Genomic DNA, 92,275 nt, shown 5'->3' with positions numbered 1-92,275 from the left:
TTTGTAGATTAAAGCAATTTAGAGGAATAGCTACTCGATATGACAAGCTCAAAAGAAATTATCAAAGTTCTGTTGCTTTAGCCTGTATATTTTTATGGCTACCTTTATAGGGTTAATTATGAACAGTAAATGTCAACAGACCCTAATTAATAAAAATTTAGCTAAAGCATAATTAATCATTTAACTTAACAATTAGATTATTTTCTAATATTTAAGCTTAGAAGTATATTAAAATCATATATAAAACCACCCCAATAACAACTGCTTAATCAAGCCAAACAGTACTTTATCAAAAAGCTTTGTACAATATTTTGGATTTTAGCACTTTCAATTTTATATAAAATTGAAAGTACTTTGATTTAAAATCAATCTTCAAGTTTTTCTAAAATATAATATTTAATTTAAAACTTAATAGAAGCTTAAAAATAAATAAAGCATTCAAGTCAAATCAATCAAACATTAAAGTATTAAAGAAAAAGATCTTGATTTTTTATGACTTTATTTGGATATAGAATAATAACAATGCCCTGATCGATATCCCAATTACAATCACAAATCAATCCAATACTTCCATCTCTTTTAAACAATAAACTAGTTGGAGTAAACTCTGGATTTTGAATACTCTCATTTAATACATATTCAGACATTAAATCTAGAATGTTTTGTTCATATCTAGACTGTTCATGCATAAATAACTTATAGCTTTTCAGTTGTGCTTCAGAAATATTTTCTCCTTCAAAAGCCTCAAAAACTAAGGGAATTTCATAAGTAATTTCATTGATATTTAAGTTAATTAGCTTAACCCAACCATAATTAAACTCAAAAACTCCTACTTCTGTTTCTAAAGTTTTCATTACATCTCCCTTATTTATTTAATTCACGTTTTTTCGCAGCAATACCCCCTTCATGAGGAATATTATGATGGACCTCACCTGGAACTAATTGCATTGTTTTACAATCCTTACACTCATGCCAAGTATAATTGTTTTCTCTGCGCCAATCTGCTACTTCCCTTGGTGAAACATCCCATTTCTCAGCTAAAGCAGTATCGGCTTTGTTAAAATTCACACGTCGATCTATTGTAAAATCATCAATTTTAACTTCATCTTTCATTACGTTACTAAAGTCAGGTTCTCCATCTTTAAATGTAACCCCTTCTATTTCATATTTATCTAAAATCTCCCCCCAAGTTAATCCATCGGGATTACCACTTTTTTTATTCATAGGGTCAGGGATTTTTTCGCGATTAGGCTCCCACGTCGAATTACCAGGTTCGCCTGCCCATGAACCATTTAAATTACCATTTTCATCTTTTTCTCTAGGTAAAAAACCTTTTTCAACAATTTGACTATTATTTTCAATTGTACCAGAGTGATACGAATCACCAGTTTTATAAATTGGTTGATCTAATTTAACTAAGTCATATTCTTTTGATGTAGAGGAAGAATCTTTGTACCAAACGTCCTTAAATCCTTCCACGTCATTTGTTCTTTCAAAAGTATTAGCTAATACTGAAATTAATCCCAAAACTCTCTCCTATTTCTGCCTTACAGCATCAACTGATTTTGCGTATGATCTGTCCACATTTGATATGCTTTTAAATATCCACTGTCTACATTCGTTAAATACTTTAAACAGGCATGTTTTAATTCAGTTTTTAAGATAATATCTTGACTAAAAATATATTTATTTAACTCTTGATCAAAATCATTAATATCAAATGATTTTTTAAGTAAAGGCTCTAACACAGTTTCCAAATTTAAAATTTTAACAATATATTGACTAATCCTTCCAAAATCTTTAATAGCATCAAATTGAAGTTTGCCAAGCTGATATATTTTCACCAAATGCTCAATTTCCATACGTAGGGCGGTATCTGGGATAAAACATAAAGTTTTTTTCAGAAACTCAATATCAGGTTGAATATAGTCTTCAGGTAAACGTTTACCTACATACAGCAAGAAATAAACGACTGCTTTTTGTATTTCCTTTATTTTTGGAATATTTTCAATATTTTTTTCAAAATTATACTTATAGTGATCTTGAGAAAAATAATTAATTTTACATAATATTGGCTCTAACCAGTTACTTTGATGCACAATCGCCACGCCTTGTGGTAGCTTTGAAATTTCTTCTAATTGCTCTTCTTTCAAAGCAACTGAACGACCAACAACTTGACGATCTTGTTCCTCTGGTAATCTTAAAATAATTTTCGTATTTGTATTCCTAACTGCAGAAATATCCAATGCATTTGGTGATTGATCAACGATAATAAAACCTTGCCCATATGTACGCATTTCAGCAATAGATTCACTTAACATTTCAACCGATTTACCAACCACATTACTCGATTCCATGGATTGGCTTATATTCGTTCTTTTTAACAAATGATGAGCTTCTTCTAATACAGCAACATGTCTTAAATTAGAATTCATGTCCAGTTGTTGACTTGTTCGATATTCATTTAACTTCATTACCAATATTCCCATAATGAGTGACTTGGTTTCTGATGAAGCTACTCTACTTAAATCTACAATCACATTTTGGTCAAATAATATCGAACTATCTAATTCATTTTGACTAAATAATTGCGCATTAAGACCATCTGTTAAAGACATTATACGTGTCTCTAATGACCCAATATAATTTCCTTTAACTTCTTCAGAATATTCTGAATTTTGAATAATCTCTTTTAAAGCACAAGCAACATCGGTAAAAGTTGGAAATAAATTTATTGATCGAATATTTACAGACTCATCTAAATCCCAACCTACTCTTTGATAAGCTTGTAAAATAGACTTTTTCAATATGACAGGCATAGCCGCATACATCGGCCAACACACATTAAATATTTCAATTAAGCGATCAACATGTTCTAGAACATGGATCTCGTTAGGAAAACTAAAAGGATTTAACTTTAATAAAGTTGCTTGTCTAGGATTAGTTCCATAAACAGAAACATCATCATAATTACCAAAAACGTGTTTATATTCACCTTTCACTGGTTCAATAACCAAGAAAGGAATTTTTTGCTGTCGTAAATTATTTAAAATTGTATATAAAGTATTACTTTTACCTGATCCCGTAGATCCACAAACTAAAGTATGCTGTGTTAATTGCTTGTTATCTAAAACTACTTTTCGGTTAAAATCCTTCCATAAATGACGTAATACACCTAATTCAACACCTGTTTTACCCTCATATTGAACATCATTTAAATATTGGATCGATCGTCCAAAAGGAACTGTTTCAACCACACTAACACTAGAGGTAGAGTGTTGAGGTAGATTCAATGTCAGCGCTATCTCTTTTGTTGATAGCAAAGTTGTCGGTGTAACAAAGGGAACCTGTACATCTAGTTCTGCAATTGGTTTTAATTGTGGATGTTGTAAATTTCTTAAATATTTTAAAACTAGTGTCTTCTCTTTATGTCCCCAAGTAGTGATCATTGAAGCCTCACAACTTGATTCATCACCTTTCATAAGCCCATAATAAATACTCCCTAATGCATGTGAAACTGTCGGAGTCTGGCCTATAAAATAAGCTGCAAAATTCCAACCACCAAAAGATTGTATTTCATCTAGTCTTTTTAAATTTTGATCAACTTTATTAAGTATTTGTTGAACAGATTTATTTTGAAATTCAATTGTATTTTGCTGACTTGTACCATGTGTTTTACCATTAGTAGTACTTGTATTCTGCATTTGTGCATTTGAAGATGTTTTTGTCTGATTATTACTTTCTGAAGTGTTTTCAGACTCAGTGTAACTTTTTCCTTTTGTCTCAGAAGATGAATAACCTCCCCCTATATTAATCCCCATCCCAAGTGGTGCAATAGATCCACCTTTACTACTTGAAGAACCAGTTTGATTACTTTCATTAGTGCCTTGTGTAGTACTCTGCCCTTTTGTTTCAGTCAAACCAACACTTTGTGCTAAGGTTTTAGTTATACCTGTACTTAATGTTTCAGCTACATTGTCAGATTCTTGTTGAGAATAACTAAAAGTTTTTTTAGCATATGGTGATATTTGAGTATATATCTGCTCATAACCTCTACTAATGGTCTGCAACACCTCTTCCGCAACAGATTCAGCTAAAATAATCGCCTGATAAACTTTACCTTCCGCTGCATCAATAAAACGCTCCATACCTTGCATAAAGTTTTCACGATTATCAACAGAAAGAGAAGGTATTGTTGTAACAGCTGTTACCCCTGTACCTGCATTATTTTCATAATTAGCTGTATTTTGAAAAATGTCTAAAAGAGCTATATTTGTTACAGTTTTAAGATCACTACCTGAGAATTGCCCTTCAAAAGTTGCTTTTAACAACTCTCCAGCACTATGTCCTTCAAAACTACCACTTTTACTTTTTACCCCCAGATATATCTGAGTAGTATTCCCATCACTTTCTAATATAAAAAATAAACTATGTTCGGATTTACCTAATGCTGTATAAATCGCAGTAAGACTTTCTAATACAGACTGTTTATTATTCTGAACCAATCTTTCTAATTTAAATAAGCGCACCTCCGCACTTAAATTAATATTTTCAATATTAAAAGTAGGAAGAATAGACATGTTAGGTAAATCAGGTAAATAACTCTTATTAATCATATACTCTGCAGAATATAATGATTTTTCAAGATTATTTTCTCCTATTAAAAGAAGTTCCGGTGATTTCATTACCATATTACTCATTTTCTATTCCCCCACTCTAATTGTTTATTTAAATTTTGATTTCACTTTTTCAATAAGATTGCAACTAACTTCTTTCATCTTACTTAAACTTTCAACCAGCATATCAATCAATTCATCTAAAAGGCTTTTTGATTGTCTTGATTGTCCCGATTGTCCCGATTGTCCTGATTGTCCTGATTGTCCTGATTGTCCCGATTGTCCTGATAGTCCTGATTGTCCTGATTGTCCCGATTGTCCTGATAGTCCTGATTGTCCTGATTGTCCCGATTGTCCTGATAGTCCTGATTGTCCTGATTGTCCCGATTGTCCTGATTGTCCTGAGTGTCCTGAGTGTCCTGATTGTCCTGATTGTCCTGATTGTCCTGATTTTTTGGTTTCTGAAATGAATTGAAAATCACTCTCGCCTTTTTTTCTTAAAAAGTCACGAACATCTAATAAATGTTTATAGCGATCGATTGAAAAATTCGTCTCTAATGCTGTATTCTGCGAATGAAAATAAAGAACTGTCCAATTCTCTTGATCTAAATCAATCGGATCATTGTTTTCATCTTCGAGATATTCATTAAATAATTCAGGATACTTCGAGTGAACTAAAGACAATAAAATTGTTAACTTATCTATTGGCTTACTATTATCTAATAGCAGATTTAACAAACTAACTTTTAATGTTCTCAAATCTTTTGCTGAAAACTCTTCGAACAATTGTTTCACAGAACTTTCATCATAAGGTTTTCTTTGCATACTCTCATCACTTGAATTTCCAACTGAGTCAGCAACAAGACTATTAGATTGCATATTTATTTTAGATATAGAATCTGAAGTACTTACAAAACCTTCAGCTCCTATTTCTATTAAAAATATTTTTATCTCAATAGTTCGCTCCAACCGAACATGACAAAAGTTTTTTTCCAGTTGAATTAAGCTTTTTTCAAAATCTTCCTTATCATAACTATGACTTTTATCAATCAACTCTCCCCAAACTTCATTATAGTCCTCAAATTCAACTTCACGTGTTTCTAGGTTTTTTAACTCTTTAGGATCATTTGAGTTCGCTAAAGTATTTAAAATTTCATCTTTAATATTATTTACCATCTTAGTGACTACCTTTAATCATCAATGTGCTATTTAATTCTGAACGAAAATCTTCAATCCATTTCAATTCTTGTTTTGCCAAATTAATTGCATGTAATCGCTTATCTTTATCCTTTATTTTTTCTGTTAACTCTAGAATTACAGAATCGAATTGCTTATCAAATTCAGCCGACATAAATTTCACATAAAGATCAACAATGTCATTTGCTCCATGTTGTATATGTTGCATTCCATCCTCAAGCAATTGATCAAAAGGCTTTCGTAGTTCTAAACTTCTTGCCTTCCACAATTCATCTAAAACTACAGATTCTCTTTCTTCTGTAATATCAACTAATTTTTTTCTGCCCCAAGAGAAAGGATTCCACCAATTAGAATCTTTTACCTCTCTTTGCCCAACAACTACGCGTCTTGTTTTAATTTCACTATTTGTCGTCTTTACAATACTAATATCAAGATTTTTAAACTTATCTTCTAATCCAGCTAATACAGGAAGCTTTAAAGCTTTAACATCTTCAAAGATTGATGCCACATATTTTTGATATTCCGAATTTAAATTAACTCGAATATTTTCTTGCATTACTATATATGCTTTATCTAATTCATTGATTACTTCTTTAAATTTAAAACTTAAATTATTTTCAATTTTATCTAACTTCATATTTGCTTGATCAACATTAACTTCACCTCGCATGGTGTTACCAGCACTCAAAAGTGTTGCTGAAACATCAATTCTTAAATCTTTTATTCTTTTATGAATATCGTTAGGTATTTTATTTTTGTTGTCTTTTAACTTTTTCTTGTATGCTTCCGTTTTAAACCCATGATTTCTCTTTTCCTCTAAAACATTGATAGCATTTAAAGTTGTTTGTAATTCAGCTTCATTATCTGCTAAAGATAAAATTATCTCTTCTTCATTCAATGCCAGCTTAATTGCTTCATCAAGTGCTTCTTTTGCGCGATTCAAACGATGAGGAAAATTATATTTTTCAATATATTCATCAATCATCATTTCTACAGCAGGAATACCACTATTTTTTAAAGCTAGATTTAATTCAGAATTTTCTGTAAGTTTTAAATTTTGAACTTTAGATGAGACTTTTGCAGTTAAAGGCATGTATTTAATAAAGTTATAATCTTCCTCTAAAAATTGATCAATATAGTCATTTTTTTTACGACGTTCACGACTAGTAAGACTTTGCTCGTTATTTCTCATTAATCGAGCAGCATAAGCTGATATAGGATAAACTAGAGGGTCTTGAATACCATTTTCTTCTAAGTAATCTCTAACATTTTTCAAGGCTTTCTCTAGAGATTCTTTCTCCAAATCAAATTCATCGCACTTATTAACAATAAATATAAATCTATCTTTTGCTTGCTTTCCTCCCCTTTTAATTTCTTTAGCTACTAGTCTTAATAAGTTTTTATCATCATTAATACCTAATTGTGTTGCATTCAAAATATACAAAATCAGTGGGCTTCGCTGAGAATCCTGGATAAATGACATTGTTAATTGAGCATGAGAATCATCACGACTATTATTTGGTCCAGGAGTATCGGTTAATACTAAACGAACATTATCTCGTTTTTGCATTCCATAAATAGGGCCCTCTATATCAATAGTATGTGTATCTATTTGGTCATTCCAATTATTTAAAACATCACTATTTAATTCATGATTTTCATCTAAAATTTCTCCATTCTTATTACATCTGGCACCCCAATATTTTTCAACTTTAGTATCAAATATCTTTGCAATAGTTGCTGTTGTCGCCTCATTTCTTGCTGGTAATAGATCAGTACCTAACATTGCATTAATAAAAGTAGATTTACCGGAAGACATTGTTGCTACAACATATGCATCAAAATCATTATTAAATGCTTCTTTTAAAGCAACAGAAATTTTTGAATTATTTTCTAAATAACTCAAAAATTTTGGATTTTTTTTTGCCTTTTCAATCATTCCTTGGATTTTTTCCAAACGAATATCTACGCCTTCCACAGATTGATAGGGTGCTAATAGAATATTAGCACCATACTCTGAATTGGCTTTATCAATCTCTTCTTTTATATCAATATAATCAGATTCAAGACCAATAAAATCTATATTTATATTAAAATCATAATTAAAAAACTCATACAAAATCTTAGGTAATTGATCCACCCATAATTGTAGTCTTCTATATTTAAAATCAGATAATATATTATTACCTGTCAATTCTTTACCATCTATAAAAAAATTTGTTTCTATCGAAAATGGATTATACTCAATTAAAATACTGTTCAATTTAAATTACCCCTACTTATTTAATTCGTGAATTCTATTTTTCAAATAAAATTCAAAATATGGAAAACCAGTTTTACAATAAATTTCATTTAAATATTTCAAATCTTGAAAATCTTCACCTAAAAATCCGAATCTATTTTCTACTTTTACTTTATTAATCATATTGGGTGACAAAGATATCAATTCAGAACCTAGAATATCTTCACTCCCATCAATTAAATTCAATAGATCCCTTCGTTCTTTACGGGACATTTTCTCTTGATAAATTAACTTCTTTATAAGTAAGGCTCTATAAGCACTTACGCCAAAAATCACAGGATTATTAAATCCAAGTTCATTTAAGTATTTTTCCAAATTTATTTTGAAATTTTCTATAGATTCATTTTCCAAATCAAAATCATCTAATTTATTTACCAAAAATATTATTTTATTACTTTTTACATTCTTATAAATAAATTTTAAATATTGAACATCATCATTAATAAAAGGTTGTGTAGAATTAATAACATAAATTAAAAAATCAAATTTAGAATTTAAAATATAATTATAAGATAGATTCTTATGATTATTATCCCTACTATTGTTTGGCCCGGGAGTATCTACAATTACTAAATTTTCATCAATATTAAAATTACCTTCTATAAAAATCTCATTAATTTTTTCATTACTATTTAATTCTCTTATTTTTTCCGGGGCAATATCGAATACTTCTTCAACTAATTTTTTACTCTCACCGTAACATCTAATTAATTCTTTGTTACTTGATCTTATCTCTGTAATTGTTGCCGTTGTTGCTTCATTAGCTGAATGTAAAAGCTCAGTACCCAGCAATGCATTAATGCATGTAGTCTTTCCAGCACTCATTGTTGCCATATACACGACATTTACTTTTTGATTTCTCACTATATCCCTCTTAAAAAACAAAGTAAGTATTTATTTTAATTAGATAATTAACGAGAAAATTATACTATTTTTTTTTACTATTTCCTTATAAATTCTACTTTTTTTATATTTTTACAATTAAATTAAATATTTTTAAAAACAATTATTTAGGAGACTAATTTTATTCGTCCCCATATCTTTCAGTAGATCTCCTTCATAAATTTGAAAAATTGAATAACTTCCCCTCTCTTAAACAAATTTTGCTTGTCTTACGAAACAATGTTTCTCATATCTTAAATTTGGATATTTTTATCAAGTTTTACTTCTTACATAACTTATTCAAGACAGCCTTGAATTCCCAAAGAACTATTCAATTCAAGAACCTCATATGCAGTGTTGATTTCTCAATTTAAATCTAGTTTCCCTAAAAAGTACCTAGTTAAGATAAAGAGTCTAATTGACCTCTATTTCACCTAAGCGTTATAGGTAAATATAATTTGGAATCTAACTAAAGATTACTACTATAATCTTTAGCTCTACTAGCTGTTTAAAACAATTATCTCAATTCAAGTTGCTTTTTATGCCAGTCTACAATTTCTTGATAATCAAAATAGACACTGGCCTGGGAATCCTCCCATAAAGAAGAGGACTTAATGCCCTCTTCTTTTACTAACTACTAACAAGTAATTTCTTTGTTTTCAAGACTAGATAAGTGTTGGGTAGTACCATTATCTCTGACTATCGTTTCTACGATTTGATTTATCTCATCATCAGAAACAAAGGGTACCTGAGCATATATCAAATCACCATTTAGTTTAGCAGCTAGATGTCCTTTACCTAATAATCTCTCAGCCCCTGGACGATCAAGGGCAATCTTTGAAGTCGCCTCACTAGCAACTTTTAAAATTAGGCGATTACCCAAATTTTCTCGTAGTTGCATTGGCATAACATCCTTATCTGGTCTTTGTGCAGCAAATATTAAGTGGATACCTGCTGCTCGAGCTTTCACACCTAATCTCTGAACAGCCGAACCTACGTCCGCTTTGTAAGTATCATCAAACATCCAATCAGCAAATTCATCATGAACTAGAAATACCATAGGTAATCTATCACTCACAGCAACTTTAGAATTATATGTCGCTAAATCTCTAGCTCTTGCCTGAGCAAATAATTGATAGCGATTTTCCATTTCATCAACTAAATTTGCAAGAACTTCCGTCGCTCGCTCTTTAGTTGTAATAATTGGTTCACGCATATGAGGTAAATCTTCTAAAGCTGAATAATCAACACCCATTTTAGGATCAATAAGAATAATCTGAGCTAAATCTCTAGAATTTGTAGCAGCCATATCAAGAAGTAGAACTTGTAGCAATACTGATTTACCACTTCCTGTAGCACCAGCTACTAGTGTGTGTGGCTCATGCCCAGGTAACCCAGCAAAATCCCCACCTAAATTTAAATATAGTAATTCACCATTAAGTTCTTGCACCCCTATGACAAAGGAAACGTTAATCCCCGCTTTATTACGATTTATTAAACGGCGTTGCCATAAATCCCATATTGAAACAGCTTGTCGTATCTCGCTTGAGATCGTTACAACAATTTCACCAGGTTTAGGTTGTACAGTAATAATATTTATCGCATGTGTGGTTAACAATTGAGTTCGCTTAGCTTCAATATCCTCAACTCGCAAACGATCTGATCCAGCCAGACGGACCAGACATCCGTTTGGAGTAATTCGTGTTCCTAGTACATTTACTTGGAAACCCCATCCATTTAACGCTTTCCTTAAATCTTTAGTAATTTTTTCTGCCCATTCTTCTCTAGATGCATCTTTCTGATTTTGTGACGAATTATTCGACTGAATTAACTCAGCTAAATTAGATGTTGCTACATCTGTTTGAACTAAATCAATCGTAGATTTACCTATCTTAGATATTTCACCTAATATTTGGTCAGATGAATTATTCTCCTCTTTAGAAACTACATCATTAAACTCTATTTGTATCTGATCACTTTTTTCTGGAACTTGTGTTTCTTCTAAAGTATTTGGTAATACATCTTTAGGTCCAAAACCATGTAATTCATCAACCTGTGATGTCCAATTCACTTGAGGAGCAGGCTTATTAAGAATGATATTTTTCCATGGCTCTGTTGTACCTAATACGGATCTAACATATAAAGAATCTTCTTGTTTAGCATATGCTTCGACTAGAGCACGAAGCTCCTTCCGATCAAATACTTCCTGCCATGCTTGGAAAATATTTGAGCTATCGATCTCTAACTGTTCTGACAGAGAATTAGTAGCTGATACATCATTACTGTGAACGAACACATGAGAATATCCTCGTAAAGAGATATTAACTGTTCCTTCACGAATGGCTATTCGTGCTCGTTCTAGTAGGTCAGTTTGGCCAATTCCTACATCAGCATCAACAAGTAGATCAGAAATACGTGATAACCAGACGTCTCTATCTAATCGGCCCGGGTCTCCAAATAAAGCATCTCTAAAAGATGTTAATGTCGCCATCAACTGTGCTTTTGATGAGCGTCTTGCATCTGCGACGCCTTCATATGAAACATATTTAGATTCAACAATTGCAATGTGCAAATGAATTTCATCACCACAATCAATTATAGACAGAGCAAGTAAATCAGCGATTCGACTTTCTTTTTGAGATAACCAAGATGCATAGTCATCTAGTAAGAAATAGACATTAATTGCTTCACGATTATTATTTAAATGTTTAAATTCATTAGAGATTAAATAACGACTCACTACTAACCCTAACATTTCACCAGCAGATATACCACGACGTGCAGCACGCAATACAATCTGTCCAGAAATAGATAGAGCATCTTTTTTAATTAGTTTAGTAAGATCATTCAATTCCGCTTGATTAAAAGATAATGATAGAGCTTCTAAACGACGATACGTAAGTCCATTTAATAATCTTAAATCAGCAGTAGAGCTAACAATCATATTACGACCATTCGTTGAATTTCTACGATATCGAACTACTGTAATATTTTGATTTTGCAATTGTTTTTTATCTAAAAGTTCATCATATGTGGCAACCCATTCTGCTTGCTGATGGGCATCATCCATTATTTCAGCTAAACGTTGATGCTGTAATGAAATCTGACGAGCCGGAAGCAAGCGGTCATTTTTATTAATTGCATCTTTTTTCGCGAGAGCAGCTACCGCAGCCAAATAGCTCCAACCGGTTGCAGTCTGCCATGGGCAAGTTAGAAAACTAGTTGATTTAAGCTCACCATCTTTTGCTACACGCCTATAAGACCAGCGTGAAGGGGCATGTTCTAAATTCTGACGATTCTCGCTCCAAGGAGCAGGAATCCATTCTATTGTCGCTGTCCTTGCTACAACATCATGTAAAAATGCGATATCAAATGGCTTAGAACCTAACTGAGAATTACAGTCTACTCCTGCAGATTTAGAGACGCCTATCCTTAATTTAGAAATAAAATTATCAGATATTTCACTTACGAGTGGTAAATCTTCATCTTCTGCAGCCTTATTCACTAATTCTGCATAAATAGAAGCTAAATGTCTTGGCTCTGTATGTCGAACTATGACATTACATTTCATCTCAGCTTGTTCCGTTTCATACAGATTAGAGAGTTCTTTAACCACAGCTAATGGCAAGTCCGCTGCATCAGAGTTATATAATAAAATATTTAAATTGCGAATTTTATGAGGTTGTAACCCTATATATCGTTCTATAAGTTCATTAATTTGTCTGGCTGCTATTTGCGGGGAAGTATCACTAAGTGTCTGCCCCGAATTCATAGGAGCTTCTAGAAGACTATAGCCATTCACTGTACTAGTAACTGTAACTAGCTCTGCCTCCGCAACATTTTTCTTTTGAAGTATTGCTACTTCTGGATAGAAAGGATGTTTAAGTTCATCAAAAAACTCTTTAAAGAAAATATTTCTATCACCAAATTTAATACTATCAGCTGTCAATAAATGGGTTAGTAATGCAGTTGTTCGTTTAGTTTTAACAGCTAACGCCTTTAAACGCTCAGGATGCCAAGGTGGAATTATTAGAGTAGATTGCTCTCCTGAGACTATAACAGTTCCAATAGACATTACCTTAGATACAAGTTTTTCCCGGCTAACATCGTTACATGCATAAGTTAATAGCGTATCTAATAATTCAGCATATGCATCGGCTTGATCAAATATACTTGGTTGATTTAATCCATGTTGTTTAAAATTTTGAAGTGCAAAAGGATAAACTTTTTCAAATTTTTCCCAGCTTTCTTTTATCTCTTTATATGCGACGTCATTTATAAATCCATCCTTAAATAAGTCTTCAAGAGATTGTTTAATTTGATGACGTTGACTTTTTAATTTACTAGCTGATGGGATGAGAGAGCCTGGATCATTTGAAAAGGTAGCTTCTAAACTACCAACATTCAAAAGAGAAACACTTTGCACTCCCCCTTTTTTGCTCACTATTTTCCGACTGACTTGTGTACAAGCAATCCCTCCTTTCTCAAGTATTCGCCCTAAGTCATCAGCAAGAGCAAGCCCAATAGAATTAGCTGAGTAATTCCATATCAGTTGATTCTTCTTCAAAATAACTTCTTGATTACTTAACTGACGTTCAACTAGTGCAACTTCAAATTTAATTTGCAATGCAGCTCGTGATAGAGATTTTATTGATTTAAATTTCTTTCCGAGACGTTCTTTTTGTTTATTTAAGAAAGCTTCATAATCAAATAAGATATCTGGTAATTGAGTTTTTTGATTTGGAATTTCCCAAACAATTCTAGATCCCATCGCGTTATATAAACCACGATACATTACAGAAAAGAATGTCACTGCATCATGATTAAACTGATCAAGCCAAGCTTTTCTTCCCTTGTTGACTGAGATTTTTAAGTAACGTTCACCATTGAAATCCTCTGATCCAGCAAGTAATTGATAAGTCGCAGAAACTAATCCCTCTAAAAAATCCTGACACTCTATAGCCTGGCCAAAGATGATTTTTTCCCAACGTGCTAATAATTTTGTATCTTGCTCTAAGAAATAACGATGTAGATCAAAGAAAATTTTATCTTCATCAATCCATTCGCCTCTTTTTTCTCGTGTTTTTAAATCATTTAAGTGATTGCACCACTCTTCAGTTAATGCATCATCTGGGTCACAAATATCTGAGAAAAATTGCAAAGTAGATTCAGCTAACCCACTTTGTTTTTCTTTCGGCCGGTCAAAAATAAGATAAACCTTATCTTGTTCCCACTCTAATTCTGCGAGTGCTTGAATAGCTTCAATATCATTAATAGAGCCCTTTATAAATCGTTGCAAAACAGGAATAACGTCTTCTTCTATATCTTCCAAATTATCATTCAGACGATTTTCCATTTCTGCAGGATCTAATGGTTGACCATTTGCCTTTTGATACTTTAATAAGGGATATCGATGCGTCGCTAATTTATCAAAGGCATTTTTCCAAGGACGATTAGCGTGCGAAAATGCTTTAGCATTACTAAAAAAGTAAGTATCTCGAGGCAACCCTATACTTGGTAGAGCCCATCCTATTGCCTGTCTTATCGCTAATCCATGAACATTATTTGCCTCAATAATACTAAGACAAAAATTAGCAATCTGTACCAGTGAAAGCTCAATAGAATCAATCAGTGCTTCTAGTGCTTTTGCAAAAGTTTTTTGATCATCTGGAGTAAGGACTAAATTCCCTAATTGACAACATGCTTGAACCCACGCATCACTATTTGCCTTTAACTCTTTTGCACTGACGATAGTAATATGCGCAAGAGTATCTCCAATGTCATTTCTAGAGCTTGCTGTTATTAATATCTGTTTTTCAATACTCTGATTTCGAACACTGGCAGCATTATCATCAATCAATACTTCATTAGGTAATACTTCATCTCCAATTAAAGCTCTTGGAATTTTAAGTGAAATATACTGTTCTAAAGATGGCCTCGACAATATTTCCTTTACAATTGTAGCAATTTGGCCTGCCGTTAATTGGTCTAGTCTAAATAACGCAGTTTCAATATTTAATGGTTCGTTTGTTAGCTGAGAATCATTTATTTGCTGGAGGTAATTTTCAAAATATACAGCACCAACCCATCCAATAATTTTATTTTCTTGCATATTCATTTCCTTAAATATTAAATGGGTTTTCTACAAAAGCACATCCATCAGACAATTGTCTAACTAAACCTAAACTCATTAAACGTTCAGCTAGATATTCACTATTTTTACTGAAAGCTTCCTGATCCACTTGATTACTAGTAATAAGCTCTTGAGCTTGTGCCTCACCAACCACTAAACCATATCGATTTTTAATTACTTCTAAGAAATCATCAAAAGGCATGCGTTTATCAACTACTGTAATAACAAGCGATTTCAAAAAATGATCATTAGGCGCATAACGCATTCTTATAGATAAGCGACGAGAACTTAAACCAATAGCCTTGGACCAAGCTGAGTGGACTTTTGCTAAATGTTGCTTGTGTCTGAGTTGAGCTTTATCAATTAACTTTTCAATAAGTGAATCAGCTGACCAGTCTGAACTTTCTTCATCTTCACTTGGCCATTTAAATTGCTTCTGCATTAAGCGTATATATTCTGACTCTGGATAAAGTTGTGAAGATGCGGACATCCACTCTTCATGTTGCTGAATATTTTCAATTTCTGCAGCAATGGAGCGTATAGACAAATTCTGATTATGTTGATAATCATCCGCAGAAATTGCTCTTATTTTAGTTCGATTTTTAGAAATGATTTCACAAACTAATCTTAGAGGCTTTTCTTCAGATAAAACTTCTTTCGAGCGCTCAAGAAAATACAATAACATGTTCAAACCAGCTGAAAACATTAAGTATGAAATTGCATCATAGGAAGGAATATCTTGTTTTAGGATATGAATCCAATCACGGCAGAGCTGATCAAAACGATCATGTTTAAGGATTGGTAATTGCAAACTACTAATCTCTTTAGCTAGTTTTGCCTCTTGTCTGTCACCTTGAATAGCTTTCACTAGTCGATTTAGAGACAAATCAGATTCTAAAAGACGTTTGACTAACAGCTCTCCCAATTCATTCTTATTCTCAGCACGACAAAGCATTAAATACAAAATTTCACCTGTTCGTGCAAAAAATCGTCTGTCATTCGTTTCAGATTTATCAATTCGCAAATCTTCATATAAGGCATCAGGCCCGAATGGGAAGACAAATTTTGAACTCCATCTTTTATTACTATTTATCTCAAAAGACGAAGATCTCAATAATTCAATAACACGTGCAAAATCATCAAATGAATTAAAGACCTCTTTCAAATAAGTCATATCTTCTTCTGCATATGCACCTTTTTGATATTCCTCAAACCATTCTTGCCATTTTTTTTCGTCAGACTTATTAGAAGATGCGATTATATTTATATATGGATTATTAAATAATACTCCGCGTAATCGGAGCTGACGCTGGGGCTTATAAATTACTTTATCATCTACTTCATTTAATGGATCATCTCGATGTGAAGCTAATATTCCTAGAAATTCTAATAAGATTAAATGAGGTAACTGCTCATCATATAAACGATGTCCCCAAATTTTTTCATCAACGACAAAATCAACATCTTCTAGGAATTTCATTTATCTAGTCTCACTGATATATGTTTAGAACCATGACTAAATCCATCATTTACAAATTTTAAAGGCAAAGTATTAATGTTATTAGCTATGTAGCTATCACCAAATTCGAGTTGTATTTGCTCAGCTCTTCGTAATAGTTTTGACTTTAAAGCTAATAGATCTTCCAAACACTCACTAGAAAAACTATTAGGTAAGATTCCATTGGCAACTCTCGCCAAAAATTCGAATCTAATTGGTGTTAACTCAAAAGGAACCCCATCCTTATCATCTTCCATATGAAAATTAATTAATGGCCTATTATTATGATTCAGATTGATCAGCATCCCCTCTGTGTTTCTTCTTGTAGGACGCGCTGGTATTTCTTCTTTAGTTAGTACGCTCACTTTTGATTCTGTAAAGCCTCCAGATGTTGCAACTATAATATTTTCTACTTCTTCTACTAAAATTCCCGTCATAATACGATTAATACCCAATGTAATTAATTGACGTATATCCTCAGGAATTGGCTGATTATTTTTGAGATTTTTAATAAGATCTAAATAAGAAGCAGCATATCTGTATGCACTTAGATTCCAAAAATAGTTTTTACCTAAACTGCTATCAGGTAAGGTAAAGAACAATCGACGGCGTTGGCTTTCTAATAACTGAATAAGTTTTTGATTAATGTTTTCTTTTTGGTATTCATCACCTTCTAAATAAGCTTCTTGGGCTTTCTTAAAATAAGCTGAACCTCCATACTGTTTATCATTTTCGATAAGATCTTCATAGATTGGGGATAATTCACTATCGTAGCGACCATAAATTAATAACCCATCAATTTCATTTGTTGTTTCTTCACCTATTTGAAAAGAAGATAAAGCTTTAAAAACAGGGCGTTCTCCTACTCGCTGATTAGGTAAATTTTTTGCCATAATATTGTCATACAAATTCCCTTTCGAAAATGTGCCTTCATTTACTATTTTCTCAATATCATCACAACGCATCAGTCCATCTTTAACATCAGCATGACCAAGCAAAATATTTGCACATAAAGCGAGTAAATCACGAACAGGTAAATGTGAGCCATTTAACCTTGCAATATCAATTAAATCGGATAAACGTGAACGTAGTTGTTCAGATTCGAATGTTGCACCAAGTAGTCGTTGACGATTTTCACTGATCGGGCAGCCTTTACCACTACTTTGAAAATAACAATTTGAACATTTTTCCCATTCAGGATGGGTGATTAATATATCTAGCACATCAGTTAATGACTTACGATGAGTACTACGGCTTAAGTCAAATACATGTAATCTAGAAAGCCCTTCGCCAGTTTGCAAAAAAACTTGCTCTAAAGTTTCTCGTATTGGATGGGTAGAGAATTCTTTATAAGAACGTTTACGTAAACGTTCTAAAATTTGTCCATGATTGGCAGCAATAACCAGAATATGTTTATTGTCATTTTCTAAAACGGATCTCTCTAATAGTTCAAGAACAAATTTCCCATCTTTTTCATTTAATTCACTTAAATCTTTAACGAAATATATTATTTTATTATTAATGTTTAAATTTTTAATTGCTGCATGTGAATCATTCCACTCAGAAGGGTCTCCTCCTATTGCTTCCCATAGGGCACGACAATGATAGGTTTTCCCATCTCCAGCAGTTCCTGCAATGACAATAGAACCGCCGTCCTCTGCATGTACTGCTTTTAAAATATTAGATAGTAATGGGATAGGTAATTCTATTGGGTCAATTTTAGCTAGACGCGCTGCTTTTGTAACATGTTCATCAAACATAACAGCATTATTTGGAGTTGGGCCGTAACTACGCAAATAACGTATCCATCTCGCAGATGGCTTATATTGTAAATCTGACATAAATTACCCCTCAATTATTTCCGTTATATCTAATATGTAAATAAATTTATTATAACAATGAACTAATTGTACTAAACTAATTCTTCTTTTTGAATAAACATTCTATTTATAAGAATCTTCTAATTTATGCATAAGAATATTTGCTTAAATCTAAAAAAAAAGAGATGCTTAAAATATCTGTTTTGTCATTAGATCAAAAATGATTTATTTAGATTTCGCAGCGTCTACACCACTACTGCCCTCTGTTAAAAAAGAACTATTTCGAGCATTTGAAGAAGAATATTCAAATCCATCCTCTGCTCATAAGTTAGGTCGTATGTCAGCAGAAAGAATTGAAAGAGCAAGAGAAATCATTGCTGATTCTATCGGAGCCTATAAAAGTGAAATTATCTTTACTAGTGGAGCATCTGAGTCAAATAATTTAGCAATCAAAGGATATGTTTTAGCAAATCAAAAAAAAGGAAAGCATATCATCACCTCCTCTATAGAACATAAATGTATTCTCTCCATATGCCACTTCTTAGAAAAAGAACATGGTTATGACATCACATATATTCCTCCCCAGAAAAATGGAATTATTGATGCGAAAGACGTTATTTCTGCGATGAGAGAGGATACTGTCTTAGTTAGTCTAATGCATGTGAATAATGAGCTAGGGTCAATCCAACCTATTGCAGCTATAGGGCAGGCTTGTTTTGAAAGAGATATCAAATTTCATGTAGATGCGGCTCAATCCTATAAAAAAATCCCCATCGATGTTGATGAGTTAAATGTAGATATACTCTCTTTATCTGCTCATAAAATTTATGGTCCTAAAGGTATTGGAGCACTGTACATGAGAGACTTAAGGGAAACTAGGATGCAACCTGTTATTCATGGAGCTGGTCAAGAATACGGGTTAAGAGGCGGCACTCTTGCTACCCCATTGATTTTAGGATTCGGTGCCGCTGTAGAAGACCAAACTATTGAAGATAGTTTTGAGGAAGTAAATAAAATAAGTTCTTTGCTGCGAGCAAAAGTTATTGAAATGGGTGGAGTAATCAACTCTCCAGATACACATTACATTCCTCATATTTTAAATGTTCGCTTACCGAACTTTGATGCATCGTATTTTGTAGCAAACTCAGATTTTTTATGTTCTCAAGGTTCAGCTTGCTCATCGATGAACATTGAAATGTCTTATGTACTGCGCGAAATAGGGTTAAGTTTTGAGGAAGCTCAATCCTCAATACGATTTTCGTTTAATAAATTTGATAGTAATATTTTAAATTTTTTTCAATAAAAAAAGGATCGTAAGATCCTTTTTTTATTGAATATTTTATTTATTTTTAAGTTAAACAATCTGCTTAAAATAATTAATCAGATTCGTTTTTCGCTCAGTAAAGAAATCTTCAGGTCGTTTCTTTTGAGCAACAACCTCCATTACAGCTTCCTTAGCGTGCTTAATTAGAAAGTGACCATCCAATCCTGCAGCTTCATAATATTTAAAAGCTGTTTCTAGAGACTCATTAGATTTGTGAATATTATCTACCTTCGGTAAGGGCATCATATTGCCAAGACCATTAACAAAAATATCTCTTTCAGTATGATCAAAATTAAAGACACTTGAACCATCTAGATTTCTTGCAACCATATGATCCAATTCCATAAGTCCCGTAGTATTAGAACTTACATTTAACTTAATCGGTTTTATAGTCAAGGTCCCATCATCCTTCAAACTGTATTGAATAATGGAAGCAAATAAAGTTTTCACCTTAAATAAAGGACCAGGCTCATACTGCCAAGTATTTAACCACTTTTCAAACTCAGTTTGATGTTTAATTAAATCTAATTCCTTTATAACTAAACCATGATCACGCTGAGATAATAAATGATTATCTTCAATAATTGACTTAGCCATTTCTCTAGGTAATTCGGCTGAGTTAGCCATTAACGAAGATCGCCATAAGACTTTCGCTTGCTTATGAATATTATTTAGTTTCTCTAAAACTTCCGATGCTTCTTTTTCATCTAAGTCTAGATCCAGCATAACCTTATTTTTATCTAAACTACTTTCTAGAAGTAATTTAATGATTTTAACTACTTTATCTGGATTAAAATTACTATCAATGTTTTCAATTGTAAATAATGTGAAATTAATTAATCCTGACATTACTCCATCTTGTTTTAAAGCATTAAACAAATATAGACTTTTCTTAAATTCTGACTGATTTTCATATTGAGCAATAATAGAATGATTTTCTTTTCGCTGAACTGGAAGATTAGTCAATTTCAATATTTGAAAACAAGCTTCAAAAATATTAAAGTCCCGCTGAATATCATCTTGAGTATAATTATCCATTTTAAGATAATTTGCCAGATTCAAACGGTATTTTTCACTACTTTCATTCCTTAATTCAGTAGATTTTGTAATATAAACAGTCGCTAAATACGTTACTAATTTTTTATATGTTTGATTCATATTTTTATGATGAAATATTTTATCCCCCCATTGATCATCTAATTTTTGGATGATTTCATCCATCTTTGAATTATCAATATTTGCATTTGTATTAACAAATTTTTTAAAAAATTGATTTTTAATTAAATCTAAGTCATCGAGTGCTAATGCCCTATCATTCATTACTTCAAATAATGTATATGCATCATCTGTATTCATTGTTTGAATAACACAGACATTTACTTCTTTTAAAAAGTTATGGATTTTTTCATGAAGGGAATAAATATATTTATAGATATCCTCTCCATTATTTTTAAACTCATTTTGAAAAGTAGTTAATATAACTTTCAATGCATCAGCATATACTTTTTCATTTTCTGTTAAAATATCATACTCAAGATTTTCATATTTTAGTTCCTGTGTGTCCCCAAAATTGATATAGAATTGTGATAAAACTTTACTCAAACTTTTATTAAATGATGAACGATCATAATGTAAATTTAAACTATCATTTTTTATTTTCTTACACATCAACTCTTTAAATTTATTTTTATAATTATCTTCAGTGTCATATTTTGGGATCCATAAAATTTCTTGTATCTTTTCTAATGCCCCCTCTTGCTCATGCAGTTCAGCCATTTCATCTTCATCAGAAATTTTATTTAACTCATGAATTCCCTGCTTAATTTCTAACAAAATTTCATTATCTTTAAACAGAAATTGTGCAGCATTCTCAAGTTTTTCATTTAACTTCTGCAACTTACCACATCTTTTTCTCTCAACTTCCGATAAAATTAATTTTCTAAGAATAACGAAATTAATAAAATTCGTTAAAAACAATGTGGTTACTCGTTGTTGTCCATCAATTAAAGAATGAAAACTTTCACCCGGTGTAGCTACAGCTACAACAGATCCAGCGAAATACTTTTTATCATTATCATCTTGCCCCTCTATGATATTTTCCTTCCAATCTCTAATGAGGGTTTCAATCTGTGATACTCCCCACTTATATGGTCTTTGATAATGAGGAACTTTTAGGGAAAAATAATCTGTTATACTTTCTTGGGTAACTAAAGAACCGATACCCCAAAAATTTCTTAAAATTGCACCGCTTAATTGCATTTTTCCCCCTCACCTAGTTAATTGATATAAAAATTTATACAATCATACTGGTAAGGGTTTAAATTACAAGAAAAAATCAGCCTGAGATCACTTATAACAAGTCACACAAGCCCCCCCACCTTCCATATCATCATACAATGCATCTAAATCAATCATCTCAATCAATTGATCATCATGTAATGCATTACGACGGCGTTTTTTCTTAAATCTTTCCAGTTTCTTTTCATGGTCTGCTTTAATTTGGGCTACACGTACTGGATCTTCCAAAGTACTTAAAGGATTATTCTTGCCCATCCAGTAATATGTTTCACCATTCGTGGACTTCTCATCATTAATCTGCTTTTCATAAGCCTTAGCTTCTTCAAATTTATCTGGGTGTCTCTCCATTAAACGAACCCATTCAATTTTTCTTTGATAAAAGCAGAATGTGCAACCACTACGTGAACGCCATTCATAATATTTTGGAAGGCCAAGTCCAGTACCTTCCAAGATATTAATAATATCTTCCTTAACCAAACCATCTTCAGCAAATGGCATTTTAGTGGTTAAAAACTTTTGTGTTGGCACGTAACCTTCACGCCAAGGCTCATCCGCGCGTATACCCACATAGCTAATAATTTCATACCCTTCATCAAGAAATGGCTTCACCCATTTTTCAAATGGTACTAATTTCATTTGTACGGTACACCAACGCTGATGACCAGATGGAAGGAAATGATTATATTCCTTAAGCCAATAATCAAAATCCTTGTCTGCACCCAAGCGCAAAATAGGTTTACCCAAATAAGCTTCCAGCTTATTTAGGTAATCCATAACTTCTGGTAATTCTTTACCAGTATCTGTAAAAAAGTACTCTATTTCTAATTCAGGATAGTGATCACGCATATATACGGCGAGTGCTGCACTATCCTTCCCACCAGAGAGTCCTAAAACATGTTTAACTGGCTTTTCAAGGGTCATGCTATTTGTCCTCACCGATCGGATGTAAATACTCTTTAAGCAACGCATATAATACCATTGCTTTAGCATCATCACTGAGATCGGTACCATCTACCTGCTTAAACAACTCTTTTTGCAAAGTATTTAATTTATTCTCCATATTCGGATCGACGATAACATCTCGGTTATACTCTTCGAATCCTTGCTCAGTATTAACAATTACTGCTAAAGACCTTTTATTAGAGCTAGTTTCCTCAGATTTATCTGCATTTTTAGCAAAGAAGCTCAATTGCTTGAAACGCTGAACATAGCCTGGCAATGCTTCAAAAGCTTTTTTTAGACTATCATCTGTCCAGTCTTTTTCAGGTATCTGACCTAATAAAGTAATTATATTAGTAAGCCAGAAAGTTGAATCATTAGAGCTTCTCGATAGATGCTCTGCAAATTTTTTCATTTTCCAATCAGCAGCAAATTTACTTACAGCATTAGCTTCTTCAATGATTTCAGGAGTAATATCTCCAAGCTCTTTATATAATTTAGCTTCAAATTTTTTCAAAAGATCTGGCTTAGCCGCCATAAAACTACCGAGAAAATTTGATAAATCAGCAAGAATTAAGTCATCATTTCTAGTTGCTACTTCTAGAGCATCATATAAATCTTCAAAAAGTAATTTATAGGGATCATCCGCCTTAACAAGAAAAGCTCGAAGTTGTTGAACTTTCTCATCAAAAAACTCTGTATCTTTAGAAAACTTCACCCAACTCGGCTGCTTAACCGTATATGAAACTAAGAATCGTGCAACACTCAATGGAGTAGCTTCGATATTCTTTTCAAATATGTATTTAATGCTATTCGCTAATAAATTAATAAATCGATTTTTTTCTGCAGGCTCTTTAATGTATTTGACAGCAACCTCATGCGGTCTCTTAACTAATTTATTGATATACTCTTCATCTATATCACTAATAAATTTAAATTCTTGAGTCACATCTTTGTCATAAAAAGCCAGACTAGTTTCTTTTGCTAGCAACAATGTTAAAGCAAAAATCGGTAATAGCCCTTGGGGAATTCCAAAGGGAGAATCCGACCAAACTTTATAAAGCTCAGTTAAAGGCACTAAAGATTTATGATCTGTAAACACTTGGTATCCACGTTCAAACAACTTTGAAACGTGTTCAAGATTCTTATTGCCTACCTCAGTAGTGTTATTTAGTTTTGGAAAATCAAATACCCATGTATCAGTTTCCTCATGATATTGATGTAACCCTAATTGTTTAATACATGACAGATAAATAGCTTTCTCTGGTGGGAATTTATCAATACCCAGATTTTCTTGATCAGCATTTTCCAACATTTTTTCCATGAGTTTCTTTCGCCCTGATGCAGCAGAACTAGAAACATCATGGCGAACAACCAATTCATTAAATATAGTCGGACAAGCATCAAATATCTCATCAGCTAACTTTGAAACAATCATCGATAATGAATTAGAAACGAGTTTTTCACCTCGGAAATACCAATCAACTGATTCGAAAGACTGTCTAAATAATTCATCTACCTGTTGATAAGCATAAGTTAATCGTTGCTCATATTCTTTTTTAGCAACAGTATCCATCATCAGTTTTGGGAGTTCTCTAAAGATTTCATTTAGAGCAAAAATTTCCTTAGACCAGCTCAAAATCTCATTCATCTTATCTAGCTTAGCTATAACCAGACGTGAATATTGATTTGAGATTTCAATAAGTTTTGTCGAATTAAGAGATTGGTCGGTGATAAGGACAAAATGTGCAAAAGCTTTTGTTTTATTGAAATCAGAACTAGCAATCAAACGCTGCAAACCAGCAAGATCGCTCACTAAATGTTGTTCCATCCAACGCATTACCCCTTTTTCATGATAATGCCGCTTAGCCAATACAGAGTTTCCTTTATAAGCAATATGTTCAAAATAATTTTGTTGATTGCTTAATGTCTCTAACTTTTCCTGAACAAGCTGCTGAATGTTAAGTTCTGATGTCTCTACAACTTCATAAGATACGGTACGGTGCCAATATGTTATCACCCCCCAATTTTGGAGATGTAGCAAGCATTCCGAAAGTATGTCTAAGTTTTTTGATGAAGTTGACAATGAATGTGCAATCAATGCTTCAGTTGGATAAATACCTAGAGGTTTACCAAAAATATTCATCATTGCAATAGCTTTAACTATATTAAAATAAAGCTCCACTCTCTCAGGAGATTCAATTTGAGTTTTACTAAGTTGCTTACTTAATAAAGTTAATGCCTCTTCTACAATTGCCCAAGAATGCCCCTCTTTCGAGCTCAAAATCTGATGCTGTAAATTGTGACTTAAATAGTCCCATAAATCGATGATCGTATAAGTAGAAGTTAATTTTGCATCAGATTCTAAAAACTTTCTAAAGCTATAGGGTTCTACTGATAATAAAAAGCTAAAAATACTACGTTCATTCTGACTAAAGCTGCTCTTAGCAATAATCCCTAAAAGTACTGTAGTTAAAGGATGCAAAGGCAATGCATCAAATAAATAAGAACGAAGTTTTGGGCTATTTTCAGTTAACCGTGATTTTATAGACTGAGCAACTTCATTTATGAATGCAGTATTTAGAGTTGTTATTGCCTCTGGAAGCTGATGCTCAGTTTTTTTAATCGTTTTAGAAACTAAAGCAACCGATTCATCCAATGAAATTCTATAAGCGATATCAATATATCGACCTTGAATTTTTGCCCATTCCAAAGCGATATGATGGCTCATCCCTCTTGCATAATCAGAAAATGCTTGATGTAAAATTCCTAAGAATATAAAAGGACATTGCTTTGTAGAAAGTCGATTAATTCTTTCCGATAACTCTTGAAAAAGATGAAGATCGCCATTATTTCGAGCAATATGATCTAATAATTTACCCATTTCATCTAAAATAAATAAACTACCAGCAATTTTACCGTCTAAAGCTCGAAATACCTCATCAATCCATTCGATTAACTGTTGATCACTATCAATTTGCTCTGGAAGGAAAAAAAGGTCATCTTCAAAGAATTCCATAAGGTTAGAATCTTGAAGAGCCTTAAGTATAGACTTGTAGAACAACTCGACAGGAGAAGTTACCCCACCTACGGCTTTAATAATTAACCAAGGCTTTTCACTAGATATATTGAAAACGCTATCTATTTTTTGTAATAACTCAGGATCATTAACTAATCGTCTTGCAGCATTTCTTATTTCATCATCCTGATGAAAAAGACCAGTTAAGATCGCAGCTAAAGTTGATTTCCCTGTGCCATAACTACCAGTCAATGTAAAAGCCGACTGAGTATTCGTTTCAAAAGACTCTACAATTGTTTTTAAAGAATTATAAGCTGTTCCGTGAAAGACTATTTTCTCAAAAAAGTCTTTTGATATATCTGTATCTAATCGTGTTGATAAAAGATGATTAACGTGAATTTCATAGTAATGATTTAAGTTCTCATGTTTAGTCATTTTTTACATACCCACGATAAATTTTAGCTAATAATTCTTCCAGATTTATTGTCTCTATTACATTACAAGACAAACTCCTCATCCCTAACGTATCTGTCCAATTAAAACGTTCATCTAATGAAGCACATTGATTTAGAAAATAATCAACAGCAGCATTATTCAAGCGGAATAGTTTCCCAGGACTACCGGGATGAGTTGTAATACTATCGACACTTAATGAAGGTGAGTCACTAAAGTGTTCTTGCCAAAAATCAGCCAAGCAATACAAAAACACTTCAACTGGCAAATTTTTTTGTTCAAGTAAATCTGCTTTGAATTTATGTGATTCAACCTGATAAATAAGATTCAATTCATTCAAGGGTGAAACAAAAGCATCTTCATTCAGTTGTTTACGATTCAAGCGTTTAGAATAACAAAGTATGAAACAATCAAAATCTTTTTGCAGAGTAGCTTCTGAAGGGACTTTAAGATCATTAGCCACTAACCAAGCATTTAAATCACTTACCAATTCCGCTTTATCAAAAACTTGCTTATTTGAATAATTGAAATACCAGCGTGCAAAGGTTAAATCATTAAAGCGTTTTTGAATAAAGTAATGTAGCAGCCACGTAGATTCGTTTAACTCTAGATATGAATCATATTTTTCAAAAATATCACTTATCTGTGTTTGATAATTTGCTTTACTATTATCCCTATCTTTTAGGGGCACTAGGCCTGTGATATCGGCCCAGTATTTGATACTATTGACCATATTCTTACCAACACCCAATTCAACAACTTGTTTTTCAATATCTTTTTCATTTAAACTTAAATTATTATAAGCCTTATTAAGCCACCCGTAACGTAAGGCAAAAGTTTCATGTCCTGAGAAATGTAACGTAAAATTAGTTGAGTTCATTGTACAAATATAGTCACTGGAGAGTTTTCTCCAGTGAGAGTACTATTATTGTAGATGATATTCAATTGATTGAAAAAATTAACACTAAAAATTTTAAATTATTGTTAAATTTAAATGATATACAGAAAACACAATCGTTTTTAATAATATTTAAATATACTGATAGAAAGCAAAAGCTCTCTATCATTTTGTATACATCAAACTATTCAAATAAATCAGCCCTTACTTCATCCAAATCACGATCCGACTTGAAACGATTACATATCGGATGAATAATTGCTCCATTTTCTAGAATACCGTAGCCACCTTCTGCTTTTGATTCTCGATGATCTACTTCAGTCGATTCAAGGTATAGAGCGCTATCACATACTTCGCAATAGCTCCATGTTTTCTTTTCCTCACGTTGATAAAGATTTCTTTTGGTCGCGATTGAAAAATTTAGAGGTTTTTTCTTCTTTGATGGTCTTACTGATTGCACAAAGCTCACAACATCATCAACAATGCTCTCATCATAATCACCACCAAAACGTTCAAGGTAAAAATCATTAAAATTAATATAATCAAATGATTGACTCATCGAAAGAATGACGGTGTTCAAACAAACTTCATCTTCAAAATCTAAATCCATATTCAGTCCAATACAGATAAAGGCCTGATACACGTTCTTCAATCGCTCATGTGATTTGATCCCGCTACCAAACTTACCGACAGTTTCTTTAATCGCCACAGGAATTTTTTCAATTAAACTTTCAACACCACGGCGTGCTCGAGTAAATCCAATAAAATCTATCTTTTTATTCTGTATTTCAAAACAGTCTTTTTCAATTTCACAGACGATAGAGAACCAGGCCAAAAAGGATGTCACTTGAAAACGATGATCTTTATAAAAATATAGTTTTGGGTGTAAGCCCAAACTTGGAATCCGAATACTAATTGGTGGTGTAGCGATACGACACAGCACAACTCTAAGTTTTAGCATTAAATTTTCTACACGCTGACCTTGGTCTATATTCACAGTATTCTGACTAGTATCACCAAACATGATATTCAGGAGTTCATTGACCAAGCCGATTTTTTTACCGTGTGTTAAATCTGGCTCTAAAAGTATTATCTTAAAAAGATGATCATGAATTTGCTCACCCAAAGTGATCACTTCATTTATCCGCTCGTAATTCAGTTCAGCCAAGTTGGATTTATTATCGTTTATATAACAACACGCATAAATCACATAAAAAGCATCACTTCCCCTATTTTGTAAATGATATTCTTCATCTGGATCTAATCGTTTCGTATCCGAATTGATTGAACAAAAGGCTTTTCGAGCTTCCTCAGGTGTCCCAATGACTTCAATAAAATTAATTTTGGTTGATTTTAATTTTTGCTGAAACTCAGAATCGCTACATAACTCTTGAAAATCAGCTAATCCACCTAATCGATTACGAATCTGACGAATATCTCGTTTTTGTGGTGCCGTGAATTTTGGGGCTCCTATTACTTGCTCATCAATAAAGTATCTTTTAATCCAAGCATAAATGATTGAAATCCTGTGCCCACCATCGATGATATAAATATTACCAGCAGCATCTTTCCAATAGCGAACGCATAAATTGACATTACGATCATTCAAACAGTTTAGAATAAACTCCTGAATTTCAGCAGGGCTCCAACACTCTGTGGAGCGTTGATTGTCTGCTTTATATAGTTTTTCTAGAATCTCATGGTTGGCGAAGTCATAAAGTGATATTTCAAAGTTATGGTGCAGATTTGAGTGCGACATTTCGTCAGGCACCATCATTTTTCTTTGAATAATATTGGTTAAAAGCTTAGTACGGGCCATTTTATTTTCTCTAGGCAAGACTTCTCTATATCTCGTAAGATTACGAAATTAGAAGTAATTAAAATTAAAGTTAGTGATTAATGAATTAAATATTCATTAATTCAGAAGTATCTTTTTGCTAGAGAAAAAACAGATAGAAATAGTATAAAGACGCATTTTAAACCTCGTTGATAGATTGATTTTTGCCAACATCCTTTCCACGAGATGGAGGCAAACCAAATAGGGTGTGGAAATACCGCTCAACGAAACGGCCAGTCAAAGACTGCCCTACCTGGCTTACCATAAAAGCGCCATGTAGACACAAAAGAGCCACTAAAAGCGACTCTTTAGCTCGTTGAGTAACAGGTTTCCACGCCTGGTCACAGATTTTGCTGTAACATCTTTATCTTATGTGCATAAATTCAATTGGTCAAATTTTATGATCAATATTTAACCAATCGATTCAAAAATAATTACCTATATTTTTATAGGCTTAAGGATACAGATGAGTATCTTATAATTTCTAATATTTAGTTGATGTAAACTTATTCGAATGAAGATGTATATATTTGAACGGCGTATTTTAATAAGGGAAGTTGATTGAAACTGCAAATTTTATCGGATACTCATAATTCCAAATATTCGATATCAGAACAAGCTGACGTCATTATTCATGCTGGCGATTTTTCTAATCGCTTAAGTGGTGCAATTGAGTTTGCCGAAAAATGTAAATCTCTCAATAAAAAATTTATCTTTGTTTTAGGTAATCATGATTACTACAGCTCTAACTACAGTTCAGTCGTGAATTTCTTGAAAGAAAACTACCCAAAAAATGCATTACTTGATGACAACCATATCAAAATTCAAGATAAAATATTTGTTGGCGGCACGCTGTTTACGAACTTTCGCTCCAATTCACCACTTACATCTCCTGAGGTACTTTTACAGTCCCAAAAAGATGCTGAACAATCGATTTATGATTTTGATCAAATCATGATTGACAATGATCATCGAACGATAACTGCTAATGACTACATAGAATTATTTAAAAAATATCATGAAAATATTATGAAATTTAAGGATCAAGATAATGTGATTGTCATTACTCACTTCCCGCCTCATTTAGCTTGTCTTGATCCATATTGGGGTACGCATCCTGTTGCATCAGCCCTTAACCCCTATTTTATTAATGATTTAGATGTCAAAGGCTTTAAGTTATGGGTTTCAGGACATACGCATACATCAGTGGATACTGTAGTCGATGGATGTAGATTAGTGATCAATCCTTTGGGTTATCCACCAGAGCAAGGTAAAAATGGGTTTAGAGAAAATTTGATCATCGAAGTTTAAGTAGTCATACTCTTATTGAAGCAATTTAAACCAACTCTAATATCATACATCCTATAGTACTGTTGATTTAGCTTCTACACCATGAACTAGGAGAAACTCATGTCGAATCCTTTAGACCCAGAAAATGATTGGAAAAATAAAATTGCAGATCAAATACTTGACGATTTAATCGAGATTGCCAAGCTTGAAGGTATGACTATTAAAAAAATGAAAGCAGATCAAAATGGTATTTTCTATGTGGAAGAGGAAATATCAATTGACGACGTACTCAAGCAATTTTGAACTCTGCTCATTGAAACGATATAAGGCGCTTGAATTTTATATTTAAAAGCTTAACCAAATTGTATCACCTGTAGATGCGTACATAGCTTCAGCAGTTTCTTTCAACACATCACTCTCATCCGTTTCCATTGATAGTTCATCACATGCAGGATACCTACTATCGCTTATGGAAGAAAAGCTGGATTGAACAATAGACCCATCTTGCATAAATCTAGTTCTATCTTGCCTTAAAAGCTGTACACCACGGTAGCTAGCACGCATTTGATTTAATGCTTGAAGACGTCTTTCATTTGTAGTCATTATTACCTTTCTCGACATTAATTTTTTCCTTGATTTTTATCTGAAATTAAGATTAATAAATTATGACATAAATTAAAATTGAGTAATGATCCCGCAATACTTCATTAAAATCACAGCGATCAAATAAAAATAAAACAATGTCTTAAAAATCAATCCTCTAAAAACTCCATGACATCTTTACCAGTTCTGACGATTTTCATAGGAGGTTGATTAGTTGCGTTTAGTATAGCCTGGATATAATCCTCCTTTATTATTTCATCTTTTTTGATTTTTTACTGAGGATTCATAGGCTTTTTTTGCATTATCTTTAGAAACAATCCGATCTACTATAATATCTATCTCACTTTACAAATTTTTCAAGATCTTGCTCTTCAGCACGCTGATACGAAGACGAACTATTAATTAAAGAATGCCCTCTTCTGAGTGCCAATTCTTTATTAATTTCTTGCTCAGCTATACTTGTCTCGCCGTGATTTTTTATGTATTCAGCGCGTTTTTGTATAAATGCTCGCTCACGCTCTCGAACGTTGGAATTCACCGCTGTATTTTCTACTGGGCGAGTAGCTACATAATTATAGCTAATCACTCCGCAAAGTACGATTAAAAAGAAACTGAGTTGCTTCTTTACACTTCTACTCACAAATAATCCTTTAATATTCAGTCAATACTGAAGTTATCATATGCTCATGAGGATGAATTTAAAAACTATAGCGTATGACACTACAAAAGTTCATTACTCAGCTCTAAGGTTAAAATCTTTAAATTCATCAGCATTGCTAGCAAATTCAGCAAAAAAGTTATTCCATCCAAATACTGAATCTCCTGCTTGTATGTTAAGAGAAAATTCTACTTTTAGATCCTTTTATTTTTACGGGGGATTACCTTTATGTCGCACTTCAAGTTTTACTCTGCCCACTTAGGTTTTAACAAAATCTTACTGAATGAATTAAAAAAGCCATAACTATTATTCTTAAAATCAAATAAAAGCATTAATAAATAAAATAAAATCTTAAATTACCTTTCCAGAACCATTAAAAATTCTATTTATTATAGATTAATATTAAATTTATTTTGTCACTTTAACACCAATAAAATATATTATTCAAAAAAAATAATAATTTTAGATAATTTTAACATAGATTTAATATGACAGCCCTTATCGAGAAGATTTCTATTTTTACCTAAAATCACTCAAAAAAAGCTAAGAATAGGGGTAGGATTTTCACTCTTAATTACCCCATTTTTGAGCGCTAAAAAACTGATTATCTGCAAACCAATACTCAGAAAAACCAAGCTGTAAAATTAAAAACAATATCCATATGTTTTCAATGTATTTTTTTTGATAAATTTCCGTTCATATGCTAAACCTCTGATAGAACCTCTCAGCACTCTTTTTTGATACTCTCAGCACTCTTTCATCTTGTAAAAGACGCTTTGCAACAGCATCTTTTGAACAAAATTATTATCTTTTTTATTCCATATTTTATATTTTTTTATTTTCACCTCGCCCTTTTTTACATTATTAAATTCACCCGGATTATATTCATCCCATTCAAAATTATCTGAATCTTTTGAAAAATTATCTGAATCTTTTGAATAAAGTTTATTGATAAAATCTAAGAATCTTTGATAGTCAATCAAGTCATTTTCAGATGATGCCTTAAAATTCAAAATAGGACGATCTTTTTCAAGTGAAATTTTATTTTCTAAACAATAAAAAAAATGTTTAAGATCTTTCTGGGTTACATTTTTATTTAACTTAAAAGGTTTCTCAATCTGATTGAGACTAGACCATGTCACCATTTTATTCCAAGTAAAACCGATAAGATCCTCAGGAGTAGCATCATTTTTAACGTGATTTGTATAGAGAGAAAACGGCTGGCTGATCGATTGAATGAACTTCAATACTTCAGGATCGATCGTTGCTATTTCTTTTTTTTCCCGCCACTTCCGGTATTCGTCTAAAAACGTTTCACGGTATAAAAATACTTCCTGTTGTTGAGGCTGCTTCTGCTTTTTCTTGCTCTTTAATGTAGCAGTTTGAGAATTATTTTCTGTGTGTGAATGAATCTTCTTCATCAATTTTAAAATATCTCTTTCATTCGACTGAAATTCAACTTTGAAATCGCGATGCATCAACTGACTATCGCCTAATAATGCCTTGATCAATTGAGGTGAATATTCACGGTTTGCTTGATAAAACATGTCAGCAATCAGGATATTCAGATGATGCAGATAATGTCTTGCAGTGATCCGAATGTCTTCATGCCCCATCAGATGCGCAAGTCGAGACCAGGCTTGGGCACTACGCGATGAAGCATCCTTCATATTGGGTAAAATATGCTTTTTAAGCTTACGCCCAAACTCGGAATCATAGTCAGTAAAACAACGTACCAGTGCTATGCTGCCTTTTAAAAGGATAGCCAAATGTGAAGCGGTACTATGCCTGAAAGCATGAAAGGTATATTGATGATCGTTTGTCCCTAATACAGTATTAAACAGCAACTGGGTAATTTTTGATAAATTTGTACTGGATAAAGGTTGTTCACCCAGCATAAAGAGCTGTTTGGTTTTTCTATTGCAAACTGCTGCAGTCGCTTTAGAGCCAGGTAACAGGTTTTGATAAAAGCGACAAAATCCTGTGAACTCGTCCAGTGCTAAGAAATGCACTAAATCAAACTGACGCGTGGCATTATCACTTTTCAGATCACGCTCAGAATTTAGACGAATCCTGAGGGTGAGATCATCAATATCACCCATTGTTTTTCTCATTTTATGGTCAGATCGATCGTCTTTCTGCTGATCTAAAGCGGATTCAAACACATAATAGAGCTGTCGATTGTCAGGATGTTTTCGTAACTGCGGAGATACAAAATCATCGATACAGATCCCGGCAGCTTCATCAATACGCAGACCCAGTCTAAATGCCAATGTATAGACCCATTCTAAACAGGTTGCATCCTGCTCAGCCAGACCCAAAGCTTCTGGGTATTCTCTAAGAATCCGTATCATCAATTGAAACATCTGCGGACTAATGAGTCTGGTTTTTAAAAATAAACCGTCACTTTGACGTTCATATAAATATTGCACAATCGGTGCACGATGATTCTTGACTAAGTATTGGTGAAAGGCTTTCAGCCGATCAAAGGCATAACCCGAGGTATTGTATTTTTTATTGTTGTTGGTTTGGGCGGTCGTTTTATGATTTTTCTGATCATTCAGCAGTTTTTCTTCAACAATCGTGCGATACATTTCCTCAAACTGCTCTTCAGTGGCTGTGTCTAGATTGATCTGCTGTTCTAGAACATAACAAAGTAGGTCAAGCACAAAACTACTATAGTAACGCTTGATTGTTGAGACTTTAATAGCTGCTTTCCCATGATAAGCAAATTCGTTTTCTAACCACTGACACACGCGTAAATGTGCAATAGCCACTACATAATCTAGGTACTCGCCATTTCCAGCCTCATACGCAGATTTATAGTCCTCAGATTTTTGGATGCTTTTTTGGAGTTGATCCGCAAGCTGTTTGGGTTTGATATCCTGATGAAAAGATAAAAGCCAGGATTTCAGCTCATGACGTTGACCGGTTCGTCGATCATGAAATGTTTTGACTGTAACTGTAGGCATCTCCAAGTCTAAGACTTGAGGCTTTTTTTCAAGATTTTTGATTCTAGCTTGAATAGTTTTCCAGCAATCGGGTTGATCATAGAGCTGTGTATACTGCTCATAGATTAAAGGCGAAGTGATGATCTGATTGTTCAGTACACTGGTACTTAACACATCCAGATTAGGAATCTCCTGCCATAAAACATAATCCATATGTTTAAAAACAGTAAAACCTTTTTTTTCCAGATCCTTTAAAAATAGTTGAATATGATGATCAAATTGTACTTCCTCAGGCAATTTTTTAGAGGCTTTATCCTCCTTCTTCAGATTAAGCACACTGTCGAAATGCGTCTTGAGTTTTTCTAACAATAGGTCTTCGCGCTGAATCGGAACTTCGGTTTCACTGCGTTCCTTTTCCCAGCATTGTAATGGTGACGTGTTTTGTAATATATACGCTTGTGGTCCATTGAGTAGTTGCTGAATCCGTCTATAACATAGCATCACAAAGGCATTGAAATAGATATGCTGAGTTTGCCATAACTCCATCTCTTCTTCGCCATCCTGACGATAGATGTTGCCATACTTTGTTGAGAGCAACGTGTATGAAAAGACATAAGCTTTTTGAACCTTTTCGTCACCTGAATAGATCGGAAGCAAGCCACTATCCAGGTTCATTTTAAAAATTGCATCATGAATCGCCAGCAACCGTTCAGATTGAATGCATCCCTGATCAAAAATTAATGAAATACACAGACATTCAAACAAGGTATTCACTAATTTTTGTTGCTCTTTAGCCGTAGAGTATAAGAGGATACCTTGAGTTTGTTGTTTGAGATAATCCGCCCAATTCACATACAGTTTTTCTTTTACCTCGACGAGCATAGTACCCTGCTGTAACTTTCGTCCTGAAAAAACGTTGTCTAGACGTTTAGGTGTGTAGACGATCCAATCGGGCAACTTAATCTCATAGCTCTCGGCATAGGAAGGGTAATCCTTTTGCCACTGCTGGTTTTTCTCCTTACAAATCTGTTTCACTTGTTTAAAACAGAATTGAAGGTAATCTGCAGCATTGTCCTTAAATTTGGATGTTTGGCAGAGCTGCTCTAAAACTGCTCTATGGATATTGAACTTGTCCAGAATTTGCTGATCAAGCCACTTAAAATCAATTTGAGCAAGGTCAGAATTTACATCTGTGTATGTAGCAGTGATCAGCTGAGAAATTTCTTTAAAAATGTCGGCGATTTCTCTTTTAATGGCATTTTCTAATTGCGTAACGAGTGATGTATCAAGCACAAGATGGTCCTTTAAAGCACTTCAAGCTTTGCGATTTCTAGTTTGTTGAGCAAGCTTTTAACTTGCTGCTGAATGTCGTGTTTGTAGAAATAAGGGCTTAATCCAGAAATGTGACTGAATCCCATGCTTTGCTTATCATGGGTATATAGCGTATTGTGAATGTCACCACTCAAGGCGAGATGATTTTTAGTGAAATGCCTTGGCCAGTTTTTATAAATCTGCACGGTCTCTTTAAGGTAATTCGTGACAAAATCAGCAGACATGGGCTGTAACTCCAAATGCTCCACGACTTCCGCAAGATTCACCTGACCTTTTTGGGACTTGATCCGAGGATGTGAGATGACATAGAGCATAAAACCATCATTTTCCAATTTCACTTTAAAACTAGTTATCCCGAGTGTCTCGATGGTTTGCGTCAGATATTTTCGATATGCATTGAAATGATCCTGCCAGTAGCCTGTAACAGGAACAGGACGTCCTACTTTTCGTGAATCAGTTTTTTTATCATGCACATAAAGCAGTTGTGCCTTAGGATCGTAATGTTTGAGTAACCCCGGCATGCCGACTATTGGACGTACCGTCAGGCAGATTAAGGAAAGATGCCACATCCAAATGCTGTAAGCATTCAGCTTCTCGATCAGATTCGCTTGAGTATTGGCTAATGTGTTTTTGACAAAATGATAAAGCTGATTAAAAAATTCACTCGCGGCCTCTACAGTCCAGCATCGCTGACTACCAATACGTTCCTCACGATGAAAAATATGGCCAGGGTGTTCATTCTCAATCCATGGATCACCTTTTCTACGGTCTAATAGAACATTAATATAGCCTTGAAAATGCTGGTCGATTTGATCGATCTGACGCCCTTCATAGTTCCATTGCACGATATGATGAGTATCTCGATTAGCCAACAAGTGTGCGACTAGGTTATCACCAGTCTCCATATCCAGATGGAAATAGATTTGTCGCTCTAACATCCCGCAGGTGATTTCACCAATCTGATGCTCTTTAAAGACTTCCCGCAAAAAATTATTGTACTCAATCACACAAAATTCAGGTTCCTCTAAAGCCTCTAAACTGGTGATCCAGGGTGCTGGTATGCGCCATTCTAGGGTTAAGGCCCGATTATAACGCTGTGCTTTATCTTGCATGGCACCGGAATGATTGGCATTCAACTTAGGATCGATCACCCAATAATAATGGATGACTTTTTTGACTGATTTTTTTTTTAATTCTACCAATACCAATCAAATACTTGATCTTTTGAAAGACCGTTGGACTCAGACCGGTCAAGAGACACATCAGACCACACACAGCTAGAGCCGATTGATATGCATCATTTCTCGTATTTTCTTGATAACACTCGTGCAATCGCTGATATACCTCAGTTAATAAACTGGGTTTCAGATAAAGCGGATTAGTTTTACAGGCTAAGTCACGTCGCTGAATTCGCTTAGCTTGCTTTTCAAGCTGTTTCTGTTTGTCGTCAGAGAAACTCCCCTTCACCCGCTTGGCGATCTCATCCTGTTCAGGATCAGAAATATTGACGTCTGTATCTTGTCCAGTATCCTCATTCTCTACATCCAACGATGATGTGCCTGAATCAGATTTATAGGTCATGCCCTTTTTAATATCGTTAATTAAAGCCTGAACATTAATTACTGTTGAATTTAATCTACTATTGGCAATCTCGTTGAAAACAATAATAAATTGTTGAATATAGCGGCCAAGATTAAGCTGTTCAAAATCATTTTTTATTGTTTTACGCTCTAAAAGAATTTTTAACTCGTTGGCATCAAATTCATCCATAGTTTGGAGTTTTCGTGTAACTTTTTTATACAACAGTTTATTTTTCTCAGTATTCGATAACTGCTTTTGCAAAAGAAGTTTTAAATTATAAGATACTGTATTGATTTTATTGTTGTTTTTACAATTATTTAGAATAACCTTTTTTTCACCCTTTTCATCCCTTGTAATCTGAGGCTCTAACAAGATGATTCCCTTCAGCATTTCGCACAAGACTACAGTCAAAAGATAGGAATAGATGAATGCTGCTTTTTGTTGGTCGCTTAGTTGTCCTATAGATGCACTTTTAGTCCATTGCGTTAAGCCTGCTAATAATTTCTGTTGTGTCACTATCCGATTATTTTTAATCACCACATGTATTTTGTGAGCAGCAGCATACAGTTCCTGTGCCTGCTGATCTTGCGCAAGGAGCTGATTCAAAATTTGTTTTTTTTCGCTCAGGGACTGATTGACCCATTCTTCCAATAATTTGGTTTCTTCGTCTAACTCTGACGATTTATCATTTTGACTCATAAAATCACCATAATTTTTTAGGGTAAAAATTGAAAATTTGGTTTTGCTCTAACTTGAGGTTCAAGTCTTTATGCAACTTGAAGTATTTTTTATAGGTGCTGGCACTCAATTGAACATGACGCTGCAGATTTGGATCCGATCGCATATGCTGTGATAACCGCAGACCTAAGGCTTCGGATAATTGAGTAAAAAAACAGGTAAACAGCACAGCATGGACATGTTTCTGTTTGTGCTTGTCGACCTGTTGCAGTTCTAGAGGAATTTTATGGATTAACCATTTTAGGACCTCAAATTCATCAACGGCTTTATTCGATTTCGCCCCCGTGTTAAGAGTTCTTTTGATGTAAGCATCCAGCTTGTTTTTAAGATTCAAGATAAAACCTCGAATAAAGTCTGGTAAATCTAATATCAAAAGTGCTCTGAGTTTGATCAGAACTTCAAATGATTTTTTTTTGCATGTTGAAACCTAGTAAATAGGTATGAGCAATTAGTCCATACCATCTTCAAAATCAGTCTTCTTTTAAGCAAGCAAATTTGTAGACTTCCGCCTTACTCCAACGAAGAGTACGTCCATGTCTAATAGGATTAATTGGGCCATTTTCATACAAAGCCCACTTACGTAAAGTCTGTTCTGCATACCCTAATAAACGAGCAGCTTCACTAGTAGATAGCAATAATCTATCTTCGGTAATTTGTTTAACTTTATGTTTCATGTTGATTAAGGTATCTGAATTAATATATTTATATAAAACTAAACTTTTTAAGTAATTCATATACATCTGAAACTTTTTTATGATTTCATAATACTAAAGAAGATTTTAAAAAACCCAGAATAAAAACCATGGCATTGATTTATATGAGATATTTTTAATGAAAATATGGAACCAAAAAAGCAAAATGAGTACCTTCCAAAGGACTGTCAATCTCATCTATCTTCAACAACACTCAGTTCAGAAGAATCATCTAACAAACCAAAATTCTTTATATAATTTCTATTACTTAATTAAAAAATATAAAAATTATAATTTTACTGTTCAAATAGAACCTCATTAAAAACCATTAAATATAATAATTATATTTATTATTTTTTTGCAACAATATTATTTAACTATACTCCTTAAACATCATTATTTAAAATCACAATATACTAAAAAATAAGATTACAATTAAAAATTTATCATACAGTTGACCTACTTCATTACAATAACACAATAACAGGTTAAGTTAATATATCAATTGGGTTTAATTTTTATATTTTATCAGCAGTGTAAAATATTCCTATAGCAGTATTAAAAGTAACCCAATAGTTAATATAACGTCATTTTAAAATACTCAAAAATTTTATCTTTAGCACAAGAAGCAACAGTCCACACACCGTATAAACAAGGTTTATTATTTTAATTTAATAAATCAAAAACTTGTAGTATCTAAAAATACAATGCGTAAATATTTACAGCTCAATTTCACATTACAGTATCGGCTTATAACCTAGAATATGTATTCTTGACTTATATAAACTTTATTTGCTCGAACGCATAAATGCTGTTTATCCTGAATGGATTCCTGCCGTTGTGTTCTACCAAGAAGTTTTAGAGTTTGAATATCTAGAAACGGTCAGAATCTTAAGGGAATATCTTGCAACAATATAATCAGTCACCAAACTTGAACCCTAACAGCTCAACTGTGTTAAAAAAATATGGTTTTTGCCCCCGCATATGTAAGCCCTACTATGTACAGACCAAAGGTAAAGTTGAACGCTTTAATGAATACCTCAAATCGAGACTATATTAATGGCTCAACTAACACCATCTGACGCTGCTATCGGATTCCCTAACCGCTCTGAGGATCAACTACAGCCTAAAAAACTGGCAAGCACTCTGGCCGCTATCTGGTTGATGGTAACTTACCAATCAACATAAGAAGCATTGCTTCATAAGGGATCTAAAATCAGATGTGTTCCAGGGCCTTGGGACGTAATAACTAGTTATTTGCTGGCTCGATGAGCAGTTGTCAGCGAGCAGCTAATATCATACACCTGATTCAGTCAGCAAAGCTGAATGGACTGGATCCGCATGCCCAATTAAGTGATGTGCCGAAAAGGTTGCCGATACATAAAGTGACCCAGATTGAAGTATTACTTCCACACCGATGGAAACCCAACTCAAATTAAAAAAAGCTATGGGGTTTAGCGAATGCTTACAGAATAATGTTGATTTAAGCTGCTTACCATTTGCTTACCAGAATCTAAAAACAAAAACCCCTTACGATTAGTACACGTAAGGGGTTGTTTTATANATGTTGATTTAAGCTGCTTACCATTTGCTTACCAGAATCTAAAAACAAAAACCCCTTACGATTAGTACACGTAAGGGGTTGTTTTATATGGTGGGCCCAGACAGACTTGAACTGTCGACCAACGGATTATGAGTAAGAACAAATCTTCATTTTTTCTTAAATAAAAACAATGAGATCAATAATGATCAGATGCAAAAAATAAATAAAATCAATAGCACCTGACTATTTCTCACAAGTCCTTGAAAAACAACAAAACACACTTGATGACTATGTATTGAATAATAAATACTAATTCAGTAAGTGCAAGATAAATAACAACCGAACCTGTGAGTTTTTTGGACAAAGACCGCAAATTGACCACAGACCGTTGAAGGATTGGAAGAATAGACCACTGATTTTTAATACTTTTTTAGGACCACTCTAGGACCTTAACATCAAGAAGTAGGCTATCGAACCATATTGAGAGAAAAAATTTCTCAATTTGGACCATAAATGAATCTACTTTTTCTACAACTAATTCTTTATTTTGGCCGTAAGTTGATTAATATAAAATCAATAAAATTAAGACTTAGCGAAGTTTGATATCAATGCAGAATACAAATCAAGAACATGTTTACGGGGCTATTCCTAATATTAAAATAGGTCATGTTTTTACGGACCGAGCCGAAGCACATGAAAAAGGAATCCATAAAGACCGCACTAAAGGAATCGTGACTTACCAAGGAGGCCCAGCATATTCAGTAGATATTTCTGCATTTGATAAAGAATATTCTGCATTTGACCCTAATACTCAAAAAAAAGGCAAATATGCAAACTGTCGTTTTGCTAATTATCCTGATATTTATATTTATATTGGTGAAGGGGGTACAGACGATAAAGTGCATTATTGTCACCAGACTTTGACTGCTGCAAACCGTGGTCTACTGTTGGCTTGTGAACAAAACTCAGATATTCGTGTAATAACTAAAGAAGATTCTCGCCTCAACTCCCGAACCTATAAAGGATTATTTAAAGTAAAAGGTTTTATACCTGGATTCTATGATGGCTATTTTGCTTTCAAATTTATCCTTTGCTCCAATGAAAATAGCTGGAATGAGTTTATTAATAGTCCTGAATATACACAATTATTATCAGGAGAAAAAATTTATACTTCTATAGACCAAGCCCAAAAATATCTAAAACCTCTTCTACTAAAACAAGTCAATGAAGATAATAAGAATGTTATTAAAGCTGGAGAATACGACGCTAAACTCCAAGTTGAGGCTGAAAAAAAATTTAATAACCATTCAGATTTGGATTTGTTCAATTTAGCAACACAGTTAAAGAATAACTCTACAACATCGAAGTACAAACAACCTTCTCGTATCAAGAAAATAATACGCTATGAATATTCACGTAATCCAGCAATAGTAACTTTACGATTAAGAATGTCTAAAGGAATATGTGGATTATGTGATCAACCTGGTCCGTTTATTGATCCTTCTCTAGGTTACGCTTTCCTGGAAGTACACCATATTAAATGGCTATCCAAACAAGGAGATGATTCTATAGAAAATACAGTAGGATTATGTCCAAATTGCCATACTAAAGTCCACTTTTGTCCTAGCTCTGAAGCTGAAGAAAAAATGAGAAAATCAGCTAAACGAGATTACGATGCTTTCGTAAAAAGTTTAAAACATACGCCTCAACCAGAAAATCAGTAACTACACTGCTATTAGGATCGCATTGGGGGGGAAAGCTCAGGTTATTTTTCTTTTCTATACGAAAACTCCCCCTATTTTTTCTATTTTGGCCAGGACTTCTAGAAGAAACGGCCAAATTCAAATGCGGATTTATCCCTCCGCATTTGTATTTTCTTCACTCAAAAAACAATCTCTCTAGTACTTCTTCGTTCAGAAAATACAAATGCAAAAATGGCACTAAAAAACTCATCTAAACCTCCTCATAAAAATTGAATTTTCTATTTTTTAGTTTATTATTTTTAATAACTTACAAAAATTAATAATTTCATCATGACTAAAAATTTATTTGACCTGATTGCGTGTACTACTATCCCTCAAGAAAAGCAGTACACATCCACTTTAGACCTAGCAAAAGCTGTGAGAACCTGTCAAAAAGCTTATAAAGTCGTGAAAGGTGAAAAACCTCTTAAAGAATTGGCTGATGAATATATTGAAGAGCTGAAGGAAAATTCTAAACCTAGAAATAAAAAGAAATTAGGAGATGATCTAAATATTTCTTTCATTGATAACGTATTTAGAGACAAAGTTAAGCCCAAAATTGGAAGTGTCGTCTATTGTGGCCTACTGCTTAATCAAGTAGAGCATTCAGGTATTTATATTGGCTACAACAAAATCGCTCACTTAGATGGTTCCGGAAAAATTGAGGCTGTATCTCCAGAAGTATTTCTAGAGCGTTTAAATGGCTTAAATTGGGCTATTAGCATCTATGTTTCATGTAAGGATGGCAAACCCGTTGGATCTAGAGGTGTTGCAGAAAGAGCAAGAAGAAAAATAGGTCGTTGGCTTAAATATAGTGTTGCAAGCAATAATTGCCATATGTTTACCTCAGGTTGTCTCACTGGTAAGTTTAAAAATGATGATGGCTTCTTTTGTGAGCTAGAACAAACAACAGAACGAGTTCTAGATGCTAATGAATGGCGTGTTTGGGATATACCGTATAAAAAGAAAAAATAAGTTATTTCTTAAAGTCTGATAATAAATATGGGAGTACGTAGACTCCCATAATTTTATCCAAACCTATGCTATATCTTCGAATAATTCATCAAAAGATTCCTTTATTCTTTTTTGAGCTTTAATGCTTCTTCCAGTAACTGCATCATATTCATCACTATCGATAGTAATACTTTTCTGTGTAATTGATGCGGGAACATCATTAAAACTATATCCAAATGCACACAAGCCTATGAAGCGTACTTTCTTAGCTGAATGTGCCTTTTTGTCATTTAAAACTTTTACTCGACTATAACGCTTTAGAAAATTAATCGAGCCTCCTTCTACAAAAGCAACTTTTCCTTCTTGATTTACTGAAAGATAGGCCAAAGGATGCTCTTTCAATAAGGCTATGATGGACTGACTACGTGAGATTTTCATAATCCACTTATTCATGAGCGTGGTTATGCTTTCATAAGAATGTAATACATTCATAAAATCAGTCTTTCTGATACGTTTTGACAGCTCTCCCATTATGATATTCACAATAGGATGGCTCTGATATTGATAACCTAATTTTAAGACCTTATTTGTACGATCTGTCTGAATTGTATCTACAATATCGGCAAGGTTATTTAATCTCGAACTTAATATCACCATTTCTTGAAATATTTCAAAATGAAGTGGTTGCTCTGCTTTTTTGAATGGATTAAGCCTATCTACTTCACATTCCGTAAACAACTGCTTTAGTTTGGTTGTCTTCGGTTGCAACATATTCACTACCCTTTTGGCCACTTGAGGTATAACCTGCTTTCTACTAAGCTTAATTTCATCCTTACTAGCTTCGAATTCGTTAACAATGTCCTCTGTAACAACGCTCTTCGAGTTCGATATAGTAATATTGGCATGAGGCATTAATTGCTGTAAGCGATACTTAAGGTAAAGTACATTCTCATAACATTTCTGTTGATCAAGTTGATAAAATCTGCCCAAGATACTAGCTAGATTTAAGCTAAATTGATTATTTTCAATCCAAAATCCTTTGCAGCCAACCATTTCATTAGTCAGTCCATTTAGTACCTTGGCCTTATCTAATTTACTGACTACTAAATCTTCAAGGCCATCAAAGCAATCCTTACTTGCAAAGCGACTTACATCATTTTCCAAAAAATGCGTTAGTTTGCTAAAAGTCATGCTCATTTTTCGTACTATCTGCTCATGATGCTTTATAGGTTTGATTATCTTTGAATCTATAGGATCTAATAAATGAATGAATACTGGAGGACTTGCTTTACGCATACGTCCAATGAATTGTGTAACTTCTTCTGGATGTGCATGTTGGCCAATAATATGATTACTATCGATCTCTTCATCTGCATTATGAAGATTAATCGCTTCATCCATAATAGAAGTACATAAAACCACCTCATAATCACAGTCTATTTTTTCTAAGCTCAACATATCATGACATTTTTGGTTCGCCATCTCTTCACGATTAATGAGCATGACCTTACAACCATGCTTTTCAAACATGACTTTAAGTTGTTTTGAAATAGAAATATTGTTTAGCCTAATAATAACTACTTTGTTTTTATTAAGTTTCCTATTCTTAAGTACTCTCTCTAATACATTTTCATATACATTTAATATATGTGGTTTAGTGTATTTAATAAGTGTGATATTACGCTCTAACTCAGTTTTCTTTTGAATATCATAGTATTGACTTACATGAAGACCAAGTTTTTCAAATAATGGTTCTGTCAATGTAGCAGTTAAAAAAAGGCATCGATCGAACTTTTGAGATTTAATTGCTTTAAGGATTGGTTGAATAGCTTTATCTCGATAACCTGCACCGTATAATTTCTGACATTCATCAATGACTAAAATACTTTCCTGGGAAAGAAAAGTTTCAAATCTAGTAAATTGATCATAAGTCATCACTAAATTCTTCTTAGCAAGTGACTTAAGAGAATCCTTAGGAATACGTTTGTCTCCATAAATAAATGCTATGTCACTTCTATCTCCATATATTTCCTCACATTGCTTGACTTGTCCAACTGTAGGACAAAGAAAAACTACATGACATAAAGGCATTAATTTATTGATGACATACCAAGTTTTGCCAGTACCCGTATTAGCTCTTATCAAAGTATTTCCGGTTTGAATATCTAATACATCAGCCAAATTTTGATTGGAAAGAAGGTGCTTAATTTGTTTTTTCGGTAAATTAGTCATGAGTTCTCCTAGGGTATGCCCAAAGGCATACCCGAAATTTAATTAATGAGTGGTTATCTAGGGATTAAACTACAGCAGCTGTTTGAACCTCACGGATCACTGCTGCAATTTTTTCAGAGGCATTTTGTAAAGTGCTCTGTTGTAAGTGCGCATAACGCTGAGTTGTTTGAGGAGATGCATGACCCAGTAATTTCTGTACGACAAATAAGGATTCACCACTGTTGACTGCCAAACTAGCAAAGTTATGACGTAAATCATGAATCCTCATATTTTTGATATCCGCAGATTGCATAACTTTGTCAAAAGTTTTACGAATATCATTGTAAGGTTTATTAGTTTCAGGATTAGCAAAGATATAGTCTGAAATTTTTGGCATGTTATCCAAAATAGCCAATGCATCTTTATTCAGAGCAATGTGTCGTGCTTTACCTGATTTATTAAACTTAAGAAGCCAAGTTAACTTGGCAAAGTCAACATCCGACCATTTCATATCCATAGCCTCTCGTTTACGTACACCTGTAAGCAGCAGAAACTTTATAATTCCTACGATAGTCTTATTATGAATACCGTAGTGTTCAGGATCTTGAAGTACTACCATCAAACGTTTTAGTTCATCGTCTGAAAGGTAACGTTCTATTTGGTTATTCTCCTTATATTTTTTGACACGTACGATTGGGTTAACCTCAATTAACCCATGATCAATAATCATATTGAGAATACTGGATAGTAAAGCTCGAACACGATTAATTGTTGCATTGCTTAAGCCTTTAGCACTCAAATCTGCAAGTAATTTACCAAGCATTGGAGCAGTAATCTCAGTTACAAGATAATGACCTAACACAGGGATTAGATGGTTTCTTAAACGCGACTCATCATCGTTATAAGATTTTTTATGAGGCCGAATGGCAGGTAAATATACATTCAATACAAAATCTCGGAAATTCATTGGCTGCTTATCAGACTCAAATATTGAGTATGGATGTAAGCCAGCAGATTTCGCCTCATTACACTTTAAAGCTATAGCTTTAGCTTGCTCCAAAGACATCTCAGGCTCTTTACCTAAAGCCTTTGATATCTTCTTTGAAAGATAGGTATGACGTAACATGAAAGCTGTAGTAGTTGATCTGTAAACTATTCGTAGTCCAGGCACCCCCTCTACTGATTTTTCAATAGGCTTTTTGGAATCATATAAATGATCGTCTGAATTTGTAGCACTTTTGCTTTTAGAAATTACCATTTGGATAATCCTCTATAAAATTTTGGGCGCACAAATCCACCCCAAATGAATAAATCATTTAGAATTCAATAATTTGTGCCGATTAACTATTTCTTAGATATAATATTTGCCTAAGTTTTCTTTTAACTCAGGTTGTTTATTCAGAGTACATTGATTAGTTATTCGCCTAATGAAGTCTCTGTAACGGTGAAGTATTTAAATAATCATGCGAGTCCATATCAAAAGATCGCCTCTAAATAATTCAATCTTCTCTCAATAATTCACTGGCACGTTTAGGAATTCTTAGCTCCTTACAGTCTGCTGGTGCATTTTTTTCATCAAAGATTTCTATAATTTTCTTACATAGAAAATTATTGTCCTCATCAATCAAATAAATCCCAAAAGCACAATGTCCTTCCAATACATCTTCAGAATTTACTGGGTAAAATAGAATATGAGCAGGTTGATAATCCTGTAACATTTCTATGTAAGAATTCTTTTTTTCATGATGAATACATTTTGCCTTCGGCCAATCACCATGAATACCACTCTTTATGATATGAAGTTTTGTATCCTCATATTCGAGATAATTAGTAAATTTTAAATAACAAACATCTGACAATAATTGAATATAGTTTTGATTTAACATTTCCTTCATATTCGTTTTAAATTTGAGGCTGACCCCGTTATTTGAAATACTTTTATATTTTAAATTGAGGCTAAAATTTTCCATGAATTCCTGTAAATTACTATAATGAAAAATACAATTTTCCTCGGAGTAGGCTTCATCCCGGAAAGTATCATCTCCAATAGCGTCATTAATTTCACAGATTTTCTGGTTAATGACCTTAATTAATGCTTTTTTCTTAAAAAACTGATCTTTTTTCTCAAGACGAGATATAGGGAAATCACATAACTCTGTATCTGATTTCTTTAAGAAGGACTGCATTACCATTGAATAATCTTGAATCTTAGTTTTCAATTCTTTGACGCTTTCTTTCATTCCTAGATTAAATCTTTTAAAGGAAATGCCTTTTAGATTCTCTAGTACAGTATTTTCAGTAAATGTTGACATAATTTGCGCTCCTATAAGTTAATAAAAATTTAATCAATTACTAAACAGACTGATTAACAAGGGGATGTTGTCATGTCATCTTAAGAGTGTCAAATAATCACAAATTCAATATAAACCATTAAAACATAAAGGTTTTTATTCCCATATTTAATCCAATATAAAACAGTGAATATGGTTTTCTTACTATAAATCGTGGACAAAAAAGGGGGGGAAACTTAAAATCTTAAACTCTTTTTTTTGTTATTTTTATAAGTATTTAAAATGTATATTCCAGCCGAGATTCTCGAAGAATTAAAAAAGAACAAAAAGTGTACTGCTAACAGAATTGCTTATATGTTTGATAAGCCTAAAAGTACAGCCTACAGATATATTCATATTTTTAAAAAACTTGATGACTTGTCTAAATTTGATAAAGACCACCTAACAAATAGAAATAATAGAGTTATTAACAGTGATGATTTTGATAAGTTTATTTTCAATATTCTCAATTCAGGTGGGTTTAAAAGCACAAATCAATTATATCAAGCGTGTTTAAAGGAGTTTCCTAATAGAAATATCTCACGCAGTACTTTTAACAAGCTTTTTGCAGAATCAAGAGAAAGACAAAGACTGAAATTAAAGAAAAGGATTCTTAGAATTACTAGAAGTAAAAATAAACCTTTGACAGGTTTCTTTACTGTAAGACGTAAACGTAAAGTTTTAGATTATGAATAATAAAGACCCTAGGACTAGTAGACCCTGGAACTATTCATAAGGGAAAAGCATTAAACCTTACCCACCCTTAAAAAAGCAAAAAAATAACCGTAAAGCCCAAAAGCTTTACGGTTCATTTTGCGGTACTAGTTGTGGTCTTACATTTTATAACTAAGATTATGAGTTTTCTGCCATATGGTTTTCTTTTAATTGATCGATATATTTAGCAATCCAGTCTAGACGTTCTTCACTAAACTTCCATTCATCAGGAATCACTTCTGTTGATCCCCAACCGTGTGCTCTTTTAGTCCACACATGATTTTCATAAAGAATAGTATCTCCTCTATTATTTGCGGTTGCTTTTAATCTAGCAGCTATTTGCTCTGGAGTAGCTAAGTAAATTCTTGGCATATCAGTTAAATCAGTGCCTTTAAACTGGACTAAACAAAAAATAGTTCGAGTAGAGTGCTTTGCTAACCATGCGTCTACTGCTGCATGATAGTTTGCTTCTTTAAGAAATGATTGTGTTAATCCCCAACTGCCATCTTTACTTCCCTTTACAGAGATTTTTAAAGAATTTTCATACTTCTTACTATCGATTAGTAAATCATATTCTGGTTGATTAGCTCCATATTGAACAGAAACATCCCATCCACAACGTGCAAATTGGGCAGCCGCTATTGCTTCTGCTGCTGTTGCTACATGCCAAGAATTGATCATCAATTTCCCCCTAGATTTTTTAAAGTTAAAACATATTAACTGTATCTCTATAAGCATCCTAAAAAGCAAGTTTTATAGATTGCAAAATCAATAACAAAAATGCTATTCATTACGATAAATAGATATTAATCCACAAATTAATCAATAAAAAAACCGTAAAGCTTTTTCAGCTTTACGGTTCATTTTGCGGTACTAACTTTGGTCAATAGTCATTAGGTAGTAATATCGTGGTCACTGATCGATCAGCTTCAGTAATGATCCAGATTTTATCATTGGAGAATTTGTAGCTCGACATGATACGTAATGGCATCAGCAGGGCTTCTTCATTCGATTCTCGATCTTCCTCACTTACATCTCCCCAGTCACCACCTTGATGTCGTACCAGTAACGCGAGTAAATCAATATATTCAGCTTCGGCAAATCGTAAGGCATTTGGTGTAGACACGACTTGACCCAAAGCAAATAGGGTTCGCTTTGTCATAAAAGAGTCTCAGATTAAAAACGATAGTGGTTTGGTCACGACAGGTCTGCCGTAACAAGGTCAGATCACTTTGAGTTTATGCTGCTCAAAAATGGCTTTCGGAACATAGATCAAGATGCCTTCGTTGTCGTTGAGTAAGATATAGACTTCGTACCAGTCCTTTTTCTTTTCCACGAATTCCACCTCTCCTGCATTAAGCTTTTCAGCAAGGCTAAAAGTTAAATTTTGGAATGGCTGAATCAGGTCTTGATCGTTTTCACAAAGAACAAACCACCCATGTTGGGTGGCTTGATAGGGTTCTTCATATTGTTCCTCAAGCATCTGTATGGTCTCAAGGATCGCTTGAGCAATAAGTTGCTCCTGTATCTGCTGGATTTCAGCTTTACTCTGGATGAATTTCATGACCATCATCCTCGGCTACGTTTTCCATTGAAATTTTATCCACAGTCTTGTTTTGACGTTTCTTTTGAGACTTGGTCGCTGTCGTTGCTTCAACTGTTGATGACTCTGTATTAGCTTCACTTTTCAGATGACTTTCTAAACCGATTGGCCATAGTTCAAAATCCTCTTCCACTTCCAACAAACGTGCGACATTTGGATGCAATCTCAATAATTGCTGATCAAACAACATAGCCGCGAGGAAGCTTGGATTATTCACTGACTTACCCATGAATAGCTCTTTTAATGCAGTTGCATGAAAAGGCTTTCCATCTCGATACAATTTACCCAGTAGCTCAATAATATCTTGAACTTTAATCATTTCTGCACTAAAGCCACCTGAAGATTCATTCTTGCTTAGCGCAACACCAAAAGACTGATCTTCGTTGTTCTGCCATAACTGATAATGCAATTTGCCTTTTGCTCGATCAGACAGCTTATTGCAAATGAATGTATGAATAAGGCTATACCCAACTTTGTCATTGATACGTGGTTGCATAATTTTGATTCCTATAAACGTAAAAAATCCCGATGAGCTCAAGGCACATCGGGACATATAAAATTTTTGAAATAACTTACTAAAGTATTACTTTCAGAACTGCACAAACCTTGCTCACATTATCAGTTTCAATATCATTGCAAACACGAATAGCTTTCGCTACGGCTTGGCTCTGACTATGTGGAATACACTCCAATACGTCTGAAACCTTCTCTAATTCAGGATAATGTTTTTTCATGGTCACTCCTCTTACAAGACCATAAAAATAATATATCCTTGAAGCAAACATCTTTACTCTACTGGGTATATCAGCAACTTTTCAAAAAAAATCAGATATATGAAATATAAAAAAGATATACAATACAAAGAATAAATACATTAAGGCTTTAACTCATTATGGAAGAATTTTATAAAATTTTTAGCAGTCCGCCTGCTGTAGCAATAGCTTGGATCTGCACAGTTGTAAGTTGTATTTATGCTTTTATACAGAAAAACAAGGCAGTCAAAATTGAACAAAAATACAACTCACTAAACATCACACACGAAAATCTCAAGATCCAAAATAGTTCACTCGAACAAAAAATAATTGATATCGAAAATAATAATATTCACGACAACTATCAGAAAGTGAATCAGAAGGGTAAAACGAATATTAATCAGGGCGTAATTAAAGGTGACTTTCACTTTACCCAAAGATAAAACCTAGGGTTATCTATGTGCGAAACTAAAATTGATATTCAAAAAATTGAAGGGGACTTCTACAATATTGAGTCTCCAGAAATTAATGTTGATTCGATCATCAATGTAATTATTAGTGACATTGCTTTGGCTGATGTAAAAATAGACCTCACTGATCGTGCTTTCCCCGCTATTGTCGATAAGAAAATCAACTATAATTTACTCAAGAGTAAGCGTCGCATCGTATTACAATATAAATCGTATTCATCTCACATCGAAGCAGCTTACGCTTTGGCTGAGCAGAATATAATCAATGGAAAGCAAACAGTTATGTGCTTATTAAATGGCATGTACTGTAATTCACTAGAAAAATATGACATAGACTCATTCGAGCCTGACATTATTCAAGTGAGAAAATATGCTGATGACATTATTGACGATGTAATTAAGCAGCTTAGAACATTTGTTTATAAATCTGCAAACGTTACTCAATTCAAAGAACAAGTCGAAATTGGAATCAATGTAGTTGTCGCACATGCTTTTGTTGAATGCTTTATTTTGGAGAATCCTAATGCTACCAACTAAAGGATGTCATCCAGAATTAAATGTCCTCTACATTGGCGGATATATTCTCAAGAAACTTTATGAACGCAAAAATAAACGCATGCCTATATCCCAATTAATGAAAATGGGAACTAGAGAACTTTCTATCACGGTTGACTACATAATTCTTGCTCTAGACTGGTTATATATCATTTCTGCTATTAGCTATAATAGCAAAGAGGTTTTTATCAATGAAATTGGTTAGGTTTATTTTAGAGATTAATGATGAAGAAGTAAGAAATATACCTTTTTTCAATAACCTAAATATAATTACGAGTAAAAAGAAATCGGATGCACCTGGTAACAGTGTTGGTAAGTCGACTCTAGGTAGAATACTAGACTACTTATTTGATGGTTCGATTGGCCCGATTTATATTGATGATGAATTCCAAACCCCAAAGCAGGAAATCGAGCAACTCTTCACTCAAAATGAAGTCTATGTATCGCTTGAGTATATTGGCTTAGATAATCAACCCACAGTGATTAAACGGAGGCTGTCTACTGATAAGAACCTACAAGATTACATTTTGAATGGTCATTCGGTGACTGATAAAGAATACATTTCTCACCTCATGAAAAGTATTTTTAACGTCCATTCAGCCAAACCAACTATAAGAAAACTGGCCCCAAAGTTTTTTAGAACAAACCATCACCGTATGACCAAAACGGTTAAATTTGATAACGGAAGGAACGTATCTAATTCTGATATAAATACGGTCTTTCTCTATCTCTTTAATTTTGATGACACTGAAATTCTTAGCAAAATCCATAAATTAAAAACAACTATCCGACGTTATGAGAAGAGCCTTAGTCTGTTTAATGGCATTATTAGTCAAGATAAAATTATTGGTTCTATTTCTAAGCTTAAAGCTGAAATTGCAAAGCTAGAAAAGTCTCTTTTATCCTCTGAGAAAGGTATCGATAAACTAGAGATTGTTGGAAAGATTAACCAAATTGATGATGCGCAAAACATTCTATCAAATGAAATACTGGCTCTAGAACTTAAGATAAAAAATGTATTCAGAACCAATGATATCTTAGGAACAAAAGAAAGAGATCATTTGTTGGATGAACTACGTGCAATATATGAATACGCATCAGTTAAAATTGAATCAACACTCAATGATTACCAACAAGCCCTTACTTTCCATGAGCATCTTCTGGAGACAAAAAAGCAGTTTGTTTCTGATGGTCTCAATAAGTTACAAGAGAAATATGAGCAAGCAAACAGCACATTTGCTAAGCTAAATATGCAAAAACATCATCTCTTCAATGAGTTGAAGTCTAAAAAGAAAATAGAAGAAATTTCTGACTCAGTGAAAGAAATTGGTAGATTGGACAAAGAGCTAGCTAGTTTGACCGCTATCGTCGAGAAAAGAGATGATATAGACACCAAACTAAAAGTGGAAACTCTCGAATTAGCAGAATTAACAAGCAAACTTGAAAGTGAGCTTGATAATGTAATTTCTTTTGAAGATAAATTTATTGAGAATTTCAAAAAATACACTAATGATTTTTACGGAGTAAAATACAACTTTAGCTTGCACTTAAACAAAGAAAAAGGTGAATGTGCACCTGATGTAGATGAGATACAGTCAAATAATGAAGGTGGATTAAAAAGACTCGAAGTAATCGCTTTCGATCTTAGTTACATTAAAACCGTTTATGACAGCCAAGTTCAGCGACCAAATTTTGTACTTCATGATTCTATTGATGAAATTGATATTCAATACATCAGAAAAATATTTAATGCATCAATTAATCTACCTGGACAACATATCGTCTCAATGCTGTCAGATAAGCTATCGACAGAAGATTATCTAAAGTATAAAGACTTTATTATCTTAGAACTGTCTAATGATAATAAGTTTTTTAAACAGTAGAATGGCTATCTAAACGTTGAGCATAAATTTTCTGATTTCTTGGATGCTGAATATCTATCAACCTCTGTGCCAGAAAGAAAATCTCAAACGTGAAATCATGAGAAATGCACTAGACAAGGATAACTTCCCTCAGTAGTTGTCACATAACTTAGAATTGAAAAAGGTTACCAAACTCTAAGGTCAAGGTGAATATGAAAACGTATTCACCAATCTGATGATGAAGGCTAGGCAGGCAATCAAGAAACTCTATACAGATGGTAGTTTATAGCTATCCTGCATGATAATAATTTATTGACACAACTCCCCAAGAAGAATCAGGAAAAGCCCTAGACCTTTAGGACGAAACAGTAGAATCTGTATTCTCTAAGAATCCCCCACAGCATCTCATTTCTCTGCTCATAGCTCATTTGATAACAACTCACTATGGATGATCAATTAAGCTATTCACATCGAATTGAGTGTCAGTGAAATGGTTTTGTTGGAGATTTTCTCATTTCTAAATCTCAGACCATCGGACTATCATGCAAAATGGACCTCCTACGGTCCATGAAAATTCGTGAGCAAAGTTAATTTCAGGTATAGAAAAACCCCATAAACCAAAGGTTTACGGGGTTTAATAACTGGTGGGCCCAGACAGACTTGAACTGTCGACCAACGGATTATGAGTCCGCTGCTCTAACCAACTGAGCTATAGGCCCTATATTCTGAAAGCTTTATTTATCAATAATTTCAGACGAAAAGCATACTATCGAAGATTTTTTTAAAAGACAAGTCCTTTTGTTTATACCTGCACACTAACGCAACAATTTTGGACATCTTTCAAACGGCTATTATTCTTTCAATACACTCAACTCTTGCTTAGAGTGAATAAATCGTAAATTTATAGTCAAAGCCCTTCATAATAAGTATTTGAAACATTCCAATGAAATATACTGAACCAATGTCTTACACGAATAAATTAAGAAGAATGAACAATATTTAAGGAAATATAAAATTCAAAAAAATAGCCGGATTGATAGTTCACTCTCTCGACAGCCAACTTTTTAAATGAATGACGTTTGAATCCGCCATTTAAAAAATACTCAGACCAAATTTAGTCATCAATCGTTCAGCATTTTTGACATTCAAATCATGTGAAAAAGATGAATAAATTATACCTAAAAGATATTACTTTAATTTTTATTTAGATTGTGAACAGAGTATTTTTAAAATCTAAATAATAAATATTTTTAAGCTTCGACTGCAAAGCAATAGCTAAAGACTACGTTCTTTTTGCTCTTCAATGCGAATTTCGATTAAAGACCATACAACAACGAGCATAAACAAGCAAAATGCCAATAGAAAAGTCGAAACATACATCATTCTTTTCAATCCTCATTAAACAACTGTCCAGGTCAGACCATGTGTTTAAAAAATTTTATCTTCGACAAAAGTCTAATAGGTATCTTTTCACCTGACCAGTCATTATTAAGTCTTAATTTGTATTAAATAATATCTTTTACATCTTTTTAATATCTTTTTATATATAAAAACAATTAATAGGTGTATTTTTAGAAACTATATCAAGCGTATTTATTTGGTCATTTTTAATGCATCGGTACTTGACTATATATACGAACAGGCAGAAATTAGCCCACTTTCATATTGTCAAATATCCCGCACATTTATGTTAAAAAAATTTATTGGTGAATCCGCATTTAAGCTTGCAGGATGGAAATATCAAGTTGAACCAGATGTACTTGAAAATAAGCAGGTTATTGTCGGGTTTGAACATACTTCCATGATGGATGCCGTGCTTTCACTGGCACTGTTCCAGATTTATGATATAAAAATTCATACCCTGATTAAAAAAGAATTATTTAAAGGTCCCATGAAACCTTTATTAGAAGCTATCGGTGGAATTGCTGTCGACCGAAAGGCAAATCAGGATATTGTTTCCCTCATGGTCGAGCATTTTCAGCAGAATGAAAAATTCAATCTGGTGATTGCGCCCGAAGCGACCCGTGCCAAAACAGGTGAAGCCAGAAAGCCCATCCGTACAGGCTTCTGGTATATTGCCAAAGCCGCTGGTGTACCTATCGTTTTAATGTATGCCAATTCACAGACCAAACAAGGGGGCATTTTAGGCAAGATTTATCCCACAGAAATTAATCACGACCTGGCTTTATTAAAACGGCTCTACAAAGAAAAGGTAGGATTGGATATTACTATTCCTGAACCTCAAAATATTTCCGAAGATAAAAACTAAGCAGCATTTGTTTAAAAACTCAAAACTGAGCCCTTTCTAAGAAAAAAGGGCTTATGGTAGAATTTGCGCAATCTGATAGGCATAAGGCCAATCTACAAGGAGCATATTTCGCATGGCGGGTCATTCCAAGTGGGCTAATACCAAGCATCGTAAAGCAAAACAAGATGCGAGCCGCGCTAAAGTATTCACAAAATTCATTCGTGAAATTGTTACAGCTGCCCGTTTAGGCGGCGGTGATGTTGCGTCAAACCCACGTTTACGTGCTGTCGTTGAAAAAGCATTAGTCGCAAATATGACACGTGACACCATCAACCGTGCAATCCAGCGCGGTGTTGGTGGTGAAGAAAATGCTGATTTAAAAGAAGTCACTTATGAAGGTTATGGCGTAGGCGGCGTTGCCGTTATTGTTGAAACAATGACAGACAACTTAAACCGTACAGTTCCTGACGTACGCCACTGTTTCTCTAAAACTGATGGTAACCTGGGTACTGCGGGCTCGGTTGCTTATATGTTTACTAAACGTGGTGAGATTACTTTTGAAGATGTATCTTTGGAAGATCAAATCATGGACGTAGCTTTAGAAGCAGGTGCAGAAGATATTGAAGTTGATGAAGATGAAATCTTGGTTATTACCACTCCAGAAAGTTTCGGTACAGTTCAAGATGCTTTAGCCGCTGCCGGCCTTAAATCTGACAATGCCGAAGTGGTGATGAATCCATCAACAAAAGCTGAAATCACAGATATCGACCAGGCGAAAAAAATCATGAAGATGATTGATATGCTTGAAGATCTTGATGATGTTCAAAACGTTTATACCAACGTTGAATTTTCAGAAGAAGTATTAGCAGAATTAGATGCTTAACGGTATTTAAAGCAAAAAACGCACCTTTGGGTGCGTTTTTTATGGGCTTTAAAACCTTTTCTATATATAGAACTGTGAACAAAACATAGGATAAGTTTTTAACTCAGATTCGATTAAGCAAGCCGCTACAATTCAGTACATTATATTCCTTAATCACAAAACTGGAATGTAACGCCACCACATGCTCAATTTTACCAATCCGCTTTAAAAGAATTTCACTATAGTTTTCCATATCTTTTGCAACGACTTCAACAATAAAGTCAGCAGATTGGCCGGTCACCAAAAAGGCATTAATCACTTCAGGAATACTTTCCAGTTCTTCTAAAAACTTGGCGAACGTATCCGTGTCATGTTTATTTAAAGAAACCTGCAAAAGTACATGCAAGCTGAAACCCAACTTGGCATAGTTAATATCACGCTTTAAATGGGTCATGATATTGGCTTCAATCAGATGCTTGATCCGTCGATGCACTGAGCTCACAGAAAGGTTTATACGTTCCGAAAGTTCATTTAAGTTGACATCTTCATGACTCAATATTTCCAGAATCTGTTTATCGAAACGATCCAGTTCCATTTTATACTCTTTTCAATAATCTATAGATACGTAAAATATTACGCTCTCTCTGTTATACAACAATTATTTATTTTTCACAAAGTTTTAATATCCTGAAAATATTTTCCAAAAACTGGTGAACACATAAGAGAAATTTTGCTGTCTACCTCGATTACCGCTGGTCATTTAAGTATAAAAAACGACCAATTGTAATTTTAATTATATATCGAATTTAACACTCATCTACTCAAGTGTCCTGCTCCGGATCACTGCTTATCTTTTATATCTACCTAGAAATTGATTAAAAATTAAATGCTCGAACAAAACAAAAGAATACAGTCATTTGATTTGCAATAAGATGCGCTATAGAGCACCTATTTTTAGGTGTTCCTTTTAAATTCCCCGCCAATCCACCCGTGCATTACGTTCGGTTTGATAGATGCGCAGCACATATTGTCCCAATGGTAATGTCATTAGATGCTCTTTATATTGACGAAATTCTTCAGATAAGGTTTCACCCTGCTCTTTTTCCCAGGGTGTACCCGGAATTTCCAGAATGGGGGCAAGCATTGAACAGACAGCAATATCAGCAAGACCTAGGCGTTCACCGACAAAATAACGTCCATGATTTTCAATCAATCTTTCATTTAAATTTTGGATGATACTGTCCATGTGCAGTCTAGATTCGGCCACCTTGTCTGCATTCAGTTGATAACCTTTAGAAAGCAAGGCTCTGATAATCGGTTTGGAATATTTTTCAAACTGGCGTAAATAGCCCTTTTCACCAATCAGAATATCTAAAGATTCTTCATTTTCTGTCAAAGTATGGGCCAGCCCCCAACGACGCACGTGTCTGCCCAGTTCGGTGGCAAGCCCATTGATTTCCAAAGCCAGTTGGCGCTGCTGGGGATCAGCACGCAATAAAGAATGTTCCGGATATACGTCATCCAGATATAAGGCAATTTCAGTCGAGTCGGCAATCCAAAAATCTTGATCACGTAAAATAGGTAAACGGTTTTGTCCAGTTTTTAATTGGGCAAATGCACGATGCACTCCTGGAATCAGATTATGCGCCACATAATCCAACTCTTTATGATCGAGCAACCAGCGCGCTTTTTCACAAAAATGAGATAAAGGAAACTGGTATAAAATTCGCATAAAAACTCCGCGTTTATTTTTTTAGTTCTGCCAAGCCAAAACCATCTAATTCAGTCGGATACTTTAGTCACCCTACCCCGGAATTACAATGCGCTTTTTATTCAAAATATCATCTTGGCCCTGTCAGTCATACACTTTTTATTTTTATACATTTTTTTGTCTTGATTATCTTTAAAGTAGATATCTCCCCATCAAAATCCTCCAACAAATTTCTTAAAAAATAAAATCATGTTGTTTTTTAAACATTTAATATATCCAAAATAAATAAAAATCTAGCAGTTTTTATTTTAAACAGGATTTTTCATAAGCTTTGCAAAAGCAATTGCTTAATTTTGAATTCGATTACTTGTAGCGTTTTGATATCGATTTAAGGTGTCATTATGTCTCGTTTAATTTCTGAAAATGTTCATGTGATTGAAAACGATCTTGAAGCCATTCATGCTGCTTATCATGTCGCAGATTTTGCTTTGGAAGGTCGCAATGAACGTGATCAACAGCGCTTGTTGCCTTTTGCTGAAATTGATCTGTTCAGCCAGAAAGGCTTAGGTGGAATTCGTATCCCAAAACAGTTTGGGGGTGCATTCGTTTCCAATAAAACGCTTGCCCATGTATTCCGCATTCTGAATAAAGCCGATTCCAGTGTGGGACAAATTCCACAAAACCAGATTGCGCTGTTGAACATGATCCAGATTATGGGTACGGAGCAGCAAAAACAGTTTATTTATCAAGAAATTTTACAAGGTAAACGCCTGGCCAATGGTGGCCCGGAACGCCATACCAAAGATACCAAAACCCTGGCGACTACGCTCACGATTGAAAATGGCCGCTATTTTGTCGATGGCGAAAAATTCTATTCGACTGGCAGCAGTTTTGCCCACTGGCTCGCGATTAAAGCCATCCATCCGGAAGGTCATGTGGTACTGACCCTCGTCAATGCTCAGGCCGAAGGCGTGAATGTGATTGATAACTGGAACGGTTTTGGACAGCGTACCACTTCAAGTGGCACGGTTAGACTCGACCATGTGGAAGTTGATCCGCTGCTGATTTTTGACGAACGCCTGCTTTCCAGCCAGCCCAATTACCGCGGTGCGTATTCACAGTTATTACAGGTGGCCATTGATGTCGGCATTGCTGACGCCGCGTTTGCCGATACCATGACGGCCGTGCATAAGGCCCGTCCGATTGTGGATGCACAAGTGGACAAAGCCAGTTTTGAACATTACACCTTACAGGAAGTCGGCAAATCTTCAGTATTACTCGATGCAGCCATTTTACTGCTTGATGAAGCGGCTGAATATCTGGATGAACTGGATCGGCTGGAGTCGGTCACTGATGAGCAGGCAGCAAAAGCCTCTATTTTGGTCGCTGAAGCGAAAATTTATGCCAATGATGCAGCCCTGCACATTTCAGAAAAACTACTGGAACTTGGCGGTAGCCGTTCCAGCCTGAGTCAGCACAACCTGGATCAGCACTGGCGCAATGCCCGTGTACATACCCTGCATGATCCGGTGCGATGGAAATTGCATGCGCTTGGGGATTATTACCTGAATCATAAACTCCCTGCCCGCCACGCCTGGATTTAAGGACACTGCCCATGACTTCATATCAAAATATTCTTCCTTTTCAATCGGAACAACTGGCGCATGCACACATCATTCAGTCTGATGCAGAGGCGCTGGAAATTGCACATAATTTAGCGGAACAGTTCAAAGCTGGAGCCATGCAGCGCGATGCCGAGCGTATTCTCCCATTTGAAGAAATCGAAGCCTATAGCCAGTCTGGACTCTGGGCAATCACGGTACCGAAACAGTATGGCGGTGCAGAGGTATCCAGTTATACCGTCGCGCAAGTCATTGCACTGATAAGTGGCGTTGATGGTTCGATTGGACAGATTCCGCAAAACCATTTCTATGGACTGGAGATCCTGCGTAACAACGGCACGGAACAGCAAAAACAGAAACTCTATGCTGAAGTGTTAAAAGGTGCCCGCTTGGGCAATGCCCTGGCCGAGTTTAAAACCAAAACCGCTGCACAACGCCAGACCGCGATACGTAAAACCGATCAGGGCTATGTGATTAATGGCGAAAAGTTTTATTGCACCGGCAGTTTATTCGCGCATCGCATTCCAACACTGGTGGTCGATGAGCAGGATCAGCAGTTTCTGGCTTTTGTTCCGCGTAATAGCGAAGGTCTGACTTTAATCGATGACTGGAGTGGTTTTGGACAACGTACCACAGGTAGCGGCACAGTGAAATTCAACAATGTGCGGGTGCTGGCTGAAGATGTGGTGCCATTTGATATTGCCTATTCAGAACCCACCCTCTCGGGTCCGTTTGCACAATTGCTGCATGCCTCGATTGAAACCGGGATTGCCCGTGCCGCATTTGAAGAAACCTTAAAACGTGTGCGTCAGGCCCGTCCGTGGATTGACTCAGGTGTAGATCAAGCCACCGATGACCCACTGACCAAATTCGAACTGGTCCGAATTGTCGCCGATGTGCGCGCCTCTGAAGTGTTATTGAAACAGGCCGCCCGTTCAATTGATGCCGCCAGACCTGCACCGACAGCAGAAAATGTCGCCAAAGCATCCTTAGATGTGGCCAAGGTTCGGGCACACAGTACCGAAACAGCCTTAAAAGCATCCTCCAAACTGATTGAACTGGCCGGTAGCCGCGGCAGCCAACGTGAAGATGGCCTGGACCGCTTCTGGCGCAATGCCCGCGTACACACCCTGCATGATGCGTCACGCTGGAAATATTATTTCATTGCCAATTATTTATTAAATGGCGTTCTGCCTCCACGTCGGGGGACATTGTAATGACAAAGAAGATAAATACTGCGAAAGCGAAAAAGATCTTACTGAATGCTTTTGACATGAACTGTGTCGGTCATATCAATCATGGCTTATGGACCCATCCGCGCGATGAGTCGCACCGTTTTAATGAACTGAGCTACTGGACTGATCTGGCTCAAACACTGGAAAAAGGCCTGTTTGATGGTCTGTTTATTGCCGACATTACCGGGGTGTATGATGTCTATCAAAACAATATCGACCTGACGTTAAAAGAATCGATTCAGTTACCGAGTCATGACCCCAGTACTCTGGTGTCTGCCATGGCTGCTGTGACGCAAAATCTGGGATTTGGGGTGACGGTGAATTTAAGTTATGAAGCGCCTTATCAGTTTGCGCGTCGTTTTGCCAGTCTGGATCACCTGAGCCAGGGCCGTATTGGCTGGAACATTGTCACCGGTTATCTGGACAGTGCACAGCGATTAATCGGTGAAAAAGGCCTTAAAGACCACGACCTGCGCTATGAACAGGCCGAAGAGTTCCTGGAACTTTGCTACAAGTTCTGGGAAGGCTCCTGGGAAGATGATGCACTGCTCAAAGATAAACAAAACCGTATCTTTACCGATCCGGCCAAAGTACATCAGGTCAATCATCAGGGCCAATTTTACCAAAGCCAGGGTGTGTTTCAGGTTTCCCCTTCCATTCAGCGCACCCCGGTATTATTTCAGGCCGGTGCTTCACCGCGTGGAATGGCCTTTGCCACCCGGCATGCAGAAGGCATGTTTATTGGCGGAGATCAACCGGAAAAAATCAAAAAGCAGGTCGATCAGATTCGTCAGCAAGCCATCAATCAAGGACGCAATCCTGAAGATATTAAAATTTTTGTCGGCATTACTGTGGTGACTGCGGAAACCGATGAACTGGCGCAGCAAAAACTGGATGAATATAAAGCTTATGCCAGCCCTGAAGCGGGTCTGGCACATTTTTCCAGTTCCGTCGGCATTGACCTGTCCAGATTTGCCGATGATGAGCCTATTCCTTACCAGCAAACCAACAGCATTGCTTCGGTTAACAACAAGTTTAAAGAACAGCGTATCAGCAAAAATGATTTAAAAGCCCAGCATGTATTAGGCGGCCGTTATCCGCTGATTGTCGGGAGTGGCGCCACTGTGGCGGAAAAACTGATTCAGCTGATTGATGAAACCGGCATTGATGGCTTCAACCTGACCCGTACCGTTGCGCCTGAATCGCACCATGATTTTATCCGTCTGGTGATTCCTGAATTGCAGCAGCGCGGCCGCTATAAGACTGAATATGAACCAGGCAGTTTAAGACACAAACTGTTTAATCAGGGAGACCGGCTGTCGAACTCACACCCAGTTCAGCAATTTCGATGTCCAAGCTCCGCCTCAACTTCGAATTCCAACTTAAAGCAAAAACAATCCGCATAAATTTTGAGGTGCAACATGGCACAAACAGCAAAAACCAAACTGACCATTCTTGGGGTCATTATTGCCGCCGTCATTATTGGACTGGCGGTCTGGAACCAACAAAAGAAACCCGCTTCGGATGAACTGGTGATTGGCATCAGCCCATCCTTTGCCAAGCCTTTACAGGTGGCAGCAGTCGAGGCCAAACAGCAAGGCCTGAACGTGAAACTGGTGGAATTTTCCGACTGGAACACGCCCAACATTACCCTGAATCACGGTGATATTGATGCCAACTTCTTCCAGCATCAACCCTTTTTGGATAATGCCAAAAAAGAAACCGACTTTAAGATCAAAGCCTTTGCCAAAGGTGCAGCCACGCATGTGGGCTTATATTCCAAGAAAATCAAAAGCTTTGATGAGTTAAAAGATGGCGCGAAAGTTGTGGTTCCAAATGATCCCGTCAATCAGGGACGCGCGCTGCTGCTTTTACAACAGGCAAAACTGATTACCCTGAAGAATCCTGAAAATCATTTATCGAGCCTGAAGGACATCGCAAGCAATCCGAAAAAATTGCAGTTTGTTGAAGTGGAAGGCCCTCAAACCGCACGTGCCATTGATGACGTCGATCTGGCTTTTGGCTATCCGCACTATTTACGTTTAGCCAAAACAGCTGATCCTGAACAGGCGCTGTTATTTGACTCTAACAAGGACAACCGTTATGCCATCCTGTTTGCCGTGCGTGATGACTATGAAGACAAAAACGATAAGCTGAAAAAATTTGTCGAGATCTATCAGAACTCGCCAAAAGTGAAACAGGCTTTGGATGCTGATTTCGGTGCCAAACTCTGGTTCCCGGGCTGGAAATAAGGGGTTAAATCATGTCTCAAGTTTCCAAACTGAACCTTAAAAAACTGCTGCTGGGTCTCACTGTCCTTGTCATCATTGCAGGATTAATAACCTATCGTTATGTGCAAAACCCGCAACAGGATAATGTCCTGACGATTGGTATTAGTCCACCTTATGCAGAACTATTACAGACAGTTGCAAAAGAAGTAGAGAAAGACGGCATTCATGTCAAACTGGTGGAGTTTTCAGACTGGCAGGCTCCCAATGTTGCGGTACAAAATGGCGACATTGATGCCAACTTTTTCCAGCAAAGCGTGTTTTTAAAGAATGCAATTCAACAGACCCATTATGACCTGCATGCTTTCGGCATCGGCAGTGGCAGCCATGTCGGTTTGTATTCCAAGCAATATAAATCCTTAGATGCCTTGCCACAAAATGCACGTGTGGTAATTCCCAGTGATCCTGTGAACTCGGCTCGTGCATTGATTTTGCTGCATCGTGCAGGTCTGATTCAAATCAGAGATATCCATAATGAGCTGTCAACCCTGCAAGATATTGTGGCCAATCCAAAACAGCTTAAATTTTTAGAAGTGGAAGGTCCGCAAACGGCTCTGGCCTATGACGATGCCGATTTGATTTTTGGTTTTCCGCATTATTTAAATATGGCGAAAAAAGCCGATCCTCACAGTGCCCTGTTTTTAGACCCGGTGGACAAGAAATACGCCATTCTTTTTGTGACCCGAAAAGATTATGTCGATCACGATAAAAAACTCGAAACCTTTGTCAAAGCTTTCCAGAACTCTGCAAAAGTAAAAACAATTTTAGACCGGGATTTTGGTACGGGCATGTGGTTTGAAGGCTGGAAATAAGGTGAATACTATGGTGAGTTTTGGTTCTCAGGTGGACTTTTCCGTCCCGCATATCAAGATCAGAAACCTGAACAAATATTATGAAGTACAGGGTAAATCCGTACATGCCTTGAAGAACATCAACCTGGATATACCGGAAGGCAAGATTTTCGGGATTATCGGCAAAAGTGGTGCAGGTAAATCTTCCTTGCTGCGTACCTTAAATGGTCTGGAACAGATCAGTGAAGGACATATCCACATTCACCAGCAAGATCTGGCAGAACTGAAACATGCTGAACTGATCCAGCTGCGTCAGCGCATTGGCATGATCTTCCAGCATTTTAACTTGATGTCTGCCAAAACCGTCTGGGAAAATGTTGCCCTGCCGCTGAAAGTTGCAAACTATCCCAAACATGAAATTGAAACGCGGGTCAATGAAGTGTTGCAACTGGTCGGGTTGGGCAATAAATCGCAGAACTATCCTTCACAATTGTCTGGCGGGCAGAAACAGCGCGTCGGCATTGCCCGCGCACTGGTGCATCATCCGGAAATTTTACTCTGTGATGAAGCCACCTCTGCCCTGGACCCGGAAAGTACTTCTGTGGTGCTGTCCCTGCTCAAGGAAATCAATCAAAAGCTTGGCATTACCATTGTGCTGATCACGCATGAAATGCAGGTCATTCGTGAAATTTGTGATCAGGTGGTGGTGATTGAACACGGTGAAATTGTTGAAGCAGGTGAAGTCTGGTCAGTCTTTTCCAATCCGCAGCAAAATATTACCCAGGAACTTCTGAATCTGGAACAGCTGCAATTGCCTTTTTCACTAACGCCAGAGATTATTGCCGACAGCTCACATAGCATTTTAAAACTGCGCTATGCCTCCAGTGTTCAGCACGCCCCGGATTTAAAAGTGATTTTCGAGCAGTTTGAAACACCAGTGCATTTGTATCAGAGTCATATCGACAGCATTCAAAACCATCTGGTCGGCAGTTTTATTGTCGCTATCCCCGATCTGCATGTAGATACCAGACTGCTCCAGCAGAAATTAAAACAGTACATCGCACAGATTGAGGTCATTGGCTATGCACGACCAGCTTATTGATTTATTACTTACTGGCACCATTGACACGCTATTGATGGTCGGCGTATCCGCCATTGTGGCTTTTCTGATTGGCTTGCCTATCGCGATCATTTTGGTCAGCACATCCGAACATGGCATCTATCCATCCAAGTCTATTAATCAGGCTTTGGGCTGGGTGGTCAACATTACCCGTTCGGTACCGTTTTTAATTTTAATGGTGGCGCTCATTCCACTCACCCGCTGGATTGTTGGCACCAGTTATGGGGTCTGGGCCGCGGTCGTCCCCCTAACCCTGGCAGCCACGCCGTTCTTTGCCCGTATTGCTGAAGTCAGCTTACGCGAGGTCGATCAGGGTCTGATTGAAGCAGCCCAGGCGATTGGCTGTAACCGCAAGCAGATCATCTGGCATGTGCTGCTGCCTGAAGCCCTGCCCGGGATTGTGGCCGGTTTTACCGTGACTTTAGTCACCATGATCAACTCCTCGGCAATTGCCGGTGCCATTGGCGCAGGCGGTTTGGGCGATATTGCCTATCGTTATGGTTATCAGCGTTTTGACATGCAGATTATGCTTGCCGTAATTGTAGTGCTGGTGATTCTGGTCATGCTGGTGCAGGCCACGGGCGATACCCTTTCCCGTCAGCTGGATAAACGCAAAATTTAAATCCCTATCCATTTTAGGAGTTTTCAACAAAGCATCCAGCCATGACCTGACTTTGTCATGGCTTTCATGTAAAATCAGCGGCAATTTTTAAATAACACGTTGTGAGTCATTTCATGGGTTTTAATTGCGGTATTGTCGGCTTGCCGAATGTTGGTAAATCTACACTTTTCAATGCATTGACTAAAGCTGCTATTGCTGCAGAAAATTTCCCGTTCTGTACCATCGAACCAAACACCGGTATCGTGCCTGTACCTGATCCACGCTTGGACAAACTGGCTGAAATCGTCAATCCACAGCGCGTGCTTCCAACCACCATGGAATTTGTAGACATTGCCGGTCTGGTTGCCGGTGCTTCTAAAGGTGAAGGTCTGGGTAACCAGTTCCTGGCCAACATCCGTGAAACCGATGCCATTGCACACGTGGTACGTTGTTTTGAAGATGAAAACGTGATTCACGTCAACGGCAAAATTGACCCGCTGGATGATATTGCAACCATCAATACAGAACTTGCACTGGCTGACCTGGAAACTGTGACCAAAGCGGTTACGCGTCTGGCTAAATCTGCAAAAGGCGGCGACAAAGATGCACTTGCCACCAAAGCCGTTCTAGACAAAATCCTGCCTTTACTGGATGAAGGCAAACCTGCCCGTGCAGCCAATCTGGATGATGATGAGCGCAAACTGGTACGTGGCTTTGGTTTAATGACTTTAAAACCGACCATGTATATTGCCAACGTGGCTGAAGACGGTTTTGAAAACAACCCGCATCTGGAAGCTGTTAAAAAATTGGCCGCTGAAGAAAATGCGATTGTGGTTCCACTGTGCAACCAGATTGAAGCTGAAATTTCATTGCTTGAAGATGAAGACCGTGCTGAATTTTTAGAAGCGATGGGCATGGAAGAACCAGGTCTGAACATCGTAATCCGTGCCGGTTACAGCCTGCTTGGCCTACAGACTTACTTCACTGCGGGTGTACAGGAAGTCCGTGCCTGGACCGTTAAAGTCGGTGCAACTGCACCTCAAGCAGCCGGTGTGATTCACACTGACTTCGAAAAAGGCTTTATCCGTGCTGAATGTATTGCTTATGACGACTTTGTACAGTACAACGGCGAAGCTGGCGCGAAAGAAGCCGGTAAATGGCGTTTGGAAGGCAAGACTTACGTGGTTCAGGACGGTGACGTGCTACACTTCCGTTTTAACGTTTAAGCCATTCTGACCTTTCAAAACAGCTTAAAAAGCCAGCATCATGCTGTAATGCCAGTCAGTTAAGAAATTGACTGGCATTTTCTTTTTTAAAGTCATGATTATATTTGACATGTGGAAAAGTCATCCGCAACTGTTTGAGGCATGACTACATTAAAAAATGATTGTTTCTGCGACAAATTTGCTAGTTGATGGTGGCTGACGAGTTTTGCGGATGACAAATGCCTTTGGTTACTTTGGGCGAAACCAAAGTAACAAATGAGCTGAAACAGTTTGATTTAAAACGGCAAGACTCCGCCGTGAATTACTTAAAAATTAAAAAGTCTATTTCTAAACTCCTTAACTGATCAGCATTAAGTATGATGCTGGCTTTTTTATGTCGAACTTTTTCAGTTCAGGCTTACCGTCTGGGCATCCATTGCAGCACGTTGCTTGCGTGCTTCTGCCAGCATGCGTTGCTCCAGCTCTTTTCGAAATCCAAACATAAACACCATTTCAGCCAATACAAATAAAGGACCGATTGCCAGGCCAATCACATCATCCATAAAAGCCGGTTTTTTCTTTTCATAAAAATGGCCCACAAACTGGAATACCCATCCCACCACAAAAATGCCAATACTTAAGCTTAACCAGACCGCCGTATCCAGCTGGGCAATCCTGTAAGCGAATGGATAAGCAAGCGCATAGATGAGCAACATGATCAGGCCAAAGATGCGGTCCAAGCTGAGATAATACAGCGTACTGGCAAGCAATAGCCCTAAAGCCAGCGTCAGCTCAACACCTGAAATGATCACACCGGCACGTGCAGTCAGGCAGATAATAGAAAACACAATCAATGGAATGCCAATAAAATGGGTATAAATATTTTTCTGGTCCAGATGATATGCTGCATACTGGCTCAGCAGCTGTTCTAGTTTGGTCATGACCGTTTCCTTGTTAGACTTATATTTTATTTCACTATATAAAAAAATACCCGGACAAGTTGTCAGCTAGCCGACAACTGACATTAAAAAAGGAATAACAATGCTCGAACCGGTTTATATCGATCATTTACAGCAGAATATATGGTTTGCACAATTGTCAGCCGAATTTAAGCAGTTCATTATCCAGCATGCCGTGCAGCAGCGTTTTGACAAGGAACAAGCGATCTTTCATGCCGGTGATTCATTTAATGGCATCTATGCCGTTTTAGAGGGTGCCGTTCGCCTGGGCTATATTGATATTCATGGCAAAGAATCGGTGGCTGCCATTGTTGAACCGATTATGTGGTTTGGTGAAATCTCGCTGGTCGATGCCCAGCCCCGTTCCCACGATGCCATTGCCACGCAAAAAAGCCTGATCCTGCATATTTCCAGTACCGCCCTGCAATCACTGCTGCAACAGCATCCGTTTTTTTGGTATCACATCGCGCAATTGACCAGTCAAAAGTTGCGCTTTGCTTTTCTGGAGCTGATTTCCATTCAAACGCAAAGCATCAGCCAGCGTTTGGCACAACGCCTGATGTTTATTTTAAATGGCTATGGCAATCATTTAAGTATTGAAAAGAATGTCATTCATTTATCCCAGGAACAACTGGCACAAATGCTGACCTGCTCCCGACAGACCATCAATCAGGAACTACAAGCGTTGGAACAGCAAAATATTTTGTGCGTATCTTTTAAGAAAATTGAAATTTTGGATGTAGCGGAACTGCATCGCATTGCGCATGCCTTTCCCAATATTTAAATCGGAAGATGAATGAAATTTTAAACCATGAAAATAATTCAGAGATGTATACCGTTGCAGGATAAGCCATTTTATGGCCAAGCATGACAGGTGAATAACTTGCCTGATGATGCATCTATTTTACACATTGTACTTATGAACGTAATTGACACACATTGACATCATCAAAACCATTGGTGCATGGCGCAACTTCATATTCATTGTCCGATGACGACTGAATGGCCTGTAACGGCTCTGCAGCTGTGGAAACACTACTCAAAGCGCTTAGAACAACCACCACACTTATTGATAAAAACACTTTACTCAACATCATTATCACTCCTAACCGTTATTAAAGTTAAATAAATTTTGAATTAAATTGAATTTTTCATCATAAAAACACACATTATTATACATATTTTATCATTTTAAGATAATTCTATATATTTATCAGATTATCGTTTTATTCTCTTACTCATTCTTTAAAACTATAACCAAAAGAAAACACCATGACATTTAAGGCATAAAAAACGAGGCCTTTGCCCCGTTTTTATTTTCTTTAAACCCCAACCTTTTTCGGATCGGTATTGCCCAGCTGTGGATGCTCAATCGCATCTTTACATTGCTGTTTATCACGTTCGTAATCGGCCTGCTTCTGGGCCACTGAGCTGGATTGATCCATCGTCTCACGCGCCCAGATTTCCAGACTGGTCAAGGCTTTACGACAGAGTGCATATTTACCTTCAGTCACGGAATCAGTCATTTTGACATTAATGCGCCAATCCGTGCTGAGCTTGCGTGCAGGTTTACGGACCTGTTCTTCCAATACATCCAGTTTTTTGGCATAGACCAAACCATCCACCTGATTAATGAATTTCCAGGCTTCGTTGGCATAAGTGGTGGCATCATTGGTCAGCTTGGGTGCCGGCTTAATTTCAGGTTTTTCAGTATTCTTGCTGTCATTTCCACAAGCCTGTAGCAAAACACTACTGCATAATAAAGAAACAATCAGCATTCCACGCGTCTTCAACATCCTCATATCAGGCTCGCTTAGATAAACAATTCGGCACTATGCTAGTGAATTCGAGTACAATACTCAATCATCATTTGACCTGTTGTTCAACTCTCCCGCAAAGGTGTGTCGTGTCTGAGCACAAAATCCCTCCAGTTCAAGCTGCCGGCTTTTGGCAAGGTGCTAAAGACAGCCAAGCCATTATTTTTACTTATCTTCCTGTTTCATTTGCTTTTGGTGTTTCGGCCAGCCAGTTCGGTTTTAGCTCTTGGGAAGCACTGTTTCTATCCTGCTCCATGTATGCCGGTGCCAGCCAGTTTCTGGTCGTGGCTTTACTGGGTAGTGGTACATCCATCTGGATGACTGCCCTCACCGTGATTGCTTTAGATATTCGACATGTGCTTTACGGCCCGGCCCTACAAAACCTGATTCAGGACAAGCTGAATTTAAAGAAAACTGCCGTCTGGGCTTGGGGCCTGACCGATGAAGTATTTGCCTCGGGAATGATTAAACTCTCGCAACGCCGTCAGGAATGGTCCGAGTCCTGGATGCTGGGCTTGAGCCTGTTTAGCTGGATGTCCTGGGCTTTAGGTTCTTTCCTGGGTGGATTGTTCGCCGACCAGGTCAGTACCTTACCGCAGTTTTTACAAGCCGCGCTGGATTTCTTGCTACCGGCCTTGTTCCTTAGCTTCCTGCTCGCTGCCTTTGAAAAGAAACATACCTTTATTGTCACGGTCTGTTTAATTGTTTCCGCGATTGCTTGCTATTTCATTAATTTGTCAGCAGCCATTTTTATTGGCATCTTATCCGGTATTCTGGCAGGTTTATTTAAACATTATGTTTTAAAACAGCATGATGATGTACTGGGAGAAGCCCATGAATCTTGAAATTATTCTGGTCGGGATTATTGTCGGGATTGCCAATTTTGCTTCGCGTTTTGGTCCTTTTTATGTCATTCAGAAAAGTCGGCAAAACGCTCAAAAGCGTGGCTCGGTCTGGATCAGAATTGCTTTAGGCAGTATTGGCATTGCCGCTATCAGTTCCATGCTGGTGGTGGCGACACTTCCGCCACTCATGGAAAACCCGAATAAAAGCTTTGCCATGCTGGTCGGTTTTTTAACCTTAGCCGGGCTATATTTTAAATTCAAGAAGATTGTTCCGGCGACTTTAACCGCTGCGCTGGCCTATGGCGTGATTTATACTTATCTGCCGGTTTCATTTTAAACCCTGTATACAAGTCCCTCTTTTATAAAGAGGGATTTAGGAAAATTTTTAAAGCACTTTATAAATAAAATTGTTGGACAATATCATTATTTTATGTGAATCCGGGCTTAATTCGGCAATCAGTTCTGCTATGCTAAAAGTCCATAAAATCAAGCATGGATGATTTACATGAGCGTGACTATTGGTACTCCCCTTCAAGCTTCTGCCTTTAAAGTTTTGCTCTTAGGCTCAGGAGAATTAGGTAAAGAAGTGGTGATTTCTCTACAACGTTTAGGTGTAGAAGTTCATGCTGCTGACCGTTATGATCATGCTCCTGCGATGCAAGTTGCCCATTATGCATATACCTTGAATATGGCAGATGCCGAAGAACTCAAACAACTGATCCAGCAGGTTAAACCTGATTTAATTGTGCCTGAAATTGAAGCCATCGCAACTCAGGTTCTGGTCGAAATCGAACAACAGAATATTGCCACCGTCATTCCTTCTGCCAAAGCCGTCAACCTGACCATGAACCGTGAAGGCATTCGCCGTCTGGCTGCCGAAGAACTGGGCTTGCCGACCTCAGCTTACCGTTTTGCCGACTCGCTAGAATCATTCCGTGCAGCCTGTGATGACATTGGCTATCCCAACTTTGTCAAACCGGTGATGTCTTCTTCCGGTAAGGGACAATCACGCGTCAAGAACTTTGATGAAGTGGATGCGGCCTGGGAATATGCGCAAACCGGTGGCCGGGTCAATCAGGGTAAAGTGATTGTCGAATCGCAAATCGACTTCGACTTTGAAATTACCCTGCTCACGGTACGTGCCAAAAATGCGGAAACATGTGAAATTGAAACGCAATACTGCGACCCGATCGGACACCGTCAGGACTCTGGCGATTATGTCGAAAGCTGGCAGCCTCAGGCCATGACAGCGGCGGCTTTGGAAGAAGCCAAACGCATTGCGCATAAAGTCACAACAGCTTTAGGAGGCTGCGGTATTTTCGGCGTGGAACTATTTGTCAAAGGCGATAAAGTATGGTTTAGTGAAGTCTCTCCACGTCCGCATGACACAGGGCTGGTCACCCTTGCATCGCAATTCCAGAGCGAATTTGAATTACATGCACGTGCCATTTTAGGCCTGCCGGTAAATACATCTCGTCATAGTGTTGCAGCCAGTGCTGTCATTTATGCAGGCGTTGATGACGCCAATCTGTCTTTTTCTGGCTTAAATCTTGCTTTAGCCAATCCAGACACCGATTTACGCCTTTTTGGTAAACCCGAGGGTTTTAAACGCCGTCGTATGGGGGTTGCAACTGCACGTGCTGAAACAACAGATCAGGCGCGTCAACTTGCCCTAGAGACGGCGTCTCAAGTCAGTGTTCAACAAAACTAAACCTGCCACCTTATTAACGGACCACTGTTCATGATCAATACCTCTCCTCTGCTGAATTACGTTAAAAGTAACCATGACATCCAGGCAATCAATCAATGGCGCACCGATGTTGAAAATCAGCTTCAGGAAAGTTTTGAAAATGGACAGTCTATCCGGGAAATTATCCTGGCCCGCTCCCATTTGATTGATGAAGCCCTGGAGTTTCTCTGGAAACATGCTGAACTTGACCAGACCGATCTGGGCTTGTTTGCGGTAGGTGGTTATGGCCGCCGGGAAATGCTGCCTTATTCCGATGTCGATATCATGATTTTATCGGAACAGGACATTACTGCCGAGCAGGAAAAACTGATTTCCACTTTTATCTCCTCGCTTTGGGATGTCGGCAATTTCAAACCCGGTATTAGCGTACGGACCATTTTGCAATGTGTTGAACAGGCCACCAATGATTTAACCGTCGCAACTGCGCTGATTGAATCGCGCTTAATTAGTGGCAACCGGCATCTGGCCAAATGGCCACGCCGTATTGTTTCGCAAACCTGGACCGATAAAACCTTTTTTGATGCCAAAATGGATGAGCAGGCAAAACGCTATGCGCAGCACAACAATACCGAAAGCAACCTGGAACCAGATATTAAAAATGCGCCGGGAGGCATCCGCGACATCAACCAGATTGGCTGGATTGCCAAACGTCACTTCCGGGTCAACCGGATTTATGACCTGGTGCATTTAGGCTTTATTTCAGAGTTTGAACTGGGTGTTCTAGAAGAAGCCGAAAGCTTTTTATGGGAAATCCGTCATCATCTGCACCGTCTGACCAAACGCGATGAAAACCGCTTATTGTTCGATTATCAGCGTGATATTGCAGCCTTGTTTGGCTATACCCGTGAAGAAGATAAATCGCCGAATTATCCGATTGAACAGTTTATGAAGCGCTATTACCGTAGCGCACAGCAGGTCTCTACCTTAAATGAAATGCTGCTGGCCTACTTTAATGAATCTGTGATTACCCCACGGTTGCCCAACTACGAGCGCAAAATTGAAGAAATTAACGAAAATTTCAAACTGGTCGATGGCAAACTGGCGGTACAGCATCATAAAATTTTCTCGGAACGTCCAAGTGCAATTTTAGAACTGTTCTATTTATTGGCGAACCGTCCTGAAATTGAAGGTATCCGTGCCCGTACTTTGCGTCTGCTCACCCTGGCAGCCAAACGCATCAATCAAGCCTATCGCGATAATCCCGAACATCAGGCCCTGTTTATGGCAATCATGCGTTCGCCGCATCGCCTGTATGACACACTGGTGGCGATGAAACGTTATGGCGTGCTCGGAAACTATATTCCGGCATTCGGGCAAATTATGGGGCTGATGCAATATGACCTGTTCCATATCTATACCGTAGATGCGCATACTTTATTATTGCTGCGCAATTTAAACCGCTTTAAAGAACCTGAATTTGCCAAAGATTTTCCGGTGGTCAGTTCGGTGTTCCAGCGTCTTCGCCGTCGCGACATTGTCTATCTGGCGGCCTTGTTCCATGACATTGCCAAAGGTCGTGGCGGTGACCATAGCGAACTGGGTGCAGAAGATGCGATTACCTTCTGTCGTACCCACGGCTTTACCGAACGTGAATGTAACCTTGTGGCCTGGCTGATTCAAAACCACTTGCTGATGTCGATGACCGCACAGAAAAAAGATATTTCCGACCCGGACGTGGTGCAAGATTTCGCTGAAAAACTCGGTGATATGGAACACCTGGACTATCTGTATACCTTAACCGTTGCCGATATTAACGCGACCAATCCAAAACTGTGGAATACCTGGCGTGCCTCCCTGATGCGTCAGCTTTATACCCACGCACGTGATGTGATTCGTACCGGTCTGGGACATCCGGTGGATTATCAGATGCTGATTGAAGACACCAAATTCGCTGCCAGTGAATTGCTGGTCAATGACTTCTCCCTGGCGGATGTCGAAAAAGTCTGGCAAGAACTCGGCGATGAATACTTTATTAAGGAATCAGCCGATGAAATTGCCTGGCATACCCGTGCCATCTTGCAACACGGCCATAATCCAGAGCCTCTGGTCTTGATGCGTGCCCATCGCCAGTCGGCACAAGATGCCGTGCAGATCTTTATTTACACTCAGGATCAACCGAATTTATTCGCCACCACTGTCGCCATTCTGGACCGGATGAACCTGGACGTTCAGGATGCACGGATTATCACCGCCTCGACTGCCTTTAGCCTGGACACCTATGTGGTGCTGGACCGTTTTGGGACTTTGCTGACTGACCCTGAACGTGAACAAACGGTCATTGAGGCACTGGTCAAGGCGTTGAGCGAGTCAGATAAATACCCGGGCCTAATGCAACGCCGTATTCCACGCCAGTTACGTCATTTCGATATTGAAAATACCGTGGATATCACCCTGAATGCAGCACTTCAGCAAAACATGGTGGAAATTGCAACGCTCGACCATCCGGGTTTACTTGCTAAAGTAGGTGGTTTATTTATGATGCAGGGTTTAGATATTCATTCTGCTAAAATTGCCACCCTGGGTGAGCGTGCAGAAGATATTTTCTTTGTCACCAAAAAAGATGGCAAGCCAATGACTGATTCAGAAGCTGAAACTTTTGCTGCCCAATTGAAGTCAGCTCTGGATGAAGCCTCAAGTCTAGTCTCTGGTCACCATTAACTTAAATTTACGCGGTATCGATTTCATGAACTCAAGTTTGTCATTATTGCATCCTTATCCTTTTGAAAAGTTAAATAAGCTTTTTCAGGGTATTCAACCTGCAGATTTACCACTCATTCCATTATCGATTGGTGAACCAAAGCATCCGGCACCGGAGTTTGTGAAGCAGGCCATTATTGACAACTTCCAGCATTTATCGACTTACCCAAACAGCAAAGGCTTGCCTGAATTACGTCAAAGCATTGCCAACTGGCTCACCCGTCGCTTCAAGCTGAACAGCATTAGCGCTGAAAACCATGTTTTGCCTGTATCGGGAACACGTGAAGCGATCTTTTCTTTTGTTCAGGCTTTGGTCAACCGCGAAGATGCGCCTTATGTGGTGATGCCGAATCCTTTCTATCAAATTTATGAAGGGGCAACTTTGCTTGCCGGTGCCAAACCTTACTTCATTAATTGCACAGAAGAAAACAATTATCTGGGTGATTTTGATGCAGTTCCCGCAGAAGTGTGGGAAAAAACGGCATTATTATTTGTCTGCACCCCAGGTAATCCGACGGGTGCAGTATTGTCCAAAGAACAATTTAAAAAACTGATTGCCCTTTCAGACCAGTACAATTTTGTGATTGCCTCAGATGAGTGCTATTCAGAACTCTGGTTTGATGAAGCCCCTGTCGGTTTACTGGAAGTCTGCGCTGAACTGGGTCGTGACGATTACAAAAACTGTGTGGTGTTCCATTCCCTGTCCAAGCGTTCAAACCTGCCAGGCATGCGTTCAGGTTTTGTTGCTGGTGATGCCTCTTTGCTGAAACCTTATTTGCAATACCGTACCTATCACGGTGCTGCCATGCCGGTTCAGCATCAACTGGCTTCTATTGCAGCGTGGGATGATGAAGCGCATGTGGAAGAAAACCGTAAGCTGTACCGTGCCAAATTTGAATTGTTTCAAAATGAACTGGGACATTTACTACCACTGAAAAAACCGGATGCGGGTTTTTATTACTGGCTGAAAGTCGACAATGACGAAACTTTTGCCAAAATGCTGATGGAAAAAGCGCATATTAAAGTCCTGCCAGGCCGTTATCTTTCACGTGATACCGAGCAAGGCAACCCGGGTGAAAATCATGTCCGTATGGCATTGGTCGCCGATATCGCACAATGTGAACAAGCCATTCAGCGTTTGAAAGCCATTCTTTAATGGCCTGAATAAGCAATAAGATCAACCATTATCCACTGCGCTGCAACAGTGGATAATTTTTTGCACATGCATTTAAACGCAGCCTATAAAATGAGAGAGGGCGATTCATGAATCGCCCTATTTTATTTATTTTCTATTATTCCAGCTTAAGCTTACTGCGCTAAAGCTGCTTCAATTTCATTTTCCAGATCTTCAGGTTTGGTGGTCGGTGCAAAACGATTCAATACTTTGCCATCTTTGCCAATCAGGAACTTGGTAAAATTCCATTTAATGCCATTGCCTAAAATTCCCTTGCTGTTATTAGTCAAATAGCGGAATAAAATGTGGGCTTCAGGTCCCTTGACATCCACTTTGGCAAACATCGGGAAATTCACCCCATAATTTTTTTGGCAAAATGCACCAATCTGTTCATTGGAACCCGCATCTTGACCGCCAAACTGGTTACAGGGAAATCCCAATACTTCAAATCCCTGATCTTTGTATTTTTCATACAATTTTTCAAGACCTGCAAACTGGGGCGTAAAACCGCATTTACTTGCGGTATTTACAATTAATAAAACCTTACCTTGATAATCGGCAAATGATTTATTTTTTCCATCTAACAACTCAGCCTCAAACTGATAAATGTTGGTCATGGATAGGTTTCCTCATCATTTTTTTCTTGTGTTTTTAATTCTAAAGAAGCTGAATTGACGCAATAGCGCAATCCTGTAGGTTGTGGACCATCTTCAAAAACATGGCCTAAATGTGCGCCACAATGATGGCAAACAATTTCGGTTCTGACCATCCCATGCGAAGAGTCCTGATGCTCTTCAATAACCGAGTTATTTACAGGACGATAAAAACTTGGCCAGCCACTGCCACTGTCATATTTAGTTTCAGAAGAGAATAATTCTGTCCCACAGCAACGGCAAAGATAAGTCCCTGCTTGCTTTGTATTCCAGTACTTACCGGTAAATGCTGGCTCCGTCCCCTTTTGTCGCGTAATGCGAAATTCGTCTGGTGATAACTCTCTTTGCCATTCTCGGTCTGTTTTATTGAGTTTTCCCATCACTAACTCCTTTAAATCTTTGACATTCAATGTCATGCTTCAGTACTTCATATTTACGCTAGAGCAAAAAAAATATCTAGCTAAATTTCAATATAGATTGTGATATTTCAGTAATCTATTTTTTTTACACACTTACATAGTTGGATGGAAATATGTCCGTTTTAGGTAACACTACGCCACGCGAAATTAAAAAATCGTCTAAGCTCGAGCATGTATGCTACGACATTCGCGGACCTGTGTTACGAGCGGCCAACGAAATGGAAGAGGCCGGGCATAAGATTATCAAGCTGAATATCGGTAATCCCGCCCCGTTCGGTTTCGAAGCGCCGCAAGAAATTATTAATGATGTGGCTTTAAACCTGCCGAATGCTGTAGGTTATACCGATTCAAAAGGGATTTTCCCTGCGCGTAAAGCCATTTGCCAGTATTACCAGCAAAAAGGCATTCTGAACATGCATGTCAATGACGTGTATATCGGTAATGGCGTGTCTGAACTGATCGTGATGGCCATGCAAGGCTTGCTGGACGACGGCGATGAAATGCTGGTGCCAATGCCTGACTATCCATTATGGACAGCTGCCGTAAACCTGTCTGGCGGTACCGCAATTCACTATAAATGTGATGAGGAAAACTTCTGGTATCCAGACATTGCGGATATGGAAAGTAAAATCACGCCAAATACCCGCGGTATTGTGATTATCAATCCAAACAACCCGACCGGTGCGGTCTACCCACGTCATGTATTGCAACAAATCGTTGACCTTGCGAAGAAATATGACCTGATTTTGTTTGCTGACGAAATTTACGACAAAATTATTTATGATGGCATCGAGCATGTTGCTGTTGCTGCGCTTGCCGGTGACCAGCTTTGTATTTCATTTAATGGCTTGTCTAAAGCGTACCGTATTGCAGGTTACCGTTCAGGCTGGATGGCCATTACCGGTGATAAATCACGTGCTCTAGACTATATTGAAGGCCTGGACATGTTGGCCTCAATGCGCCTATGCGCCAACCACCAGGCACAATATGCGATTCAAACCGCTTTAGGCGGTTATCAGTCCATCAATGACCTGATCCGTCCGGGTGGCCGTTTATATGAGCAACGCAATATTGCCTGGGAAATGTTAAATGACATTCCGGGGGTCTCTTGCGTAAAACCGGAAGGTGCCATGTACTGTTTCCCTAAACTGGATCCAGAAATTTACCCAATTCAGGATGATGAAAAATTCATGCTCGACTTATTGCGTGCGGAAAAAGTCTTACTGGTTCAAGGAACGGGTTTCAACTGGCCGACTCCTGATCATTTCCGTGTGGTGTTCTTGCCTGCCGAAAATGAACTGCGTGAAGCGATTACCCGTTTAGGTCGTTTCCTGTCAAAAATGCGCTAATGTTCTAAGTTCTAAGTTCTAAGTTCTAAGTTCTAAGTTCTAAGTTCTAAGTTCTAAGTTCTAAGTTCTAAGTTCTAAGTTCTAAGATAAATAAAAAAAACCGCGTTTGATCACGCGGTTTTTTTATGTCTGATGTGAGCGCTTGTTAGTCTTTCAGCGGATTGCCAAACTGTTTTAGATATTCAATGCCCAATTGCCGCGACCCCTGATCATTAATATGATTGCTGTCTTTATTCCGATATAAAGGCACATCATTAATCATAATTTTACACGCCTGCTGATTACAGATGACCCTGGTCGGGTCAATGATTTTCAGGTCAGGGTATTTCTGTTTGGCTTCTGCAACAATGCGATTAAATTGTAGTAGCTGTGCCTCATAATTCTTTCGGGAAACAGTACATGGCGCCTGGGTATTTAAAATTTCATTGCGAAGATTACAGTCTGCCGGCACCCCATCTCTATCTAACCGAGGTACATCATTCAGCAGAATGACCTGATCACTGGACTGATAGGCAATCTCCAGGGCTTTCATGAAACCGGTTTTAAATATTTCTGCATTGGAGTGATGTTTACCATCTTCCAGTTTCACCTCATCACCGAAATACGGCACATAGGAACCGGCCAAAATAATGGTGGGATAATGGGTTTTCGCAAGATGGGCCGTAATCGCCTCATTTCTGAATGCAAACTTGTCGAGTTTTGTCCAGCGGTTAAAATTCGCTTCCGAACGCTGCACCCCGGGCAAGTAAAAAGTTGAACTTTGCGTGATGTCATAACCGCGCAAATTCGCATCTTTGGCCCATACATCCAGCATCGCGCTATAACCGTTAGCATGCGAATCGCCAATCAATAAAAAGTCGATATCGGCTTTCGGCTTGCCCAAGACACAGTCCTCCTGATCGGGTAAAGCTTTCGGATCCTCAATATCCATGCATTTATTTCGGATCACATGCGCATAAGAAAGCATGGCTTCCTGCTTGCTATAAACAGATTGCGGAAACCGGTCTGGAAAACCCTCATTGAGATTGACGGTCTTGGCAATGGCGATAAAACTCAGGGCTGGCATCAGAAAGCCGATAACAATCACTTTGTAATTCGCTGCCATCACAAAACGTTTACTGGGTTTTTCAATAAGTTGATAGGTTAAAAATGCCAACAGGATGGACAATAATACAATCACCACCTGATTTTCGACATTCAATGGCCGCATATAGATGCCGAATAACACGATAATCGGCCAGTGCCATAAATATAAAGGATAAGAAATTCTTCCCACCCAGGTACTGAAACGATTGCTTAACAATATATTGCTTGAGGGTGAAGACTGGCCTAGATAAATAATCAGCGCTGTCGCCAAACACGGGATCAGCGCCATTGCGCCAGGAAAAGGCGTCTGTTTATCAAAATACACAGCTGTGGCAAACAATACGACCAAACCGCCCCAAATCAGGCTTTGCAGCAATTTTTTTGGCAGTTTGAGCTGGGGCAGAAAGCCAATCAATGCACCAATCAGCAGCTCGAAGGCACGAACCGGCATACTGTAATAGGCCTTCGCTGCATTCTGAGTCAACTTGTGCTGGGCATACAGCAATAAGGCCACAATGAATGCAGTGACTACAGCCCACATATATTTACGCGATACCTTTCCTGCAAATAGCAATAACAGTAAAGGCCAGAAAATATAGAACTGCTCTTCAACCCCTAGCGACCATAAGTGCAATAAAGGGATTCCTTCAGCATCCTGGCTAAAATAATCACCCACTTCATTGCGCATATAGATATTTGCCATGAGCAAGGTTGCATACATGACACTGTCAAAATATTCGGTCAATTCACCAGGAAGCATGACCTGCCAGGCAATAATACTCACAACACTGAGTACGGTAAAATAGGCCGGAGCTAAACGTACCACACGTTTCTTGTAAAATCGCGCGATGGAAAACCGTTTGGACTGAATATCATGCGTTAAAATAATGGTGATTAAATAACCTGAAATGACAAAAAAGACATCCACACCAATATATCCTCCTGAAAAGAAAGATAATCCGACATGGTTAAAAATCACCAATAAAACGGCAATGGCCCTTAAGCCATCAATATCAGCGCGATAGGAGAAATTCATAATTTCAAAAAAGTACGATAACGTAGCGGGATTGTAGACCTTTATTGAAAAAATTCAATTTTCAAAATAAAGGGTTATATGTCACACAATGCTATAAAAACAGTTTTAAACATTACTTAATAACGCGTGCATACATGTTTTTATAGTGTTTATTGGTTCTAATCCTGTTTATTCTTCGGCACTCATGCTATTTATAGGATGAATGAATAATAAATACTGTGAGTACATGGATGTCCTCAACCAATATCAAGCTTAGTCTGTTGTTATGCCTCAGTATGTGCTTGGGGATTGGTATTTTACGTTTCTCCTATACCGCCTTGTTACCCAGCACACGTGAAGCTTTTGCCTGGAGTACAGGTTTTGCCAGCCTTTTAGGCAGTGCCAATTTACTCGGCTATTTAATGGGTGCTTTTGCAGCCATGCGCCTGCCTCAAAACAAAAGCATGACCCTATACATTCAGATTGCCGCCATCGCCGGCATGTTCAGCTTGATGTGCTGTGCATTTTCCGGTTTTCCGCAAGCTTGGTATATTTTTTGGCGGGTGATTTCAGGAATCAGCGGTGGCCTGCTGATGATTTTATCCCCGAGTGTAGTGGCACAGTGCTGTGATATTCAGGACCGTTTTAAAATCAATTTCATTGGTTTTAGCGGAATTGGCCTGGGGGTTTTATTGGCGACCCTGTTCCTGCCTTATCTGGACCAGATTTCGATACAAACCGCCTGGCTGATTTTATGTGGTTTCGCGCTGATTATCTGTATTTGTTTAAGTGTCTTACTGCAACAATTTAAGCATCATCTGTCTGCACAACCAGTGCAGACTCAATCTAAAATTCCACTCAACACAATCTTTTATAGCTTGCTGGTTGTATATGCCTGTAGTGCTTTTGCCTATATTCCGCATTCACTGTTCTGGATTGACTACCTGAGCCATGAACTGGGACTAAACCTGTTCTGGATCAATTTTAACTGGATTCTGTATGGCTTGGGCAGCGCTTTGGGAGCTTTTGCTGCCTATGCACTGGCAAGAAAATTTGGCAATTTCTTCGCCCTGAAAATTCTCTACAGTCTGTATATTATGGCGATTTTTATTGCCACCTTAAACACCAGTCCGCTGCTGACTTTTGCCTCTTCCTTTTTTACCGGTATGCTCAATCCGGCAGTGGTGTTTTTGACCTCTTATACGATTTTACAACTCTATGGTCTGGCCTATAAAAAGCTCTGGAGTATTGCCACGCTGTGTTTTGCCTCTGTGCAGCTGATTGGCGGATTAAGTTTTAGTACCCTGCAACATTTCGGCGTGACTTATCATCAACAGTTTATCCTGGCTGCGGTGGTTTTATTATTGGGAACATTGCAACTGGCCTGGTATACCCGCCCGGCTAAATTCAAAATCAGTGAGCAGACATAACCGCTTTCTGCTCAGGAATCTGGAACCAGATAAGGATATGGATTGATGGCACCTTGCCCTTGCATATAAATTCCATAATGCAAATGTGGTGGGGTATTTTCAGCATTACCGGTATTGCCGACATAACCGATGACTTCGCCTGCTTCTACCCAATCGCCTGCCTGAATCCGGGCTGCATAATCCTCTAGATGGGCATAATAATGCCGGCTTAAATCCGGCCCCACAATCCAGACCACTTTTCCCCCCAAATTATTCGTACCTACCTGCAATACAATGCCTTGAGTAGTGCTTCGCACCGCCGTGCCACGCCTGGCAAAAATATCCGCACCTTCATGCTTGCGTCCTTCGCTACGCGCAGCTCCCCAGGTGTCTTGTATTTGTCGGGGTTGAATATTTTCCACGGGTATGGCAAGCCGTGTGGGCAAGTCCGTTTTTTGTAATTGCATATATAAAATGGGATAACGCATGCCTGCTGCATCACCCGATGCTGGCGGCTGGCAGCCTGAAAGCAACACAAATGCCATCATTAAACTCAGGCAGGAAATCTTTTTGGACATGTTTCGATGCTGATGCATGAATTTCAAAAATGAGAATAATCTAATCCATTTCATCTTAATTTTTTAATTCCATTGAATGAAAGATCATTTCTGTAAATATAAAAAACCTGCGACATACGCAGGTTTTTTCTTATACAGAATTGGGTCAAATGACTTATTCCATGTTGTTAATGACCGCCTGCCCAAATTCCGAACAACGGAGCAAAGTCGCGTCTGGCATTAAACGTTCAAAATCATAAGTCACGGTTTTATTAGCAATCGCACCGGAAATACCCTTGATGATCAGGTCAGCCGCTTCAGTCCAGCCCATGTCACGCAGCATCATTTCGGCAGAAAGAATAATCGAACCTGGATTGACTTTGTCCTGACCGGCATATTTAGGTGCAGTCCCGTGAGTCGCCTCATACATCTGGATGGCTCCGCCAATGTTGGCACCAGGCGCAATCCCGATCCCGCCCACTTCAGCAGCAAGCGCGTCAGAAATATAGTCACCGTTTAGATTCAGCGTGGCAATTACCGAGTAATCGGCAGGACGCATCAGGATTTGTTGCAGGAACGCATCTGCAATGACATCTTTAATAATGATATCTTTGCCATTTTTAGGGTTTCTGATTTTAACCCATGGTCCACCATCCAGAAGTTCACCGCCAAAACGCTCAAGCGCAACTTCATAGCCCCATTCCTTGAAGGCACCTTCGGTGTACTTCATGATGTTGCCTTTGTGCACCAGGGTTACGCTAGGTTTGTCATTATCGATGGCAAACTGAATGGCTTTACGAACCAGACGCTGAGTCCCTTCTTTAGATACCGGTTTAATCCCGATCCCGCAATTATCTTCGAAACGGATTTTAGTCACACCCATTTCTTCTTTCAGGAATCGAATGATTTTTTTCGCTTCTGGAGAATCTGCTTTCCATTCAATACCCGCATAGATATCTTCAGAGTTTTCACGAAAAATCACCATATCCGTCAGTTCAGGATGCTGAACCGGAGAAGGCACACCTTCAAACCAGCGTACCGGACGTACACATACGTACAGGTCTAATTCTTGGCGTAATGCGACGTTTAGGGAACGGATACCGCCGCCAACCGGCGTCGTTAAGGGACCTTTAATAGAAACCACAAATTCACGCAGGGCTTCAAAGGTTTCTTCCGGCATGTAGGTACCGTAGATTTTATCTGCTTTTTCGCCGCAGTAGACTTCCATCCACTCGATCGAACGTTTGCCAGCGTAAGCTTTTAGAACCGCAGCATCAACCACTGCTTTCATTGCCGGTGTAATGTCTACACCAATACCGTCGCCTTCAATAAAAGGAATAATAGGATTGTTTGGAACATTGAGTGACAAATCTGCGTTTACGGTAATTTTGCTACCATCCGCAGGAACAACGATCTTCTGATAACCCATTGTATAGGTTCTCCCTTTGTATCTAGCGATATCTAAAAATAATTGCCGATTGGGCAATACTTTCGTCCTTTCTTAACGCATAATAGTTTAATTGAATTCCATTGTGTTTAAGATTTATACGGGAAATAACAATATTTCCCCATTGAATAAAACTTAACCTTTTTTAGTCTTATGTAATTAAAGAAGTCATTTCCTATGAAAATCGTCATTCTCAACAAACCTTATGACGTCCTCTCCCAATTCCGTAAAGACGAAGCACACATGACCATGTCTGACTTCGTAGACGATCCGACTTTGCGTTTGGCGGGTCGCCTTGATATGGACTCGGAAGGTTTAGTTTTTTTAACCGACCACGGCGGTTTAAACCAGTTTATTACCAACCCGGCCAACAAGAAGTTTAAAACCTATCTGGTACAAGTGGATGGTGATGTCACTGAAGAAGCGCTGGAACAGCTTCGTCAAGGGGTTGAACTGAAAGATGGCATGACCCTTCCTGCCAAAGCCATTAAAGTGCAACAGCCTGAATGGTTATGGGAGCGTGATCCTCCGGTTCGTTTCCGTGCGTCGGTGCCTACCTCCTGGGTTGAAATTTCAATCTGTGAGGGCCGTAACCGCCAGGTTCGCCGTATGACTGCTGCGGTAGGCTTTCCAACTTTACGTTTGATTCGTACTAAAATTGGTTCGATTGATCTGGTTCAGTTGGGATTGCAACCGGGTGAAACCAAAGAAATCGAACCTTTACTTTACCCTGACTTTAAAGATGTCCCTGCCGAAGAACCTTACCGTTCACGTTCTTATGTGAAAAAACCGGGTGGTACGGGCGGTAAACCTATGGTTCGCAAGAACAAAGATGGTTCTGTGAAGAAGAAGTCAGGTACCAAACGTATCTGGCAAATGGATGAAAGCGAGAAACCGCGTCGCAAGACCAACGGAACAACGCGTCCAAACACCAAAGCGCCGCGTGGTCGTGGTCGTGGTCGCGGTTAATCGCCACAATATAATAAGGGTGCATAAGCACCCTTTTTTAATACAAAATCCAAATATATTGTTTTTTTATATTCTGTAGACTGAGTTTAGGTTGCAATTTGAGTCGGCTTATTATGAAAAATATTATCTTTTCTGCTTTGATCGCAGGTTTTTCGACTTTGAGTTTTGCTCAAAATCCTTTAAGTGTTCATGTACTGAATTTGGATTCCGGCTTGCCTGCCTCCAATGTATCCGTGGTACTGGAAGCGCAGCAAGGTGATAAATGGACCAAGCTCAATGAAGCGAAAACCAATAGTGAAGGCCGAATCCCGGATTTATACCCTAAAGACACCAACCTTCAAAAAGGCATTTATAAAGTCACCTTTAAAACCGGTGACTGGTTTAAGGCAAAAAATCAGCGTTCGTTTTTTCCGGAAGTGCCTGTAGTTTTTATAATTGATGGTAGTTTAGAGCATTACCATATTCCGCTTTTGTTGAGTCCTTATGGTTATTCAACCTATCGGGGGAACTAGGGGCTTAAACTCATAAATGCTAAAAAATATTTACTCTGCACAACTAACCAACTCAATCATGAGCAAATGGTACGACTCGTCTAAATAGTAAAGCACTACGTGATCGTGGGCGTAGTCGCGGTTAATTTTAAGTATTCAAATTACAGCCTACATAAGTAGGATTTCGTTTAATTACTGTCAAAATTATATTGTCTTAGCGTTGTGTCGAAATTTTCCATAAGTGGGAAGTTAATTTCAAAAACTTCTTCAAACCTATGCCCATATATATTTTCGAATTCAAATATTATTTCAACATCTAGTCCTGTACCTATATAGGCATTCTCAGTCATAAATGGATATTCATTTAGATTTAATAATTTTTCATCAAAAACTTCTATAGCAGATTCATCAAATAAATTTAATGAAATCGATATTGAATCTCGCACTTTTAAAAAATTTTTTAGATCTCTAGTAGACTTCTTATTTTTTACGAATGCTTTAATATTATAGCAATCACCTTTACCAATATTATGTATTTTTAATAATAAGGTATAAGACTCTCCATGCTTATAACCACTTGGAAACCAATATGAAATTTCTGGTCGTTCTTTTTCAAAAGAAGCATGTAAGCTTTTCTCATTAATAATTGCTATTTCTTTTTGTTGCTTAACATTTTCTTTCATCTCATCAATTTGAAGTTGAAGTGCTCTTTCCTGCTGTTCTAAAGCCTTGGTGTTTTGATCTAACTGTTTGCCCTGTTGAACATAGCCTAAAATCAACCAAAAGAATGCGACTGGTGCAAATATTCCTGCGAGAAAATCCCCTAAAGAATTTAAATTATTCTGCTCAAATCCGAAGTTTTCTAAAATACAAAAAATGGTTATAGCCAAAAACCAAACTAGAGTTACACAAATTCCAATAATTAAACTTTTTTGATTCATCTTCTAATCATAAAAAATATTTAAGCCATTGTTTAACATAATTTTTATGAAATTATCAAATAATACTTAGGCTATTTAGAACGAAATTTATTCTTCAAAAAATCGTACACAAGCTTAATGCTGACCACAGCAACAATTGTAAAAATACAGGCGAACAAAAGCGCTGCATCAAATGAATACCTCCCATCCAGAAAGTAAATATTGACCGGGTGAGCCAACACCATAGGCAATATTAATACCCAGATCGGGATATCGAAATTATTGCTCTTTTTCATTTTTATACTTTTTAAAATGAGGCTTAAATAAAGCATAGAACAAAAAAAGAGGATGTAAACATCCTCTTTTATACAAAGTATTTAAAGGTGAGTTAAATTGCCTTTAACCACTTCTCAGCTTTGACCTGATCTTCCACTTTGAGTTCCACTTCAGGCAGTTCAGAATCACCGGCCTGAACCTCAAAAGTCATCAATTCATCACGGCGGAAAGCATGAACGGTGTAAGTACCTTCCTGCTTCGCATACTTTTCCACCAGTTTGCTGGTCGCTTTCAAGCCATCAATCGCGAGAATGACATCTTGCGCAGAAAGACCTGCTTTTGCCCCTGCACCATCACGACGTGTTTGTTGAATCACCACACCTTCGGGTTTATCGGCAAGCTTTAAGCCAAATGGCAATGACTTGTCATTTTTAATGTCAAAACTTAGACCAAACTCAGGGAATAACTGGTCTAGCGGCAACTCATCGGTGGTATTGATCAAATGATTGATCTGTTCAAGCCAGTTATCACCGGTCAACTCATTACACAAATCGAAGATGGTACGCTCATTAACTTGAACACCATTTTGCGCATTTTTATACAATTTACGCATTAAGGCATCCAGGCTTGAACCGCGTAAACGCAAGCCCAAATCCAGACACAGCGCCACCAAACAGCCCTTGTTATAGTAGCTGGTACCGGCGTTATTGGAGTTTTCATCCTGACGGTAGAATTTCACCCAGGCATCAAAACTTGAATCTGCAACGGTTTGAATCGCACGTCCCGGGTTTTGCAAATAGCGGTCTATCTGGGTTTTTAATAATTTCAGATAGGATTCCTGAGAAATCACACCACTACGCAGCAAAATCAGGTCGTCATAATATGAAGTGAAACCTTCAAAAATCCAAAGCAGCGAAGTGTAGCCTTCTTTGTTCAAATCATAATTGACGAAATTTTCAGGACGGATAAATTTCACCAACCAGGCATGGAAATATTCATGACTGCACAACCCCAGAAAACGCTGATAATCCGCTGATGGTTCAGCAGGTTCATCCACTTTAGGCAAATCGTCACGCGGGGTAATCAGACTGGTACTGTTCGGATGCTCCAAGCCCCCATAGCTATTGCCTGTCGCCATGGTCATAAAGGTATAGTCGCTAAATGGTGCTGAACCAAACATTGAAATTTCAGTGGCACAGATTTTTTCAATGTCTTGCTGCATGCGCGCGGCATTCATGGCATGTTTGCCAGACACCACGAATTCATGCGGAATACCATTGGCTTCAAAGTTAAAGCGGGTTTGCTCTGCCAGCTCAAATGGTGAATCAATCAATTGGGCATAGTTGTCTGCCTTCAAGGTATAGCGGCCTTTAACCAAGCTTTTGGCCATTAAACCGGTTGCCAACTGGAAATGCTTCAGCTCATCTGGCAAGAACACTTCCACTTCAACCGCTTTATCTTCCTGTCCCTCAAGTCCCAAACATGCACAGGCCGGATTCACATAAAGGCGGGTTTGATCGACATAAGCGCCACGTACCGATAAATCATAGGCATAGACATCATATTCCACCGTAATCAGCTCATGATCGGTGTTAAATAAACGCCATTTATTCTTTTCAAATTTCTGAATTTGTAAAATGCGGCCCTCTTCATCATATGCACGAACTGACTCAATATGCTTTGAGAATTCACGAATCAGATAGCTGCCCGGAATCCAGGTCGGCAGTGACAAGACTTGGGTGGGATCTGCCAAAAAGCGAAGTGTCACGTGAATAAGATGCTGACGATAATCGTCAAATTCGATTTGATAATGCAACATAATGGGCAATATAAAATATAAGAAAAGTTAACTTAACAATTAGCTTAGCATTTTTTGCCCGGCAATGCTGAACTGTCGCAATTGTCTACAATTCCGACTAGCCATACTTAAAAAAAAGGCATAGCATTCCTCATATTTTTTGCATTTCTACCACCAATGGATTGGTAAATAAGGAAGATCATTGAAAGCTGTCATCTACCTCCTCGCATCCTTAAGTTTATTGTGCTCCACGATAGTCAATGCTGCATTGCTGAACCTGGTTCCTGAAAGCGTTGAAGCCGCTGCATGGACCATTCTTGACACCCAATCAGGTCAGGTCATTGCAGAGCACAATAGCCATGAGCAACGTGCACCGGCATCCATGACCAAAATGATGGTTGCCTATATCGCCCTGAAAGAAATTGAAGCCGGTCATTTAAAGAAAGATGAGGTCATCACGGCGACACCGGTGGTAAAAATGGTGCAGTGGGACGAGTCGCAGATGTACCTGAAAGAAGGTGATCAGATCACCGTTGATCAGCTGCTTGCAGGCCTGATCGTGATGTCAGCCAACGATGCGGCTGTGACTTTGGCAGAACGCATTTCGGGTAGCGTACCGGCTTTCATCGAACGCATGAATAAAGAAGCCAAAACCTTAGGAATGAAGGACACGCATTTTGCCAATGCGCCAGGCGTGACCATGCCAAATCATTACTCATCTGCTCATGACATGGCCTTGCTTGGTCAAGCTGTTAGTGTTCAGACACCTGAATACCTGCATTATTCAGTCATGCCAAGTTTCAGTTATAACCAGCGTTTTCATCGCGCAACCAACCTGGCACTCAAGTTTGACCCCAGTGTGGATGGTTTAAAAACAGGTTTCACCAAAGCGGCAGGTTATAACCTGGCCCTGACTGCACACCGTCCTACCGGTAATCCTGCGCTACCTGAACGCCGCTTGATTGTGGTGGTGATGGGAACAAAAAATGCCTTAAAACGTGCTGAAGTTGCACATACCCTGCTGGATATGGCTTATACCTATACCCGCAATGAAGTGGCGATTAAAGATAAACAGCTGATCGCTGAGTTGCCGGTCATTAAATCCACTTTAAAAATGTTTAAATTGGAAACCAGCCAACCGCAAATTGTGACGACGTCTTTGTATGACCAGCCCTATGCAATTGACCTGCAAACTTATGATAGGGTGAATCAGCGTGTTATGCTGAATACCGGCAATGGAACAATTCAGGCGATTGCTCCCTTACAAGAAACCAAAACCCACTTAAATGTTGAGATTAAAGAAAAATACCTGACTGCACCTTTAGCCCAAGTCATGCAACTGGCAACTGTGCATGTTTACCAGAATAACCAGTTGATTCGCACCATTGCCATTGAAAATGATGTGCAAATTGAAGAAGCCAATTTCTTCCAGAAAATTGCCATTTGGCTTAAACAGCTTTTTAGCTTTTTCTCCACTGAGGAAATTAAAGTCAAAATTTATCCTCTAGGTTAATTGGGTGACATTTCTTTAAATTATGTAAGCTGTATAACAATATAAACAAAAGCAATGAATTGAAGGTGGCATATTGATGCCATCTTTTTTTCGTCTTTAAAATAAAAATAGGTCAAAAAAATGAGTAATCTCCATAAAATTGTGATTGTAGGTGGCGGTGTCGGCGGTTTAGAGCTTGCAACGCAACTGGGTAATACTTTAGGTAAATCCCATAAAGCTCACATCACTTTAGTCGATCAGAAGCTCACCCATATCTGGAAACCGCTGTTACATGAAATTGCCGCGGGTACACTCAATCCGCATGCCGAAGAAACCAATTATTTTGCCCATGCTGCCAAACATCATTATGAGTTTGTTCTGGGCAGTTTTATTGGAATCGACCCAAACGCCAAACAGATTATTCTTGAAACATCGCAGCGGTCTAAATTCCAACAAACCAAGCCAGATCAAAGCCAGAAAAATATTCATCTGGATTACGATACCTTAATTATTGCAGTGGGTTCGACCTCGAATGACTTTAATACTGAAGGCGTGAAACAGCACTGCCATTTTCTGGATAGCCGTAAACAGGCAGATGTGTTTCAGCAAGACCTCCTGCATTTATATTTGCAGGCCCAAAATCATGATACTACCCGCGTCCTGAATATTGCCATTATTGGTGCAGGTGCAACCGGTATAGAACTTGCTGCCGAACTGTTTCAAGCCAAAGAAACTTATTTTAAATATGGCTTAAACAAAATTGACCCGAACAATGTCCATATTAGCGTAATTGAAGCCGCCGACCGGATTTTGCCTGCCCTTTCTGAAAGCATCGCCAACCACACCCGCCATCAACTTGAGCAATTTGGAGTTAAGGTATTGACCCAACACCGGGTAGCAAAAGTTGACGAGGACAAAGTCTATTTTGCCGATGGAAGCTCTATAGATGCCGAACTGAAAGTCTGGGCGGCAGGCATTAAAGCCCCTGCTGTTCTGGAAAAGTTAAAAGGCTTTCAGAAGGACAATATTCACCGCCTGAAAGTGTATGCAACACTGCAAACGCTATCTGATCCGAATGTTTTTGCTTTTGGTGACTGCGCCGATTGCCAGCCCACTGCGGATGAACCGGTACTCGGTCCACGTGCTCAGGTGGCCAGCCAGCAAGCCAGTTTCCTGGTTAATGCCATGAAAGCCCGCATTCAGGGCAAGCCCCAACCGATGTTCAAATTCTCCGATAAAGGCTCGCTGGTGTCATTAAGCCATAACAAAGCCGTGGGAGAATTACTCGGACAAGTGAATGTGCAAGGTTTGCTGGCAAAATCGATGTATATTTCTTTATATCGACTGCATCAGGCGACCATTCATGGCTATGTCCATGCAGGTCTTTTAACCGCCAAAGATTTTGTCACCAGAAAAATGGGGCCAAAGATAAAATTGCATTGAAATTTAAAAAATTGTCCCCATTATTAAAAAAACGCCATACAAAGTGGGAAAATTGCAGATTTTTGCTAAATCTAGTCTACAAAACCCACTTTTCACTTTATGATGTACCCTTAAAAAATTGAATGGATCAATAACATGACTGCTATTGCAAATGACCTCGTGGTTTCTTTCCACTACACGTTGACTAACGCAGAGGGCGAAACTCTCGACCAATCACAAGGTGAGCCAC

At 37.5% G+C, this 92,275-nt stretch carries 74 protein-coding genes, 1 tRNA gene and 2 pseudogenes (1 of these 77 running past the window's edge); 35 read left to right on the top strand and 42 right to left on the bottom strand.

Translation table 11 applies throughout. The annotated features are described in order from the left end of the window. Window positions 1-129: pseudogene (locus H4I94_RS06400) on the top strand (IS5/IS1182 family transposase); the annotation flags it as partial. A 338-nt stretch (window positions 130-467) separates the two neighbouring features. On the opposite strand, the gene H4I94_RS06395 reads toward H4I94_RS06400, so the two are convergent. The 9 genes from H4I94_RS06395 to H4I94_RS06355 form a co-directional block, all read right to left on the bottom strand. Then, entirely contained in the window at window positions 468-854 is a 387-nt protein-coding gene (locus H4I94_RS06395) for a hypothetical protein (protein ID WP_212638352.1), read from the bottom strand. Between the two features lie 10 nt (window positions 855-864). Continuing rightward, the gene (locus H4I94_RS06390) at window positions 865-1,527 is read right to left on the bottom strand and encodes an HNH endonuclease (protein ID WP_212638353.1); all 663 of its coding nucleotides are present in this window, start codon (window positions 1,525-1,527) and stop codon (window positions 865-867) included. A 20-nt stretch (window positions 1,528-1,547) separates the two neighbouring features. After that, window positions 1,548-4,700: an ATP-binding protein gene (locus tag H4I94_RS06385; protein WP_261182420.1), complete on the bottom strand. Its 3,153-nt coding sequence runs from the start codon at window positions 4,698-4,700 to the stop codon at window positions 1,548-1,550. Between the two features lie 24 nt (window positions 4,701-4,724). Beyond that, window positions 4,725-5,792: a hypothetical protein gene (locus H4I94_RS06380; protein WP_261182419.1), complete on the bottom strand. Its 1,068-nt coding sequence runs from the start codon at window positions 5,790-5,792 to the stop codon at window positions 4,725-4,727. 1 nt (window position 5,793) lies between these two features. Then, window positions 5,794-8,076, bottom strand: a complete 2,283-nt coding sequence (locus tag H4I94_RS06375; protein ID WP_261182418.1) for a dynamin family protein — start codon at window positions 8,074-8,076, stop codon at window positions 5,794-5,796. A gap of 12 nt (window positions 8,077-8,088) precedes the next feature. After that, on the bottom strand, window positions 8,089-8,979 hold the full coding sequence (locus H4I94_RS06370) for a dynamin family protein (RefSeq protein WP_261182416.1): 891 nt from the start codon (window positions 8,977-8,979) through the stop codon (window positions 8,089-8,091). Window positions 8,980-9,634: 655 nt separating this feature from the next. After that, entirely contained in the window at window positions 9,635-15,109 is a 5,475-nt protein-coding gene (locus H4I94_RS06365) for an FtsK/SpoIIIE domain-containing protein (RefSeq protein ID WP_261182415.1), read from the bottom strand. A gap of 10 nt (window positions 15,110-15,119) precedes the next feature. Continuing rightward, a complete protein-coding gene (locus H4I94_RS06360; RefSeq protein ID WP_261182414.1) occupies window positions 15,120-16,610 on the bottom strand; it encodes a hypothetical protein in 1,491 nt (496 codons plus the stop codon). After that, on the bottom strand, window positions 16,607-18,469 hold the full coding sequence (locus H4I94_RS06355) for an AAA family ATPase (protein WP_261182413.1): 1,863 nt from the start codon (window positions 18,467-18,469) through the stop codon (window positions 16,607-16,609). Before H4I94_RS06355 ends, H4I94_RS06360 begins: the two co-directional genes overlap by 4 nt. 199 nt (window positions 18,470-18,668) lie before the next feature. Here H4I94_RS06355 and H4I94_RS06350 point away from each other — a divergent pair, with 199 nt between their 5' ends. After that, window positions 18,669-19,751, top strand: coding sequence for a cysteine desulfurase family protein (locus H4I94_RS06350; protein ID WP_261182412.1), 1,083 nt, complete (start codon window positions 18,669-18,671; stop codon window positions 19,749-19,751). A gap of 51 nt (window positions 19,752-19,802) precedes the next feature. Here H4I94_RS06350 and H4I94_RS06345 read toward each other — a convergent pair whose 3' ends face one another. The 5 genes from H4I94_RS06345 to H4I94_RS06325 all read right to left on the bottom strand — a co-directional run bounded on the left by H4I94_RS06345 (window position 19,803) and on the right by H4I94_RS06325 (window position 29,198). Continuing rightward, a complete protein-coding gene (locus H4I94_RS06345; protein ID WP_261182411.1) occupies window positions 19,803-22,031 on the bottom strand; it encodes a DUF262 domain-containing protein in 2,229 nt (742 codons plus the stop codon). 87 nt (window positions 22,032-22,118) lie between these two features. Next, entirely contained in the window at window positions 22,119-22,991 is an 873-nt protein-coding gene (locus tag H4I94_RS06340; RefSeq protein ID WP_261182410.1) for a phosphoadenosine phosphosulfate reductase family protein, read from the bottom strand. A gap of 1 nt (window position 22,992) precedes the next feature. Then, window positions 22,993-26,463 (bottom strand): hypothetical protein, encoded by a 3,471-nt coding sequence (locus H4I94_RS06335; protein WP_261182409.1) that lies wholly within the window; start codon window positions 26,461-26,463, stop codon window positions 22,993-22,995. Continuing rightward, a complete protein-coding gene (locus H4I94_RS06330; RefSeq protein WP_261182408.1) occupies window positions 26,456-27,361 on the bottom strand; it encodes a DUF4007 family protein in 906 nt (301 codons plus the stop codon). Before H4I94_RS06330 ends, H4I94_RS06335 begins: the two co-directional genes overlap by 8 nt. 202 nt (window positions 27,362-27,563) lie before the next feature. Continuing rightward, the gene (locus tag H4I94_RS06325; RefSeq protein WP_261182406.1) at window positions 27,564-29,198 is read right to left on the bottom strand and encodes an HNH endonuclease; all 1,635 of its coding nucleotides are present in this window, start codon (window positions 29,196-29,198) and stop codon (window positions 27,564-27,566) included. A 579-nt stretch (window positions 29,199-29,777) separates the two neighbouring features. Between H4I94_RS06325 and H4I94_RS06320 the strand changes: the two genes are divergently transcribed. Both H4I94_RS06320 and H4I94_RS06315 read left to right on the top strand, forming a co-directional pair. Continuing rightward, the gene (locus H4I94_RS06320; protein ID WP_261182403.1) at window positions 29,778-30,527 is read left to right on the top strand and encodes a metallophosphoesterase; all 750 of its coding nucleotides are present in this window, start codon (window positions 29,778-29,780) and stop codon (window positions 30,525-30,527) included. A 99-nt stretch (window positions 30,528-30,626) separates the two neighbouring features. Next, complete coding sequence (locus H4I94_RS06315; RefSeq protein ID WP_005236300.1) at window positions 30,627-30,809, top strand: hypothetical protein; 183 nt, start codon at window positions 30,627-30,629, stop codon at window positions 30,807-30,809. Between the two features lie 42 nt (window positions 30,810-30,851). Here the strand turns inward: H4I94_RS06315 and H4I94_RS06310 are convergent, their stop codons facing one another. The 7 genes from H4I94_RS06310 to H4I94_RS06280 all read right to left on the bottom strand — a co-directional run bounded on the left by H4I94_RS06310 (window position 30,852) and on the right by H4I94_RS06280 (window position 39,043). Continuing rightward, window positions 30,852-31,109, bottom strand: coding sequence for a hypothetical protein (locus tag H4I94_RS06310; RefSeq protein WP_261182395.1), 258 nt, complete (start codon window positions 31,107-31,109; stop codon window positions 30,852-30,854). 340 nt (window positions 31,110-31,449) lie between these two features. Further along, window positions 31,450-31,749 (bottom strand): hypothetical protein, encoded by a 300-nt coding sequence (locus tag H4I94_RS06305; RefSeq protein WP_004971400.1) that lies wholly within the window; start codon window positions 31,747-31,749, stop codon window positions 31,450-31,452. Between the two features lie 764 nt (window positions 31,750-32,513). Next, window positions 32,514-36,011 carry a hypothetical protein gene (locus H4I94_RS06300; RefSeq protein WP_261182393.1) on the bottom strand — a complete coding sequence of 1,166 codons (3,498 nt, stop codon included), beginning with the start codon at window positions 36,009-36,011 and terminating at the stop codon, window positions 32,514-32,516. An 11-nt stretch (window positions 36,012-36,022) separates the two neighbouring features. Further along, a complete protein-coding gene (locus H4I94_RS06295) occupies window positions 36,023-37,186 on the bottom strand; it encodes a hypothetical protein (protein WP_261182391.1) in 1,164 nt (387 codons plus the stop codon). A gap of 1 nt (window position 37,187) precedes the next feature. Then, window positions 37,188-38,330: a hypothetical protein gene (locus tag H4I94_RS06290; protein ID WP_261182389.1), complete on the bottom strand. Its 1,143-nt coding sequence runs from the start codon at window positions 38,328-38,330 to the stop codon at window positions 37,188-37,190. Between the two features lie 4 nt (window positions 38,331-38,334). Beyond that, window positions 38,335-38,703 (bottom strand): transporter, encoded by a 369-nt coding sequence (locus H4I94_RS06285; RefSeq protein WP_261182387.1) that lies wholly within the window; start codon window positions 38,701-38,703, stop codon window positions 38,335-38,337. 136 nt (window positions 38,704-38,839) lie between these two features. Then, a complete protein-coding gene (locus H4I94_RS06280; protein WP_314732914.1) occupies window positions 38,840-39,043 on the bottom strand; it encodes a helix-turn-helix domain-containing protein in 204 nt (67 codons plus the stop codon). A gap of 1,090 nt (window positions 39,044-40,133) precedes the next feature. On the opposite strand from H4I94_RS06280, the pseudogene H4I94_RS06275 reads away from it, so the two are divergent. The 3 genes and pseudogenes from H4I94_RS06275 to H4I94_RS06265 form a co-directional block, all read left to right on the top strand. Then, window positions 40,134-40,500, top strand: a pseudogene (locus H4I94_RS06275) (transposase domain-containing protein); the annotation flags it as partial. 712 nt (window positions 40,501-41,212) lie between these two features. Then, complete coding sequence (locus H4I94_RS06270; RefSeq protein ID WP_004980048.1) at window positions 41,213-42,328, top strand: HNH endonuclease; 1,116 nt, start codon at window positions 41,213-41,215, stop codon at window positions 42,326-42,328. 309 nt (window positions 42,329-42,637) lie between these two features. After that, window positions 42,638-43,321, top strand: a complete 684-nt coding sequence (locus H4I94_RS06265; protein WP_261182385.1) for a lecithin retinol acyltransferase family protein — start codon at window positions 42,638-42,640, stop codon at window positions 43,319-43,321. A gap of 63 nt (window positions 43,322-43,384) precedes the next feature. Here the strand turns inward: H4I94_RS06265 and H4I94_RS06260 are convergent, their stop codons facing one another. From H4I94_RS06260 to H4I94_RS06250, 3 genes are all read right to left on the bottom strand, one after another. Further along, a complete protein-coding gene (locus H4I94_RS06260; RefSeq protein WP_261182383.1) occupies window positions 43,385-45,532 on the bottom strand; it encodes a DEAD/DEAH box helicase in 2,148 nt (715 codons plus the stop codon). Between the two features lie 64 nt (window positions 45,533-45,596). Continuing rightward, on the bottom strand, window positions 45,597-46,769 hold the full coding sequence (locus tag H4I94_RS06255) for a site-specific integrase (RefSeq protein ID WP_004980051.1): 1,173 nt from the start codon (window positions 46,767-46,769) through the stop codon (window positions 45,597-45,599). A gap of 241 nt (window positions 46,770-47,010) precedes the next feature. Next, a complete protein-coding gene (locus tag H4I94_RS06250) occupies window positions 47,011-47,823 on the bottom strand; it encodes a hypothetical protein (RefSeq protein WP_261182382.1) in 813 nt (270 codons plus the stop codon). 261 nt (window positions 47,824-48,084) lie between these two features. Here H4I94_RS06250 and H4I94_RS06245 point away from each other — a divergent pair, with 261 nt between their 5' ends. After that, the gene (locus H4I94_RS06245; RefSeq protein ID WP_261182381.1) at window positions 48,085-48,537 is read left to right on the top strand and encodes a hypothetical protein; all 453 of its coding nucleotides are present in this window, start codon (window positions 48,085-48,087) and stop codon (window positions 48,535-48,537) included. Window positions 48,538-48,693: 156 nt separating this feature from the next. On the opposite strand, the gene H4I94_RS06240 is transcribed toward H4I94_RS06245, so the two are convergent. The 5 genes from H4I94_RS06240 to H4I94_RS06220 form a co-directional block, all read right to left on the bottom strand. Next, window positions 48,694-49,236: a hypothetical protein gene (locus tag H4I94_RS06240; protein ID WP_261182380.1), complete on the bottom strand. Its 543-nt coding sequence runs from the start codon at window positions 49,234-49,236 to the stop codon at window positions 48,694-48,696. 202 nt (window positions 49,237-49,438) lie between these two features. Next, on the bottom strand, window positions 49,439-49,717 hold the full coding sequence (locus H4I94_RS06235) for a hypothetical protein (RefSeq protein ID WP_261182377.1): 279 nt from the start codon (window positions 49,715-49,717) through the stop codon (window positions 49,439-49,441). A gap of 60 nt (window positions 49,718-49,777) precedes the next feature. Next, on the bottom strand, window positions 49,778-50,119 hold the full coding sequence (locus H4I94_RS06230) for a hypothetical protein (protein WP_261182376.1): 342 nt from the start codon (window positions 50,117-50,119) through the stop codon (window positions 49,778-49,780). Continuing rightward, window positions 50,100-50,654, bottom strand: a complete 555-nt coding sequence (locus tag H4I94_RS06225; RefSeq protein ID WP_261182375.1) for a hypothetical protein — start codon at window positions 50,652-50,654, stop codon at window positions 50,100-50,102. Before H4I94_RS06225 ends, H4I94_RS06230 begins: the two co-directional genes overlap by 20 nt. A 79-nt stretch (window positions 50,655-50,733) precedes the next feature. Then, on the bottom strand, window positions 50,734-50,892 hold the full coding sequence (locus H4I94_RS06220; protein ID WP_004980067.1) for a hypothetical protein: 159 nt from the start codon (window positions 50,890-50,892) through the stop codon (window positions 50,734-50,736). Between the two features lie 158 nt (window positions 50,893-51,050). Between H4I94_RS06220 and H4I94_RS06215 the strand changes: the two genes are divergently transcribed. Genes H4I94_RS06215 through H4I94_RS06200 form a run of 4 tightly spaced genes read left to right on the top strand, consistent with a single transcriptional unit; the run spans window position 51,051 to window position 53,818 of the window. Beyond that, complete coding sequence (locus H4I94_RS06215) at window positions 51,051-51,353, top strand: hypothetical protein (protein WP_004980069.1); 303 nt, start codon at window positions 51,051-51,053, stop codon at window positions 51,351-51,353. Between the two features lie 15 nt (window positions 51,354-51,368). Next, entirely contained in the window at window positions 51,369-51,917 is a 549-nt protein-coding gene (locus tag H4I94_RS06210; RefSeq protein ID WP_261182374.1) for a hypothetical protein, read from the top strand. After that, a complete protein-coding gene (locus H4I94_RS06205) occupies window positions 51,904-52,140 on the top strand; it encodes an ABC-three component system middle component 6 (RefSeq protein ID WP_004980074.1) in 237 nt (78 codons plus the stop codon). The genes H4I94_RS06210 and H4I94_RS06205 overlap by 14 nt, the downstream gene beginning before the upstream one ends. Beyond that, window positions 52,127-53,818, top strand: coding sequence for a DUF2326 domain-containing protein (locus H4I94_RS06200; protein WP_261182373.1), 1,692 nt, complete (start codon window positions 52,127-52,129; stop codon window positions 53,816-53,818). Before H4I94_RS06205 ends, H4I94_RS06200 begins: the two co-directional genes overlap by 14 nt. Window positions 53,819-54,439: 621 nt before the next feature. Here H4I94_RS06200 and H4I94_RS06195 read toward each other — a convergent pair. Beyond that, window positions 54,440-54,516, bottom strand: a tRNA-Ile gene (locus tag H4I94_RS06195). 968 nt (window positions 54,517-55,484) lie between these two features. On the opposite strand from H4I94_RS06195, the gene H4I94_RS06190 reads away from it, so the two are divergent. Next, a complete protein-coding gene (locus H4I94_RS06190; RefSeq protein WP_261182372.1) occupies window positions 55,485-56,066 on the top strand; it encodes a 1-acyl-sn-glycerol-3-phosphate acyltransferase in 582 nt (193 codons plus the stop codon). A gap of 112 nt (window positions 56,067-56,178) precedes the next feature. Beyond that, complete coding sequence (locus H4I94_RS06185; protein WP_261182370.1) at window positions 56,179-56,928, top strand: YebC/PmpR family DNA-binding transcriptional regulator; 750 nt, start codon at window positions 56,179-56,181, stop codon at window positions 56,926-56,928. A 103-nt stretch (window positions 56,929-57,031) separates the two neighbouring features. Here the strand turns inward: H4I94_RS06185 and H4I94_RS06180 are convergent, their stop codons facing one another. Beyond that, entirely contained in the window at window positions 57,032-57,502 is a 471-nt protein-coding gene (locus tag H4I94_RS06180) for an Lrp/AsnC family transcriptional regulator (protein WP_131274306.1), read from the bottom strand. 372 nt (window positions 57,503-57,874) lie between these two features. Continuing rightward, complete coding sequence (locus H4I94_RS06175) at window positions 57,875-58,639, bottom strand: glutathione S-transferase family protein (RefSeq protein WP_261182369.1); 765 nt, start codon at window positions 58,637-58,639, stop codon at window positions 57,875-57,877. A 380-nt stretch (window positions 58,640-59,019) separates the two neighbouring features. Here H4I94_RS06175 and H4I94_RS06170 point away from each other — a divergent pair, with 380 nt between their 5' ends. The 8 genes from H4I94_RS06170 (at window position 59,020) to ychF (ending at window position 67,501) form a co-directional block, all read left to right on the top strand. Continuing rightward, window positions 59,020-60,222 carry an SfnB family sulfur acquisition oxidoreductase gene (locus H4I94_RS06170; RefSeq protein ID WP_261182368.1) on the top strand — a complete coding sequence of 401 codons (1,203 nt, stop codon included), beginning with the start codon at window positions 59,020-59,022 and terminating at the stop codon, window positions 60,220-60,222. An 11-nt stretch (window positions 60,223-60,233) separates the two neighbouring features. Beyond that, window positions 60,234-61,457 carry an SfnB family sulfur acquisition oxidoreductase gene (locus H4I94_RS06165; protein WP_261182367.1) on the top strand — a complete coding sequence of 408 codons (1,224 nt, stop codon included), beginning with the start codon at window positions 60,234-60,236 and terminating at the stop codon, window positions 61,455-61,457. Beyond that, window positions 61,457-62,881 (top strand): LLM class flavin-dependent oxidoreductase, encoded by a 1,425-nt coding sequence (locus H4I94_RS06160; protein ID WP_409976735.1) that lies wholly within the window; start codon window positions 61,457-61,459, stop codon window positions 62,879-62,881. The genes H4I94_RS06165 and H4I94_RS06160 overlap by 1 nt, the downstream gene beginning before the upstream one ends. A gap of 15 nt (window positions 62,882-62,896) precedes the next feature. Then, complete coding sequence (locus H4I94_RS06155; RefSeq protein ID WP_261182366.1) at window positions 62,897-63,727, top strand: MetQ/NlpA family ABC transporter substrate-binding protein; 831 nt, start codon at window positions 62,897-62,899, stop codon at window positions 63,725-63,727. 11 nt (window positions 63,728-63,738) lie between these two features. Next, window positions 63,739-64,575, top strand: coding sequence for a MetQ/NlpA family ABC transporter substrate-binding protein (locus tag H4I94_RS06150; RefSeq protein WP_261182365.1), 837 nt, complete (start codon window positions 63,739-63,741; stop codon window positions 64,573-64,575). A 10-nt stretch (window positions 64,576-64,585) separates the two neighbouring features. Beyond that, window positions 64,586-65,656, top strand: coding sequence for a methionine ABC transporter ATP-binding protein (locus tag H4I94_RS06145; protein WP_261182437.1), 1,071 nt, complete (start codon window positions 64,586-64,588; stop codon window positions 65,654-65,656). After that, window positions 65,637-66,296 (top strand): methionine ABC transporter permease, encoded by a 660-nt coding sequence (locus tag H4I94_RS06140; RefSeq protein ID WP_261182364.1) that lies wholly within the window; start codon window positions 65,637-65,639, stop codon window positions 66,294-66,296. The genes H4I94_RS06145 and H4I94_RS06140 overlap by 20 nt, the downstream gene beginning before the upstream one ends. Before the next feature lie 113 nt (window positions 66,297-66,409). Further along, complete coding sequence (gene ychF, locus H4I94_RS06135) at window positions 66,410-67,501, top strand: redox-regulated ATPase YchF (protein WP_092819286.1); 1,092 nt, start codon at window positions 66,410-66,412, stop codon at window positions 67,499-67,501. A gap of 386 nt (window positions 67,502-67,887) precedes the next feature. Here the strand turns inward: ychF and H4I94_RS06130 are convergent, their stop codons facing one another. Beyond that, window positions 67,888-68,421, bottom strand: a complete 534-nt coding sequence (locus tag H4I94_RS06130; protein ID WP_092819285.1) for a DUF962 domain-containing protein — start codon at window positions 68,419-68,421, stop codon at window positions 67,888-67,890. A 100-nt stretch (window positions 68,422-68,521) separates the two neighbouring features. On the opposite strand from H4I94_RS06130, the gene H4I94_RS06125 reads away from it, so the two are divergent. After that, window positions 68,522-69,223, top strand: coding sequence for a Crp/Fnr family transcriptional regulator (locus H4I94_RS06125; protein ID WP_261182359.1), 702 nt, complete (start codon window positions 68,522-68,524; stop codon window positions 69,221-69,223). A gap of 133 nt (window positions 69,224-69,356) precedes the next feature. Here the strand turns inward: H4I94_RS06125 and H4I94_RS06120 are convergent, their stop codons facing one another. Continuing rightward, entirely contained in the window at window positions 69,357-69,536 is a 180-nt protein-coding gene (locus tag H4I94_RS06120) for a hypothetical protein (protein WP_261182357.1), read from the bottom strand. A gap of 225 nt (window positions 69,537-69,761) precedes the next feature. Next, window positions 69,762-70,241, bottom strand: a complete 480-nt coding sequence (locus H4I94_RS06115; protein WP_180043515.1) for a hypothetical protein — start codon at window positions 70,239-70,241, stop codon at window positions 69,762-69,764. A 104-nt stretch (window positions 70,242-70,345) separates the two neighbouring features. Between H4I94_RS06115 and H4I94_RS06110 the strand changes: the two genes are divergently transcribed. The 5 genes from H4I94_RS06110 (at window position 70,346) to dapC (ending at window position 76,704) form a co-directional block, all read left to right on the top strand. Further along, complete coding sequence (locus tag H4I94_RS06110; protein ID WP_261182356.1) at window positions 70,346-71,101, top strand: AzlC family ABC transporter permease; 756 nt, start codon at window positions 70,346-70,348, stop codon at window positions 71,099-71,101. Then, window positions 71,091-71,438: an L-valine transporter subunit YgaH gene (gene ygaH / locus H4I94_RS06105; protein WP_092819281.1), complete on the top strand. Its 348-nt coding sequence runs from the start codon at window positions 71,091-71,093 to the stop codon at window positions 71,436-71,438. The genes H4I94_RS06110 and ygaH overlap by 11 nt, the downstream gene beginning before the upstream one ends. 159 nt (window positions 71,439-71,597) lie before the next feature. Beyond that, on the top strand, window positions 71,598-72,812 hold the full coding sequence (gene purT, locus H4I94_RS06100) for a formate-dependent phosphoribosylglycinamide formyltransferase (protein ID WP_261182354.1): 1,215 nt from the start codon (window positions 71,598-71,600) through the stop codon (window positions 72,810-72,812). A 30-nt stretch (window positions 72,813-72,842) separates the two neighbouring features. Beyond that, window positions 72,843-75,509, top strand: a complete 2,667-nt coding sequence (glnD, locus tag H4I94_RS06095; RefSeq protein WP_092819279.1) for a [protein-PII] uridylyltransferase — start codon at window positions 72,843-72,845, stop codon at window positions 75,507-75,509. A 25-nt stretch (window positions 75,510-75,534) separates the two neighbouring features. After that, entirely contained in the window at window positions 75,535-76,704 is a 1,170-nt protein-coding gene (dapC, locus tag H4I94_RS06090) for a succinyldiaminopimelate transaminase (RefSeq protein WP_261182350.1), read from the top strand. A 152-nt stretch (window positions 76,705-76,856) separates the two neighbouring features. On the opposite strand, the gene H4I94_RS06085 is transcribed toward dapC, so the two are convergent. Then, window positions 76,857-77,339, bottom strand: a complete 483-nt coding sequence (locus H4I94_RS06085; protein WP_261182347.1) for a glutathione peroxidase — start codon at window positions 77,337-77,339, stop codon at window positions 76,857-76,859. Further along, entirely contained in the window at window positions 77,336-77,755 is a 420-nt protein-coding gene (gene msrB / locus H4I94_RS06080) for a peptide-methionine (R)-S-oxide reductase MsrB (protein WP_092819276.1), read from the bottom strand. The genes H4I94_RS06085 and msrB overlap by 4 nt, the downstream gene beginning before the upstream one ends. A gap of 152 nt (window positions 77,756-77,907) precedes the next feature. Between msrB and H4I94_RS06075 the strand changes: the two genes are divergently transcribed. Next, window positions 77,908-79,143 (top strand): pyridoxal phosphate-dependent aminotransferase, encoded by a 1,236-nt coding sequence (locus H4I94_RS06075; protein WP_131274321.1) that lies wholly within the window; start codon window positions 77,908-77,910, stop codon window positions 79,141-79,143. A gap of 145 nt (window positions 79,144-79,288) precedes the next feature. Here the strand turns inward: H4I94_RS06075 and H4I94_RS06070 are convergent, their stop codons facing one another. Then, a complete protein-coding gene (locus tag H4I94_RS06070) occupies window positions 79,289-81,265 on the bottom strand; it encodes an acyltransferase family protein (protein ID WP_131274322.1) in 1,977 nt (658 codons plus the stop codon). Window positions 81,266-81,495: 230 nt separating this feature from the next. On the opposite strand from H4I94_RS06070, the gene H4I94_RS06065 reads away from it, so the two are divergent. Continuing rightward, window positions 81,496-82,674, top strand: a complete 1,179-nt coding sequence (locus tag H4I94_RS06065) for an MFS transporter (protein WP_261182339.1) — start codon at window positions 81,496-81,498, stop codon at window positions 82,672-82,674. An 11-nt stretch (window positions 82,675-82,685) separates the two neighbouring features. Here the strand turns inward: H4I94_RS06065 and H4I94_RS06060 are convergent, their stop codons facing one another. Further along, a complete protein-coding gene (locus tag H4I94_RS06060) occupies window positions 82,686-83,231 on the bottom strand; it encodes a M23 family metallopeptidase (RefSeq protein WP_261182336.1) in 546 nt (181 codons plus the stop codon). Between the two features lie 154 nt (window positions 83,232-83,385). Then, window positions 83,386-84,639, bottom strand: a complete 1,254-nt coding sequence (gene icd / locus H4I94_RS06055; protein ID WP_131274324.1) for an NADP-dependent isocitrate dehydrogenase — start codon at window positions 84,637-84,639, stop codon at window positions 83,386-83,388. Window positions 84,640-84,834: 195 nt separating this feature from the next. Here icd and H4I94_RS06050 point away from each other — a divergent pair, with 195 nt between their 5' ends. After that, window positions 84,835-85,626 (top strand): rRNA large subunit pseudouridine synthase E, encoded by a 792-nt coding sequence (locus H4I94_RS06050; protein ID WP_261182333.1) that lies wholly within the window; start codon window positions 84,835-84,837, stop codon window positions 85,624-85,626. A gap of 113 nt (window positions 85,627-85,739) precedes the next feature. Then, window positions 85,740-86,138, top strand: a complete 399-nt coding sequence (gene uraH / locus H4I94_RS06045; RefSeq protein WP_261182332.1) for a hydroxyisourate hydrolase — start codon at window positions 85,740-85,742, stop codon at window positions 86,136-86,138. A gap of 167 nt (window positions 86,139-86,305) precedes the next feature. On the opposite strand, the gene H4I94_RS06040 is transcribed toward uraH, so the two are convergent. Continuing rightward, window positions 86,306-87,058 carry a hypothetical protein gene (locus tag H4I94_RS06040; protein WP_261182331.1) on the bottom strand — a complete coding sequence of 251 codons (753 nt, stop codon included), beginning with the start codon at window positions 87,056-87,058 and terminating at the stop codon, window positions 86,306-86,308. Window positions 87,059-87,425: 367 nt separating this feature from the next. After that, window positions 87,426-89,132 (bottom strand): M61 family metallopeptidase, encoded by a 1,707-nt coding sequence (locus H4I94_RS06035; protein ID WP_261182330.1) that lies wholly within the window; start codon window positions 89,130-89,132, stop codon window positions 87,426-87,428. A gap of 181 nt (window positions 89,133-89,313) precedes the next feature. On the opposite strand from H4I94_RS06035, the gene H4I94_RS06030 reads away from it, so the two are divergent. From H4I94_RS06030 to slyD, 3 genes are all read left to right on the top strand, one after another. Next, complete coding sequence (locus tag H4I94_RS06030; RefSeq protein WP_261182327.1) at window positions 89,314-90,624, top strand: D-alanyl-D-alanine carboxypeptidase PBP6B; 1,311 nt, start codon at window positions 89,314-89,316, stop codon at window positions 90,622-90,624. 120 nt (window positions 90,625-90,744) lie between these two features. Next, on the top strand, window positions 90,745-92,046 hold the full coding sequence (locus tag H4I94_RS06025) for an NAD(P)/FAD-dependent oxidoreductase (RefSeq protein WP_261182326.1): 1,302 nt from the start codon (window positions 90,745-90,747) through the stop codon (window positions 92,044-92,046). Between the two features lie 135 nt (window positions 92,047-92,181). Then, a protein-coding gene (gene slyD, locus H4I94_RS06020) for a peptidylprolyl isomerase (RefSeq protein WP_092819263.1) crosses the window boundary here: on the top strand, window positions 92,182-92,275 show its beginning. It continues 389 nt past the right edge of the window; 94 of the gene's 483 nt are visible here — the first part of the coding sequence; its start codon is at window positions 92,182-92,184; its stop codon lies beyond the right edge, outside the window.

Origin of the sequence: Acinetobacter sp. T_3_1, assembly GCF_025377055.1 — a bacterium.
Taxonomy (GTDB): domain Bacteria; phylum Pseudomonadota; class Gammaproteobacteria; order Pseudomonadales; family Moraxellaceae; genus Acinetobacter; species Acinetobacter kookii.
Note: the sequence above shows the minus strand (reverse complement) of the source record. Positions and strands in the feature narration are given on the sequence as shown.

What these genes read in the sequence shown, in the direction of transcription:
- H4I94_RS06355 (WP_261182413.1), bottom strand. Translation starts at nt 18,469, where the DNA reads ATGTCAGATTTACAATATAAGCCATCTGCGAGATGGATACGTTATTTG.
- H4I94_RS06070 (WP_131274322.1), bottom strand. Translation starts at nt 81,265, where the DNA reads ATGAATTTCTCCTATCGCGCTGATATTGATGGCTTAAGGGCCATTGCC.
- H4I94_RS06035 (WP_261182330.1), bottom strand. Translation starts at nt 89,132, where the DNA reads ATGTTGCATTATCAAATCGAATTTGACGATTATCGTCAGCATCTTATT.
- H4I94_RS06270 (WP_004980048.1), top strand. Translation starts at nt 41,213, where the DNA reads ATGCAGAATACAAATCAAGAACATGTTTACGGGGCTATTCCTAATATT.
- H4I94_RS06360 (WP_261182414.1), bottom strand. Translation starts at nt 16,610, where the DNA reads ATGAAATTCCTAGAAGATGTTGATTTTGTCGTTGATGAAAAAATTTGG.
- H4I94_RS06115 (WP_180043515.1), bottom strand. Translation starts at nt 70,241, where the DNA reads ATGAGGATGTTGAAGACGCGTGGAATGCTGATTGTTTCTTTATTATGC.
- H4I94_RS06025 (WP_261182326.1), top strand. Translation starts at nt 90,745, where the DNA reads ATGAGTAATCTCCATAAAATTGTGATTGTAGGTGGCGGTGTCGGCGGT.
- uraH (WP_261182332.1), top strand. Translation starts at nt 85,740, where the DNA reads ATGAAAAATATTATCTTTTCTGCTTTGATCGCAGGTTTTTCGACTTTG.
- H4I94_RS06200 (WP_261182373.1), top strand. Translation starts at nt 52,127, where the DNA reads ATGAAATTGGTTAGGTTTATTTTAGAGATTAATGATGAAGAAGTAAGA.
- H4I94_RS06065 (WP_261182339.1), top strand. Translation starts at nt 81,496, where the DNA reads ATGTCCTCAACCAATATCAAGCTTAGTCTGTTGTTATGCCTCAGTATG.
- H4I94_RS06140 (WP_261182364.1), top strand. Translation starts at nt 65,637, where the DNA reads ATGCACGACCAGCTTATTGATTTATTACTTACTGGCACCATTGACACG.
- H4I94_RS06130 (WP_092819285.1), bottom strand. Translation starts at nt 68,421, where the DNA reads ATGACCAAACTAGAACAGCTGCTGAGCCAGTATGCAGCATATCATCTG.
- H4I94_RS06330 (WP_261182408.1), bottom strand. Translation starts at nt 27,361, where the DNA reads ATGAACTCAACTAATTTTACGTTACATTTCTCAGGACATGAAACTTTT.
- H4I94_RS06230 (WP_261182376.1), bottom strand. Translation starts at nt 50,119, where the DNA reads ATGAAATTCATCCAGAGTAAAGCTGAAATCCAGCAGATACAGGAGCAA.
- H4I94_RS06160 (WP_409976735.1), top strand. Translation starts at nt 61,457, where the DNA reads ATGACAAAGAAGATAAATACTGCGAAAGCGAAAAAGATCTTACTGAAT.
- dapC (WP_261182350.1), top strand. Translation starts at nt 75,535, where the DNA reads ATGAACTCAAGTTTGTCATTATTGCATCCTTATCCTTTTGAAAAGTTA.
- H4I94_RS06205 (WP_004980074.1), top strand. Translation starts at nt 51,904, where the DNA reads ATGCTACCAACTAAAGGATGTCATCCAGAATTAAATGTCCTCTACATT.
- H4I94_RS06050 (WP_261182333.1), top strand. Translation starts at nt 84,835, where the DNA reads ATGAAAATCGTCATTCTCAACAAACCTTATGACGTCCTCTCCCAATTC.
- msrB (WP_092819276.1), bottom strand. Translation starts at nt 77,755, where the DNA reads ATGGGAAAACTCAATAAAACAGACCGAGAATGGCAAAGAGAGTTATCA.
- H4I94_RS06120 (WP_261182357.1), bottom strand. Translation starts at nt 69,536, where the DNA reads ATGATGTTGAGTAAAGTGTTTTTATCAATAAGTGTGGTGGTTGTTCTA.
- H4I94_RS06180 (WP_131274306.1), bottom strand. Translation starts at nt 57,502, where the DNA reads ATGGAACTGGATCGTTTCGATAAACAGATTCTGGAAATATTGAGTCAT.
- H4I94_RS06220 (WP_004980067.1), bottom strand. Translation starts at nt 50,892, where the DNA reads ATGAAAAAACATTATCCTGAATTAGAGAAGGTTTCAGACGTATTGGAG.
- H4I94_RS06280 (WP_314732914.1), bottom strand. Translation starts at nt 39,043, where the DNA reads ATGAAACATAAAGTTAAACAAATTACCGAAGATAGATTATTGCTATCT.
- H4I94_RS06155 (WP_261182366.1), top strand. Translation starts at nt 62,897, where the DNA reads ATGGCACAAACAGCAAAAACCAAACTGACCATTCTTGGGGTCATTATT.
- H4I94_RS06345 (WP_261182411.1), bottom strand. Translation starts at nt 22,031, where the DNA reads ATGCAATTAAGCGGTGCAATTTTAAGAAATTTTTGGGGTATCGGTTCT.
- H4I94_RS06365 (WP_261182415.1), bottom strand. Translation starts at nt 15,109, where the DNA reads ATGCAAGAAAATAAAATTATTGGATGGGTTGGTGCTGTATATTTTGAA.
- H4I94_RS06170 (WP_261182368.1), top strand. Translation starts at nt 59,020, where the DNA reads ATGTCTCGTTTAATTTCTGAAAATGTTCATGTGATTGAAAACGATCTT.
- H4I94_RS06215 (WP_004980069.1), top strand. Translation starts at nt 51,051, where the DNA reads ATGGAAGAATTTTATAAAATTTTTAGCAGTCCGCCTGCTGTAGCAATA.
- H4I94_RS06255 (WP_004980051.1), bottom strand. Translation starts at nt 46,769, where the DNA reads ATGGTAATTTCTAAAAGCAAAAGTGCTACAAATTCAGACGATCATTTA.
- H4I94_RS06310 (WP_261182395.1), bottom strand. Translation starts at nt 31,109, where the DNA reads ATGACTACAAATGAAAGACGTCTTCAAGCATTAAATCAAATGCGTGCT.
- H4I94_RS06350 (WP_261182412.1), top strand. Translation starts at nt 18,669, where the DNA reads ATGATTTATTTAGATTTCGCAGCGTCTACACCACTACTGCCCTCTGTT.
- H4I94_RS06290 (WP_261182389.1), bottom strand. Translation starts at nt 38,330, where the DNA reads ATGAGTCAAAATGATAAATCGTCAGAGTTAGACGAAGAAACCAAATTA.
- H4I94_RS06325 (WP_261182406.1), bottom strand. Translation starts at nt 29,198, where the DNA reads ATGGCCCGTACTAAGCTTTTAACCAATATTATTCAAAGAAAAATGATG.
- H4I94_RS06380 (WP_261182419.1), bottom strand. Translation starts at nt 5,792, where the DNA reads ATGGTAAATAATATTAAAGATGAAATTTTAAATACTTTAGCGAACTCA.
- purT (WP_261182354.1), top strand. Translation starts at nt 71,598, where the DNA reads ATGATTTACATGAGCGTGACTATTGGTACTCCCCTTCAAGCTTCTGCC.
- ygaH (WP_092819281.1), top strand. Translation starts at nt 71,091, where the DNA reads ATGAATCTTGAAATTATTCTGGTCGGGATTATTGTCGGGATTGCCAAT.
- H4I94_RS06075 (WP_131274321.1), top strand. Translation starts at nt 77,908, where the DNA reads ATGTCCGTTTTAGGTAACACTACGCCACGCGAAATTAAAAAATCGTCT.
- H4I94_RS06260 (WP_261182383.1), bottom strand. Translation starts at nt 45,532, where the DNA reads ATGACTAATTTACCGAAAAAACAAATTAAGCACCTTCTTTCCAATCAA.
- H4I94_RS06385 (WP_261182420.1), bottom strand. Translation starts at nt 4,700, where the DNA reads ATGAGTAATATGGTAATGAAATCACCGGAACTTCTTTTAATAGGAGAA.
- H4I94_RS06085 (WP_261182347.1), bottom strand. Translation starts at nt 77,339, where the DNA reads ATGACCAACATTTATCAGTTTGAGGCTGAGTTGTTAGATGGAAAAAAT.
- H4I94_RS06060 (WP_261182336.1), bottom strand. Translation starts at nt 83,231, where the DNA reads ATGTCCAAAAAGATTTCCTGCCTGAGTTTAATGATGGCATTTGTGTTG.
- H4I94_RS06395 (WP_212638352.1), bottom strand. Translation starts at nt 854, where the DNA reads ATGAAAACTTTAGAAACAGAAGTAGGAGTTTTTGAGTTTAATTATGGT.
- H4I94_RS06145 (WP_261182437.1), top strand. Translation starts at nt 64,586, where the DNA reads ATGGTGAGTTTTGGTTCTCAGGTGGACTTTTCCGTCCCGCATATCAAG.
- H4I94_RS06315 (WP_005236300.1), top strand. Translation starts at nt 30,627, where the DNA reads ATGTCGAATCCTTTAGACCCAGAAAATGATTGGAAAAATAAAATTGCA.
- H4I94_RS06240 (WP_261182380.1), bottom strand. Translation starts at nt 49,236, where the DNA reads ATGATCAATTCTTGGCATGTAGCAACAGCAGCAGAAGCAATAGCGGCT.
- H4I94_RS06165 (WP_261182367.1), top strand. Translation starts at nt 60,234, where the DNA reads ATGACTTCATATCAAAATATTCTTCCTTTTCAATCGGAACAACTGGCG.
- ychF (WP_092819286.1), top strand. Translation starts at nt 66,410, where the DNA reads ATGGGTTTTAATTGCGGTATTGTCGGCTTGCCGAATGTTGGTAAATCT.
- icd (WP_131274324.1), bottom strand. Translation starts at nt 84,639, where the DNA reads ATGGGTTATCAGAAGATCGTTGTTCCTGCGGATGGTAGCAAAATTACC.
- H4I94_RS06245 (WP_261182381.1), top strand. Translation starts at nt 48,085, where the DNA reads ATGTATATTCCAGCCGAGATTCTCGAAGAATTAAAAAAGAACAAAAAG.
- H4I94_RS06125 (WP_261182359.1), top strand. Translation starts at nt 68,522, where the DNA reads ATGCTCGAACCGGTTTATATCGATCATTTACAGCAGAATATATGGTTT.
- H4I94_RS06175 (WP_261182369.1), bottom strand. Translation starts at nt 58,639, where the DNA reads ATGCGAATTTTATACCAGTTTCCTTTATCTCATTTTTGTGAAAAAGCG.
- H4I94_RS06150 (WP_261182365.1), top strand. Translation starts at nt 63,739, where the DNA reads ATGTCTCAAGTTTCCAAACTGAACCTTAAAAAACTGCTGCTGGGTCTC.
- H4I94_RS06185 (WP_261182370.1), top strand. Translation starts at nt 56,179, where the DNA reads ATGGCGGGTCATTCCAAGTGGGCTAATACCAAGCATCGTAAAGCAAAA.
- H4I94_RS06225 (WP_261182375.1), bottom strand. Translation starts at nt 50,654, where the DNA reads ATGCAACCACGTATCAATGACAAAGTTGGGTATAGCCTTATTCATACA.
- H4I94_RS06210 (WP_261182374.1), top strand. Translation starts at nt 51,369, where the DNA reads ATGTGCGAAACTAAAATTGATATTCAAAAAATTGAAGGGGACTTCTAC.
- H4I94_RS06250 (WP_261182382.1), bottom strand. Translation starts at nt 47,823, where the DNA reads ATGTCAACATTTACTGAAAATACTGTACTAGAGAATCTAAAAGGCATT.
- glnD (WP_092819279.1), top strand. Translation starts at nt 72,843, where the DNA reads ATGATCAATACCTCTCCTCTGCTGAATTACGTTAAAAGTAACCATGAC.
- H4I94_RS06040 (WP_261182331.1), bottom strand. Translation starts at nt 87,058, where the DNA reads ATGAATCAAAAAAGTTTAATTATTGGAATTTGTGTAACTCTAGTTTGG.
- H4I94_RS06335 (WP_261182409.1), bottom strand. Translation starts at nt 26,463, where the DNA reads ATGACTAAACATGAGAACTTAAATCATTACTATGAAATTCACGTTAAT.
- H4I94_RS06265 (WP_261182385.1), top strand. Translation starts at nt 42,638, where the DNA reads ATGACTAAAAATTTATTTGACCTGATTGCGTGTACTACTATCCCTCAA.
- H4I94_RS06235 (WP_261182377.1), bottom strand. Translation starts at nt 49,717, where the DNA reads ATGACAAAGCGAACCCTATTTGCTTTGGGTCAAGTCGTGTCTACACCA.
- H4I94_RS06340 (WP_261182410.1), bottom strand. Translation starts at nt 22,991, where the DNA reads ATGACCCTTGAAAAGCCAGTTAAACATGTTTTAGGACTCTCTGGTGGG.
- H4I94_RS06190 (WP_261182372.1), top strand. Translation starts at nt 55,485, where the DNA reads ATGTTAAAAAAATTTATTGGTGAATCCGCATTTAAGCTTGCAGGATGG.